Source organism: Streptomyces sp. NPDC058000 (assembly GCF_042886435.1).
Taxonomy (GTDB): Bacteria; Actinomycetota; Actinomycetes; order Streptomycetales; family Streptomycetaceae; genus Streptomyces.
In genome coordinates this window covers 39,037-148,567 of the sequence record NZ_JBHVQS010000014.1, presented here as the reverse complement: position 1 = coordinate 148,567, position 109,531 = coordinate 39,037, and the positions used below count along the sequence as shown (strand labels likewise).

The 109,531-nt window shown below is 70.7% G+C and carries 86 protein-coding genes; 54 read left to right on the top strand and 32 right to left on the bottom strand.

Translation table 11 applies throughout. From position 1 onward, the window contains the following. From ACFVT2_RS17240 to ACFVT2_RS17190, 11 genes are all read right to left on the bottom strand, one after another. Positions 1 to 7,728: type I polyketide synthase (locus ACFVT2_RS17240; RefSeq protein WP_390018128.1), on the bottom strand; the 7,728-nt coding region annotated here is incomplete at its 3' end. Between the two features lie 115 nt (positions 7,729 to 7,843). Then, a complete protein-coding gene (locus ACFVT2_RS17235; RefSeq protein WP_390018125.1) occupies positions 7,844 to 8,377 on the bottom strand; it encodes a flavin reductase family protein in 534 nt (177 codons plus the stop codon). A 13-nt stretch (positions 8,378 to 8,390) separates the two neighbouring features. Continuing rightward, positions 8,391 to 9,485: an alpha/beta hydrolase gene (locus tag ACFVT2_RS17230; RefSeq protein ID WP_390018122.1), complete on the bottom strand. Its 1,095-nt coding sequence runs from the start codon at positions 9,483 to 9,485 to the stop codon at positions 8,391 to 8,393. Then, positions 9,482 to 10,231 carry a 2-oxo acid dehydrogenase subunit E2 gene (locus ACFVT2_RS17225; protein WP_390018119.1) on the bottom strand — a complete coding sequence of 250 codons (750 nt, stop codon included), beginning with the start codon at positions 10,229 to 10,231 and terminating at the stop codon, positions 9,482 to 9,484. The genes ACFVT2_RS17230 and ACFVT2_RS17225 overlap by 4 nt, the downstream gene beginning before the upstream one ends. Beyond that, the gene (locus ACFVT2_RS17220; protein WP_390018116.1) at positions 10,228 to 10,455 is read right to left on the bottom strand and encodes an acyl carrier protein; all 228 of its coding nucleotides are present in this window, start codon (positions 10,453 to 10,455) and stop codon (positions 10,228 to 10,230) included. Before ACFVT2_RS17220 ends, ACFVT2_RS17225 begins: the two co-directional genes overlap by 4 nt. Next, positions 10,452 to 12,362 (bottom strand): HAD-IIIC family phosphatase, encoded by a 1,911-nt coding sequence (locus ACFVT2_RS17215; protein WP_390018113.1) that lies wholly within the window; start codon positions 12,360 to 12,362, stop codon positions 10,452 to 10,454. Before ACFVT2_RS17215 ends, ACFVT2_RS17220 begins: the two co-directional genes overlap by 4 nt. Beyond that, complete coding sequence (locus ACFVT2_RS17210) at positions 12,359 to 13,396, bottom strand: 3-oxoacyl-ACP synthase III family protein (protein ID WP_390018110.1); 1,038 nt, start codon at positions 13,394 to 13,396, stop codon at positions 12,359 to 12,361. The genes ACFVT2_RS17215 and ACFVT2_RS17210 overlap by 4 nt, the downstream gene beginning before the upstream one ends. An 82-nt stretch (positions 13,397 to 13,478) precedes the next feature. Further along, the gene (locus ACFVT2_RS17205; protein WP_390018107.1) at positions 13,479 to 14,015 is read right to left on the bottom strand and encodes a hypothetical protein; all 537 of its coding nucleotides are present in this window, start codon (positions 14,013 to 14,015) and stop codon (positions 13,479 to 13,481) included. 84 nt (positions 14,016 to 14,099) lie between these two features. Further along, a complete protein-coding gene (locus tag ACFVT2_RS17200) occupies positions 14,100 to 14,681 on the bottom strand; it encodes a hypothetical protein (protein ID WP_390018104.1) in 582 nt (193 codons plus the stop codon). A 14-nt stretch (positions 14,682 to 14,695) separates the two neighbouring features. Then, positions 14,696 to 15,790, bottom strand: a complete 1,095-nt coding sequence (locus ACFVT2_RS17195; protein WP_390018101.1) for a cytochrome P450 — start codon at positions 15,788 to 15,790, stop codon at positions 14,696 to 14,698. Positions 15,791 to 15,996: 206 nt separating this feature from the next. Beyond that, positions 15,997 to 16,194 carry a ferredoxin gene (locus ACFVT2_RS17190; protein ID WP_390018098.1) on the bottom strand — a complete coding sequence of 66 codons (198 nt, stop codon included), beginning with the start codon at positions 16,192 to 16,194 and terminating at the stop codon, positions 15,997 to 15,999. A gap of 322 nt (positions 16,195 to 16,516) precedes the next feature. On the opposite strand from ACFVT2_RS17190, the gene ACFVT2_RS17185 reads away from it, so the two are divergent. After that, positions 16,517 to 17,281 (top strand): thioesterase II family protein, encoded by a 765-nt coding sequence (locus tag ACFVT2_RS17185; RefSeq protein ID WP_390018095.1) that lies wholly within the window; start codon positions 16,517 to 16,519, stop codon positions 17,279 to 17,281. Here ACFVT2_RS17185 and ACFVT2_RS17180 read toward each other — a convergent pair. Next, on the bottom strand, positions 17,229 to 17,975 hold the full coding sequence (locus tag ACFVT2_RS17180; RefSeq protein WP_390018092.1) for a 4'-phosphopantetheinyl transferase: 747 nt from the start codon (positions 17,973 to 17,975) through the stop codon (positions 17,229 to 17,231). The genes ACFVT2_RS17185 and ACFVT2_RS17180 overlap by 53 nt on opposite strands. A gap of 238 nt (positions 17,976 to 18,213) precedes the next feature. On the opposite strand from ACFVT2_RS17180, the gene ACFVT2_RS17175 reads away from it, so the two are divergent. Beyond that, positions 18,214 to 18,357 carry a hypothetical protein gene (locus ACFVT2_RS17175; RefSeq protein ID WP_390018089.1) on the top strand — a complete coding sequence of 48 codons (144 nt, stop codon included), beginning with the start codon at positions 18,214 to 18,216 and terminating at the stop codon, positions 18,355 to 18,357. 128 nt (positions 18,358 to 18,485) lie between these two features. Here the strand turns inward: ACFVT2_RS17175 and ACFVT2_RS17170 are convergent, their stop codons facing one another. The 6 genes from ACFVT2_RS17170 to ACFVT2_RS17145 form a co-directional block, all read right to left on the bottom strand. Then, the gene (locus ACFVT2_RS17170; RefSeq protein ID WP_390018086.1) at positions 18,486 to 20,021 is read right to left on the bottom strand and encodes a lanthionine synthetase LanC family protein; all 1,536 of its coding nucleotides are present in this window, start codon (positions 20,019 to 20,021) and stop codon (positions 18,486 to 18,488) included. After that, positions 20,018 to 23,278: a lantibiotic dehydratase gene (locus tag ACFVT2_RS17165; protein ID WP_390018083.1), complete on the bottom strand. Its 3,261-nt coding sequence runs from the start codon at positions 23,276 to 23,278 to the stop codon at positions 20,018 to 20,020. Before ACFVT2_RS17165 ends, ACFVT2_RS17170 begins: the two co-directional genes overlap by 4 nt. Before the next feature lie 348 nt (positions 23,279 to 23,626). After that, positions 23,627 to 25,090 (bottom strand): DHA2 family efflux MFS transporter permease subunit, encoded by a 1,464-nt coding sequence (locus tag ACFVT2_RS17160; protein WP_390018080.1) that lies wholly within the window; start codon positions 25,088 to 25,090, stop codon positions 23,627 to 23,629. A gap of 206 nt (positions 25,091 to 25,296) precedes the next feature. Next, positions 25,297 to 26,352, bottom strand: a complete 1,056-nt coding sequence (locus ACFVT2_RS17155; protein WP_390018077.1) for a type III polyketide synthase — start codon at positions 26,350 to 26,352, stop codon at positions 25,297 to 25,299. 261 nt (positions 26,353 to 26,613) lie between these two features. Next, the gene (locus ACFVT2_RS17150) at positions 26,614 to 27,825 is read right to left on the bottom strand and encodes a cytochrome P450 (protein ID WP_390018074.1); all 1,212 of its coding nucleotides are present in this window, start codon (positions 27,823 to 27,825) and stop codon (positions 26,614 to 26,616) included. Between the two features lie 709 nt (positions 27,826 to 28,534). Beyond that, entirely contained in the window at positions 28,535 to 29,068 is a 534-nt protein-coding gene (locus ACFVT2_RS17145) for a hypothetical protein (protein ID WP_390018071.1), read from the bottom strand. Between the two features lie 452 nt (positions 29,069 to 29,520). On the opposite strand from ACFVT2_RS17145, the gene ACFVT2_RS17140 reads away from it, so the two are divergent. The 12 genes from ACFVT2_RS17140 (at position 29,521) to ACFVT2_RS17085 (ending at position 43,443) form a co-directional block, all read left to right on the top strand. Continuing rightward, complete coding sequence (locus tag ACFVT2_RS17140; protein WP_390018068.1) at positions 29,521 to 29,841, top strand: PTS sugar transporter subunit IIA; 321 nt, start codon at positions 29,521 to 29,523, stop codon at positions 29,839 to 29,841. Positions 29,842 to 29,872: 31 nt separating this feature from the next. Then, entirely contained in the window at positions 29,873 to 30,328 is a 456-nt protein-coding gene (locus tag ACFVT2_RS17135) for a MarR family winged helix-turn-helix transcriptional regulator (protein WP_390018065.1), read from the top strand. Beyond that, positions 30,325 to 31,365: an ATP-binding cassette domain-containing protein gene (locus tag ACFVT2_RS17130; RefSeq protein WP_390018062.1), complete on the top strand. Its 1,041-nt coding sequence runs from the start codon at positions 30,325 to 30,327 to the stop codon at positions 31,363 to 31,365. The genes ACFVT2_RS17135 and ACFVT2_RS17130 overlap by 4 nt, the downstream gene beginning before the upstream one ends. Beyond that, positions 31,325 to 32,188, top strand: a complete 864-nt coding sequence (locus tag ACFVT2_RS17125) for an ABC transporter permease (RefSeq protein ID WP_390018059.1) — start codon at positions 31,325 to 31,327, stop codon at positions 32,186 to 32,188. Before ACFVT2_RS17130 ends, ACFVT2_RS17125 begins: the two co-directional genes overlap by 41 nt. Before the next feature lie 750 nt (positions 32,189 to 32,938). Beyond that, complete coding sequence (locus ACFVT2_RS17120) at positions 32,939 to 33,328, top strand: cell division protein SepF (protein WP_390018056.1); 390 nt, start codon at positions 32,939 to 32,941, stop codon at positions 33,326 to 33,328. A gap of 55 nt (positions 33,329 to 33,383) precedes the next feature. Continuing rightward, entirely contained in the window at positions 33,384 to 34,823 is a 1,440-nt protein-coding gene (locus ACFVT2_RS17115) for a biotin transporter BioY (protein ID WP_390018053.1), read from the top strand. Further along, positions 34,820 to 35,176 (top strand): nucleotide pyrophosphohydrolase, encoded by a 357-nt coding sequence (locus ACFVT2_RS17110; protein ID WP_390018051.1) that lies wholly within the window; start codon positions 34,820 to 34,822, stop codon positions 35,174 to 35,176. Before ACFVT2_RS17115 ends, ACFVT2_RS17110 begins: the two co-directional genes overlap by 4 nt. Before the next feature lie 504 nt (positions 35,177 to 35,680). Further along, entirely contained in the window at positions 35,681 to 36,136 is a 456-nt protein-coding gene (locus ACFVT2_RS17105) for a DUF6099 family protein (protein ID WP_100602737.1), read from the top strand. 560 nt (positions 36,137 to 36,696) lie between these two features. After that, positions 36,697 to 37,620, top strand: coding sequence for an LLM class F420-dependent oxidoreductase (locus ACFVT2_RS17100; protein ID WP_390018048.1), 924 nt, complete (start codon positions 36,697 to 36,699; stop codon positions 37,618 to 37,620). A gap of 498 nt (positions 37,621 to 38,118) precedes the next feature. Then, complete coding sequence (locus ACFVT2_RS17095) at positions 38,119 to 38,580, top strand: SRPBCC family protein (protein ID WP_390018045.1); 462 nt, start codon at positions 38,119 to 38,121, stop codon at positions 38,578 to 38,580. 133 nt (positions 38,581 to 38,713) lie between these two features. Beyond that, a complete protein-coding gene (locus ACFVT2_RS17090; protein WP_390018042.1) occupies positions 38,714 to 40,483 on the top strand; it encodes a 3' terminal RNA ribose 2'-O-methyltransferase Hen1 in 1,770 nt (589 codons plus the stop codon). Next, complete coding sequence (locus ACFVT2_RS17085; RefSeq protein ID WP_390018039.1) at positions 40,480 to 43,443, top strand: polynucleotide kinase-phosphatase; 2,964 nt, start codon at positions 40,480 to 40,482, stop codon at positions 43,441 to 43,443. The genes ACFVT2_RS17090 and ACFVT2_RS17085 overlap by 4 nt, the downstream gene beginning before the upstream one ends. A 46-nt stretch (positions 43,444 to 43,489) precedes the next feature. Here the strand turns inward: ACFVT2_RS17085 and ACFVT2_RS17080 are convergent, their stop codons facing one another. After that, entirely contained in the window at positions 43,490 to 44,464 is a 975-nt protein-coding gene (locus tag ACFVT2_RS17080) for a GlxA family transcriptional regulator (protein ID WP_390018037.1), read from the bottom strand. Positions 44,465 to 44,559: 95 nt separating this feature from the next. Here ACFVT2_RS17080 and ACFVT2_RS17075 point away from each other — a divergent pair, with 95 nt between their 5' ends. The 4 genes from ACFVT2_RS17075 (at position 44,560) to ACFVT2_RS17060 (ending at position 51,049) form a co-directional block, all read left to right on the top strand. Next, on the top strand, positions 44,560 to 46,191 hold the full coding sequence (locus ACFVT2_RS17075) for an MFS transporter (RefSeq protein ID WP_390018035.1): 1,632 nt from the start codon (positions 44,560 to 44,562) through the stop codon (positions 46,189 to 46,191). 211 nt (positions 46,192 to 46,402) lie between these two features. After that, positions 46,403 to 47,638 (top strand): arginine deiminase, encoded by a 1,236-nt coding sequence (locus ACFVT2_RS17070; protein WP_390018032.1) that lies wholly within the window; start codon positions 46,403 to 46,405, stop codon positions 47,636 to 47,638. A 592-nt stretch (positions 47,639 to 48,230) separates the two neighbouring features. Further along, positions 48,231 to 49,235 carry an ornithine carbamoyltransferase gene (argF, locus tag ACFVT2_RS17065; protein WP_390018029.1) on the top strand — a complete coding sequence of 335 codons (1,005 nt, stop codon included), beginning with the start codon at positions 48,231 to 48,233 and terminating at the stop codon, positions 49,233 to 49,235. A gap of 248 nt (positions 49,236 to 49,483) precedes the next feature. Next, a complete protein-coding gene (locus ACFVT2_RS17060) occupies positions 49,484 to 51,049 on the top strand; it encodes an amino acid permease (RefSeq protein WP_390018027.1) in 1,566 nt (521 codons plus the stop codon). Here ACFVT2_RS17060 and ACFVT2_RS17055 read toward each other — a convergent pair. After that, positions 51,012 to 51,536: an ATP-binding protein gene (locus tag ACFVT2_RS17055; RefSeq protein ID WP_390018024.1), complete on the bottom strand. Its 525-nt coding sequence runs from the start codon at positions 51,534 to 51,536 to the stop codon at positions 51,012 to 51,014. The genes ACFVT2_RS17060 and ACFVT2_RS17055 overlap by 38 nt on opposite strands. A 352-nt stretch (positions 51,537 to 51,888) precedes the next feature. Here ACFVT2_RS17055 and ACFVT2_RS17050 point away from each other — a divergent pair, with 352 nt between their 5' ends. After that, positions 51,889 to 52,716, top strand: a complete 828-nt coding sequence (locus ACFVT2_RS17050; protein WP_390018021.1) for an enoyl-CoA hydratase family protein — start codon at positions 51,889 to 51,891, stop codon at positions 52,714 to 52,716. Further along, positions 52,713 to 55,154: an FAD-dependent monooxygenase gene (locus ACFVT2_RS17045; RefSeq protein ID WP_390018134.1), complete on the top strand. Its 2,442-nt coding sequence runs from the start codon at positions 52,713 to 52,715 to the stop codon at positions 55,152 to 55,154. The genes ACFVT2_RS17050 and ACFVT2_RS17045 overlap by 4 nt, the downstream gene beginning before the upstream one ends. 60 nt (positions 55,155 to 55,214) lie before the next feature. Here ACFVT2_RS17045 and ACFVT2_RS17040 read toward each other — a convergent pair whose 3' ends face one another. Both ACFVT2_RS17040 and ACFVT2_RS17035 read right to left on the bottom strand, forming a co-directional pair. After that, positions 55,215 to 56,213, bottom strand: coding sequence for a ScbA/BarX family gamma-butyrolactone biosynthesis protein (locus ACFVT2_RS17040; protein ID WP_390018019.1), 999 nt, complete (start codon positions 56,211 to 56,213; stop codon positions 55,215 to 55,217). 136 nt (positions 56,214 to 56,349) lie between these two features. Next, entirely contained in the window at positions 56,350 to 56,967 is a 618-nt protein-coding gene (locus ACFVT2_RS17035; protein WP_390018017.1) for a ScbR family autoregulator-binding transcription factor, read from the bottom strand. Between the two features lie 194 nt (positions 56,968 to 57,161). Between ACFVT2_RS17035 and ACFVT2_RS17030 the strand changes: the two genes are divergently transcribed. Then, positions 57,162 to 58,193 (top strand): MDR family NADP-dependent oxidoreductase, encoded by a 1,032-nt coding sequence (locus ACFVT2_RS17030; RefSeq protein WP_390018014.1) that lies wholly within the window; start codon positions 57,162 to 57,164, stop codon positions 58,191 to 58,193. 50 nt (positions 58,194 to 58,243) lie between these two features. On the opposite strand, the gene ACFVT2_RS17025 is transcribed toward ACFVT2_RS17030, so the two are convergent. Next, positions 58,244 to 58,897: a TetR family transcriptional regulator gene (locus tag ACFVT2_RS17025; RefSeq protein WP_390018012.1), complete on the bottom strand. Its 654-nt coding sequence runs from the start codon at positions 58,895 to 58,897 to the stop codon at positions 58,244 to 58,246. A 487-nt stretch (positions 58,898 to 59,384) separates the two neighbouring features. Between ACFVT2_RS17025 and ACFVT2_RS17020 the strand changes: the two genes are divergently transcribed. Further along, the gene (locus ACFVT2_RS17020; RefSeq protein WP_390018010.1) at positions 59,385 to 60,161 is read left to right on the top strand and encodes an HAD family hydrolase; all 777 of its coding nucleotides are present in this window, start codon (positions 59,385 to 59,387) and stop codon (positions 60,159 to 60,161) included. 126 nt (positions 60,162 to 60,287) lie between these two features. On the opposite strand, the gene ACFVT2_RS17015 is transcribed toward ACFVT2_RS17020, so the two are convergent. Together ACFVT2_RS17015 and ACFVT2_RS17010 are read right to left on the bottom strand one after the other, a co-directional pair. Next, the gene (locus ACFVT2_RS17015) at positions 60,288 to 61,160 is read right to left on the bottom strand and encodes a PaaX family transcriptional regulator C-terminal domain-containing protein (protein WP_390018008.1); all 873 of its coding nucleotides are present in this window, start codon (positions 61,158 to 61,160) and stop codon (positions 60,288 to 60,290) included. 4 nt (positions 61,161 to 61,164) lie between these two features. Next, positions 61,165 to 62,772 carry an AMP-binding protein gene (locus tag ACFVT2_RS17010; RefSeq protein ID WP_390018005.1) on the bottom strand — a complete coding sequence of 536 codons (1,608 nt, stop codon included), beginning with the start codon at positions 62,770 to 62,772 and terminating at the stop codon, positions 61,165 to 61,167. A gap of 191 nt (positions 62,773 to 62,963) precedes the next feature. Between ACFVT2_RS17010 and ACFVT2_RS17005 the strand changes: the two genes are divergently transcribed. The 19 genes from ACFVT2_RS17005 (at position 62,964) to ectB (ending at position 84,574) form a co-directional block, all read left to right on the top strand. Then, positions 62,964 to 64,133: an acyl-CoA dehydrogenase family protein gene (locus ACFVT2_RS17005; protein ID WP_390018003.1), complete on the top strand. Its 1,170-nt coding sequence runs from the start codon at positions 62,964 to 62,966 to the stop codon at positions 64,131 to 64,133. A 206-nt stretch (positions 64,134 to 64,339) separates the two neighbouring features. Next, the gene (locus ACFVT2_RS17000; RefSeq protein WP_390018001.1) at positions 64,340 to 65,284 is read left to right on the top strand and encodes a heme A synthase; all 945 of its coding nucleotides are present in this window, start codon (positions 64,340 to 64,342) and stop codon (positions 65,282 to 65,284) included. 1,425 nt (positions 65,285 to 66,709) lie between these two features. Beyond that, a complete protein-coding gene (locus ACFVT2_RS16995) occupies positions 66,710 to 67,228 on the top strand; it encodes a hypothetical protein (protein ID WP_390017998.1) in 519 nt (172 codons plus the stop codon). Further along, complete coding sequence (locus ACFVT2_RS16990) at positions 67,225 to 67,698, top strand: GNAT family N-acetyltransferase (protein WP_390017996.1); 474 nt, start codon at positions 67,225 to 67,227, stop codon at positions 67,696 to 67,698. Before ACFVT2_RS16995 ends, ACFVT2_RS16990 begins: the two co-directional genes overlap by 4 nt. A gap of 35 nt (positions 67,699 to 67,733) precedes the next feature. Further along, entirely contained in the window at positions 67,734 to 69,377 is a 1,644-nt protein-coding gene (locus ACFVT2_RS16985) for an amino acid adenylation domain-containing protein (RefSeq protein WP_390018131.1), read from the top strand. Beyond that, positions 69,370 to 70,284, top strand: coding sequence for an alpha/beta fold hydrolase (locus tag ACFVT2_RS16980; protein ID WP_390017994.1), 915 nt, complete (start codon positions 69,370 to 69,372; stop codon positions 70,282 to 70,284). Before ACFVT2_RS16985 ends, ACFVT2_RS16980 begins: the two co-directional genes overlap by 8 nt. A gap of 52 nt (positions 70,285 to 70,336) precedes the next feature. Further along, a complete protein-coding gene (locus ACFVT2_RS16975) occupies positions 70,337 to 72,037 on the top strand; it encodes an AMP-binding protein (RefSeq protein ID WP_390017992.1) in 1,701 nt (566 codons plus the stop codon). Next, a complete protein-coding gene (locus ACFVT2_RS16970; RefSeq protein WP_390017990.1) occupies positions 72,028 to 72,720 on the top strand; it encodes a rhodanese-like domain-containing protein in 693 nt (230 codons plus the stop codon). Before ACFVT2_RS16975 ends, ACFVT2_RS16970 begins: the two co-directional genes overlap by 10 nt. A 46-nt stretch (positions 72,721 to 72,766) precedes the next feature. After that, entirely contained in the window at positions 72,767 to 74,020 is a 1,254-nt protein-coding gene (locus ACFVT2_RS16965) for an NAD(P)/FAD-dependent oxidoreductase (protein WP_390017987.1), read from the top strand. Positions 74,021 to 74,066: 46 nt separating this feature from the next. After that, the gene (locus ACFVT2_RS16960; protein WP_390017984.1) at positions 74,067 to 75,050 is read left to right on the top strand and encodes a DMT family transporter; all 984 of its coding nucleotides are present in this window, start codon (positions 74,067 to 74,069) and stop codon (positions 75,048 to 75,050) included. A 190-nt stretch (positions 75,051 to 75,240) separates the two neighbouring features. After that, positions 75,241 to 75,795 carry a DUF3291 domain-containing protein gene (locus ACFVT2_RS16955; protein ID WP_390017982.1) on the top strand — a complete coding sequence of 185 codons (555 nt, stop codon included), beginning with the start codon at positions 75,241 to 75,243 and terminating at the stop codon, positions 75,793 to 75,795. 271 nt (positions 75,796 to 76,066) lie between these two features. Next, positions 76,067 to 76,378: a hypothetical protein gene (locus tag ACFVT2_RS16950; RefSeq protein WP_390017979.1), complete on the top strand. Its 312-nt coding sequence runs from the start codon at positions 76,067 to 76,069 to the stop codon at positions 76,376 to 76,378. Continuing rightward, on the top strand, positions 76,375 to 78,348 hold the full coding sequence (locus ACFVT2_RS16945; RefSeq protein ID WP_390017977.1) for a class I tRNA ligase family protein: 1,974 nt from the start codon (positions 76,375 to 76,377) through the stop codon (positions 78,346 to 78,348). Before ACFVT2_RS16950 ends, ACFVT2_RS16945 begins: the two co-directional genes overlap by 4 nt. A 17-nt stretch (positions 78,349 to 78,365) precedes the next feature. Then, positions 78,366 to 79,469, top strand: coding sequence for an FAD-dependent oxidoreductase (locus ACFVT2_RS16940; protein ID WP_390017975.1), 1,104 nt, complete (start codon positions 78,366 to 78,368; stop codon positions 79,467 to 79,469). Between the two features lie 67 nt (positions 79,470 to 79,536). Then, positions 79,537 to 80,046: a GNAT family N-acetyltransferase gene (locus ACFVT2_RS16935; protein WP_390017973.1), complete on the top strand. Its 510-nt coding sequence runs from the start codon at positions 79,537 to 79,539 to the stop codon at positions 80,044 to 80,046. Further along, the gene (locus ACFVT2_RS16930; RefSeq protein ID WP_390017970.1) at positions 80,043 to 81,344 is read left to right on the top strand and encodes a lysine N(6)-hydroxylase/L-ornithine N(5)-oxygenase family protein; all 1,302 of its coding nucleotides are present in this window, start codon (positions 80,043 to 80,045) and stop codon (positions 81,342 to 81,344) included. The genes ACFVT2_RS16935 and ACFVT2_RS16930 overlap by 4 nt, the downstream gene beginning before the upstream one ends. Then, positions 81,344 to 82,585, top strand: a complete 1,242-nt coding sequence (locus ACFVT2_RS16925) for an amino acid:polyamine antiporter (RefSeq protein WP_390017969.1) — start codon at positions 81,344 to 81,346, stop codon at positions 82,583 to 82,585. The genes ACFVT2_RS16930 and ACFVT2_RS16925 overlap by 1 nt, the downstream gene beginning before the upstream one ends. Beyond that, a complete protein-coding gene (locus ACFVT2_RS16920) occupies positions 82,578 to 82,952 on the top strand; it encodes a hypothetical protein (RefSeq protein WP_390018137.1) in 375 nt (124 codons plus the stop codon). Before ACFVT2_RS16925 ends, ACFVT2_RS16920 begins: the two co-directional genes overlap by 8 nt. 371 nt (positions 82,953 to 83,323) lie before the next feature. Continuing rightward, positions 83,324 to 84,574, top strand: a complete 1,251-nt coding sequence (gene ectB / locus ACFVT2_RS16915) for a diaminobutyrate--2-oxoglutarate transaminase (protein ID WP_390017967.1) — start codon at positions 83,324 to 83,326, stop codon at positions 84,572 to 84,574. A 702-nt stretch (positions 84,575 to 85,276) separates the two neighbouring features. On the opposite strand, the gene ACFVT2_RS16910 is transcribed toward ectB, so the two are convergent. Beyond that, the gene (locus ACFVT2_RS16910) at positions 85,277 to 86,209 is read right to left on the bottom strand and encodes a LysR family transcriptional regulator (protein WP_390017965.1); all 933 of its coding nucleotides are present in this window, start codon (positions 86,207 to 86,209) and stop codon (positions 85,277 to 85,279) included. A 557-nt stretch (positions 86,210 to 86,766) separates the two neighbouring features. Between ACFVT2_RS16910 and ACFVT2_RS16905 the strand changes: the two genes are divergently transcribed. The 13 genes from ACFVT2_RS16905 to ssuE all read left to right on the top strand — a co-directional run bounded on the left by ACFVT2_RS16905 (position 86,767) and on the right by ssuE (position 100,458). After that, positions 86,767 to 87,774: an L-tyrosine/L-tryptophan isonitrile synthase family protein gene (locus tag ACFVT2_RS16905; RefSeq protein ID WP_390017963.1), complete on the top strand. Its 1,008-nt coding sequence runs from the start codon at positions 86,767 to 86,769 to the stop codon at positions 87,772 to 87,774. Between the two features lie 94 nt (positions 87,775 to 87,868). Further along, complete coding sequence (locus ACFVT2_RS16900) at positions 87,869 to 88,582, top strand: TauD/TfdA dioxygenase family protein (RefSeq protein ID WP_390017961.1); 714 nt, start codon at positions 87,869 to 87,871, stop codon at positions 88,580 to 88,582. Positions 88,583 to 88,630: 48 nt separating this feature from the next. After that, positions 88,631 to 89,869: a styrene monooxygenase/indole monooxygenase family protein gene (locus tag ACFVT2_RS16895; RefSeq protein WP_390017959.1), complete on the top strand. Its 1,239-nt coding sequence runs from the start codon at positions 88,631 to 88,633 to the stop codon at positions 89,867 to 89,869. Then, the gene (locus ACFVT2_RS16890; RefSeq protein WP_390017956.1) at positions 89,866 to 91,008 is read left to right on the top strand and encodes an LLM class flavin-dependent oxidoreductase; all 1,143 of its coding nucleotides are present in this window, start codon (positions 89,866 to 89,868) and stop codon (positions 91,006 to 91,008) included. Before ACFVT2_RS16895 ends, ACFVT2_RS16890 begins: the two co-directional genes overlap by 4 nt. Further along, complete coding sequence (locus tag ACFVT2_RS16885; RefSeq protein ID WP_390017953.1) at positions 91,005 to 92,255, top strand: styrene monooxygenase/indole monooxygenase family protein; 1,251 nt, start codon at positions 91,005 to 91,007, stop codon at positions 92,253 to 92,255. The genes ACFVT2_RS16890 and ACFVT2_RS16885 overlap by 4 nt, the downstream gene beginning before the upstream one ends. 23 nt (positions 92,256 to 92,278) lie before the next feature. Next, positions 92,279 to 92,800 carry a cupin domain-containing protein gene (locus ACFVT2_RS16880; protein ID WP_390017951.1) on the top strand — a complete coding sequence of 174 codons (522 nt, stop codon included), beginning with the start codon at positions 92,279 to 92,281 and terminating at the stop codon, positions 92,798 to 92,800. Positions 92,801 to 92,851: 51 nt separating this feature from the next. Beyond that, the gene (locus ACFVT2_RS16875; RefSeq protein WP_390017948.1) at positions 92,852 to 94,051 is read left to right on the top strand and encodes an MFS transporter; all 1,200 of its coding nucleotides are present in this window, start codon (positions 92,852 to 92,854) and stop codon (positions 94,049 to 94,051) included. A 77-nt stretch (positions 94,052 to 94,128) separates the two neighbouring features. After that, positions 94,129 to 94,986: a sulfurtransferase gene (locus ACFVT2_RS16870; RefSeq protein ID WP_390017946.1), complete on the top strand. Its 858-nt coding sequence runs from the start codon at positions 94,129 to 94,131 to the stop codon at positions 94,984 to 94,986. A gap of 132 nt (positions 94,987 to 95,118) precedes the next feature. Next, positions 95,119 to 95,898, top strand: coding sequence for an SDR family oxidoreductase (locus tag ACFVT2_RS16865; protein ID WP_390017943.1), 780 nt, complete (start codon positions 95,119 to 95,121; stop codon positions 95,896 to 95,898). A 38-nt stretch (positions 95,899 to 95,936) separates the two neighbouring features. Next, positions 95,937 to 97,361 (top strand): aminotransferase class V-fold PLP-dependent enzyme, encoded by a 1,425-nt coding sequence (locus tag ACFVT2_RS16860; RefSeq protein ID WP_390017940.1) that lies wholly within the window; start codon positions 95,937 to 95,939, stop codon positions 97,359 to 97,361. An 11-nt stretch (positions 97,362 to 97,372) separates the two neighbouring features. Beyond that, positions 97,373 to 98,221 carry an LLM class flavin-dependent oxidoreductase gene (locus ACFVT2_RS16855; protein ID WP_390017937.1) on the top strand — a complete coding sequence of 283 codons (849 nt, stop codon included), beginning with the start codon at positions 97,373 to 97,375 and terminating at the stop codon, positions 98,219 to 98,221. Between the two features lie 55 nt (positions 98,222 to 98,276). After that, on the top strand, positions 98,277 to 99,896 hold the full coding sequence (locus tag ACFVT2_RS16850; protein ID WP_390017934.1) for an FAD-binding oxidoreductase: 1,620 nt from the start codon (positions 98,277 to 98,279) through the stop codon (positions 99,894 to 99,896). Between the two features lies 1 nt (position 99,897). Continuing rightward, positions 99,898 to 100,458 carry an NADPH-dependent FMN reductase gene (ssuE, locus tag ACFVT2_RS16845; protein ID WP_390017932.1) on the top strand — a complete coding sequence of 187 codons (561 nt, stop codon included), beginning with the start codon at positions 99,898 to 99,900 and terminating at the stop codon, positions 100,456 to 100,458. 41 nt (positions 100,459 to 100,499) lie between these two features. Here the strand turns inward: ssuE and ACFVT2_RS16840 are convergent, their stop codons facing one another. From ACFVT2_RS16840 to ACFVT2_RS16815, 6 genes are all read right to left on the bottom strand, one after another. Next, the gene (locus ACFVT2_RS16840) at positions 100,500 to 101,393 is read right to left on the bottom strand and encodes an alpha/beta fold hydrolase (protein ID WP_390017930.1); all 894 of its coding nucleotides are present in this window, start codon (positions 101,391 to 101,393) and stop codon (positions 100,500 to 100,502) included. 37 nt (positions 101,394 to 101,430) lie between these two features. Further along, positions 101,431 to 102,675, bottom strand: a complete 1,245-nt coding sequence (locus ACFVT2_RS16835; RefSeq protein ID WP_390017927.1) for a beta-ketoacyl-[acyl-carrier-protein] synthase family protein — start codon at positions 102,673 to 102,675, stop codon at positions 101,431 to 101,433. Continuing rightward, positions 102,672 to 102,941 carry an acyl carrier protein gene (locus ACFVT2_RS16830; protein WP_390017924.1) on the bottom strand — a complete coding sequence of 90 codons (270 nt, stop codon included), beginning with the start codon at positions 102,939 to 102,941 and terminating at the stop codon, positions 102,672 to 102,674. Before ACFVT2_RS16830 ends, ACFVT2_RS16835 begins: the two co-directional genes overlap by 4 nt. A gap of 546 nt (positions 102,942 to 103,487) precedes the next feature. After that, positions 103,488 to 105,272 (bottom strand): flavin monoamine oxidase family protein, encoded by a 1,785-nt coding sequence (locus tag ACFVT2_RS16825; protein WP_390017921.1) that lies wholly within the window; start codon positions 105,270 to 105,272, stop codon positions 103,488 to 103,490. Between the two features lie 1,060 nt (positions 105,273 to 106,332). Then, positions 106,333 to 106,569, bottom strand: coding sequence for a hypothetical protein (locus ACFVT2_RS16820; RefSeq protein WP_390017918.1), 237 nt, complete (start codon positions 106,567 to 106,569; stop codon positions 106,333 to 106,335). A gap of 614 nt (positions 106,570 to 107,183) precedes the next feature. Further along, the gene (locus tag ACFVT2_RS16815; RefSeq protein WP_390017916.1) at positions 107,184 to 107,711 is read right to left on the bottom strand and encodes a hypothetical protein; all 528 of its coding nucleotides are present in this window, start codon (positions 107,709 to 107,711) and stop codon (positions 107,184 to 107,186) included. Positions 107,712 to 109,531 lie beyond the last annotated feature (1,820 nt).

Here is a 109,531-nt window from a genome sequence, read left to right as displayed (position 1 = left end):
GCCGTGGTGGGTGATGAGGTGGCGGGCGAGGTGGGTGCCGAGGGATCCGGTGCCGCCGGTGATGAGGATGGTGCCGTTGGGGTCGATGGGGGTGGTTGGTGTTGTGGTGGGGGGTGCTGGCGATGGTGAGGGGGTGGTGATGCGGGCGAGGTGTGGGGTGAGGAAAGTGTCGTTGCGCACGACGAGTTGTGGTTCGCCGGTGGCCAGCGCGGCGTTGATGGTGGCCTCGATGGTGTGACGGGCTGCGGTTTCCGAGTCGGCGTTGGTGCCGGGTCCGGCGACGGGTTCATCGTCGGGGGTGGTGTCGACGGGGCTGGTGTCGATGGGGGTGTCGAGGTCGATGAGGTGGAAGCGGTCGGGGTGTTCGGTCTGTGCGGTGCGGATCAGGCCCCACAGGGGTGCGGCGGCCAGGTCGTCGAGGGTGTCGTCGGGGGTGGCGGCGATGGCGCCGCGGGTGACGATGGCCAGTTTGATGTCGGCCAAGTGGTCTTCGTTCAGCCAGCGTTGGAGGAGGGCGAGGGTTTGTTCGGTGAGGTGGTGGGCGTCGGCGGCGGTGTCCTCGTTTCCGGTGCCGTGCGGGAAGACCGCCACGACATCCGGCAGCTCGGTACCTTCCTCGGCCGCTGCGATCAGCGCGTCGACGTCCACATAACGGACCGGTCCCACTGTGCCGCCGAGGGTTGGGGCCGGCTCACCCAGTACGGCGAAGCGGGTGCCGGCGCCGTCGTTCGATCGTCTGGCGGTCTCCTCCCACACCACCTGGTACAGCGCGTCGTTGGCGTTCGGTGCTGTGGTGTTGGTGAGGTTGTGGGTGGGGGTGGTGCGGAGGGTGAGGGTGGTGGTGGCGATGGGGTTGTTGGTGGGGTCGGTGGCGGTGAGGTGGTAGGTGGTGGTGTTTTGGGTGGTGGAGTGGTGGGTCCAGTGGAGGTGGAGGGTGGTGGCGTGGGTGGCGTGGAGGGTGAAGTCGGTCCAGGTGTAGGGGAGTTTGATGGTGTTGGGGTCGGTGTGTTGGAGGATGAGGGGGTGGAGTGCGGCGTCGAGGAGGGCTGGGTGGAGGGCGTAGTCGGGGTGGTTGTTGGTGTTGGTGGGGTCGTGGAGGGGTGTGGGGAGGGTGACTTCGGCGTAGAGGTCGTAGCCGTGTGACCAGGCGGCGGTCAGCCCCTGGAAGGCGGGGCCGTAGTCGTAACCAGTCGTGGCCAGGTGCTCGTAGGCGTCGGTGAGGTCGAGCGGGGTGGCGTCCGCCGGCGGCCAGGCGACTGTGATCGGGTCAGCCGCCGGTGCCTCGGGGTTGCTGGTCAGGACGGCGTCGGCGTGGTGGATCCAGGCGCTGTCCGAGCTGCCCGCGATGACGTCCTCACCCGGTCGCGAGCGACGTGAGTGGATCGTCAGGCCGTGCCGACCGGTGTCGTCGGGCGGCCCTACGCGCAGCTGGAGTTGGGTGCTCCCGGTCTCGGTGAGGGGGAGTGGTGCGTGCAGGGTGAGTTCCTCGATGTGGCCGCAATCGACCTGGTCACCGGCGTGGAGCGCTAGCTCGACGAATGCGGTGCCGGGGAGTAGCGGCGTCCCCACGATGGTGTGGTCCGCCAGCCACGGGTGTTCCTTGAGCGACAGTCGACCGGTCAACACCAGGCCGTCCCCCTCGGCGAGTTCCAGGGACGCGCCGAGGAGGGGGTGCTCGGTGCGGGTGAGTCCGAGGCTGGTGGTGTCGCTGGTGGTCTTGGGGGTGTCGAGCCAGTAGCGCTGGCGTTGGAAGGGGTAGGTGGGGAGGTCGGCGGGTGTGGTGTGTGTCTGGTTGAAGTAGGGGGTCCAGGTGAGGGGCGTGGTGTGGGTGTGGAGGGTGGCGAGGGTGGTGGTGAGGGCGCGGATTTCGTTGGTGCGGTGGTTGAGGGCGGAGCCGATGAGTGGGCTGTTGTTGCTGGTGGCGGTGGTGTTGTTGGTGGTGGTGTGGATGTGGGGGGTGAGGGTGGTGGTGGGTCCGAGTTCGAGGTAGGTGGTTGTGGTGTGGTGTTGGTTGAGGGTGGTGAGGGTGTCTGCGAAGCGGACGGTGGTGCGGATGTGGTGGGTCCAGTAGTCCGGATCGGTGAGTTGTTCGGTGGTGGCGATGTGGCCGGTGATGTTGGAGAGCACCGGGATGCGTGGGGTTTGGTAGGTGAGTGTGGCGGCGATGGTTCGGAATTGGTCGAGGATGGGGTCCATGTGGGGGGAGTGGAAGGCGTGGCTGACGCGTAGTGCGGTGGTGCGTATGCCTTGCTTCGCGAACTGTTCGGCGAGGGTGTGGGCGGTGTCGTGGTCGCCGGAGATGACGAGTGAGGTGGGGCTGTTGATGGCGGCGAGGGAGAGGTGTTTGTTCAGGTGGGGGGTGATGTGTTCTTCGGTGGTGTTGAGGGCGATCATGGCGCCGCCGGTGGGTGCGGTTTGCATGAGGCGGGCGCGTGCGGCGATGAGGGTGGTGGCGTCGGTGAGGTTGAGGACGCCGGCGAGGTGGGCGGCGGTCAACTCGCCGAGTGAGTGGCCGGTGAGGTAGTCCGGTTCCACTCCGAATGCCGTGACCAGGCGGTAGAGGGCGACCTCCAGGGCGAACAAGGCAGGCTGGGCGTATTGCGTCTGGTCCAGCAGCGCGGCTTGTTCGCTGCTCTCCTCCGCCCACATCACGTCCTTGAGGGGCTGCTTCAGGTGTGGTGTGAAGTGTTCGCAGACTTCGTCGAGGGCTTGGGCGAAGAGCGGGAACCGGTGGGCGAGTTCGCGGCCCATGCCGGGGCGTTGGCTGCCCTGGCCGGAGAAGAGGAAAGCGGTCTTTCCGCGGGTGGAAGGATCCTCGGCGGCACCTGCAACGACGTGCGGATCCCCCTCGGCCTGCCCGGTGGCCAGCGACTCCAGCCCGGAGAGCAGCTCCTCCCGGCTTGAGCCGACGATCACTGCACGGTGTTCGAACACGGTGCGTTGCGTTGCCAACGTCGCCGCGATACCGGCCACGGAGAGATCCGCACGCCGTTTCACCAACTCGGCTACCTCGCCGGCGTGTTGCTGCAAGGCGGAGGTGCCACGGGCCGACAGCACCAGGGGCACGACGCCGTCGGGGTTGTCACCCTCCGACATGGGCACCGACATAGGCACCGGTACTGACATAGGCGCCGGCACCGGCACCGGTTCGGGGCCCTGTTCGAGGATGACGTGGGCGTTGGTGCCGCTGATGCCGAACGACGAGACCGCGGCCCGGCGCGGGCGGCCCGCCGGCTCGTCCCAGGGGCACTGCTCGATGAGGAGTTCGACCGCGCCGGCTTCCCAGTCCACGTGCGGGGTCGGGGCGTCGACGTGCAGGGTGCGGGGCAGTACGCCGTGCCGCATCGCCAGCACCATCTTGATGACGCCGGCAATGCCGGCCGCGGCCTGGGTGTGGCCGATGTTCGACTTCAACGAGCCGAGGTAGAGCGGGAGTTGCCGGTCCTGTCCGTAGGTGGCGAGGAGGGCCTCCGCCTCGATGGGGTCACCGAGGGTGGTGCCGGTGCCGTGGGCCTCCATCGCGTCGACGTCCTGCGGCCGCAGGCGGGCGGCGGCGAGTGCCTGGCGGATGACGCGTTCCTGGGAGGGGCCGTTGGGGGCGGTCAGGCCGTTGCTGGCGCCGTCCTGGTTGACGGCGGAGCCGCGCAGCACGGCGAGTACCCGGTGGCCGTTGCGCCGGGCATCGGAGAGTCGTTCCAGCAGCACCAGACCGGCGCCCTCCGACCAGACGGTGCCTTCGGCGCCGGCCGCGAACGCCTTGCAGCGGCCGCTGACGGCCAGCCCGCGCTGCCGGCTGAACTCCACGAACATGCCCGGGGTCGACATGATCGTCACGCCGCCAGCCAGGGCCAGTGAGCACTCCTCCTGGCGGAGCGCCTGGGCGGCCAGGTGCAGGGCGACCAGCGACGAGGAGCAGGCGGTGTCCACGGTGACGGCGGGACCTTCGAGCCCGAAGGCGTACGCCAGGCGGCCGGACGCCACGCTGGCGGTGCTGCCGGTGAGCAGGTAGCCGTCGGCGCCCTCCGCGGGTTCGTGCAGCCGCGGGCCGTAGTCCTGGGCGGTGGCCCCGACGAAGACGCCGGTGCGGCTGCCGCGCAGTCCGTCGGGGCGGATGCCGGCGCGCTCGAACGCCTCCCAGCCGACTTCGAGCAGCAGGCGCTGCTGCGGGTCCATCGCGGCGGCTTCCCGGGGGCTGATGCCGAAGAACTCCGGGTCGAACCGGTCCGCCGCGTGCAGGAAACCGCCCTCGCGCAGGTAGGTGTGGCCGGCCTTGCCGGGCTCGGGGTCGTACAGCGCGTCCAGGTCCCAGCCGCGGTTGGTGGGGAATCCGGTGATCGCGTCGCCGCCGGCGGCCACCAGCCGCCACAGGTCCTCGGGCGAGTCGACCTCGCCGGGGAGGCGGCAGGCCATGCCGACGAGGACGATCGGGTCGTCGGAGGGGGAGGCGGTGGCCGTGGCGGACGGGCACGCGGGGGACGGGGCCGGGCGCTGCGCGGCGGCGGTCAGGGCGCGGTCACGCAGGTGGTGGACGAGCGCGGCGGGGGTGGGGTGGTTGTAGAGCAGGCCGGAGGAGAGGCGTAGGCCGGTCGCGGTGGTGAGGCGGTCGCGGAGTTCGACCGCGCCGAGGGAGTCGAAGCCGAGGTCCTTGAAGGGGAGTTCGGGATCCACGGTGTCCGTGGTGACGTGTCCGAGGACGATCGCGATGTGGGTGCGGACGAGGTCGAGCACCAGCCGGTCGGCCTCGGCCTCGGAGAGACCGGCCACTTCGTGGGCGAGGGACGGCGCAGTGTCGGGCACCGGGGCGTCGGCTTCCGCGTGGTCGGTCTCCGCGGTGTCGGAGCCGGCCGGGACGGAGGCGGCAGGGACGGACCCGGCCGGGACGGAGCCGGCCGGGGTGGAGGTCACCGCGGCGGGGTCCGTGCCGGGGGACGGTGCCACGTCCGATGTCAGTGGCGCGGGCGCGGCGCCGCCGGATGTCGTCGACGGGGCGATCCAGTGCCGTTCGCGCTGGAACGCGTACGTCGGCAGGTCGACGGTGGCGGCGCCCGGGAACAGGGCCGCGAGTGCCGTGGGCCAGTCGGCGGGCACGTGGTGGGTGAAGGCGTGGGCCAGGGCCTCGGTCAGTGCCGTGGGCTCGTCGCGGCCGGGACGCAGCGCGGGAAGGAGCGCGGTGCGCGGGCCGGTGAGGGTTTGGCGGGCCATCGCGGTGAGGACGGGGGAGGGGCCGAGCTCCAGATAGGTGGTGACGCCGAGCCGGTCGAGGGCGCCGATCCCGTCGGCGAAGCGCACCGCCTGTCGGACGTGGCGGACCCAGTAGTCGGCCGTGACCAGGTCGTCGCCGGTGGCCGGGGCGCCGGTGACGTTGGAGATCACCGGGATACGGGGCGCGGCGTAGGAGAGTCCCTCGGCGATCCGCCGGAAGTCGGCCAGCATCGGCTCCATCAGGGGGGAGTGGAACGCGTGGCTGACCGTCAGCCGCTTGGTCCGGCGCCCCTGGCCGGTCAGGTGGTCGGCGATCCGGGCGACGGCTTCCGCTTCGCCGGCGAGCACCGTCGCCCGCGGGCCGTTGACCGCGGCGATGCTCAGCCGCTGCCGGTCCGCGCCGGCCGCGGCGAGCAGTTCCCGTACCTCGTCCTCGGTGGCCTCGACGGAGACCATCGCGCCGCCGTCGGGCAGCGCCTCCATCAGCCGGCCGCGTGCGGCGACCAGGGTGGCCGCGTCCGGTAGGGACAGCACCCCTGCGACGTGGGCGGCGGCGATCTCGCCCACCGAGTGACCGGCCAGCTGGTCGGGGTGGAGGCCCCAGCGCTCCAGCAGCCGGAACAGCGCCACCTCGAAGGCGAACAGCGCGGGCTGGGTGAAGGCCGTGCGGTCCAGCAGCCGGGCCTGCGCGGTGCCCGCGTCGGCGAACAGCACCTCGCGCAGCGGCCGGTCGAGGACGGCGTCGAGGTGGCCAGTCACCTCGTCCAGTGCCTCGGCGAACTCCGGGAAGCGGCCGTACAGTTCGCGGCCCATCGCGGCCCGCTGGCTGCCCTGGCCGGAGAACAGGAAGGCGGTGCTGCCGGCCCGGACCACGTCGGGGTGCTCGATCAGGCCGGGGGTGCTCCGGCCGCCTGCCAGCGCGTCCAGGCCGGCCAGCAGCGCCGACCGGTCCCGGACGACCAGAGCCGCCCGGTGCCCGAAGTGGGTGCGGATGGTGGCCAGGGAGTACGCCACGTCGGCAGGGGTGGCGTCCGGCGAGGCGGTCAGGTGGGCGTGGAGCCGCGCGGCCTGGGCGCGCAGTGCGGGGGTGCCCCGACCGGAGAGCAGTACGGGGAAGGGGGCCGGGTCGGCGGTGGTGGGGCGGGGGGCCGCCGGGCGGTGGGCCACGGCGGGGGCTTCCGCCAGGACGAGGTGGCAGTTGGTGCCGCCCATGCCGAAGCTGCTCACCCCGGCGATCAGTGGACGGTCGGGGTGCGGCCAGCCGGTCAGTTCCGTCTGGACCCGCAGTCGTAGATCCGCCAGTGGGATCGCGGGGTTGGGGGTCTCGTGGTGGAGGCTGGCGGGGATCTCCCGGTGGGCGAGGGCCAACGCCGCCTTGAGGAGTCCGACGATGCCCGCGGCGCCTTCGAGGTGGCCCACGTTGGTCTTGGCCGAGCCCACGCGCAGTTCCTCGCCGGCCGGCCGCCCGGTGCCCAGGGCCGCGCCCAGCGCCGCGGCCTCGACCGGATCGCCCACCTTGGTGCCGGTGCCGTGCAGTTCGACGTACTGGACCTCGCCGGGGGCGGTGCCGGCGCGCCGGTGCGCGAGCCGGATGACCTCGCGTTGGGCGGTCTCGTCGGGCACGGTCAGGGCCTGTGCCGGGCCGTCGTTGTTCACCGCGCCGCCGCGGATCACGCAGTGCACGCGGTCCCCGTCGGCCAGCGCCGCGGTGAGCGGCTTGAGGACCACCACGCCGCCGCCCTCGCCGCGCACATAGCCGTTGGCGCGGGCGTCGAAGGTGTGGCAGCGGCCGTCCGGCGACAGACCGCCGAACGCGTCCAGTCCGGCGGCGGTCTCCGGCGCGAACGCGAGGTTCACGCCGCCGGCCAACGCCAGGGTGGACTCGCCCTTCCGCAGGCTCTCGGCGGCCAGGTGCACCGCGACCAGGGCGGAGGACTGGGCGCTGTCCACGGTCAGGCTGGGGCCGCGCAGCCCCAGGGCGTACGACAGCCGGTTGGCGATCAGGCCGCGGTTCAGGCCGGTCACGGTGTGCCGGGAGACGGCCGCGGTGCCGTGCCGGTGGACCAGCGCCGCGTAGTCGTCGGCGATGGCGCCGACGAAGACGCCGGTGGCGGTGGCCCGCAGCCGCGCCGGAACGGTCCCGGCGTCCTCCAGCGCCTCCCAGCCCAGCTCCAGCATCAGCCGCTGCTGGGGGTCCATGGCGGCGGCCTCGCGCGGTGCGATGCCGAAGAACGCCGCGTCGAACCGGTCGACGTGCTCCAGGAAGCCGCCGCGCCGGACCCCGGACCGCGCCGGCAGTCCGGAGGTGTCCCACCGGTCCGGCGGGGTGTCGGTGACGGCGTCACGGCCGGACCGCAGCAGGTCCCAGAACGCGGCCGGGTCGGCCGCACCGGGGAGCCGGCAGGACATGCCGATGACGGCGATCGCGTCGTCCGGTGCGCCGGCCACGCCGTGGTCGACGGTCCCATCGGGCCCGCCGGGGCCGTCGGTCGAGCCGCTGCCAGTGGGAACGTGGTCGTACTTCATCGACTGTCCTGCCCTCTTCCGTGTCGTCGCGGGGGTGTGTGGATGCCTGGGAGGCGGTGCGGGAGGTGGTGGGCTGAGGCGGTGTGCGGTGTGCGGTGTGCGGCCGAGCCCGGGGTCAGGGGTCGGCGGTGAACCGGCCGTATCCGCTGCGGAAGAACAGCAGCGGTCCACCGGGGTGCGGGCCGCTCAGCTCCTGTACGCGGGCCACCACGATCAGGTGGTCGCCGGCCGGGTACTCGTGCTCGACCGTGCACTCCAACCAGCCCAGCGAGTCCCGGACGACCGGCGCCCCGGCGGGGGACGGGAACCAGTCGACGCCGGCGAACTTGTCGCCGCCGCGGGCGGCGAACCGCTCGCACACCGGCCGCTGGTGCGCGCCGAGCACATTGATCGCGATCCGGGCCGCGGTCCGCATCCGGGGCCAGCTGGTGCTGGTGACCGCGACGCAGAACGAGAGCAGCGGCGGTGCCAAGGACACCGATGCGAACGAGTTGGCGGCCAGCCCCACCGGCCCGCCGGCCCGCTCGTCGTAGGCGGTGACGGCGACCACACCGGTGGCGAAGGCGCCGAACACCGCGCGCAACCGGGCCGGATCCAGGTCCGCGGGGCCGGTCCGCACCAGTCCGGCGGACCCCACGTCGTGCTGCATGAGCCCTCCTCCCTCAGGCCGGGGTACGGCCCAGTCGGCGCCGCAGCCGCTGCCGGGTCAGCGCGTAACTCAAGGTCAGCCGTTGCCGGTTGACGACCCGGCGGGCCCGCAGCAGGGACAGCAGCATCCACAGCTGGGTCTCGGCGAAGTGGTCGGGCGAGCCGTGCACGTCGTCGTGCTCGGTGACCCGGAAGTGGCGCACGCGGCGCTTGAGGCGCAGCATGTCGCCGCGCGGGATGATCTCGTCGCGGCGGCTGGCGACGTAGCTCACCGGGATGTCCACCGCCGCCAGTTCGTCGTCGGTGAGCGCCCAGTCACGGACGTGGTCGAAGACCGACTCGGATGTGGTGCCGGTGAGGTGCGCCAGGGTGTCGACGGTGACCTTCGGTACGGTCCGCTGCCAGGCGGGGTCGGTGAAGAAGTCGTGCACCGGTGCCCCGGCGCCGATGACCGCGCGGATCCGGTGGTCGGCGAGCGCGGCCCGCAGCGCGAGGTGGCCGCTGAAGCTGAGCGCCAGCGCGTAGGTCTGCGCGGTGTCGGCCCGGCCGGCGACCGCGTCCAGCACGGCGGACAGCATCCGGTGGCTGTCCCGGCGGTAGGGGAGGGTGTTCTCCCCGACCCCGGGCATCTCGATGACCACGCCGGCCATGCCGTAGGAGCGCATCTGGGTGAGGACCGCCGCCCACTGCTCCTTGATGCTGACGATGCCGCCGCACATCACCAGCAGCGGCAGCCGCTGCCCGCCGGACAGTCCACTGGCCCAGGCCCGCACCCGGCCCTCCGGGAGCGTCACCTCCAGCGGTTCGATGCCCGGCACCGAACGGCGCCACAGGTCGAACGTGGCGACGCTGCGGGCGTGCGCCTCCTGCCGGGCCGGCCCGTCCACGTACGGGAACCGCGCCATGTTGTAGTGCTGGCACGCCGCCAACAACTCGCCGTCCAGTTCGAGGCGTTCGGCGGCCCGGGTCCATTCGTGGACCCACGAACCCTCCGTGCCGTCCCCGTCGTGGTGGATGCGGGCGAGCAGGGACTCGAAGTGGCCGGCCGGCAGGCGCTGTGAGCGGGCGTGTGCGACGACGTACTGCTTGAGCTCGTTGAGGTCGTTCACCGGTAGCCCTCCAGCGCGGACTTGACCTCGGTCAGGACGTCCGCGGCCTCCGCACCGTCGATGACCCGGTGGTCGAAGGCGAGGCTCAGCCGCATCACCGGGGCCACGGTCACCTCGCCGTCGCGGACCACCGGCCGGTCGGTGATCCGGCCCACGCCCAAGGTCACCGTGGTGCCGCCGACCGAGTGGAAACCGTCCACGTCCCGGTGGCCCAGCGAGGTCACCGCGTAGGTGCCGGTCAGTGCGGGCCGGACGGGGAGCGCGCGGGCGGCCCTGCGGAAGGCGGCCAGCGCCAGCGGCCAGGGGCGGGCGTGCAGCCGGCGGATCGCCGCGAACTCCGGCATCCGGTCCGGGTCCCCGGTGCGGAACCGGTCCAGGTGGCGCTGCACCTCCTCCAGGTCCCGCTCCTGCACGTCCCGGACGATGGTGGCGAGCACCACCCGGTGGCCGCCCTGCTGCTTGTCGAGGGTGACCTTGCCGTGCGCGAACGGATAGTGGGCGACCTTGGGCCGCAGTCGGCCCTGGACCGCCGCGTTGGCGTCCGGGTGCTTGGCGAGGATCTGCCCCGCGCACAACACCACGTAGCTGACCGGCGAGTAGCGGCGGCCCGCCGCCCGGGCCCGGGTCCGGTGCGCCAACACCTGGGTCATGTCGACCTCGGTGTCCAGGAACACCGGGGCGAACGAGCGGACCTCCTGGAGGAAGAACAGGGTGTGCCGCCGCTCGCGGGGCAGCCGCGCGGTCACCGGCCGACCGCCAGTCCGTAGATCTGGGCGAGCGAACGGGCCTCCAGCACCTCCGGGAGAGAGAGGCTGCGGCCGGTCTCGCGCTCCAGGATGGCGCAGAGCGACAGCAGGTGCAGCGAGTCCCAGCTGCCGACCTCGTCGAGGTCGAGGTGGATGTCCTCCGCGGCCACCGGCAGCCCCAGTTCGTCCTGGAGGAGGACGACGAAGTCGTCGAGGTTCGTCACGAGAGGTCCTCCAGCTGTTCCGTGAGGTGGATGTGGTCCGGGACGGGGAGCACGTCGGCCAGCGCGTGCCGGAAGGTCGCGGTGCCGTCCCGGTCGCCGGCCGGCGTGAAGCCGCCGCGCGGGTAGAAGTCCTTGACCTTGCCGTTCTTCGCGGTCCTGCGGTACGTGCCGACGACCTCCCGGGCGCCGGTGGCCCGGGCGTGCCGCAGCACCGCCGAGAGGCAGGCACTCTCGATGCCGCGGGAGAACACCCGGCAGCTCAAAAGGAAGTTGTCGATGTGCACGGTGTCGCCGGTGCGCCGGGTGAGCACCGCGCCGACCAGCCCGTTGTCGCCGAACCGGTCCGAGACGTGGACGGCCAGCACCGACGAGTCGGGGGCGGTGGCCAGCGCGCGGACCGCCTCCGCCTGGAGCCGCACGGTGGTCAGGTTGAACTGGTTGGTGCGCAGGGTGATCTGCGCGACCCGGTCGACGTCGCCGTGGGTGACCGGCGCCAGCCGCACCCGGACCTGCAACTCGTGCAGGTAGTCGTCGAGCGAACCGAAGGTGTCGAGGAAGTCCTTGCGGACCAGCTCGTCGCGGTAGCGGGCGGACCGCTTCTCGTCCTCGCCGGTCAGCTCACGGACGTCGAACCAGCCGTCCCGCAGCAGCCGCTGGACGTGCAGCGCCGGCTCCCGGTCCAGCCGGATCACCGCGACGTCCGGCAACTCCCGGCGGACCAGACCGCATTCGAAGGAGCTGTCGTCGGCGAAGACGAAGCCGTCCACGCCGAGGTTGAGGTCCTCGGCCAGCCGCACGAGGTTGTCGTGCTTGGGGTTCCAGTTGGCGATGATCCGGACGAAGTCCTCCTCGCGCAGCGTCATCCGCGGGTGCTCGCGCAGCGCCTGGTGCACCGGCTCGGCGTCGTTCTTGCTGACCGCGGCGATCAGCACGCCCTGCGAGCCGATCTGTTTGACGACGCTCTGGAACGCCCGGAACGCCTCCCCGCGGTAGCTGTCGGCGACCTCCAGCCCCTGCTGCCCGTCCTCGCCGAGCACCCCGCCCCACACCGTCTCGTCCAGGTCCAGCACCAGCGTCTTCTTGGTACGGCCGGTCAGTGCCCGGCCCACGTGGCCGAGTTCCCGGGCGTAGGCGGCGAGCAGATCGGGGGACAGGTGTGCCTTGGTGTAGACGCTCAGCCGGTCGTCGGTGGCCGGGATGCCCTCGGCCAGCAGTGGGTCCAGGTCGAGGGTGAGGACCGCACCGAACTCCTCACCCAGCGACAGCAGTGCGGCGTTGAAGCGGCGCCAGGCGGCGCCCAGCGCGGACCGTGAGCGGTGGTCCACCAACTGGCCGGTGATCCGGCGCGGCAGCGGCAGGGTGTTGAGGACCAGGACGCCGTGCCCGGCCGTGCCGAAGGCCGCCGCGGCCTTCCGGACCAGCGCCAGCTTCTCGGCCAGCACCCGCTCGACGTCCGTGACCCGCCACGGCGGCGTCAGCTCGTCCAGCACCACGGTGGGGTCCAGGACGCACACCACGACGTCGGGCCGGGCGGCGTACAGGGCGCTCTGCGGATCGCAGAGGTCGAAGATCCAGGAGTCGAAGTCGGAGAGCGTGGGGGCCAGGAGGACGCCGTGCCGGGCCAGTTCCGCGGTGAGCGCGGGCACCAGCGGGACGAGGGTGCCGTGCCCGGTCACCGCCACCCGCAGCACCGGTGTCCGCGGATGGTGCCGGAGGACGTCGTCCCGGTCGACCCGGGTGAGCAGCTGACCGGCCTGTGCGAGGTCCGGGTCGGACAGCTCGGTGACCAGGTCGCGCACCTCGTCGTAGTGGACGGCCAGTTCATGGGCGCGGTGCAGCGCGGTCAGTCGGGCCTTGGGCGTGAGGTCCTGCGGTGTGCGGTCCTCGGCGGTGGTGGCGGTGCTCATCGGTCAGACCCCTCCAGGGCGAAACCGGCCTTGATCCACTTGCTGGACTCGATGGAGATCCCCACAGCGCGCTCACCGGGCCGGATCCGTGCCAGGGCCCGCTCCAGCTGGAAGAACACCACGCCGTTGCCGATGTTGCCGGTCTCGGCCACACAGCTGACCTGACGGTCGGCCAACCCCAGCCGCTCGGCGATCTTCGCGGTCATCCGTCCCGAGAGCTGCGGCGGCAGCAGCAGGTCGACGTCGTCCTGCCGCCACTCCAGGTCGTCCAGGAGTTCGTGCAGCACCTCCTCGGACATCTCCGGGACGAGTTCCTCGATCGCCTTGTAGTCCTCGGCGGCGGCCGGGCCGTTCCCGGGGCGCTTGACCGGGCCGTACCACTCCAGGGTGGCGCCGGGCGCCCGGCCCAGGCCCACGAGCCGGGTGAACACCGAGCGCAGCGCGGCCGATCCGGGCGCCGGGTCGGTGCCGAGCACCGCGGCGCCGGCGCCGTCGCCGAACAGCACGAAGTTGACCAGCTCGGCCGGCGCGACCTTCCGCAGGTCCACATCGACGTCGTAGAAGGGGGCGACCACGTCCCCGCCGAGGACCAGCGCGGTCCGGTGCCGGCCGTTTCCCAGGATCTGCCGCGCCAGGTCCAGCGCCTGCACCGCCCCGGAACACCCGGACTGCAGCTGGAAGCTGGGCACCTGGTCGATGCCGAGCCGGTCGGCGACCACGTTGACGGTGGCCGGCATGAGGCTGTCCGGGGTGCTGGTCGCCATCACCACCACGTCGATGTCCTCGGCGCGCAGCGCCGCCCGCTCCAGTGCGCTGCGTGCGGCGGCGGTGCCGAGATCGGCCAGCGTGTGGCCCACCTCGCCGGTCTCCAGGTCGACCGCGAGGTGCCGGCTGCGGGTCCCGATGAACGTCTCGACCCACTGCTCCCACAGGGCGTCCATCTGGAAGCGCTTGGCGAGCGTGGCGTTGTCAACGGGTGTGCCGGGCAGTGCCGTTCCGGCGGAGAGCAGATGTATCTCGGGGGTGGCGTCCATCGTCACGTCCTTCCGGGAAGCGGACCTGCCGCGGTCGGGAGGCGCCCGGCGCGCGGGCGCCGGGCGCGGCGTCGGCCGGCGCTCACTTGCACAGCCGCAGGAAGGCCGGGACCGGAGCGCCGTCCACACCGGTGTTGCGCCACTCCCGCACCCCGGTGCGGCCCTTGTAGACGCCGTCCAGACCGGTCGCCCGGTACCCCACCCACTTGGTGTTCTTGACGTCGTTGAAGTCGACCCAGCCCTCGGCGTGGATCACCCCGTCCGGGAGGAACAGGTCGTCGGTGTAGTACGTCCAGACCGGGCCGCGCGGGACGTGCTTCTTGATCTCGTAGCGGCCCATGACCGTGCCGGCGTAGGCGCCGTGGGCGTCCCGCAGTTCGTCGTAGTAGATGCCGATCTGGCCGGGCCGCGGGTCGGGCACGTTCACGTTCTGCAGGTTCTTGAGCTGGGGTTCCTTCAGTTCGTGGGTGATGCAGGACTTCTCGGCCGGGGAAGTCGTCGTGCGGGCACGGGCGGTGGAGGCCGCGGAGGGCGCGGCGGTGGCGGCGGACAGACTGAGGACCGCGAGGACCGAGGCGGCGATCGACACGGGTCGCAGCAGCGAGGGGCGGACGCGCATGGGAGAACCCTTCGGTGAAGACGTGTGGTGGTTGTGGTGGTGGTGCGGTGACGGTGGCGCTGTGGTGTGCGGGTGGCGGGCGGCCTACCGGCACATGACGATGCGGACGTCGGAGACCCGCGGAGTGGGGGTCATGTGGATGGCACGGAGCGCGGACCGGCCCAGGTGGTCCCCGGTGAGCCCGACGCCCGGAACGGACACCCAGGCGCCGGCGAACTCGGCGGTGATGTCGTTGAGTCCGGTGAAGCGGAAGGTGTGGCCGAGCAACCGCACCTGCTCGGTACGGACGGCGAACATGTGGCCGTCCGACGGCCGGCGGTGGATGATCTCCAACCGGCCGGCCACCGTGCCGATCTGGTCGCCCGACGCGGTGTGCAGCTCGTCGTGGTAGTAGCGGACCTGGCCCAGCTCGGGCACCGGGGTGATCAGCCCGTGGCCGCCCCGCACGTATTCGGTGAGGTGGTCCAGGGTCACCTGGCCCGCCGAGTCCAGCTCGCCCAGCGGCGCGGACGGGTCGGGCACCGCGGCGGGGGACACCGCGCCGAGGTCGTCGATCCCGTCGAGGAAGGCGCCGGCCATCGAGGACAGCAGTGCGTCGGCACGCCCTTCGCCGTCCGAGGTCGGCCCGGTCGCGGTGGCCTGTGTGGTCTCTGCCGTGTCTGACATGGTCGTTCCCCTCCTCACCAGGTCACCGGCAGCGCGACCACACCGTGCAGCCCGGCCGGGTGCTTGAGCCGGAGCTCGTCCGCCGGTACCGCCAGCCGCAGGGTGGGTATCCGGGCGACGATCGAGGCCAGCGCGATCTCCATCTCGGCGCGCGCCAGGTTCTGTCCGAGGCACTGGTGGATGCCGTAGCCGAACGCCACATGACGGCGGGCCGCGCGGTCCGCGTCGAAGGCGCCCGGATCGCTGAAGACCGCCTCGTCGCGGTTGTTCGCGGCCACCGCGACGAGCACCCCGTCGCCGGCCGCGATCGACTGGCCGGCGATCTCGGTGTCCCGGGTGGCGAACCGCGGCACCCCGTCCGCGATCGACAGCAGCCGCAGCAACTCCTCCACCACCCCCGGGACCGCCCCGGCGTCGGCCCGCACCCGCGCCAGCACCTCGGGGTGCTCCAACAGCGTCAGCACCCCGAGCGCGATGGCGTTGGCGGTGGTCTCGTGGCCGGCGACCAGGAGCAGCAGGGCCATCTCCGAGAGGTCCGCGGCGTCCAGGCCGCCGGTGGCGACGTGGTCGGTGATCAGCTCGTCCAGCAGTCCGTCACCGGGCGTGCGCCGCTTGGTCTCGATGAGGTCCGCCAGGTAGTCCCGCACGTTGGCGAAGGCGGCCGCACTGTCCTCCAGGCTCGACTCCCCCTGGACGATCCGCCGCGACTGCTCCTCGAAGAACGCGTGGTCGTCGTACGGGACGCCCAGCAGGTGGCAGATGGCCATCGAAGGGACCGGCAGCGCGAACTGCGGCACCAGGTCGGCGGTGCCGTCCCCGGCCAGGATCGCGTCGAGCAACCCGTCGACGATCTGCTGGATGTGCGGCCGCAGCCGGGCGATCCGCTTGACGGTGAAGCTCGCGGTGAGGGTGCGCCGCTGCGCGGTGTGCTCCGGCGGGTCCATCCCGAGGAAGTTGCGGATCTTCCGGGCCGCCTCGAATCGGGGCGCGGTGGCCGGAAACCGGGGGTCGTCCCGTACGGAGGAGAAGTCCTCGTGGTTGACGAGCACCTGGCGCGCGGCGTCGTAGCCGGTGACGATCCAGGCCCGGCGCCCGTTGTACAGCGTCACCTTCGACACCGGGCCGTCGGCCCGCAGTCCGGGATATCCGGAAGGTTCCGAGAAAGGGCATCCACGAGCGGTGGGGAAAGCCGGTGCGCCGGCCTGATCAAGTAAGGACATCAGAAACCGTTCTCCTCGACTGCGGTTCCGGAAAAGGCGGTTCGGGGTTATCCGAAGACATGCAGGAAATTCTTGGTGAAGCTCGGGGGAGTTCCTCAGTCGGCGCTGACCGACAGGGCACGCCCCGGACACAGATCGACCGCTTCCCGCACCAGCGGGAGTTCTTCCCGATCCGGCGAGGAGCGCAGGACGACAACCTCGCCGTCGTCGGTCTGGTCGAACAGCGCGGGCGCGATGGATACGCACCTACCCGCACCGATACACCGGTCCGGGTCGGCTGCCACATGCGTCATGCTGGCCTCCTCGCGATTTGGCGGGACCAGCATCACCGACCGCACTGAGCGAACCCTTAGCCGCTTCTAAAGTCGCAGCAAGGACGGCCGGAGAACCCCGGAAGAACGCCCAGGACAACGCCCGGACGGTGATCGGAGAACGCCCGGAGAACACCCGGATAACGTTCCGAGAAGTCCGCCGGAAGACGCCACGAGCGCCGTATGGGCGCGCCCCGGGAACGAACCATGGAACGGCCCGATGGGAAACTCCCCTAAGAGTTTCCTTAGACGCCGCAGATACCTTCCCGGCGCTATTGCAGAGGCTGCGGAAGGTGAGGAAGAAATGACGACGGGCACAGGCAGCGACACGTGGGTACGGCGCTTCCGCCTCGCACCCGGGGCGCCGGTCAGATTGGTGTGCTTCCCGCACGCGGGCGGCGCCGCGAGTTTCTTCCACCCACTGGCCCGCCAATTGAGCCCGGACGTCGAGGTGCTGCCGGTCCAGTACCCGGGGCGTCAGGACCGCAGGCACGAACCACCACTGACCGACATCGGGCTCCTGGCCGCCCACCTGGCGACCGAGCTGTCCGCCGTGCTGGACGAGGGACCGACCGCGTTCTTCGGCCACAGCATGGGCGCGACCGTCGCCTTCGAAACCGTCCGCCGCCTGGAACGCGAGGGCCGCGGCGATCCGTTGATGCTCTTCGCCTCGGGCCGACGCGCGCCCGGCCTCGCCCGTACCGAACGCGTCCACCTCCTCGACGACGCCGGCCTGCTCGCCGAACTCCGCGAACTCGACGGCACCGGTGGCGCGTTGCTGGACGACCCCGAGGTGGTACGGGCCGTCCTCCCCGCGCTGCGCGCCGACTACCGCGCCATCGAGACCTACCGCTGCACACCCCCGGACGCCGTGGTGCACTGCCCGGTGACCGCGCTGACCGGCCGCGCCGACCCGCGGGTGAGCGTGGCCGACGCCCGCGCCTGGGTCCGACACACCACCGGCCCCTTCCGCCTGCGGACGTTCGACGGCGGCCACTTCTACCTCGGGTCGGAGGTTAGGCCGGTTGCCGACGTGGTGCGGGCGTCGGTGCGGGCACGGAGCGCCTGAGCCGAGGCGCGCCGGGCACCGTCCGCGGCGCGGGCAGCACCACCGAGGTGAGCAGCAGCCCGCCCGCCGCCAGCCACCTGCCCGGCACCAGTGTGGGCGCCGCCCCGCGGCCCGGTGCGGCGGTGGCATGGACCCGTCCGGTGAAGGTGCCGCTGATGGCGCCGGCCGGGACGGCGAACGTCACGGTGGCGTGCTCGAACGACAGCATCCGGCCGCCCAACGGGAACCACGCCTTGTAGACGGCCTCCTTGGCGCTGAACAGCAGTCGACCCCAGTGCACCCACGGCAACGCGCGGTCCAGTTCCCGCAGCCGCCGGGCCTCCTCCGGGAGGGCGATGACCGGCTCGGCCCCCGGGGGCAGCGGCGCGTTGGGCTCCGCATCGATGCCCAGCGACCTGACCTCCCCCTCCCGGGCCACCACACCGGCCCGGTACCCCGCGCAGTGGGTGATGCTGCCCACCACCCCGGGCGGCCAGGCCGGTGCACCGCACGGGCCGGACAGCACCGGCCCGACCGGCGCGCCCAGCGCGGACAGCGCGCGGTGGGCGCAGTCCCGGCCCGTGGTGAACTCCCGTCGCCGGACCTCCGCTGCCCGGGCGACCAGAGCGGCCTCCTCCGGGAAGATCGTGGCGGCGGGGGAGTCCTCGAACGCCTCGGCTGCGGCCGCCTCCGGCGGCAGGATCGCTTCGATCATGGTTTTAGCCTCCCTCCCGGAACCCTGCCGCCCCACCCTGAGCCGCTTCTAAGGGGGTTCTTGCGCCGCGCTGAACCGGCCTGCTGAGCCGGCTCGCCGGACGGGCCGTCGCGCTACGACGCCCATGGCACGGAAGAACGGGCTTAGAAACCGCTAAGCGGCGGATTGGCGCGACCCGTTAGGACTGGGGCGTCTTGCCGGACCTCCGGCACATCCGCTCACGAAGGGACGACGGATCATGCAGACCACCGCACTGGAAGCCGACTTCGATCTCGACCTCGACATGGAGATGGTGGACGAGGAGGGCTTCACCATGGAGTCCAAGTCCTTCACGGGCACGGGCACCTGTCTCTCCTGCCCCGTGACGTCCTGGCACTGCTGACACCAGGACGCCGGGTGGGCTCCGCGACCTGCGGAGCCCACCCGGCACCGCACCACACCGGCTGCGGTCGACCGCACCATGGCTACTGGCTACTGACCGCTGGCTTCTGTCCGCTGTCCGCTGTCCGCTCAGCACAGCAGGAACGCGCTGTCCCACCCGTCCGCCCCGGCGTCCGAGGACCCTCTCCCGTTCAAGGCCCCTCTCCCGTCCGTGCCGCGCGCACCGTCGACGCCGTACGTACGGCATCGCCCGTAGGCACGGTCGATGCCTTCCGACGCGTCCGCGAAGGCCAGCAGCGCCAACGCGACCCCCGCCGCACCGTCGATCACCCCGGGCGCATCGATGCGCACCACTCCCCGCGCATGGGCGACCGGCTGCCGGTAGCCGAAGGCCGCCCGGGAGTCGAAGCCGTCGGCCAGCCGGTGCGCGGCCGCCGCCACCGCCGCCGCCAGCGCCGGGTCCCCGTTCACCGCCGCCATCCGCGTCCCCACCCGCACCAGGCCGGCGAGGCCGTGGCACATCCCCGGGTCCTCGCCCGGCACTTCCGCGTCCAGGGCGAGGAAGACCGCGCGGACGGCGGCAGACGCCCGTCCGGTGAGCGTCCGATCGTCCAGGGCCCGCCCGGCCAGATGGAGGGCCCAGGCGGTGCCGGCCGTGCCGTAGCACCAACCCGGGCGGGACCGGGCTCCGACCGGCAGCACGGCGGCCCCGGTCTCCTCGTCGAATCCCACCCGGCCCGGCCACCGTTCGCCCGCCGGCCCGACCTGTCCCTTGCCCCGTACCCAGTCGGACAGCGTGCGGATCGCCCCGGTCATCCCGGGCACCCAGCAGCCGGCCAGGCGGGCCAGTGACAGCAGCGCCAGCGGCCCGCACACGCCATGGGCCACGCCGACGTTGAAGTCGCCGCGCGGGAACTCCTCCCGGTCACGCGGGACGACGTAGCGCTCCGGGGCGCACCACCACCCCGGCACCTCGGTCCCGTACACCCGTACCGGACGCGCCAGGGCCACCAGATGCGCCAGTACCCCGCCCAGTACCTCGGCGCTACGGTCGTGGCCGTGCGCCGCCGCCGACAGCAGGCCGCGCCCCTGGCGGGCCAGCCCCGCGATCGCGTCGTAATCCAGGTACGACAGCCCCGGCCCCTCCGTGGCCCTCCGTTCCTGCAAGTGCCGCAACCTGGCCGCCGCATAGGAGGCGTGGACGTCCGCGGCGCGCGCCAGCAGCCGCGCGTACCCGCCGCCGGCCGCCGCCTGCCGGGCCGGGACCAACAGGTCGCCCGCACCGGCCGGACCGGCCGCCGCGGTCGCCCGTGCGGCCGCGGCCAGGTGTCCGTGCGCGACCGCGGCCCACCGTCCGTCGTGGCCGGCGAGCGCGGTGTGCAGCATGGCGATTCCGGCGTGGCCGAGCAACTGGGAGGCGGGCTGCCAGCCCGGGAGCATCAAGGTGTCCGGGGCGGTCGCGTAGCTCCGACCGGCGGTCTCCGCGACGTGGGCGGGGGACCGCAGGAGTTCCGCGACCGTCTCCGCGGCGGCGCGGGCCGCGGCCCGCGCCGCCGCGTGCCCGGCGACCGGCGCGTCCTCGGGATACCGGCCGCCCGGCCCGGGGCCCCGGACCACCCCCGACGTCCCGGTACGTGGCGCCGTGCTGCCTTCCGTGGCCGTCACCGGTGGTGCCGTGTCCGGTCGAGCCGCAGCGCCAGGGCCTCGCGCGCCGCGGCGTGCGCCAGTTCCTCGTCCGCGCGATGCGGTCCCAGCAGCCGGTTGCAGTGCATGTGGGCCAGGCTCAGGGCGACCGGGGCGCGCCGGTCCGGGTCCGGTCCGCTGCCCGTGAGCGCGTCCCGTAGCGCGCCGAGCGCCTGTGCCCGGTCGGACCAGCGCGCCGGCAGGGCGGGATCGGGCCCGGTCCCGCGCTCCGGTGCGACCGGCCGGCCGTCCGCGTCGAGCAGCCCGGCGATCAGGTTCTTCTGCTCCCGGGTCACCCCGTCGCGGCGCTCCAGGACGGTGGGCCCGCTCAGCCAGTCGAGCGCCTCCCCTGCCGTGCCGAACTCGGTGAGCACGGCCAGGATTCCCAGTGCGGCCGCCGCGGTGGGCGGGCAGTCCGCCAACGGCCCGGTGGGCAGCGAGAGTTGGTCGAGGACCGCCTCGCTGTCCGCGTGGAAGACACGTTCGGCGTGGACGAGGGCGCCCGGACCGCCGTACCGCTCGATCTCCGGGTCATAGGTGTCGAGGACGAGCCGGTCGGCCAGCCCCGCCGCCCGCAACTCCGCCACCCACCGCTGGAGTTCGGGCAGCAGCACCGACCACAGCGGGCCGGGCTTGCCGTGGAAGCGCAGCCGGAGATGGGGGTCCGGGTCCGCGTAGCGCAGGAAGAACCAGGAGTCCGCACCGGCCGCGGTCAGCAGCTCCGGGCGGGTCAGCCGCGGTACGTGACGGGCCAGCAGCTGTCCCTGGAGTGCGTCGGGCGCGTACACCTTGGCGTAGAGCCATTCGCCGCCCGGCAGGTGCGCCTGCGCCGCCCGGTCCGGGAGCGGGGCGCGGACCGCCGTGGCCGGCCCGGTGCGCTCCCGGGACTGCGGCGCCTCCGGGGCCTTTCCGGACGGGCGCCGCGCGAAGACCGGGAAGACGAACTCGCAGGCGTGCGCGCCGTCCGGGGTCGTCAGCCACCGCCGGCCGTGGGAGCCACCGAACTGCTCCAGGACGACGAGTCCGGCGCCGCGCCGCACCTCGTCCCGGAACACCATCAGGTGCAACGGGTCGTCGAGGTCGACCGCGAGGTGGTTGTCGGCGCGGACCAGCAGCACGTGCCGGGGCACGTCCCAGCGCCGTCGCCAGCGGGCCACCTGCCCCCGCCAGGCCCGGTCCGGTTCGGCGGCCACCCCGGTCAGCGCCCGGTCGGGCAGCCAGCGCGCCGGGGACAGCACCGTCCGGCCGTAGGTCACCCGCGGCTGGGCCGGCGCCGACGACCAACTGCCCCAATTCCACGGCAGGCACCACTCCTGGCCCTCCTGCCCGACCTCCAGCAGGAACCGCGCCACATGGGGCACATGGCCGCTCGCCGGATTGAGCATCGAGTACGACACCGGCCGCACCCGCCGGCCGGTGGCCGCCTCGATCAGCCGGAGCCCGTCCAGGTCGGCCAGCACCGCCAAGTCGCCCAGCGGCAGGTCGACGGTGGCCGGGGCGGTGGCCGGGCCCACTCCCAGCGGGATGCGGTGCGCCGGCCACTGCGGGACGGTCGCCACGTTCGTCGAGCGGACGGCCCGCGGCCGGTAGGCGACCGCCGCGTGGAGGGGCGCGCCGTCTCCGGCCTCCGCGCCCCGGTTGACGACTTCCCGCACCCGTTCCGCCCCCGCCCCGAGGGCAGGTACGAACCGGCTGAACGTGGCGCCCGCCAGCGGCGACCCCGGATTGGTGCCCAGCACCAACCGGAAGGCACCGGCCCACAGGGCCTCCGCGCTCCGCGCCACCACCTCGGCCCCCAGCTCCAGGGAGGCCGGCGGGGTCCGGGTGTCCGGCCCCTCGCCCCGTGCCTCCCCCAGGGCGCGCACCGCCGCGTCGTCCAGGACCACCTCGGTGACCCCGCCCGCGCCGTCCGCGCCGCGACGGGTGGCACCGAGGAACAGTTCGGCCAACACCCGGTCGCGCCGCTCCGCCCCGGGGTGCGGCGCGGGCCGCCCCACCGGACCGCCGGCGTAGCCCTCGGGAAGCCCCAACCCGCGGACCGGATCCAGGAGTTCGAGCACCGGCACCGCCCGGTCCGTGCCGTACCGCTCCAGGAACCGCTCGTGGTAGTCGCGCAGCTGCGCACTGCCCGGCCGGATCAGCGAGGTCCGCCACAACACGGTCGCCGCCTGCACCACCTCGCGCTGGACCTCGCGCGGCAGCACCAGGCGGGCGTCCAGCGCGGTGTCGACCTGGATGACGTGCTCGGCGTCGTGCAGCGCCCGCATCCGGGTGACGGCGGTGTCCAGCGCCGGCCCCCAGCCCGCGGGGTCCGCACGCTCCAGCGCGTCCAGCGCCGCGGCGATCCCGTCGAGGGCGCGGGCGGTCTCCTGCCCGGCGCCGCCGAGCCGCTCCCGTACGTGCGCCAGCGGTGCGGTGCAGTCGGGCGGCGGGGTGAGGTCGCTGAGCAGGAAGCCGCCCCGCACCAGCTGTTCGAGGCAGCGCTCGACCACCCCGTCCGCCGCCTCGGGGAAGGCGGCCCGCATCCCGGCGAGCAGCTCGGGCCAGGCGACCGGCTCCGCGGTCAGCTCCAGTGCCCGCCGGACCGGGCCGGTCAGCCGGACGGAAGGGGTCAACCGCTTGCCGCCCGTGCGGTCGTGGGCGTCCACCAGCAGCAGCCGGCCGTCGCGGACCGTCCGCAGGGCGTTCGCCACCAGCCGGGTCCGCGCCAGGACGCCCGGCACCTCGTGCAGTTCCTCGACCACGCCGGCCAGCCACGCCCCGTCCGGCCGGCTCACGGCCCGGTGGTCGTCGCCCGCCGTGAGCCCCGGTTCGTCCCCGAATCCGGTGAGGGCGACCCCCGCGAACAGTCCGAACGGCGTGGCCCGGTGGCTCATCCGCAGGTGGTACTTGGTCAGGGACACCAGCAGGCGCCGCAGCCGTTTGGGCTTGATCGGCCCGCCCGTCAGCACCTTGTCGGTCTCCTGGGCCAGGGCCGGACTGGCGAGCCGTACCGCGGTGCGGAAGGCCGGATCGGCGGCCAGTTGCCCGATCCGCGCCCGCAGCCGCTCCTCCTCCGACCCGTCGTCGCCGTCGCTCTCCGGGCAGGGCGCGTCGGGCGCCGTGTGGTGCGCGAGTGCGCTGCTCAGAGGCGGTCCCAGCAGGCACCGGTGGTGCGGGCGCACCGCCGGGAGCGGGAGGACCGCGGCCCGCAGCAGCGCCACCTCCGCGGCCTCGAAGTCGACGTCGTCAGCTCTCATGGGCACCGCACCAGTCCGTCCGTCCTCTTCTGTCGACTCGTCAAAAGGGCACGCCGAACGGGCCGTTCCGGCAGCCTGCGGCTCCGGAGCGGGCGGGGTGCGGGTGCCGCTTCGGTGGGTGAGAACGTGCAGTTTCTACCAACGGGCCTTACCTGACAGCCGTTTCCAAGCCGACTGTTGAGGGCTTCTGGCCCCCGGACCCGTGGGCCCGCCGCGGCGCCGGCTCCGGTCGTCGTCCCACGACCGGAGCGTTGGCGCGCGGCCGGGCGGTCATGCCAGGGCGCGTCTTCCCGCGCACCCGGTCCGGCCGGCCCCTGGTGGGGGGAATCCGGCCGGACCGGTCGGTGCTCAGCCCTGGGCCGCGACGGCGTCCTGGGCGTCGTTCTGCGCGGCCGGCCGTTCCTCGGCGGCGGCCGCGGTGGCCGTCTTGCCGGGCAGGAACCAGCCGGAGACCAGGACGGCGACGGCTGCCGCGAACACCCACCATGAGGCGCTCTGGAAGGCCACCACCTGCGTGCTGCCGGCGTCGGTCTGGCTCTGCAGCAGCAGCGCGACCACGGCGGTGCCGAGGGAGGCGCCGAGCTGGTTGACGATGTAGAGCGCCGAGGTGCCCTGCGCGATGGCGTCCCCGGGCAGCGTCCGGTACAGCGAGCCCATGGTGGGCGCGCCGATGAAGCCCAGCCCCACGCCGGTGACGAACGCGCACAGACCCAGCAGGACTTCGCTGGTACGGGCGTCCGCCTGGGTGTAGGCGAACGCGCTGAGCGCGATGAGCAGACCGCCCAGCGGGGCCAGGCGTCGGGCGCCCACCTTGTCGCTGAGCCGGCCCGCGATCGGCATCGCCAGGAACGAGCCCACCCCGAGCGGGGCCAACAGCAGTCCGGCCGCGAGCACTTCGTGCCCCCGCACCCGCTGCTGGTAGAGCGGCACCAGGAACAGCATCGAGAAGAGCATCACCCCGGTCAGGCCCATGACCGTGACACTGGCGGAGAAGCTGCGGCTGCGGAAGAGGCTCAGCCGGATGATCGCCTTCACCCCGACCCTGGCCGCGTACACGAGGTACGCCACCAGCAGCACCGCTCCCAGGATCAGGGCGACGACGACGGGCGGGGCACCGAACCCGGCGTTCCCGGCGGCCTGCGACAGCGCGAACGCCAGGATGGCGAAGGCCGGTCCCAGCAGCGCCAGTCCGACGATGTCGAGCGGCGTGGACGCCCGCTCCTCCGACGACGGGTCGGCCGGCACCACCCGCAGGGACAGCAGGATGGCCACCAGCCCGATGGGCAGGTTGATGAGGAACATCCAGCGCCAGTCCAGGCCCTGGATGATCACGCCGCCCAGGATGGGGCCCAGGACGGGGCCGAGCGGAATGACGATGCCCATCAGGCCCATCACCCGGCCGGCCCGGCTGGGGCCCGCGACCTTGGCCAGCACGGTCAGCATGATCGGGTCGAGCATGCCGCCGCCGAAGCCCTGGATGACGCGGAAGACGATCAGACTCTCGATGTTCCAGGAGATGCCGGAGGCCAGCGACCCCAGCACGAAGAGCGAGAGTCCGATCAGCCACATCTTCTTGCTGCCGAACCGTTCCACCGCCCACGCGGTGAACGGGATGGCGATGCTGACGGCGAGGAGATAGCCGGTGGCGACCCATCCGACCGTGTTGAGGGTGGTGTCGAAGTGGCGGGCCATCGTGCCCATTCCGACGTTCACGATCGTGCTGTCGAGCAGGCCCAGAAGCCCGCCCAGCAGCAGCACGCCGATCAGCCGTAACAGGCCCGCGTCCAGACGATCACCACGTGCTTGCGTCATGTGTCTCTCCGGTCGCACTGAGGTAGGGACGAGATAGAAATGAACTTGTCAGTTCAATCTAATGCCCGAATAAGTAGAAGTGCAACCGACTGCTCACAAAAGATGAACTGGACGGTTCACTTTCGAGGAGTGGGGGACGGCACCCAAGGCGCACATGCGTGACGAGCCGCCACGAATGACGGCTCGTCACCTCGCTGCTCGGTGCGTCAGGTCGCTGCCGACGTCCACGTCCCCAGCGACATCTCCGCGGTGATGCCGGGGCCGAAGCCGGCCAACAGGCCGCGCTGTCCGTCCTGCGCCGACGCCTCGTCGAACATGCGGGCCAGGGCGTCGAGCACCACCGCACTGGCGATGTTGCCGTACTCGGTCAGCGTCGCCCGACTGAACCGGAACGCTTCCTCAGGCACCTCAAGGAACCGGCTCAGGTCATCGAGGATCCGGGGACCGCCCGCGTGGACGATGTAGAAGTCCAGGTTCCCGGCGTCCCAGTGGTGCTGCTCCGCGAGGCCGCGGAGCGCCGGCGCGAGCGGCTCCATGGTGCCCGGGACCCGCTTGTCCAGCTGGAAGTGGAATCCCGTGGAGCGCACCGCGTAGGAGATCCAGTCCTCGGTGTGCGGGATCAGGTACGAGGCGTTCCGCTCCAGATGGACGCCCGCACCGCCCTTGCCGCGCATCACGGCCGCCGCGACCGCGTCCCCGAACAGGCCGTTGGACAGGAGCGATCCGACCCCGACGTCCTCGGGCTGGTAGCACAGCGAGCAGAACTCGCAGGCGACGAGCAGGACGTTGGCGTCCGGATACGCCCGGCAGAAGTCGTGCGCGCGATTGATCGCGGCACCTCCCGCGGCGCAGCCGAGTTGGGCGATCGGAATCTGCCGGGTGTCCGACCGGAACCCCATGTGGTTGATGAGCCACGCCGTCAGTGCCGGCATCATGAAGCCGGTGCACGACACGTAGATGATGAGGTCGATGTCCCGAGGCTCCAGCTCCGCTTGGTCGAGCGCCTTGCGCACCACGGCGGGGACGCGAGCCTTGGACTCCTCTTCGTAGATGGCACTGCGGGCGTCGAACCCCGGATGCTCCAGCACCTTGTCGATCGGCTGGATCAGATGTCGCCGTACTACGCCCGTATGCTCGATCAGCCTCAGCACGAGATTCAGCTGTGCATGGTTCGCATGCAGCTGTCGTGCCAGTTCGAGGGTGTCGTCCCTGGTGATGATGTATTCAGGGACCGCGATTGCCGGTTTGCACAAAACGGCCATCGATGCACTCCTTGCAGACTGTGGTCCGCCCAGTGCTGATTTCGCTCTGCATTCGCGTCGTTGGCGCTTCCGTTGTCGGTCGGCGAAATCGCCGGTGATTCCGCCGACCTGATGACACAGACCCCTGGAAGGACGCGAGCGGGCCATCCGTCGAAGACTGAACTCTCCCCGTGCAGATGGGTCATTCCTAAGACCGTACGCCAGCGGGGTGAGTTCCGCATGCCGCCGCCGGGACCGCGGATTTACCGCGGCCCCGGCGACTCACCACACCACCGGCAAAGCCAGCGGGTAACGCCAGATCGCCGTCGTGTTCCAGCGCACTTCGTCGGCCGGCTTCGCCAGCTTCAGATCGGGGAACCGCTTCAGCAGAGTGCCGAGCGCGACCTGGAGTTCCGTGAGGGCCAGCGGGGCGCCCAGGCAGTGGTGCGCACCCCAGCCGAACGTCATGTGGCCGGTCGACTCCCGCGTCAGGTCCAACTCGTCGGGGCGCTCGAACTTCGCGCCGTCCCGGTTGGCCGTCAGGTACGAGACGTGCACGATGTCCCCGGCCCGGATCGTCACTCCGCTGAGCTCCACGTCCTCCAGCGCGACCCGCGGGATGCCAACTCCCTTGCGGAACGGGATGAACCGCAGCATCTCCTCCATCGCCTGCGGCAGCGCCTCGGGCCGCTCCCGCAGCATCGCCAGGTCCTTGGGCCGGGTCAGCAGCGTGTACGAGAGGTTGCCGATCTCGTAGGTCGTGGTGTCCTGGCCGGTGATGAGGAGCACCATGGCCATGACCGTGAGTTCCTTCTCGTCCAGGACCTCGTCCCCGACGCGGGCCGTCGCCAGCGCGCTGATCAGGTCGTCCCCGGGGTCCCGGCGGCGCCGTGCGGTGAGCTCCGTGAAGTACTCCCGCATGTCGGCCTTGGCGCGGACGGCGTTGTCCTTGTTGTCGAGGCTGACGTTCATCATCGTCCGGGCGTACCCGCGCAGCTGCGCGCGCTCGTCCTCGGGGATGTCGAGCACCTCGCAGATCGTCGTCAGCGGCAGCGGCGACGCGAGGTTCTCCATCAGGTCCCCCGGCGCCCCGTCCTCGACCATCTGGTCCAGCAACTCGTCGACGACGTGCTGCGTGCGCGTCCGCATGCGCTCCACCTGCTTCGGGGCGAACGCCTTGGCGACCAGGCTCCGCAGCCGGCTGCTCGCGGGCGGGTCCATCACGTTGATCGCCTCGGCCTGCACGATCGGCTCCGGCGTCATCCGCGGAAAGTCCCGCCCGACGACCGCATGCCGGCTGAACCGCCGGTCCGTCGTCACGGTCCGCACGTCGTCGTACTTCGTGACCAGCCACGCCCAGCCCTCGCCGTAGGGCAGCCGAATACGCGCGACCGGCTCTTCGGTCATGATCCGCCTGAGCGTCGGATCGAACTCCAGCGCCTCGGCATAATCGAATGGGCAGTTCCAGACGGTGCTGTCGGCTTCCTGTGCCATTCGGAACTCCTGGAGTGAGAAGGACGGGGGTTTTCGTCGGGAAGATGAATTCCCGAGAACGATGAGCAAATTACCGCCCCCGTATCGGGGGCGGTCGGAAGGCGCACCTTCCTTCGCTCATCGGCCACAAAGGCGCCATTTCATCCCGGATAGCGTACGCAGCGGATTCCGGCCCCGCCTCGGCTGTCTCCGCCCGCACTCGGAGCCTGCGGCGCACATCGGCCCTGCTTTACTCGCAGTTACCCGCCGTCACCCGTCATTTCCTGGGCACCCCAAAGCCGGCTGCCGCCGACCATCTCCTTGCGTCCCGCTACGCCGAACGGGTGATCGAAAGGTCGGCTGCCCGGGTAGGCGGGGGGAGGAGGAAGGGCGAGCCGTCGGGGCGGGAGGGGGAGCCGCCGGGCGGCGCGAAGCCCGTAGGCGCCCGGACCGGCTGCGAAGGGATGAGCGACGCGGCGGCCTGCTCACGGGCGCCAGCCCCGGCCCCGTCACGAACTGACGGCCAGGCACAGGAAGCCGCACCCGAGCCGGGCTCCCTGGTGCCCGCACCGCACCTACGCGCGTACCGGACCCGCCAACGAGCCCAGAGCGACTGACCACGAGCCTGGCGCCAGTACCGGCACCGGCACCGGCATACGCGGTATGCGCCCGCTGTCCCGTGCGCCTGATGCGCTCGGTCCGTCGGGTGCGCTCGGTCCGTCTGCTGCACTCAGTCCGTCTGGTGTGCCGCCCGGGCCGTGGCCACGAAGTTCTCCAACGCCTTCCAGAAGGGGGTGTACGCGGCGTTGAACTCCTCGCGGCAGTCCGTGTCCTCGACCATGCCGGTCCGTAGCGTTTCGTAGAAGGGCCCGGTCGCCTTCTGGAGGGTGAGTGCCGCGGCTGCGGCGGAGGGTGGGCCCTCCAACTCCACGACCCGCGCGCAGCGGCGGATCTTCGCGTACTCCGCGGTCTCGCGGTCGAGCAGCGCGTCGAGTCTGGCGGTCCGGGTGTCCGAGGCGGACTCCCGTAGTTCCGCGGAGATCTCCCAGTACAACTCGCCGATCCGATGGGTCTGCTCGATCAGATCCAGGTATGCGGTGCGCCGGCTCTCCCGCAACTTCTCCGCGCGCTGCGAGCGCGCCGCGGTCTCCGCCTGGATTTTGGCCGCCTGCGTACTGCCGCGACTGGTCACCCAGCTGGCCAGTACCGCCGTACCGCCGGTCAGCGCCGCAATTGCCAGAGTCCACACCGTGCTGTCGCCCACACGGCGTCACAATACCCATCACGCGCCGCACGGTTCGCCGCCCCACCGCCCCCGGCACCAACCCCGATCGCCCCCTGACCCCCACTCGGACCCCAACCCCTCACAACGCCCCTGATAACCCCCCAATTCCTCCCCGCCCCCTCCCCGCCCCCTCCCCACGCCCACCTCCAACTCCCCCTCCACGGACCCAGTGCACGACCGCCCGCCCGCCCGCCCGTAGAGTCCCGCCATGGCAGCTCTGAGCGATCTCCTCCTCGCCGCGGCCGTACGCCTGGACGCACCGGTTCCGGACTGGCGGGCAGCGATTCGGACGGCGAGCGGGCTGCTGGTGGACACCGGGGCCACCACTACCGCGTACACCACCGAGATGATCGACAACGTGGTGGGAGAACGGCCCGTACCTCGCCCTCGCCCCCGGCTTCGCCCTCGCCCACGCCCGGCCGTCGCCCGCCGTGCTGAGAACCGCGCTGTCCTGGGTCCGTCCGACGCGGCTGGTGCCTTTCGGCCACGAGACGAACGACCCGGTGCGCCTCGTCGTGGCCCTCGCCGCGCGGGACCGGGGTGCACATACCGCAGCGCTCGCCGCCCTCGCGCACCTTCTTGCCGACCCCGACGCAGTCCAGGGCCTGGGGGATGCCCCCGACCCCGAGTCCCCGGCGCAAACCAGGCCCGGACCGCCTGCCTGGCACCACCACCCCGTATTCGGCCCGGTGCCACCACCCCGCATCCGGCCGGGGCGCACACCCCCTCTCCGTCCGCCATGCACCACCTGACGTGCCTCTCACTCAGAGCTAAAGTCGACATATGGCCACAGGGGACCTCCCCGACGAGCTGGCCGACGTACTGGCCGGAATCCAACGGCTGATCCGCCGGCGGCTCCGACGCGGCCTGCCCGCCCCCCGACTGCGCGGCGCACAGGTCGAACTCCTGCGGCTGGTCGCCACCCGGCCCGGCATCCGCGTCTCCGCCGCCGCGAAGGAGCTCTACCTCGCGGGCAACTCGGTCTCCACCCTGGTCAACCAGCTCAGCCGGGCCGGCTACCTACGCCGCCAGACCGACCCCGCCGACCGACGCTCGGCGCAGCTCTTCCCCACCCCGGCGGCCCGGTCGCGGCTGCACGACTGGGAGACCCGCCGCAGCGCCCTCGTCCGCGAACAGGTCACGCGCCTCACCGAGGCCGACCGGACGGCACTGGAGGCCGCCCTTCCGGCGCTGCGCCAGCTCGCCCACAACCTGCACCAGCAGACGGAGGGACCATGACCAGCGACGACTCGGGCCGGACGGCCCCGCGGACCGCCCCCGGAGAACCCCCGGACACCGCAGGGCCCCCGACCGACCACCCGATGGCCCCCGCCCCGGATCGAGCCCTCGCTCCGGATCGGGCCTCGGGTAGCGACGCCCTCACCTGCCACGCCCTCCGCTACGCCTTCGGTGAGACCCGCGCCGTGGACGGAGTGGACCTGGCCGTCCACCCCGGCGAGGTCTTCGGCCTGCTCGGCCCGAACGGCGCGGGCAAGACCACCGCCATCCGCTGCATCACCACCCTCCTGCCCGTCCCCGTGGGCATGGTCCGGGTCTTCGGCCACGACGCGGCGCGGGAGCGGATGGCCGTCCGACGCCTCCTGGGCTATGTGCCGCAGCAACTGTCCGCCGACGCCGGGCTGACCGGCCGGGAGAACGTCGCACTCTTCGCCCGGGTCTTCGACGTCGCCCGACGCGAGCGTGCCGCCCGCGTCACCCAGGCACTGGCCGCCGTCCACCTCACCGATGCCGCCGACCGGCTCGCCAAGACGTACTCCGGCGGCATGATCCGCCGCCTGGAACTCGCCCAGGCACTGGTCAGCGCACCCCGCCTGCTGATGCTCGACGAACCGACGATCGGTCTCGACCCGATCGCCCGCACCAGCGTCTGGGAACACATCAACGCAGTCCGCGCCGCAACCGGAATGACCGTCCTGGTCACCACCCACTACATGGACGAGGCCGAGCAGTACTGCGACCGCGTCGCCCTGATGCACCGCGGCCGGATCCGCGCCCTTGGCACGCCCGGGGAACTCCGCGCGGCCCTGCGCGCCCGCCGCGCCCGCGCCGCGACCGCACCGTCCACCCCCTTCACCTCTCCCCCTCCCTCACCTTCCCCTTCGTCCCCGTCCTTGCCCTCGTCCTTGCCCTCGTCCGACGCGGAGCCGACGCTGGAGGACGTCTTCCGGGACGTCGCCGGCACCGGCCTCGACGAGCAGTCAGGAGACTTCCGCGATGTCCGGAGCACCCGCCGTACCGCAGCCCGAGTCGGTTGAGACCGTCGCCGCCACCCGCGACTTGGACCTCCTACTGGTCCCACCGCGTGCCCGCGCGGGCTGGCGGGTGCTGCCCGCCAGAGTCGTCGCGATGTGCGTGGTCGAGTTGCAGAAACTCCGTCATGACCGCACGGAGCTCTACACCCGCGCCGTCCAACCCGCCCTCTGGCTCGTGGTCTTCGGCGAGACCTTCACCCGTATCAAGGCCATCCCCACTGGTGGCACCCCCTATATCGACTATCTGGCGCCTGGGATCATCGCCCAGTCCGCCATGTTCATCGCGATCTTCTACGGCATCATGATCATCTGGGAGCGGGACGCCGGCATCCTCACCAAGCTGCTGGTCACCCCCACACCACGCTCCGCGCTGATCGCGGGCAAGGCGTTCGCCGCCGGGGTGAAGGCACTGCTCCAGGCCGTGGTGGTGATCGTCATCGCCGCCCTGCTCGGGGTGGCCATGACCTGGAACCCGCTGCGCCTCCTGGGCGTGGCCGTCGCCGTGATCCTCGGCTCCGCCTTCTTCTCTTGTCTGTCGATTTCGATCGCCGGCATCGTGCTGACTCGCGACCGCCTGATGGGCATCGGCCAGGCCATCACCATGCCGCTCTTCTTCGCCTCCAACGCCCTCTATCCCGTTGCCGTCATGCCTGGTTGGCTGCAGACCGTCAGCAAGATCAACCCCCTCAGCTATCAGGTCGACGCCCTCCGCGGACTACTCCTGGGCACCACCTCCCATCTGGCCCTCGACTTCGTCGTGCTCGCCGCCGCGGCGGTCGCCGGTATCGCCATGGCCTCCTCGCTCCTCGGCCGCCTGGCCCGCTGATCCCTCACCCGCCACGCCCCGGCGAACGACCCGCCACGCCGCGCACCCGAGGGTCCGGACCCCGCCCGCACCCACTCTCGAAAGCCACTCTCCGTACTCATGCACCTACCGTAAGAGACCCCACTGACAACGCCCTCGACCAGCGCAAACACCCGAACCTCGCCACCCCGCCCGGTCCTCCCGCCGAGCGGGGGAGCCAGCGGCGGCACGTGCAGGCAACGCGAAGCCTCCCTGCCTCCCTGCCCGGATGGCGGTTTGGGTGAAGTCGGGGGAGGCCGCCGCCCTCTCGTGCCCGCCCTCCTCCTGCCGCCGCATCACCGCACCGCACTTGCTCCCACCTCCAGGGCGCCTCTCGGCCCCGCCGCCCCGCTGCCCCTCCCCGCCGCCGTAGCCGTGACGAACCCCACGCCTGACGCCGCGGCATTGCGCGCCCGCGCGTACGCCGCCCGCCGAGAGCTCACGGGCACTCAGGGATGACTGCGCTGCCCAATGCTGAGCTCCTGTCAGGCACTTGTGCATGACCTGCCTAGGTGGCACGCCCGGCCTCCGTCACAAGAGAGGATGAACAGGCATACAGAAACTCGACCCGGCAGATCTGCCCAGGTGTCCGCACTGGTCAGGGCGATGAGGCAGGATGAGAGAGCTGCGTCACCGCGTGTGTCGCAGTCGGCGACGTTTGTAGGTTTATCTCTAGAATCGTGCGATGCACATACCGCAGAAAGCCAGCGCTCCACTGGGTGAGGTGATTCGGTGAACGGCCCCGATGCCACCGACGAGCAGTGGGAAGGGCTCGCCGAAGTCGTACCGCTACGTGGCGGCAACGAATGGCCCTCCTGGCCCGACCACCGCGCCCTCCCGGACGATGAACCGACGGAGGAGACGCGGCGGTTCATCGTCATCCGCGTCCAGACGTTCGCGGACGCCCGGGAAGTGGCCGAGTACCTCATGGCGCAGCTGCCGGTCCTTCTGGACCTCAGCAGCGCGGACACCGATGTCGCCAAGCGCATCCTGGACTTCGCCAGCGGGGTCGTCTTCGGCCTCGGCAGCGGCATGCACCGCGTGGACACCAATGTGTTCCTCCTGGCGCCGGTCGGGACCGAGGTCGCGGAGCCGGCGACGGGTACCGTCCCCCGTTCGTAGGAAGAGCAGTTGGGCGTAACGGTTCTCCGCGCGGGCGACTGCATAGCGTCCCCGCATGGATACCGACAGCGCACGTCCGGCGGTCACCGAATTACGGCTGTCCGCCTTCAAGTCCCATCGTGGCGTCACCCTGCCGCTCGGCCCGTTGACGCTGCTCAGTGGCGACAGCGGAAGCGGCAAGTCCAGTGTGCTCCAGGCCTACGAGATCCTCGCCCGGCTCGGCAGCGGCGACTCGTTGGAACGGGCCGTGGGGGTGGTGGCGGGCGGAGCCTCCGCCTGTGTACCGGCGAGCGCGCGCCCCGATGACCAGGGGCGGCGCGGCTTCCGCCTCGGCTGTACGGTCGACGGCTCGGTGGGCCCCGTCCACCTCGATCTCGCCGTACAGGCCGAGCCCGAACTCCGCATCGTCGGCGAGCGATTGACGGGCTGTGGCGAGACGCTGCTCACCACCGCCCTCACCGACCCCACCCGCTCCGCCGTCCAGGCGGCCTGGCACACCGCCGGCGCGACCCCGGTGACGCGCGCTCCACTGCCCGACGACCGGCTGGCCACCTCCCTCCTCCCGCTGCGGGTGGCGGGCAAGACGGAGGGGCAGCGCCTTGTCCTGGCCGCCGCGGAACAAGTCGTGGTCGCACTGCGTTCAGCCTTCGTGTGCGATCCGCGGCCGGAGGCCATGCGAGGTCGGGCGCCGGGTGGCGTCGCGGACGACGGTCGTACCGCGGGCGGCGCGTCCGGCGGGGGAGGCGCGGGGCGCGGCACCGGGGCGCGCGGCGGCGGCCGGGCTGGTGGTCCGGGCCGTCCCGGGAAAGGCGGTGCAACCGGCGGTTCCGGCGGACCGACGGCGGCTCCGCGTGGACGCAAAGGTGTGCGGAGCGGAGGCGAGGCCAGCGGTTGGGGCCACGACGACGAGCGCGACGAGGGGCGGCTGCGGTCGTCCTGCGACAACCTCGCCACCGTGCTGGAGCGCACCAGCCGCGAATGCGCCCGGCGGCACGCCATCTTGGTCGCAGCCGTACGGGATGCCTGCTCCGGGCCCGTCGACGGGCTGCGGGCGGTTCCCCGGCAGCCGGACGCAACGATGGCAGCGGACGCCGCAGCCGCCGGGGAAGCCGGCGGCGGTGTGGTGCCGGGCGGACAGGGAGCTCCGGATCCGCAGGCCGTGATGACGGTCCTCGACCGCGGTGCCCTGGGGGAGATGCCCGTCGAGCAGCTCGGCGACGGTGAGCTGCGGTTCCTCGCGCTGGCGCTGGTGCTCCTCACCGGCCCTGGAGTGTTGGCCATGGATCCGGCCGGGGAGATCCCGTCGGCGCTGCAACAGATGACGGTGATGGCGGACGGCATGGACCGTTGCATGGACCGCCGGCAGGCCCGGGAACTGGTGTCGCTGGCCGTACGGATGGCTGACCGCGGACACGTCCGGCTGCTGGGTACGGTGTGGGACCCGTCGGTCGCCGAGGGGCTGCCCGGGGTGCAGGTGCTACACCTAGGGGTATGAGTGAGGATCTTCATGCCCTTCAGCGACGCCTGGCCGACTTCGCGGCCGCCCGGGACTGGCAGCAGTACCACACCCCCAAGAACCTGGCCGCGGCGCTCAGTGTCGAGGCCGCGGAACTGGTTGAGATCTTCCAGTGGTTGACGCCGGAAGAGTCGGCGAAGGTGATGGCCGACCCGAAGGCGGCCGGCCGGGTGGAGGACGAGGTCGCGGACGTCCTGGCGTATCTGCTCCAGTTCTGTCAGGCGCTGGGGATCGACCCGTTGACCGCGCTCGCCGCGAAGATCGAACGCAACGAGACGCGGTTCCCGGCGGTCCGGCAGGCACCGCCGGACCGGCCGCGGGGCGGCGAGTAGTCGCCGGTCGGACGGGGAGCGGGCGTCGAGCGACAGACTGAGGCCGGCGGGGCGGGGCGAGAGCCTCCGCCCCGCTGGCTTTTTCGCGCCGGGTTGCGGCCGGCTCGTGCTGGGGGCCGTGCGCCGGTTCACGCGCCACCGCCGCAGTCATCGTCACCACCGCCGGCACGCGGCGTGCGCCGTGAGACCTGGGTGCCGGGTCGAAAGGCAGGGAGCGCAGTGGCTGGTGTGCCAAAAGAACGTTGAGCGTCGTACGTGGCCCGATTCATGCTGGGTGACGGACGGGAACGGAGGGGCGCACGAGGGCACCCCGAGGGGCGCAAGCGCTGCCGTGACCGCCCCGAATCCGCCCATCGTCACTCTATGGAGTCATGGATCTTTCCACAGCGCCTTGGTTGTCCACAGATTTGCGAATTCCTCTGGCGTTTTTGGCTGTTGGGCCTCACTCTGGGTAGTGGAAGGAGGGCGGGGTGAATGCGCATGACGAAGGAAGGAGGGACACAGATGGACGCGGTGCGGATCATCGCGGCCAGTCGGCGCGGTCTGGCGCAGGCGAACACGGTTCATGACGTGGTCGTCGAGGCGTGGCAGGCGCAAGCCTTGGCGGAGGCGATAGGCAGCCATCTCGCGATATTCGGTCCGTACGAAGTGCGGTCCAGGGCCCGAGGGTTGGGCGACGCGGGCGGGCGGTTCAGCGGGGGACTGCTGTGCTCGACAGCGACCACCGGCGGGCTCCGGGCAGTCCAGTTGACCGAGATACGCGACGTCAAGTCGGCTTTGATCGGCCTGTCTCAACTGCTCCGCGAGGTGTGCGAGGCGCTGGTGGGAGTGGTGATCTCGGCCGAGGAGGAAGGGATGTACTGGACCTGCGTGGAAGCCATGGACACCGCAGACGAATCGAGGGACCACGTCGCCGGAATACTGGAGAAACTGGAGGTGCGCGACCGGCACCTTGCCTGACAGAGGGCGGGCCGCCTCCCGACCTGCCCCCTGCGACCACGGTCGGCCCGGCTGGCACCCCATGCCGGCTGACCACGTGAACCGGCATGCCTGGGCAGAGGCACGCAACCCGCGCCCCTGGCCGGCCATGACCGGAAGCACGACCGCAGGAAGCGCGACCGCCCAAGCCCCTTCGGCTTCTCTCCACCCCCTCCACTTCTCCCCCCTCCACCCCTTCCGTCCCGTCGGTCCTCTTCCTTCTTTCCTTCCACCCGTCCTCGCCGCTTCTCTCTCCTGCTTTCTGCGTCCACCGGTAGCTGGCGCTGACCTCGCCGACATCCCTTGTCGCCGTCATTGCCGCCGTCAGATCCGTTCTCCTCGTTGGTGAGTCCCCGGGTCGGTCAGGTCGCGCAGGCCGGCCGGGAGCCGGGAGCCGGGAGTCCGGAGCGGGATCGCGTACGGAACTGAGGACGCCGCTCATCGCACCACCACGCACACCACACGTGGGCGGGGAGCGGACTCGCCCGGTGCGACGGCAGGCGCTGGCGAGTGTTCCGCCGGGCACCGTGCAGGATGGAGGTATGGACCTACGCATCTTCACCGAGCCCCAGCAGGGGGCTTCCTACGACACTCTTCTGACGGTCGCCAAGGCCACCGAGGACCTCGGGTTCGACGCCTTCTTCCGTTCCGACCACTACCTGCGGATGGGGGACGCCGACGGGCTGCCCGGCCCGACGGACGCCTGGATCACGCTGGCCGGTCTGGCCCGCGAGACCAAGCGGATCCGGCTCGGCACCCTCATGACGGCCGGCACCTTCCGGCTGCCGGGCGTGCTGGCCATCCAGGTTGCCCAGGTGGACCAGATGTCCGGCGGCCGGGTCGAACTCGGCCTGGGCGCCGGGTGGTTCGAGGAGGAGCACAAGGCTTACGGCATCCCGTTCCCCAAGGAGAAGCTCGCGCGGTTGGAGGAACAGCTGGCGATCATCACCGGCCTGTGGGGCACGGAAGTAGGAAAGGAGTTCTCTTACGAGGGGAGCTACTACCAGCTGGAGAAGTCACCCGCGCTGCCCAAGCCCGCTCAGGGCAAGGTGCCGGTGCTGATCGGGGGACACGGCGCGACGCGCACCCCGCGACTGGCGGCGCAGTACGCCGACGAGTTCAACATGCCCTTCGCCTCGCTCGAAGACAGCGAGCGCCAGTTCGGTCGGGTGCGGGCGGCCGCCGAAGCCGCCGGGCGCAAGGGCGACGACCTGGTGTACTCCAACGCCCTGGTCGCCTGTGTCGGCAGGAACGACGCCGAGGTGGCGCGACGGGCCGCGGCCATCGGCCGTGAGGTGCACGAGCTCAAGGCCAACGGCCTGGCGGGCTCGCCTGCGGAGGTCGTGGACAAGCTCGGCCGGTACGCCGCCCTCGGCTCGTCCCGGGTCTATCTCCAGATGCTGGATCTGGATGATCTGGACCACCTGGAGCTGATTTCCGCGGAGGTCCAGTCGCAGTTGGGCTGACGTCAGGTCCGTCGATAGCGGGGGAGGGGCGCTGAGAGGCGCGTGGTGGGGCGCACCGGATGTCTGGGCGTCAGTGTGGGGACGCCCTGCCCGGATCCTCGGGCGCCCTGCCCGGATCCTCGGGCGCCCTGCCCAGATTCTCGGGCGCCCTGCCCAGATTCTCGGGCGCCCTGGGCGACCTGGTTGGCCTGGAGGACCTGGACGACCCCGACGACCCGGAGCGTCGTCTCACTGGTCAGTGGGCCAGGTGGTGTGCGTGGGTGCGGCGTGAGCAGCCGGGCTCGGCCGGCTGCCGCAGGTGCGTCCGGGGCGGCTGCCCCGCACGTCGGCTCGGTCGAGTCGCCGAGCCGGCACCGCGGCACACGAACACCTGCCCTCGCTCATGAGGTGATGCGCGTCACGTGCGAGGGCGTCACGATCTCGGGTGCTGCGGTGTCTACCCGGTGAGTCAGGCACGGCCAGCGTGCCGCGCCTGCCGGCCAGGAGAAGGGACACGGCATGGAAACCGTGACGGTGCGTCGCGTCATAGCGGCGCCGATCGCCGACGTATTCGATTGGTGCGCGACGAGCACCAACTACACCCGTTCCCCGTTCGTCCTCAAGGCGCGATTGGCCCGGCCGGGCGCGGGCGCGCCCTACGGAGTGGGCGCCGTCCGGTTGCACACGTGGCTCATCGGCTGGTTCCGCGAACGGATCACTGCCTACAACGCGCCGCACGACTTCGACTACGTCGTCGACCGCAGTTTCCCACCGGCCCGGCACGAGCTCGGTCGTATGACCTTCACCGAAGTCGCCGAGGGCACCCTGGTCGTCTGGACGACGATCTGCCAGGTCCCTGCTCCCTTCGGCGCGGACGCGATCACCCGGGTGCTCGTCAAACCCCTCCTCGCCCACGTCTTCGGCGCGATCCTCGATGCCGCCGATGCGGCGCTCACGGCGAACCGAGCCCATCGCCCCTGACGCCCCTGCCGGGGAAACCGGCCGCCGGCGAGCACGGCTTCGCCGGGCTGAAGCACCGGCACGCTCCTCACCAAGAGCAGGGCCCGCGGAAAATCGGTGGGGGAACGGCGCCGTACACACCGATACTCAAGGTGTGTTTCTGACCATAACCACCACCGGCACGACCGACCGCCCTGCGACCGACCTCGGGTTCCTGTTGCACAAGCATCCCGACAAGGCGCAGCAGTTCTCGACCTCGTACGGCACCGCGCACGTCCTCTACCCGGAGGCGGACGCGGAACGCTGCACCGCTGCATTGCTGTTGGAGGTCGATCCCGTTGCCCTCGTACGCCGTGGGCAGGGGAAAGGGCGCGGCGGGGCACCGGATTCCACCCTCGCGCAGTACGTGAACGACCGGCCCTACGCGGCGTCGTCATTGCTGGCGGTGGCGCTGCGGAGCGTTTTCGCGAGCGCGATGAAGGGGCAGTGCGCGGCCCGGCCGGAACTGGCCGGGCGGCCGATCCCGCTGCGCATCGAGGTGCCGGTGCTGCCCGCCCGGGGCGGTGCCGCGCTGGTGGAGAAGCTCTTCGGGCCGCTCGGCTGGTCGGTGCTGGCCGAGCCGCTGCCGTTGGACGAGACCTTCCCCGAGTGGGGCGACTCGCGCTACGTACGGCTGGTCCTGGAGGGCGAGTGCGAACTCGCCGCCGCATTGCGGCATTTGTACGTGCTGCTGCCGGTCCTGGACGACGCCAAGCACTACTGGGTGACGCCCGACGAGGTCGACAAGCTGCTGCGCGCCGGCGAGGGCTGGCTGGAGCACCACCCGGAGCAACGGTTGATCGTCGGCCGCTATCTGGCCCGCCGCTGGTCGCTGGCCCGTGAGGCGATGGCGCGGCTGGAACTGGAGCGGCTCGCCGAGACGGACGACGCGGCCGTCGAGGAGATCGACAACGCGGTGGACGAGGAATCCGACACCGAGGAGAAGCCGGTGCCGCTCGCCGTGCGGCGACGGGAGGCCGTCCTCGACGTGCTGCGCACGGCCGGGGCGGCCCGGGTCCTCGATCTGGGCTGCGGGCAGGGGCAGTTGGTCGGCGCGCTGCTCAAGGAAGGGCAGTTCACCGAGATCGTCGGGATGGACGTGTCGATGCGGGCGCTCCACGAGGCCCGGCGCAGACTCCGCCTCGACCGGATCTCCGAGCGGCAGGCGCAGCGCGTACGACTCGTCCAGGGGTCGTTGGCGTACACGGACAGCAGGCTCAAGGGCTACGACGCGGCGGTGCTCAGCGAGGTCGTGGAGCACGTCGATCCGGAGCGGCTGCCGGCACTGGAATACGCGGTCTTCGGAGCGGCCAGGCCCCGGACGGTCGTCGTGACCACGCCCAACGTCGAGTACAACGTGCGCTGGGAATCGTTGCCCGCCGGGCAGGTGCGGCACGCGGACCACCGGTTCGAGTGGACGCGGGAGGAGTTCCGGCGCTGGGCGGGGGAGGTCGCCGCGCGACACGGCTATGAGGTGACGTTCGGCCCGGTGGGGCCGGAGGACCCGGAGGTCGGGGCGCCCACGCAGCTTGCGTGCTTCACGCGTGAGGACGGTGGTGCCCGTGGGGGCCGTGGTTCCCGTGAGGTCGGGGGCACCCGCGCGGACCGTAAGGGCAGCGGTAAGGGGAGCCCGGGTGGCGAGGAAGGCGTAAAAGGAGCAGAAGGCGTAGAAGGTAGTAGAGGTAGTAAAGGTGTGAGCAGGGGAGAAAGCGTCGAGGGTGTGGCGGATGGGAGCCGCATGGGTGGCGTGAGCGATGTAGGGGGCACCGGTGGTGTCCGTAGTGTCCGTGACCGTGACGGCAGTGGTGTCAGTGGCGTCAGCGGTGTCACCGGTGCCAGTGGTGTCGGCGGCGGGTCGGTCGGTGGGAAGGGGGCAGCAGCATGAGTGACGGGAACCGCACGTCGCAGCCGGAAGCACGGCCACAGGCACAGCCGGAGCCGCAGACGCAGTCGCAGGCGCATCCGGGGGCGCAGGCCGAGCGGCAGTCGGCTCGTGCGCCTCGCCCGGTGGCGCGTTCGCTGGCTGTGCCCGATCTGTCGCTGGTGGTGCTGATCGGCGCGACCGGCTCCGGTAAGTCGACCTTCGCCGCCCGGCACTTCAAGCCGACCGAGGTGATCTCGTCGGACTTCTGCCGGGGGCTGGTCAGCGACGACGAGAACGACCAGGCCGCCAGCGGCGATGCCTTCGAGGTGCTGCACTTCATCGTCGGCAAGCGGCTCGCCGCCGGGCGGCTGACGGTGGTGGACGCCACCAATGTGCAGGCCGAGTCGCGCGCTCAGTTGGTGCGGCTGGCACGCGAGCACGATGTCCTGCCGGTGGCGATCGTGCTGGACGTGCCCGAGCACGTCTGCGCCGAGCGGAACGCGGCACGCGCCGACCGGGCCGGGCTGCCGCGCCGCGTCATCCAGCGGCACCAGCGTGAACTGCGCCGTTCGGTGGGGAAGCTGGAGCGCGAGGGCTTCCGTAAGGTGCACCTCCTGCGTGGCGAGCGGGAGATCGAGGCCGCGGAGGTCGTCAGGGAGCGGCGGTTCAACGACCTGCGGCACCTCGCGGGCCCGTTCGACATCGTCGGCGACATTCACGGCTGCCGCTCCGAGCTGGAGACCCTGCTCGGCCGGCTCGGCTACGCGCTCGTCCGGGACAGGCAGGGGCGAGCCGTGGACGCGGTGCACCCCGAGGGCCGTACGGCGGTCTTCGTCGGTGACCTCGTCGACCGGGGGCCGGACAGCCCGGGCGTGCTACGCCTGGTGACGGGAATGGTGGAATCCGGTCACGCACTGTGTGTGTCCGGGAATCATGAGAACAAGCTCGGACGTTATCTCCATGGTCGCGCGGTGCAGCACACGCACGGCCTCGCTGAAACCGTGGAGCAGTTGGAGAAGGAGGACGAGGCATTCCGCGCCGGGGCCGCGGAGTTCATCAGGGGACTGGTCAGTCACTACGTCCTGGACGGGGGTGGATTGGTGGTATGCCATGCCGGGCTGCCGGAGAAGTACCACGGCCGTACGTCGGGCCGGGTGCGGTCCTTCGCGCTGTACGGCGACACCACGGGCGAGACCGACGAGTTCGGCCTGCCCGTGCGCTACCCGTGGGCGGAGGAGTACCGCGGTCGCGCCGCCGTCGTCTACGGCCACACGCCCACCCCGCGTGCCGGCTGGCTCAACAACACCATCTGCCTGGACACCGGTTGTGTCTTCGGCGGGAAGCTGACCGCGCTGCGCTGGCCGGAGCGCGAACTGGTCGACGTACCGGCCGAGCGCGTCTGGTACGAGCCCGCCAAACCGCTGGCCACGGAAGCGCCGGGCGGGGCGGACGGTCGCCCGCTGGATCTCGACGACGTGGCCGGTCGGCGGATCGTGGAGACCCGCCACATGGGTCGCCTCGCCGTGAAGGAGGAGAACACCGCGGCCGCTCTGGAAGTGATGAGCCGCTTCGCGACAGACCCGCGGCTGCTGCCGTACCTTCCGCCGACCATGGCGCCCTGCGCGACCGCCAGGTCGTCGCAGGAGGCGGACGCACGCGACGAAGGTTTCCTGGAGCACCCGCTGGAGGCGTTCGCCGAGTACCGCGCGGCGGGCGTCCGTGAAGTGGTGTGCGAGGAGAAGCACATGGGTTCCCGGGCGGTGGTGCTGGTCTGCCGGGACGATGCGGTGGCCCGCGAGCGGTTCGGGGTGACGGGCGAAGGGGTGTCGGGTGCCCTGTACACCCGCACCGGACGGCCGTTCTTCGACGACCAGGGGACGACGGAGCGGATACTCCGGCGGGTCCGCGACTGTGTGGACCAGGCCGGCCTGTGGGCCGAGCTGGACACCGAATGGCTGCTGCTGGACGCCGAGTTGATGCCGTGGTCCCTCAAGGCGACGGGCCTGTTGCGGACGCAGTACGCGGCGGTCGGCGCGGCGTCCGGGGCGGTGTTCCCCGGCGCGCTCGGCGCGCTGGAGGCGGCGGCCGCCCGTGGGGTCGATGTGGCCGCGCTGCTCGACCGGCAGCGCGGGCGGGCCGCCGATGCCGCGGCGTTCACCGACGCGTACCGGCGGTACTGCTGGCGGGTGGGGGAAGCGGCTCCGGCGGCGGGACCTGCCGGGCTGCCCGGACCTGCCGGGCTGCCGGGAGTCACCGGACAGACGGGAGTCACCGGACAGACGGGAGTCACCGGTCAGGCGGGAGCCGCCGGACCCGCGGGGCTGGCCGGGCAGGCGGGGAGCGCCGGGCTGGCCGGTATCCGGCTCGCGCCTTTCCAGGTGCTCGCCGTTGAGGGGCGCAGCCTGGCCGGCATACCGCACACCGAGCAACTAGCCCTGATCGACCGGCTGATAGCGGCCGAGCAGGCGCTCCCGGCGGGGGCGTGGGAGGGCGCGGCGGCTTGCGCTGCCGGTACGTCCGGGGCACCCGCTGGGCCTGGTGCCACAGTGCCCGCCGTCGACCGAATACGGCTGCTCGCGCCGACCCGGCGGTTGGTCGTCGACACGGAGGACGAGGCATCGGTCGCGGCCGGCGTCGCGTGGTGGCTGGATCTGACCGCCGACGGCGGTGAGGGCATGGTCGTCAAGCCGGTCCGGGCGCTGGTCCGGCAGCCGGACGGCCGGCTCGTCCAGCCGGGCATCAAGTGCCGCGGCCGGGAGTACCTGCGGATCATCTACGGTCCGGAGTACACCCGCCCGGAGAACCTGCGGCGTCTGCGCATCCGCCACCTCGGCCACAAGCGATCGCTGGCCCTGCGCGAGTACGCACTGGGGCTGGAGGCGCTCGACCGGTTGGCGGACGGGGAACCGCTCTGGCGGGTGCACGAAGCGGTCTTCGCGGTGCTCGCGTTGGAGTCGGAACCGGTGGACCCACGGCTGTAACCAGCCACGGCGGGCCCGCCGCGTCCCGGGTGGCGGCGTCGGTGGTTCACGCCACCCGTGCCACCCGTGCGGCCCGGTACGTCCGCCGGTAGTCGACCGGGGGCACGCCGATCGCCCGGGTGAAGTGGCGGCGGAGGTTGGCGGCCGTTCCCAGGCCGGCGATCTCCGCCACCCGGTCCACGGGCAGGTCGGTGCTCTCCAGCAACTCACGGGCGCGGGCGAGCCGTTGGGACTGGAGCCACTGCATCGGCGTGGTCCCGGTCGCGGCGTGGAAGCGCCGGACGAGGGTGCGCGGACTGGTGTGCGCGTACCGCGCGAGGTCGGCGACGGTCAGCGGTTCGCGGAGCCGCTCGGCGGCCCAGTGCAGGACCGGCGCCAGGGAGTCGTCGCGGCGCTGTGGCAGCGGCGTCTCGATGTACTGCGCCTGGCCGCCGGGGCGGTGGGCGGGCGCGACCAACTGCCGGGCGAGGGAGTTGGCGACGCCGGTGCCGAAGTCCTCGCGGATGAGGTGCAGGCAGACGTCGATGGAGGCGGTGGCGCCCGCGCCGGTGAGCACATCGCCGTGGTCGACGTAGAGGACCGACGGGTCCACGGTGACCGTCGGATAGCGCTCGGCGAGCAGGGCCGCGTACATCCAGTGGGTGGCGGCGGTCCGGCCGTCGAGCAGTCCGGTCGCGGCGAGGGTGAAGGCGCCCGAACAGAACGACACCAGGCGCGCGCCGAGTCGGTGGGCCTCGCGCAGCGCCGCGACGAGTTCGGCCGGCGGGTCGCCGTGGACGTCCGCGGACGCCGGCACGATGACCGTGTCGGCGGAGATCAGGTCCTCGACGCCGTGCGGGGTCCGGGTGCTGAACCACGGCCCGGCAAGCGGCGCTTCACCCTCCGTGCCACCGACCACGCACACCCGGAGGTCGTACCAGTCCGGAGGCGGCTGGAGCCGGTCGAAGCCGAAGATGTGGCAGGGGACGGAGAGTTCGAAGAACGGCATGCCGTCGGTGACGGCGATCGCGATCGAGGGCATGGCGCGAGTGTGGCAGAACGCGTGGCAGAAATGTAGCGGGTGGTGGCAGGGCTGCCACTCGTGACGGGGGAGCGCACGGCCGATGCTTGAGCGTCATGACCACTCCTCCTCCGGGAAGCCCGGGGACGGGTGCGCCCACCGGCGCTGCCCCCACTCCCCGCCGACCCGACGACAACGGGCACCCCTGCGCGCCGGCCACCGGCCCGCAGACCCGCACCTCGACGGCCGCCCCGCGGTCGGCCGCCCGCGCCACCGGCCGGCAGGTCGACGCCTCCGCCGATCCCACGGCAGCCCGCGTAGCCCCCGAGCCGCGCGTAGCCCCCGAGTCGAGCGCCGCCTCCAAGCCGAGCGCGGCCTCCGACCCCGGCGAAGCGCCCGACCCCCGTCGCTGGCTGATCCTGGCGATCGCCTCGGCGGCGCAGTTCCTCGCCGTACTCGACCTGATCGCGGTCACCATCGCGTTCCCGGCGATCGGCCAGGACTTCGCACCGGCGCCCGCCTCCGCGCTCTCCTGGGTGCTCAACGGCTACACCGTCGTGCTCGCCGCCCTCCTGGTGCCCGCCGGGCGGCTCGCCGACGAGGCCGGGCGGCGGCGCTGCTTCCTGATCGGCATGGTGCTGTTCGGCCTGGCGTCGGCGGCCTGCGGGGCGGCGCCCACGCTCACCCTGCTCGTCGTGGCGCGCGTGGTGCAGGGCGTGGCCGCCGCCGTGCTGATCCCCACCTCCCTCTCTCTCGCGCTGCCCGCCTTCCCGGCGCGCGAGCGGGCGACCGCGGTCGGCGCGTGGACGGCGGTCAGCGCCGTGGCAGCGAGTTCCGGCCCGGTGATCGGCGGGCTGCTCGCCGCCTCCGACTGGCGACTGATCTTCCTGATCAACGTCCCGGTGGTACTCCTCGCGGTCGGCGCGGGCGTCCGGCTGCTGCCCCGCTCGGCACGGGGGCCGCGGCAGGCGCTCGACCTGCCGGGGACGGCGCTGGTGCTGGTCTGCGTCGGTGCGCTGGTGACCGCGTGCGTCCAGGCCCCCGAGTGGGGGTACGCCGCCCCGGCCACGCTCGCCGTCCTCGCCGCCGGCGTACTGGCCGGAGTGCTGGGCGTGCGCCACGTCCGGCGGGCCGCGCAACCCATCGTGCCTCCGGTGCTCTTCCGCACCCCCGGATTCACCCCGGCCACCCTGGGGCTGCTCGGCTACTTCGTCGCCTACGGGGCGATGATGCTCGCCGCGAGTCTGCTGTTCACCGACGTCTGGCACTACTCGGTACGGACGGCCGGGCTGGCGATGGCGCCCTGGCCGCTGACCGTGCTGGTGGTCTCCGCGGTCTCCGGCCGGATCGTCGGGGCGGTCGGTGGCCGGGTGACGGCGGTGATGGGCGCGCTGAGCTTCGTGGCGGCCGCCCTGTGGTGGATCGTCCTGGCCGGCGACGGGAGCGGGGGCACGCACTACGCGGCGCGGTTCCTGCCCGGGCTGATCCTCGCCGGGATCGGCACCGGGCTGTACCAGCCGGTGATGTTCGCCGCCGCGGGATCGCTGCCCAGTAGCCAACTCTCCCTCGGCTCGGGCGTCCTGATGGTCTCCCGACAGGCCGGTACCGCGCTCGGCGTCGCCGTACTGGTCGCCACCATGGGCGGCCAGCAGCACCCGGAGTTCGGGGCGCTGCGCGGCGGCTGGATCATCGCGGCGGTGACGTCGGCGGGCGCGGTGGCGGCGGCGCTGATCCCACGGCGGCGCTGATCCCATGGTGGCGCTGTCCCTGAGGCGGTGCTGGTGCTGCGGCTTGGCGCCGGCCTTAGGGCGGGGCGAGGAGCGGGGGCGGTAGACGGGGCATGAGGGGAGACGGAGCCACCACCCCAACAACCCCACCCGACACCCCACCACCCCGCCAACATCCCCCGACATCCCTCGACTCCCGACGTCGTGCGCTCCGAGCCGACAAGATGGGGAGATGGGATTCCATGTCGACTCAGAGGCCGGGCGGCTGCGCCGGGTGATCCTGCACCGCCCCGATCTGGAACTGAAGCGGCTCACCCCCTCCAACAAGGACACCTTGCTCTTCGACGACGTGCTGTGGGTACGTCGGGCCCGGGCCGAGCACGACGGGTTCGCGGACGTGCTCCGCGACCGGGGTGTCGAGGTGCACCTCTTCGGGGATCTGCTGGCCGAGAGCCTGCAGATCCCCGAGGCGCGGACGCTGGTCCTGGACCGGGTCTTCGACGAGAAGGAGTACGGGCCGCTGGCGACCGACCACTTGCGGGCGGCGTTCGAGGAACTGCCGGTGCCGGAACTCGTCGAGGCGCTGGTCGGCGGGATGACCAAGCGCGAGTTCCTGGAACGCCACCCCGAACCCACCTCGGTCCGCTTCCACGTGATGGACCTGGACGACTTCCTGTTGGGTCCGCTGCCCAACCACCTCTTCACCCGCGACACCTCCGCCTGGATCTACGACGGGGTGTCGATCAACTCGATGCGGTGGCCCGCCCGGCAGCGCGAGACCGTGCACTACGAAGCCATCTACCACTACCACCCGCTCTTCCGCGACGAGTCCTTCCACGTCTGGTCCGAGGGCCAGGCGGACTACCCCTCGACGATCGAGGGCGGCGACCTGCTGGTGCTGGGAAACGGCGCGGTGCTGATCGGCATGAGCGAGCGGACCACCCCGCAGGCGGTGGAACTCCTGGCCCGCGGGCTGTTCGCGGCGGGTTCCGCGCAGACGATCGTGGCGCTGGACATGCCCAAGCGACGTGCGTTCATGCACCTGGACACCGTGATGACCATGATCGACGGGGACACCTTCACCCAGTACGCGGGTCTGGGCATGCTCCGCTCGTACACCATCGAACCGGGCGCGGGTGCCCAGGACCTCAAGGTCACCGACCATCCGCCGGAGCACATGCACCGGGCCATAGCGGCCTCCCTGGGCCTCTCCGACATCCGGGTGCTCACCGCGACCCAGGACGTGCACTCCGCCGAGCGCGAGCAGTGGGACGACGGCTGCAACGTGCTGGCGGTGGAGCCGGGCGTGGTGGTGGCCTACGAGCGGAACGTCACCACCAACACCTTCCTGCGCAAGCGCGGCATCGAGGTGATCACGATCCCCGGGAGCGAGCTGGGCCGGGGCCGCGGCGGGCCGCGCTGTATGAGCTGCCCGGTGACGAGGGATGCCGTGCCGGGGGTGGCTTGAGAGGGGGCGTGGCTTGAGAGGGGGCGTGGTCTGAGAGGGGAGTGGTCTGAGGCGGGCGTGGTCTGAGAGGGAGCGTGGCCTGAGGAGGGTGTGGGCCGCGGCGGGCGCGGGTCGAGCCGGGATGGGCCAGGCCGAGCTGGTGGGACGTTCCGGGCCGAGCCGGTGGGACGTTCCGGGTGGGCGGGTACGCCGGGGCCGTGTCACGGTGGGGTGCCGGGCCGCGGTGTCCGGCCAGACCAACCCCACCGGGCCCTACCGGGTCCACCGGGCGCCATCGACCCCCACCGGGTCCACCGACCCCCACCGCACCGGGTTGGAGCGTGCCCATCAAGGAAGGCCCTGTATAGAGATACGGCGTCTCGTATAGACTTCCAGAGTTCGAACGCGATCCGAACCACCCATCGGGTCCGTCCGATCCACCCCACGGGTCTGATCCACCCCTCGGTCCGAGCCAACCCTCGGCCCGACTCCGGTATCGGTCTGACTCCGGTATCGGTCCGATTCCGCCGTCGGCCCGACCCCGGTCGCGGTCCGAGCCCGGTATCGACCCCCGTCCCATCCATCCCGACCGCCGCGAACCAGGAGCCCACCCATGGCGATAGACCTCACGGGCCGCCACTTCCTCAAGGAGCTGGACTTCAGCGCCGAGGAGTTCCGCCGACTGATCGACCTGGCCGCCGAGCTGAAAGCGGCCAAGCACGCCGGTACCGAGGTCCGCCGCCTGAACGGCCGTAACATCGCCCTGATCTTCGAGAAGACCTCGACCAGGACCCGCTGCTCCTTCGAGGTCGCGGCCGCGGACCAGGGCGCCACGACCACCTACCTCGACCCGTCCGGTTCGCAGATCGGGCACAAGGAGTCGGTCAAGGACACCGCCCGCGTCCTGGGCCGGATGTTCGACGCCATCGAGTTCCGCGGCAGCAGCCACACCGACGTCGAAGAGCTCGCCGCGCACGCCGGGGTCCCCGTCTACAACGGGCTCACCGACGACTGGCACCCGACCCAGATGCTCGCCGACGTCCTGACCATGATCGAGCACGGCGGCGGCCGCCCCCTGGAAGAGACCGCCTTCGCCTACCTCGGCGACGCCCGCAACAACATGGGCAACTCCTACCTCGTCACCGGCGCCCTGCTCGGTATGGACGTACGGATCGTGGCGCCCCGGAAGCTGTGGCCCGAGGAGGCCGTCATCGCCCGGGCGCGGTCGCTCGCGGAGACCAGCGGGGCCCGGATCACCCTCACCGAGGAGGTCACCGAGGGCGTGCGGGGCGCCGACTTCGTCGCCACCGACGTCTGGGTCTCCATGGGCGAGCCCAAGGAGGTCTGGGACGAGCGGATCGCACTGCTCGCCCCGTACGCGGTCACGATGGATGTGCTGTGCGCCACCGGCAAGCCCGGGGTGAAGTTCCTGCACTGCCTGCCCGCCTACCACGACCTCGGTACCGAGGTCGGCCGGGAGATCCACGCCCGCCACGGCCTGACCTCGCTGGAGGTCACCGACGAGGTTTTCGAGTCCGCGCACTCGGTCGTCTTCGACGAGGCGGAGAACCGGATGCACACCATCAAGGCCGTGATGGTGGCGACGCTGGCACGCTAGGGCCCGTCCGGCGGAGCGCGGCCGGGTCCGCGGCGTCCCCGATCCACCGGACAGACGCGGCCGGGCGGCGTCTCCCGCCGCCCGTCGGGGCACCGGGCAGGGCACAGCCGTGCGCCATCTGAGCGACGATGCGGCTCGGGTGGTTACCATCGAGCCGCTCACGGGGTTCGGACCCACCGGTCCGGACCCCGCTGCGCGCCCGGCCCACCCGCGCCGCGCGCCTCGCACCACCAGAGAGAGAACCACCCATGCCCCGCTCAGGCGCGTCCGGACTGCGCATCAAGTCCCCCGACCTCCTCATCGCCGAATCCGGAGCGGACCTCCACGGCCACGGCCTGCGGCGCAGCATGGGCCTCTTCCAGCTCGTCTGCTTCGGCGTCGGCGCCGTCGTCGGCACCGGCATCTTCGTCGGGCTCTCCGACACCGTTGCCCAGGCCGGTCCCGCGGTCGTCGTCTCCTTCGTCCTGGCGGCCGTCACCTGCGTCTTCACCGCCTTCTCCTTCGCCGAGCTGGGCGGCGCGATCCCGGTCTCCGGCAGTTCGTACTCCTACGCCTACGCCACCCTCGGCGAGCGCACCGCCTTCCTCGTCGGCTGGTGCCTGCTGCTCGAATACGGCGTCTCGGTCTCGGCGGTCGCCGTCGGCTGGGGTCAGTACCTCAACCAACTGCTCGGCAGTCTCACCGGCTGGCAGCTGCCCGCCGCGCTCGCCAACCCGCCCGGCGACGGCGGCGTCGTCAACCTCCCGGCCGTGGTCGTGGTGCTGCTGGCCGCGCTGCTGCTGGTCCGCGGCGTCCGGGAGAGTGCCCGCGCCACCGCGGCGATGGCGGTGCTCAAGTTGGTGGTCCTGGTGCTGTTCTGCGTGATCGGCTTCGGCGCGTTCCGCAGCGGCAACCTCTCCCCGTTCGCCCCCGAGGGCCTCGCCGGGATCACCTCCGGCGCCTCCGTCGCGTTCTTCTCGTACATCGGCTTCGACGCGATCACCACCGCCGGTGAGGAGGCGCGCAACCCGCGCCGCAACATCCCCATCGCGATCATGGTCTGCATCGGCGTGGTCACCGTCCTGTACTGCCTGGTCGCGCTGGCCGCCATCGGCGCGCTCTCCTCCGGGCAGGTCGCGGGCCGCCCCGCGGCGCTGTCGCTGATCGTCGACCGGGTCACCCACTCCGGCCTCGGCGGTTCGGTGATCGCCTTCGGCGCGGTCGTCGCCATCGCCTCCGTGGTCCTCGCCGTGATGTACGGCCAGACCCGCATCCTGATGTCGATGGCGCGGGACGGCCTGGTCCCGCGGGTCTTCGCCCGGGTCTCGCCGCGGACCGCCACGCCCGTCGCCAACACCTGGATCGTCGCCGTGGTCTTCGCCGTCCCGGCCGCGGTCGTCCCGCTGGACATGGTGATGAACCTCAGCAGCGTCGGCACGCTGGCGGTCATGGCGGTGGTCAACATCAGCGTGCTGGTCCTCCGCCGCACCCGGCCCGACCTGGAGCGCCGCTTCCGCGTCCCGCTGTCCCCGCTCAGCCCCCTGCTCGGCGTCGCCTTCTGCGGCTACCTCGTCTACGGCACCGGCCCGGCCACGTGGCTCCAGTTCGCCGGCTTCCTCGCCCTCGGCGCGGTGGTCTACGCGCTCTACGGGCGCCGCCACTCGCGCCTCGGGACCGGAACGCCCGGCTCCGCCCCGGACGGTGTGGGGGACCTCCCGGAGTCGCGTCCCGGGGACGCCCCCGATGCCACCCCCGTCCCCGGCGGGCAGCCCGCCGGGGCGGCCGGGACGTCCGCCGTCACGACAGCCGCGGCTCCCGCAGCGCGGGAAGGGTGAACCACACCGCCTTGCCGCGCGGCGTCCGGCGGCAACCGGCGGCCGAACTGAGCCCCCGGACCAGCCGCAGCCCCCGCCCCACCGCCGGCGACCGCTGACCGTCCGCGACCGGCCCCCCGGCGACCGGCCCCGCCGCACCGCACCCCGTCCGCCCCGCCTCGCCCACCATCCCGGCCAGCCCTACCACCGGCGCCGGATCCGCGTCGTGCACCTCCACCTCGCAGCCCGCCGTCCGAGCCCGCACCACCAGCTCGACGGGCCCGGGGCCGGAGGTGTGCGCGACGGCGTTGGCGACCAGTTCGGCGGTGAGCAGCACGGCGGTGGCACGGTCCGCGGTGGCGCGCAGATCCCGCAGTGCGGCACCGGTCAGGGCGCGGGCCAGGGACACCGCGGACGGGGCGTGCGGCAGCTCGATCCGCCAGCACGAGGGGCCGGACGGCCCGGGCGCGTGCTGCGCGGTCGGTTCCGTGGTCTGCGGTTCCGGCATGCGCCGCTCCCTTCGCGGAGGGCCGGGACCGACGTCCGGGCCCTGCGGGACGCCTCCACGCTAGGCCGCGCGCCGGCGCCGGCAGCAGGGCCGGGAGACCGGGCCGACCGGGACCTTCGCCCCGCGAGCGGCAGGACTTCCGGCCCGCCCCAGGGCCCATCCGACCCTGATCCACCGAACCGGCCCTACGCCCTGCCGCCCGCCCCGGCGCACCCGACCGGATATCGCGCCCTCATGACGACGGTCACAAAGGGGTGATAGCTTCGAGGGGCATTTCGCGCGTCCCGCACCGCCACCGCATCCGCGGCCACCGCACGCACCAGCCATCCGGCTGAAGGGGGCAGGCAGACCGATGAGCCCGTTCGCAGGATCCGCCCGCAGCACCGGCGCATGGCAGCACATCCGGGTCACCAGAGAGGACGGCGTCGCCACCGTCACCCTCGCCCGCCCCGAGAAGCTCAATGCGCTCACCTTCGAGTCCTACGCCGACCTCCGCGACCTGCTCGCCGAACTCTCCCGGGAACGCTCGGTGCGCGCCCTGGTCCTGGCCGGCGAGGGCCGCGGCTTCTGCTCCGGCGGCGACGTCGAGGAGATCATCGGCGTCACCCTCGGCATGGACACCGCCCAACTCCTGGACTTCAACCGGATGACCGGCCAGGTCGTCCGGGCCATCCGGGAATGCCCCTTCCCGGTCGTCGCGGCCGTGCACGGCGTGGCCGCCGGCGCCGGCGCGGTGCTCGCCCTGGCCGCCGACTTCCGGGTCGCCGACCCCTCCGCCCGCTTCGCCTTCCTCTTCACCCGCGTCGGCCTCTCCGGCGGCGACATGGGCGCGGCCTACCTCCTGCCGCGCGTCATCGGCCTCGGCCACGCCACCCGGGTACTGATGCTCGGCGACCCGGTCCGCGCCCCCGAGGCCGAACGCCTCGGCCTGATCAGCGAACTCGCCGAGGAGGGCCGCGCCGACGAACGGGCCGCCGCCCTCGCCCGCCGGCTCGCCGACGGCCCCGCGCTGGCCCACGCCCAGACCAAGGCCCTGCTCACCGCCGAACTCGACATGCCGCTGGCCGCCGCCGTCGAACTGGACGCCGCCACCCAGGCGCTGCTGATGAACAGCGCCGACTACGCCGAATTCCACGCCGCCTTCACCGAGAAGCGGCCCCCCGAGTGGCAGGGAAAGTGACCGGGTCCGCGGGCCCCGACCCGCGGCCGCTGAAGGTCGCCGTCCTCGGCGGCGGCCCGGGCGGGCTCTACGCCGCGGCCCTGCTCAAACGGCTCGACCCGAACCGCGAGATCACCGTCTGGGAGCGCAACGCCCCCGACGACACCTTCGGCTTCGGCGTCGTCCTCTCCGACGAGACCCTCGGCGGCATCGAGCACGCCGACCCGGTCGTCTACCGCGCCCTGCAAGCGGAGTTCGTACGCTGGGACGACATCGACATCGTGCACCGCGGCCGCACCCTCACCTCCGGCGGTCACGGCTTCGCCGCCCTCGGCCGCCGCCGGCTGCTGGCGATCCTCCACGACCGCTGCCGCTCCCTGGGCGTACGGCTGGTCTTCCGCACCGAGGCCCCGCCGGCCGCCCAACTCGCCCGCGACCACGACCTGGTGATCGCCGCCGACGGCGTGCACAGCACCACCCGCACCGCACACGCGGACGCCTTCCGTCCGCAGCTGACCACCCACCGCTGCCGCTACATCTGGCTCTCCGCCGACTTCGCCCTGGACGCCTTCCGCTTCGAGATCGCCGACACCGGCCACGGCATCGCCCAACTCCACGCCTATCCCTACGCCCACCCGTCACCCGACCTTCCCCAAGCTCTCAACTCCGTTCGAGCAGGGGAGACCCCACTCCCCCCATCGACACCTCCCCGGACTCCGTCCGGGTCCCCGCGGCCCCTTCACCCGACCGCCGACCACCCCCGCGCACCCGGCGGCGCCAGCACCGTCATCGTCGAGATGCGCGAAGAGGTCTGGCGCGCCAACGGCCTGGACACCCACGACGAGTCCGCCTCGGCCGCCTGGTGCGCCGCACTCTTCGCCGACTCCTTGGGCGGCCGCCCGCTGCGCACCAACAACTCCAGCTGGATCGCCTTCCGCACGGTCGTCAACGAGCGCTGGTCGCACGGCCGGATCGTGCTGCTCGGCGACGCCGCGCACACCGCCCACTTCTCCATCGGCTCCGGCACCAAACTCGCCGTCGAGGACGCCCTCGCCCTCGCCGCCTGCCTCCGGGAACAACCCACCCTGCCGGACGCCCTCGCCGCCTACGAGACCGAACGCCGCCCCGTCGTCGCCTCCACCCAGCGCGCCGCCCGCGCCAGCCTCGCGTGGTTCGAGGACCTCGCCACCTACACCGAGCAGCCGCCGCACCAGTTCGCCTTCAACCTGCTCACCCGCAGCCGCCGGGTCACCCACGACAACCTGCGCCTACGCGACACCGAGTTCACCGACGCGGTGGCCGCGGAGGCGGGCGTCCCCACCGGGACACCGCCGATGTTCACCCCCTTCCGGCTCCGCGGACTGACCCTGCGCAACCGGGTCGTGGTCTCCCCGATGGACATGTACGCAGCCGACGGCGACGGCACCCCCGGCGACTTCCACCTCGTCCACCTCGGAGCCCGCGCCCTGGGCGGCGCCGGCCTGGTGATGACGGAAATGGTGTGCGTCAGCCCCGAGGGGCGGATCACCCCGGCCTGCACCGGCCTGTACGCACCCGAACACGAACGGGCCTGGCGGCGCGTCACCGACTTCGTGCACACCCAGGCGCCCGGCACCGCCCTGGGCGTCCAACTGGGCCACTCCGGCCGCAAGGGCTCGACCCGCCGCATGTGGGAGGGGATCGACCAGCCGCTCCCGGACGGCAACTGGCCCCTCCTCGCCCCCTCCGCACTGCCCTACCGCCCGGGCGTCAACCAGGTCCCGCACGCCCTGACCGCCGCCGAACTCACCGCCGTACGCGACCAGTTCGCCCGCTCCGCCACCGCTGCCGCACGCGCCGGCTTCGACCTCCTCGAACTCCACTGCGCCCACGGCTACCTCCTCTCCGGGTTCCTCTCGCCGCTGACCAACCGACGCTCCGACGCCTACGGCGGCTCCCTCGCCGGCCGCCTCCGTTTCCCCCTCGAAGTCTTCGACGCGGTACGCGAACAATGGCCGGAAGATCGCCCCATGACTGTCCGGATCTCCGCCACCGACTGGGCGGAGGGCGGCACCACCCCCGACGACGCGGTGGCCATCGCGGCCGCCTTCGCCGAGCACGGCGCCGACGCCATCGACGTCTCCACCGGACAGGTCGTGCCCCACGAGCGCCCCGACTTCGGCCGCTCCTACCAGGCCCCGTTCGCCGACCGCATCCGCAACACCCTTGGCATCCCCGTCATCGCGGTCGGCGCCATCTCCTCCTGGGACGACGTCAACTCCCTGATCCTGGCCGGCCGCACCGACCTGTGCGCACTGGCCCGACCACACCTCTACGACCCGCACTGGACCCTGCACGCCGCCGCCGCACAGGGCTACACCGGACCGGGTGCCCCCTGGCCGCTGCCCTACCAGGCCGGCAGCCGCACCCCGCCCGCCGGCCGCACCGACGCGCCGAAGCCCCGCCTCACACTGCACTGACGGGGAGGCCGGGCGCAGCGCGGGGCGGGGCGGATCAGGGGCGCGGAGCATGCCCCGCCGTCAACACGGGTCGGGCAGGCCCCCCGGCAGCGGCAGGCCGGTGATCTGTGCGTCGAGCAGCGGCCTACCGTGCTGCTCGACGCGCACCGCCACCTCCCGGCGGCCGTCGTCGGACATCCCGGAGGTCCGCGCCTGCACCCAGCACGGCGCGTCCAACTCGGCGTACCGCTCGAAGGAGCAGGTCAGCGCGACCGGCAGCGACCAGTCGGGCGCCGCCGCCCGCGCGGCCTGCCGGGCCGCCTCGACCATCAGCATGCCCGGGACGTGGTCCACGGGGTGGTCGAACAGCACCGGATGCGAGGTGTCCACCCGCAGCTGCCAGTGATCGGCGCGGTCCGTGGGGGAGAGGACCACGTCACCGGTCCGGTCCCGGCCCACCGACTGCGGCGCGACCGGCTCCGGCGGCGGCAGTCGCCGGGCGTTGGCGAGCGTCAGATCGCCGTACTCGCCGCGCAGCCGACGGTAGACGGCCGCACTGTGGCAGGAGTACACCAGCGTCGCCCGGGCCAGCTCGGCGCCGTCGCACTCGATGCGGAACTCCTGGCGGATGCTGATCAGCCGCTTCCCCTTGCGGACCACGTCGTGGTCGGTGACGTGCAGCGCGATGTCGGCCGGTTTCAGGGCGGCACGCAGCGCCTGCGGCCGCAGCGCGTAACTGACCTTCTGCCAGATGATCGGGTGGTCCAGCGGCACGTCGTGTGCGACGTGGCTCAGTAATATCCCCGTCTGCCGCACCGTCTCGATCAGCAGCAGCGGGTCGTGCAGCCCGTGCGCCGGGCCGTAGAAGCTGTGCGCGCGGGGCCACTGTGCGGTCACCAGCCAGCCGTCCGGCCCGCTCTGCTGCCAGTTGGTCAGGAAGACCTCGGACACCGCGGCCCGGTGCACGTACTCACGGGGCACGGTCGTGGTCAGCGCCCGTGGTCGGTTTCCGTCCGTCCGTCGTCCGTGGACGCCGTCGGACTGATCGCGTACGGACGGGGTGAGGGTGGCGCTGGCCATGATGGTCCTTTCTGATGGGCGGCTCTCGGCGCTCCGACGGACGGGATCCGGTCTCCGCTCCAAGATACGAACCATGCGGTTTGTTTTCCAGTGTTGAGCGGGCCGTTCCCTCGCCGGGGCTACTCCTGGTGGAGGGTCAGACAGCGATCTTCACGGACCGGCCGTGCGGGTCCAGATGACTCAGCGCACCCGGCGACGCCAGGCCCGGCAGGGTGTGTTTCCACAGCGCGGTGACCCGCTCGGGAAGATCGGCGCGATTGGTCGCGGCCCGCGAGAACAGCTGCACGCCCATGTACGCGGCGACGAAGAACTCCGCGGCCCGGTCCGGCGCGACGGCGGGCAGTAATTCGCCCTTGTCCCGGGCGTCGGTGAACATCGCGGTGATGATGTCGGTCCACGCCTGATACGGGACCAGTGGCTCCTCGCTGAACGTCGTCTCGACCGCGATCCGGGTGCCGGCCTGCAACAACGGGTCGCTGCGCAGGGCCAGCGCCACCCGATGGGTGAAGTCGATGGCGTCCTGGAGGCGGGAGTCGCTGATCGCCGGCACGAACGGTTCGGTCTGCTCCCGGATGACCGCCCGCGCCAGTGCGTCCTTGGACCGGAAGTGGAAGTAGACGGCTCCCTTGGTGACTCCGGCACGCTGGATGATCTCTGCCATCGTGGCGGCCTGGTAGCCGCGGGTGCCGATGACATGGGCCGCGGCTTCGAGGACGGCGCGCCGGGTACGCACCGCCCGTTCCTGCTTGACCACCGATCATCCTCCGTATGCTCTCGTGGAGTTGTTGTGTCTGGGTGCGACCCGCTGCCGTGGCCGCGCAGTCTATTTCCGCATCATAAAGAAGCCAACCGTGCGGTATTCATAGGCGGCGGCGCGATTACGGCCGGATCACGTGCCTGGGCGACGCGGTGCCGCGTGGTACCGCCGAACGCGCAAGGAGCAGACCGATGACCGTCCCCGCCGCGCCCGGCCTCCCCGCCGTCCACCGGGAGGTTCGGCTCGCCCGCCGCGCCGACGACACGCAACTGACGGAGCGTCACTTCGCGGTGGTCGAGGTGCCCCGGCCCGAACCAGGGCCGGGCCAGGTGCTGGTGCGCACCCGCTTCATGGCGGTCACCGCGGCGATGCGGACGCGGATGACCGCGGCCCGGCTGCCGATGTCCTCCTTCGAGCTCGACCGGCCACTGTGGGGCTCCGCGGTCGGCGAGGTCGTGGCGGCCACCGGCGACACCCTCGCCCCCGGTGACCTCGTCCACCACCCCTACGGCTGGCGGGAGTTCGCGGCCGTCGACGAGAAGCACGCCCGGCGACTGGACCCCGACGCCCTGCCCTCCCTGGCCGCACACCTCTCCCAGGGCGCCACTGCCTGGGGCGCGCTGCGCCGGGCCGCCGGGGTCCGGCCGGGCGACACCGTGTTCGTCAGCGGCGCGGCCGGCGGCGTGGGCAGCCTGGCCGGTCAACTCGCCCGCCGGCTGGGAGCCGGCCGGGTGATCGGCAGCACCGGCTCGGAAGCCAAGGCGGCCCGCCTGCGCACGGAGTTGGGATGCGACGCCACGGTGGTGCGCGGGGCCGGGCCGATCGAGGAGCAGCTGCGCCGGGCGGCGCCGGACGGCATCGACGTGCTGTTGGACACCGTGGGCGGTGAGCAACTGCGCGCGGCGCTCGCGGTGGCGCGCCCGGAGGCGCGATTCGCCCTGGTCGGCGCGCTCTCCAGCCAGTTGGGCCCGGGTGGTGGGGCGGCCAGCCCGGTGGAGCTGGACTCCGGGCTGATCATCACGCGCCGGGTCGCGCTGCGCGGCTTCGGGGTGCACGCGCACCCCGACCTGCCGGAGGAGTGGATCGCGGAGTTCGGCCGGGGGCTGCGGGACGGCTCCCTCGTCTTCCCGCACGCCCTGCTGACGGGGATCGAGCAGGCACCGAGGGCGCTCTGCGAGCTCACCCGGGGACGCCATGTCGGGGCGGTACTCGTGGAGTTGTGAGACCGGCGCGGGGCCGGAGCGCGGCACGGGCCGCCGGTCGCCGCGGACGGTCAGCCGGCCGGGACCTGCGCCGGCGCCGGAATTCCGGCGGCCGCGACCCGACCCGCCGCGGCCGGCAGCAGCCCCCACAGCCCGGTGACCGCCTCCGCGTCCCACCACGTCCGGTCGCCGCCGCCCAGGTGCAGCAGCCCCACCACGATCGACGTCAGCAGCTGGGCGGTGCGCCGGGGCTCGACGTCCGCGGGGTGCGGGCCGGTGAGCCCGTCCCCGAGGCGGACCGGCTCACCGGTGCCGCAGGTGACCGCCTTGTCGAGGAAGAGCGCGTACCAGCGCTGCTCCAAGGCGTGGATGTCCAGACCGGGCGCGGTCTCCGGGCGCAGTCGCAGCCCGGCGCGCAGCACCGCGTCCGACTGCACCCGGCCGAACAGCTCGACGGCGAAGTCCCGGACGGCGACGGTCAGCGGCTCGGGGGAGCGGAGGAAGCCCTCCTCGATCTCGTTGAGGGTGGCCAGGGCGGCGTCCCGCACGGCGAGGGTCAGGTCGTCCTTGGACGTGAAGTGGAAGTAGAGGGCGCCCTTGCTGAGCCGGGCCCGCCGGCTGATCTCGACCATGCCTGCGGCGGGCACTCCCTTTTCGAGGAAGGTCTCGGCGGCCGAGCGGATGAGCGCCTGGCGGCTCTGGATGGCGCGATGCTGCGTGGGCACGGTGTCCGTCCCGTCTCTCGTACGACTGCAACGTGCTTGCAGTCTACAGAGAAAACCAACCATGCGGTTCGCTATGGTGGAGGCGAATGGCCGGATCCTCCCCGTCCTGTCGGGAAGTGATCACTCCGCCCCGTGGTCCAGACCTGGCGCCGGGTGTTGGCGGCGCATATGTCCAGTCTGGCTGGCCCGGGATCGCTTGTCGACCGTCAGGGGCGAGCTAAGGCACATTGACAAACAGCGCAGGCGGTTTTTAAATCTCCGAAGGCGGTAAACGGGACGATCCCTTCCGATGCCGCCACCTCGACGGTCGCGTACCGCCCTTGGACAGCGGTGCGCCACGGCGAGACCGCCTCTGCCGCCACAGTCGTCGACCGCAGGCCCGCCCGACCAGCTGAGCCCGCACAGTCACCCGAGCCCCCGCACCCATCGGATCCCGGAAAGGTCCCCATCCATGCGCGTATCAATGGAAGTCGGCGAACGTCCTGTGATGAGAGGCGCGCGGAGCGCCGGCGGCGAGACCCTCAAGGCCGCCGTCTTCGATCTGGACGGCACCCTCGCCAACACCCTGCCCGCGATCAGCAAGCTGCTGGCCAAGGTGGCCGCGGAGCAGGGTTGTTCGGTGACCGCGCGGCAGGCGGCCGCGGCCATCGGCAAGCCTCCGGCCGCCGCGTTCGGCCGGCTGCTGGGCCGGCCCGAGGACGACGGCCGGGTGCAGGCCGCCATCTCCCGCTACCGGGAACTGTTCGCCTACGAGGTCCTGTGCCAGGGGCCGCAGCTGCTCTACCCCGGAGTGACGGCCGGGCTGTCCGCGCTGCGCGCCCACGGCGTCGAACTCGCCGTCGCCACCTCCAAGACCACCCGCAGCGCCGAGGCCCTGCTCGATGTGATGGGCATCCGCGACCTGGTCGGCCCGGTCATCGGGCAGGACATGGTGCGGCGCGGCAAACCGCACCCGGAGATGGTGCTGCGCGCGGCCGGCCGGTTGGGGGTCCCGGCCTGGCAGAGCGCGTATGTGGGGGACACCGTGGGGGACATGCGGATGGCGGTGACCGCGCGCATGGAACCGGTCGCGGTCACCTACGGGAGCGGAACGTTCGGTGAACTCGCCGCGGTCGCCGGCACGCGGATGTGCAGCTCCTTCAAGGACGTGGTGTCGGTGATCGCCGCCGCCCGGCCGCGCCCGGCAGCGGCGGCCGCCGCCGGACCGGTCGTCCGGCCGCGCCGTGCCGCCGTCCCCGTAGGGGCACAGCAGCGCCGGCGCTGAAACAGGGGGCACGGGGCGTGCCCGCGGCCCAGGGGGAACACCGGGGCCGCGGGCCGGAGGCGACGACACGGGGCGTACGAGGACGTGGGCTGCCTCCCATTCGAGCGGAGTCGAGAATGGGGAGGTTCAGCCGGCGTCCTGGGTGCGGAACGACCCGGCCGTCGCCTCCCGCACGTAATCGGCGCCGGCCGCCCGCAGTTTGCCGTGCAGCCAGCCGAACACCTCCGCCGCCCGACCGCCCGGCCAGTCCGCCGGCAGGAGGGCCGGGGGCAGCCCGGGATCCGCGTAGGGCAGGTGGCGCCAGGCATCCAGGGCGAGCAGGTAGTCGCGGTAGGCCGCCTCGGGGGGAAGCGAGCGGCGCCGGGTCCAGCGCTCCAGGACCGGTTCGTGCGCGGCCAGGAAGGCGCGGTGGCGCGCGGCGAGGGCGTCCAGGTCCCACCAGCGCGCCACGGCCTGCGCGGTGGGCGTGAAACCGGCATGGGTACCGGTGAACAGGTCCACGTAGGCGGCCAGTTGGAGCCGCTCCAGGGTGTGGCGGGTCTCCTCGTAGAGGTGCGCGGGGGCGATCCAGACGCCGGGCGCGGCGGTGCCGAAGCCCAGCCGGGCCAGCCGGGAGCGCAGGAGGTGACGCTTGTGCCGCTCCTCCTCGGGGACGGAGAAGACGGCCAGTACCCAGCCCTCCGCCGGCGGGCGGGTCGGCCGCCCGAATATCCGGCGGTCGCCGTCCTCCAGCAACTGGCGGCCCGCGTCGGAGAGGCCGTACGCGGCGGCGCCCGCGGCCGTGCGCTCCGCGACCAGCAGCCCGCGGCGCTTGAGCCGGGAGACCGCGGAACGTACCGACGGCGGATCCACCCCGAGCACCCCGAGCAGCCGGATCAACGCGGCCACCGGCACCGGGCCGGGCGCGCCGCCGGAACCGTCCACGGCGCCGCGTCCGTAGGCCCCGTAGAAGGTGACGATCAGGGACCGCGGGGTGTGCTGGGCTTGCTCGTCGCTCACCGGGTCACTCTAGATCCCGGTCGCGCAGTCGGAAGCGCTGGAGCTTGCCGGTCGGGGTGCGCGGCAGCGCGGTGTGGAAGACCACCTCGCGCGGGCACTTGTAGGGCGCGATCCGGGTCTTGACGAACGCCCGCAGCGCCGTGACGGTCTCCGCCCCGGGCGGTACGCCGTCCCGCAGCACCACATGGGCGACGACCACCTGGCCGCGGTCGTCGTCGGGTCGGCCGACCACCGCCGCCTCGGTGACGTCCGGGTGCCGCAGCAGGGCGTCCTCCACCTCGGGGCCGGCGATGTTGTACCCGGCCGAGATGATCATGTCGTCCGCGCGGGCCACGTAGCGGAAGTAGCCGTCCCGGTCCCGTACGTAGGTGTCGCCGGTGAGGTTCCAGCCGTCGCGGACGTAGCCGGTCTGTCGGGTGTCGGCCAGGTAGCGGCAGCCGGTCGGGCCGCGGACCGCGAGCAGCCCCGGTTCGCCGTCCGGCATCGGCCGGCCGTCCGGGCCCACCACACGCGCCTCGAAACCGGGCACCGGCAGCCCCGTCGTGCCCGGCCGGATCGCGTCGTCGGCGGCGGACAGGAAGATGTGCAGCAGCTCCGTGGCGCCGATCCCGTTGATGATCCGCAGGCCGGTCGCCTCGTGCCAGGACCGCCAGGTCGCGGCGGGCAGGTTCTCGCCGGCCGACACGCAGCGGCGGAGCGAGGTCAGATCGTGCCCGGTGAGCTTGGGCAGCATCGCCCGGTAGGCGGTCGGCGCGGTGAACAGCACCGAGATCCGGTGGGACGCGATATCGCCGAGCAGCCGCTCCGGCCCGCCCCAGTCGGCCAGGTACGCCGAGGCCCCGACCCGCAACGGGAAGACCACCAGCCCACCGAGCCCGAAGGTGAAGCCGAGCGGCGGACTGCCGGCGAACACGTCGTCCGGACGCGGCCGCAACACCTGCGCCGAGAAGGTGTCCGCGATGGCGAGCACATCGCGGTGGAAGTGCAGACACCCCTTGGGGCGGCCGGTGGTGCCCGAGGTGAAGGCGATCAGCGCGACGTCGTCGGAGGCGGTCGGCACCGCGCGGTACGGCGCGCCACCGGGCCGCGCGCACTGCGCCAGGTCGTCCGGGCCGTCCCCGCCGAACGTCGTGATCCGCAACCCAGGGACCTCGGCCCGGACCAGATCGCCCACCGCACCGGCCTCGCACAGCGCGTGCCGGACCCGGGCGAGCCGGCAGATCGTGGCGAGTTCGTCCGGCCGGTGCGCGGCCAGGACGGTCACCGCCACCGCGCCGGCCTTCATGACCGCGAGCCAGCAGGCGGCCAGCCAGGGCGTGGTGGGACCGCGCAGCAGCACGCGGTTGCCCGGGACGACTCCCAGCGGGCCGGTGAGGGCGTGCGCGATGGCGTCGACCCGCGCCCGCAACTCCTCGTAGGACCACACCCGGCCGTGTGCGTCGCGGACCGCGGGCCGGTCCGGGCCCAGCCGGGCGATGGTCCCGTCGAGGAGCTCCGCGCCGCAGTTCAGCCGGTCGGGATAACCCAGGTCGGTGAGGTGCGGCCACTGCTCGGGCGGTGGCAGCCGGTCGCGCGTGAAGGTGTCGGTGTGGGCCGAGGACCGTAGCTCCATGCGGGGTGCGCCCCCTTGGGCCGGATGGCCGCCGGGCGGCCGGGGAGGGGTGGAGGTGGGGTGAGGGGACCGGGGAGGACTGCCGTACGGATCCTCGTCAGCGTAACGTCTTCGTGACGGCAGTCAACAGACCGCGATAACCGGCCGCCGGGCCGTCGCCGCGTCCGGTACCGCTACCAGGGGAGCCGCTCGTGACCGCATTCGCACTGGGACCGGAGGAACAGCAGTGGTGCGCCCGGCTGCGCGCCAGGACGGCCGAACGGCTGCGCCCCCTGGCGGAGAAGGGGGAACCGGGCCGGGTCAACCGGCCCCTGGTCGCTGCCCTCGGCGAACTGGGCCTGCTGCACCGGCTCTTCCCCGACGGCGGGAGCCCGCGGGCCCTGGACCTGTGCCTGCTGCGGGAGTCGCTGGCCCAGGAGTGCACCGAGGCGGAGACCGCCCTCGCGCTCCAAGGGCTCGGGGCCTGCCCGATCGTCCAGTCCGGGACGGCCGCCCAACGGGCCCGCTGGCTCCCGGAGGTGACCGCCGGCCGGGCGGTCGCGGCTTTCGCACTGAGCGAACCGGGCGCGGGTTCGGACGCCGCGGCGCTCGCCCTGGCCGCCGAGCCCGACGGCCCCGGCCGCTGGCGGCTGACCGGCGAGAAGTGCTGGATCTCCAACGCGCCCGAGGCCGACTTCGCCACCGTCTTCGCCCGCACCGGCGACGCCGACGGGGCCCGCGGCATCACCGCCTTCCTCGTCCCCGCCGACCGCCCGGGCCTGGGCGGTGAGCGGCTGGACATGCTCAGCCCGCACCCCATCGGCACCCTGGTCTTCGACGGCACGCCGGTGACCGAGGCGGACGTGCTCGGCGAGGTGGGCGGCGGGTTCGGGGTGGCGATGGGGACCCTGAACCTCTTCCGGCCGAGCGTGGGCGCCTTCGCGGTCGGCATGGCGCAAGCCGCGCTGGACGCCGCGCTGGCGCACGCCGGCACGCGCACCGCATTCGGCGGACCGCTCAAGGACCTCCAGTCCGTCGGCCACCGGCTCGCCGAGATGGCCACCCGCGTCGAGGCCGCCCGGCTGCTGGTGTACGCGGCCGCGGCCGCCTACGACCGCGGCGCCCCGGACATCGCCCGCCGCTCGGCGATGGCCAAACTCCTCGCCACCGAGACCGCCCAGGACGTCGTCGACGCCGCCGTCCAGATCCACGGAGCCCGCGCCCTGCGCCGCGGCCACCTCCTGGAACACCTCTACCGCGAGGTCCGCGCCCCCCGCATCTACGAGGGCGCCACGGAGGTCCAACGCTCCATCATCGCCAAGGAGTTGTACCGGAAACCCGCTCAGCCACCGGTCGGCTCCGGGGGTGAACACCGGGGCTGAACACCGGGGCCGCACAAGGGCGGTCGGGAACCGCAGCCGGCGCGCGGAGGGCTCGGGGCCGCGGAGTAGAGTCGTGGCCCCGAGCCCACCGCGCTGCGCGCCGAACCGCACCGGCACCGCCGCGACGGTTCCCGTTCCCGGTGCAGGCGCCGCCCGTTCTCGACGTCGTCTCCTGCCCGCCGACCCACCCCTGGAGCAGGCCGGACATGACGACACCCTTCCAGTGGCTCGCCGCCCGAGTCGCCATCGGGCGGCCGGCCCTCCGCGCGGCCGCCGCGGGCGCACTGGCCGCCAGCGTGATGATCATCGTCACCGGCGCCGTCGTCCGCGTCAGCGGCTCCGGCCTGGGCTGCGACCAGTGGCCCAACTGCTCCGCCGACAGCCTCGCGGCCACGCCCGCGCTGGGACTGCACGGCGCCATCGAGTTCGGCAACCGCCTGCTGACCTTCGTGGTGTCCGCGGCCGTCGGCTGGCTCATCATCGTCTCCCGACTACAGCGCGATCCCGCCCCTGCGGTGACCCGATGGGCCTGGGCCCAGTTCTGGATCGTCCTGCTCAACGCCGTCATCGGGGGCCTGACCGTGCTGGCGCGACTGAGCCCCTACATGGTCACCGCGCACTTCCTCGCCGCCGTACTGCTCCTGACGGGAAGCACGGTCTCCTGGCACCGGACCCGCACGCTCGACCGCCCCACCCCACCCGTCACCACGCCCGTCCGGCGGCTCGCCACCGCCCTGCTCGCCGGCACGGCACTGCTCCTCGTCGTCGGCACGCTGGTCACCGGCACCGGACCGCATGCCGGCGACTCCTCCGCCGTGGCGCGGATGCCGCTGAACTGGACCGTCATGACCTGGCTGCACGGAGCCGTCGCCGCCGGTGTCCTCGGCCTCGCCGCCGTCCTCTGGATCCGCACCCGGACGGACACCGACCGCACCGCCCACCGCCGCACCGCCCTGTTCCTCGCGGTGCTCCTCGCCCAGGGGCTGGTCGGCCTCGTCCAGGCCGCCACCGCCCTCCCCGAAGTGGCCGTCGTCCTGCACCTGTTCGGCTCCGCCCTCGTGTGGACGGGCGCGGTCCGGGTCTTCCTCGACACCCGCGGACGGTCCGCGGCCCGACAGGAACACCCGGACGCCGCGCTGGTTCCGGCGTGACCCACGGGGCCACGGGCCGACCTGCGTGCGCGTGTTTCTCGGCGGGCTCGCGGCCGGCGTAGTTCTCGCGACCTGGGTGCCGGGTGACCGGCAGCCGGCCTGCGCCCTGCGCGACCGTGAACTTCCCGCGCACCCGCGCCGCCCCGGGAGCGCCCCGCCGAGCCCCGCCGCCTTACCCCTGCCCGGATGCGTCGGGGGATTCGCAACGCCCGTGCGACCGCGCCCTGTTCGGCGTCCGCACCAAAACCGTCGCGGCCGGGACCGGGGCGACCTCCCGTGCTCGAAGGGCGCGCGCAGAGCCCGGCGTCATGACGTCGGTAAGACGGTCGAACGCGCCCCATTGATCAATGGGGCGTCAAGCCCCACGAAGTTAAACATCGTGTTAATACCCGCGGGAGTGGGCCCTGCGTGCACGCATCAGTGCGGGTGACGCGCAGGGCCCTCTCGCGGGCAGCTGGATCCTTACACGCACGATAATCAACCTGCAAGGTTCTGGGGCGTGTTGAGGTCCGGTAAATGTCCAATCCGTGGGACGCGATGGTGCATCTGCTTGCCAACTCGTGTTTCGGATCCCATTACTTGGGAACTCGCCCGCCAATGCTTGACATGATCCATCGGCCTCGAACTACAGTTGCACGAGTGTCGGCAGTTCGACCTCTGGCTTCTCCACTGTGAGGAGGGGTCGGCTTTCGTGGAGTGCAGCGATGGAGGGGGCTGTCATGAGGAGTCTCGCGGCGGATGCCGAGGCTATTGACAGCGCGTTTGCGGAAAGGGTTTGGGCTTTGCGAGTAAATAGCGAAGGGCGTGGCGCGGTTCTCTCGCGATGTCCATTGACTGTTGGACTCTGTAGAGTTTCTCGCCGGAATGAATGCTGATCCACTCCGGGCCGACTATCAGAGGTCGCAGTGCAATGCATTCCGCACTCCCCCCGAGGGGTTCCGCCCTTCGGGTTCGTTTGATGTCCCGCCATGGCCATTGCAAGGCCCCCTGAAGCGCATTTCCGCCGAGGTCGACCTCGCCTGCCGGCGGCGGCTCGCCGCCCGGTCGGCGACCGCCTGACCAGCAGCAATGACACCGACGACAGGAAGGGGGCCGCTCCGGCGCGGCCGGAGTCGGTGCACACCCGGGCATACCGGGAACGCCCGCGCACCCCGACCGGAAGGAGAAACGGGCATGAAGTCGAAAAATGGACTCCAGTGCAGTCGGTAACCAGACCTCAAGGCGTCTGAACGATTGCGTTCAATAGCGACCACATGCTTTGGCGGTCCCGGTCATTAGTGCTGAAACAGACAGAAGAGCAGCTTTCTCGTGGATCACCACTCTGGGTGCAACCGGAGAGATCCAGATCGAATTCCGCACGAGTCGTAAAGCGGATGAACGTGTTCCGCATCGACGATCTGAGGCAGTTCGGAGGCGAACGAGCGCATGGTGGAGACCCAACTATCCGAGGGCGAGGAACACCGTTATGCGAACCCGCTGACGTACTCGCCGCGCCTGGTCAAGGCGCTCCCGCCGGTGGAGGTGTCCGGCCGGACCCTGAAGGCGTACGGGATGTTCGCGGAGCCGGAGCGCTCCGCCACCCTCCCGACGCCGGAGTGGCTGCAGCAGCAGGCCGCCTCGGTGCTGAGCGAACCCCCACAACAGGGGGACCACCCCGTCGGCTTCCTGATCCTGCACTACGGAACGGAAGGCGACTACCTGCTGGTGAGCCAGTGGTACGACGCCAACATGCTCAAGCACTGGGTGCGCGGCTCGGCGGTCGACGCCGAGGGGAACAGCACGCTCACCCCCCTCGTCCAGCGCGACCTGATCGCCTGCGTCTGGGAGCTTGAGGTCATCAAGTTCGAGCGCGACGCCTGGGTCAACACCGTGTTGGCGCAGGGCCGGCTCGACCAGACCTCGCTCGACGCGTACCTGGGCACGACCTTCTCGGGGTGGGTATGAGCCGCGACATCAAGGTGCAGCCGATCGAGCCGTGCCACCTGGACGCGCTGCTGGCGCTGTGTCGCGAGCACGCGGCGTATGAGAAGGCGGAGTTCCGTGAGAACGGCCAAGTCGAGCGCTGGCGTTCGGCGTTGTTCTCGGAGCGGCCGGCGCTGTACGGCTGGATAGCGACGGATGGCGGGGAGCCCTGCGGCTTCATGACCGTCACCATCGACTTCGCCACCTGGGGCGCCGAACCGTTCGCCTACATGGACTGCCTGTACCTCCAGGAGCCGTATCGGGGGAGGGGGCTCGGCCGCACCTTCTTCGAGCGGCTGCGGGAGTTCTCCGTCGCGCACGGATGCGGCTGGGCCGAGTGGCAGACCCCTCCGCACAACGAGCTCGGCATCGGCTTCTACCAGCGCATGGGCGCCGAGTCCAAACCCAAGGTTCGCTTCCACTACGACGTTGAGGGGCGGGGCGTCTCGTGACGGAGACTTCTCTATCGGTGACATCGGAGCCTTCCATACCGGTGGCATCGCCGGCACCGCTGCCCCCGTGGTCGCTGGACGCCGCCGACCGGGCCCTACCGCCGCCGGCGCTCGGCGACCTCGTCCGAGCAGCGGCCGGCAACTGGCCGGACCGTCCGGCGCTTCACGACGGGCAAGTCGGCCTCACCTTCGCCGAGTTGGAGCGGCAGGCCCGAGCGCTCGCGGCCTGGCTGAGCGAGCAGGGCGTGGGCGCCGGGGATCGGGTCGCGATCCTGGCCGAGAAGCGCGCGATCATGCCGGTCCTGGCCATCGGGATCTGGAAGTGCGGCGCCGTCTACGTCCCGCTCGACGCCGCGCAGCCGGTCCCTCGACTGCGCGGCCTGCTCGGCCGCCTGCGGCCGCGGGTCGTGATCGCGCTGGACGACCGGGAGCCGGCGGTCGCCGACGTCCGCTGGGTGGGCCGGACGCAGCTCGACGCGGTCCTGTCGGGACCGGCCCCGGACCGGCCGGCCGTGGTGCAGCGGCCCGAGGACACGGCGTACATCATCTTCACGTCGGGGTCGACGGGAGAGCCGAAGGGCGTCGAGATCAGCGTCGACAGCCTGGTCGCGTACTTCGGGAACCACAACGAGGTGCTCCGGTTCACCCCGGACTCACGGGTCTTCAGCCTGTCCCCGTTCCACTTCGACGTGTCGATCGAGGACACGCTGCTGCCCCTGTCGCTGGGCGCGTTCGTCTACCAGTTCCGCGGCGTCCACGCCGGCGCCATCATGCGCGCGATCATCAAGCGCGAGCGGATCACGCACCTGATCGCGGTGTCCACGCTCCTGACCATGATCACGGAGAACGGGCGTCAGGTCACAAGGGAGAACTTCCCCTGCCTGCAGATGGTGATGACGGGCGCGGAGGTCTGCGACCCCGGTGTCATCAACGTCTGGAAGTACGGCATCCCCGAGGTGCGCGTCATCAACGTCTACGGGCCGACGGAGGCGACGATCGTCTGCGTCGCCCATGAGATCGAACGGGCCGACCCGGAGCGTACGAACTCGTACCCGATCGGCCGGCCCCTGCGCGGCGTGGCAGCACGGATCGTGGAGGACGGGGCCGAGGTCCAGGTCCACGAGCACGGTCGGATCGGCGAGCTGTGGATCGGCGGCGAGCAGGTGATGCGCGGCTACTTCGGTCAACCGGAGGAGACCGCCCGCCGCGTGGTCGAGGTGGACGGCGTCCGCTTCTACCGCACGGGCGACATGTGCAGCTATGACGAGGACGGCAACATCGTGTTCCGCGGCCGGAACGACGACGAGGTGAAGCTGGCCGGCCGCCGGATCCACCTGGGCGAGATCCGGCAGATCGTGCTGGGCGCCCCGGGCGTCGAGCGGGCGGCCGTCGCGCTGGTCCCGCGCCACGGCCACGACGTGATCGCCCTCGTGGTGATGGCACCGGATCGGGCGGTGGTGGCGGACGTGGAGAAGCTGCTGGCGGACCTGCTGCCCGAGTACATGCGCCCGGCCCTCGTTGCCTGGTCACCTGTGCTCACGGTGTCGTCGACGGGCAAGACGGACGAGAAGCTGCTGATGCGACGGCTCGCCGAGGCGGCTCAGGGGTCGAGCGCGACCCACTTCGCGCTGACGCCTGGTGGGGATGTCGAGCCCGTCGACGGGGACGGCGATGTCTGACACGGAAGCGCGGGCCCTACACGTCGAGTTCGGCCGCCTGGCCGCCGCCAGGAAGATCATGGCGGTGCGGGCGTCCACCGGCTCGCTCGCGGACGACCGGGTGAACGCCGAGCGTTGGATCGCGCGCTTCGGAAGCGTGGCCGAACCGGAGGACGGCGCGCCGGTCGACGCGGATGAGCACTCGGTGGTCATCCGGCCGGCACAGGAGGCCGCGGACAGCCCCCATGTCCTGTACATCCATGGCGGCGGGATGGTCTATTACTCGACGGCCGTCTTCCGACCTTTCCTGCGCACGCTGGCGGACACCCTGCACGCGCCGGTGGAGGCGTTCGACTATCTGAAGGCGCCGGAACACACCGTTGAGCAGTCGGTGGAGCGGCTGGGGAGGCATATCGCGGCGCGATGCCGCACGTTGGGGGACCGGCCACTCGTCATCGCCGGTGACAGCGTCGGCGGACTGCTCGCGCTCTACCTCAGCTTGCGCGTGCTGCCGGGGGTCTTCTCGCGCATCGTGCTGATCTACCCGGTTCTCGACCTTCAGACGGAACGCGAGTCCTACCGGACGTTCGGGGAGGGCTACTTCCTCGACAGCGGCAGCATGCGGCTCTTCAAGTCGCTACTGAAACCTTTCTTCTCGGGGCGCGACTTCGATCCGTTTGCCCTGTCGGAGAGCGATCTGGGGCGGCTGCCGGCCTGTTCGATCGTGACGACCGGCTGCGACGTACTCCGCGACGAAGGACTCGCCTGGGTGGGGCACCTGGCCGATCGGTCGGTCGGATTGCGCCATCAGCACTTCCCGGATCTCCCGCACGACTTCTGCCTGTATGTCGGAAAACTGGATTCAGCCAGGAATGCCGTGGACGAGATCGCCGGGACCGCATTTCAGCTTGCGGAAAGGCATGTTTAGTCGCCCACTGAATGTGCGGCGGCGGATTTATCGATTTGCTTGACGGGCGATAATGTCGGTCATTAAATTTGGCACGAGAAATGCGACTCGAAGGGCAGGATTGAGAGTGGTAGTCAAAGCTGAGTCGGTGGCATTGCCGCCATGGTCGATCGATCCTGCCGACGAGACCAGCCCGGCACCCGCTCTCGGTGATCTGTTGGTGGCTCCGGCCCTCAAGTGGCCGGACCGCACAGCGATCAACGATGGAGACGTCAGCTACACGTTCGCCCAGCTCGAGCAGGGCGCCCAGGCGGTTGCGGCCCGGCTGACCGAGCAGGGGGTCGGTGCGGGGGATCGCGTGGCGGTCCTGGCCGAGAAGCGCGCGGTCATGCCGATGCTCGCCATCGCCATCTGGAAGTGCGGAGCCGTCTACGCCCCGCTCGACGCCGCCGAGCCGGGGGCCCGACTGCAAGGACTGCTCACGCGTCTGCAGCCGGCGGTCGTGATGTCGCTGGATGACCGGGACCCGATCGCTTCCGCCGGCGGCTGGCTGGGCCGGGAACAACTCGCCGCGATCCTGTCCGGGCCGGCGGCGACTCATTCCACCGTGCCCCATCGACCGGAGCAGGCCGCGTACATCATCTTCGCCTCCAGTCCGACTGGTGAGCCGCAAGGTGTCGAGAACAGCGCGGACGGCCTCCGCGCCTATTTCGGCAACCACAACCAGGTGCTCCGCTTCACGTCGGATTCTCGCGTTCTGAGCCTGTCTCCCTTTCATGTCGATGTGTCGATGGAAGACACGCTGCTCCCCTTGTCGCTGGGAGCCTTCGTCTATCAATTCCGCAATCTCCCCGCCGGTGCCGTCATGCGCGCCGTACTCGGCCGTGAGCGCATCACGCATCTGATCGCGGTCTCGATGCTCTTGGCCATGATTACCGGGGATGGGCGTCAGATCACCCGGGCCAAGCTGCCCGGCCTGGAGACGGTGATGACGGGTGCCCAGGTGTGCGACCCCGGCGTCATCAACATATGGCGACAGCAACTACCGGAGACCCGCGTCCTCCACGCCTTCGGCCCGCCCGAGGCCACCATCTTCTGCTTGACCAACGAGATCGGGCACGAGGATGCGGAACGCACGACCGCGTATCCCATCGGCCGACCGCTGCGGGGCATGGACGCGAAGATCATGAAGGATGGGGTCGAACTCCATCAGCCCGGCGTGCAGGGGGAGCTCTGGGTCGGCGGCGAACAGGTGATGCGCGGCTACTTCGACCACCCCGAGGAAACCGCCCGGCTCGTCATCGATCTGGACGGGACGCCGTACTTCCGGACCGGGGACATCTGTAGCTACGAGCCGGACGGCAACATCGTGTTCCATCGTCACGACGACGAGGAGATCACGTGGTTGGCGGGCCGCCGTACCCACCTGGGTGAGATCCGTCGGGCTGCCCTGAGTTGTTCCGGCGTCGACCGGGTGACGGTGGCCGTGATCCAGCGCAATCGTCGCGACGTGGTTGCTCTCGTCGTCGTGTCGGAGGCCCGACGGGCGGTAGCCGACACAGAGGCGCACCTGCGCAGTTCGCTGCCCGACTATATGCGTCCAACCCTGTTGGTCTGGTCGCCTGCTGTATCCGCCACATCGACTGCGGAGACCGATGAACGTCAATTTGTTCAACGGCTCACGACAGCAGCTCAGCAGTCGAACTCCAACTATTTCGCACTGTCGGCCGATGGCGCCGTCGAGCCTATTGAGAAGGTGGAGCCATGTCTGTAGCGGTGAAGGATAAGGTCGCCGAAAACCTGGAGGCGGCGCTGGGCAAGCCGGTGGACCTTGACCCGCTGCCCGACGATACGGCGCTCAACACCCTTGGTCTGGACTCCCTCTTGACCATCAGTGTCCTGGTCACGCTCCTGGAGGACTGCGGCGTCGACCTGGGAGAGCATGCAGACTCGCTGGTCACTCCGAGTACCCTCGGCGATCTTTTTGCCATCGCCGACCGGTTCATGGGAGACCAGGACTCGACCTCGAATGAGAGTGACATGTCCCGAGAACAACGATCGCAGTTGGACTTCTACCAGGAGAAACTGGCCTATGAGATCGACTCTGCGGATCTGAAGGCGGCTCTCGAAGACGGCCAGGAGCTGGTCGTCGTCGACGGTCGGAGCAGCGAGTCCTACGAGATCGAGCATATTCCTGGCGCGATCAGCATTCCGCACCGCTCGATCTCTCAGGATTCACTGGCTTCTCTCTCCAAAACACCGCTGTACGTCGCCTACTGCGATGGCATCGGCTGCAACGCCTCCACCAAGACGGCTATCAAACTGGCGACCTTGGGCTTTCGGGTCAAGGAGCTGATCGGTGGCCTGGATTGGTGGAAGCGGGATGGCCATGCCACCGAAGGACGGGCGGCTCAATGCGATGCCGCTGCCCACGTCGACTGCGGGTGTGCCGGCTAGGTAGCGGGGAGAGAGTCAGCCCAAGCAGAGAGATGGTAGTCGACCTGTGAGTACTCTGAAGTTCGACCAGTCGCAGTTGGACGTCGCGGTGGTGGGTGGGAGCATCGCCGGCTGTGCCACCGCAATCCGCTTCAGCCAGATGGGTTATCGGGTCGCAGTCTTCGACAAGAAGGCAATGAACGACCAGTCCCATAAGCGGCTCTGCACCCATTTCATTCAGCCGCACTCGGTGCCGATACTGGCCGAGCTCGGGCTGGCCCACCTCTACGAGCCTGCCTGGTCGGTGCCCACCAAGGCCATCTTCGTCACGCCCGGGGGTGTGGTCGAGGGGCCCGGGGGCTATTACTCCGAGCAGCCGGATTCCTACGCGCTCAATCTGGAACGGCGTGTGCTCGACCCCGCGTTGAGAGCAGCCGCGCGGAAGCAAGGCGTCCAGTACATCGACTCCACCACCGTGGAGAAAATCGAAGAAGACGAATCCGGCTGGATCCTCGATACGCGCAGCGAGACCGGATCCCACCGCTTCCGGGCCCGTCTGGTGGTGGCCGCGGACGGGCGTCGTTCGCGGTTGGCCAAGGAGCTCGGCAACCCGACCGAATCTCGTCCGAACGAGCGCGCAGCCCTCTTCGGTTATTTCTCGGGGATCAAGACTCGGCAGGACAATCGCTCGGTCTTCATCATGAACGAGCGGGACCTGGCCTGTGTCTACCCGCTCGTCGAGGGCAGGACCCAGCTCGTCCTCTTCGCGGACAAGTCGCGGGTCGAGGGATGGCACGGCGCGGACGGCCGGCTCCAGGAGTTCCTGAACTACTTCAATGACCTGCCGGACGCGCCGTCGGTATCCGATGCGGTCCCGGAGACGGGTCTGCTGGGATACAGCGACTATCCGAGCCAGATCCGTCAGCCGGTCTTGGGCTCGATCCCCTTCGTCGGAGACGCGGCCCTGTCGCTGGATCCCATGAGTGGCGTCGGTTGTGGATTCGCGTTGGTGTCGGCCGATCTACTGGCTCGCTCATTTGCCGACCGGTCGTTGGCCAAGGCTGATCTCGAAGACGGATTGGCCGAGTACCGGAAGCAGTTCGAAGACGTCATCCTCCCGCATGCCGAGGGCATATACGGAGACTCTCTCGTCGAAAAGAACGAGGCGTCCCGGCGGAGGATGTTCCAGGCTATCAGCGGCAATCAGGAGCTGAGCCAGAAGTATCTGGCCCTCACCGGCCGCATGCTGATGCCAGGAGAGTTTCAACGAGACCTCATGCGTGCGCTGATGACCCGAGGTGCCGCTGGTCTCAAACGCTAGCCCGCCCCCCATACGGCCTGTAGAGTCAAGAAACTGTGATACGCGTATGACTAAATCTCCGTCACTTCTCATCGGGGTACTGTGCGGCATTAGCGCCAACCTGGTCTGGGGTCTGGCATTTCTGATCCCAGTGCTGCTCCCCACCTCGGACTCCGTCGCACTCGCGCTGGGACGGTACCTCTGCTTCGGAGTGGTATCGGTCGGCATCATGATCTTCACGCGCGGCGCCGGGATGCGCGGCTTGGATCGGAAAGTCTGGCTCACGGCCCTGGCGTTCGCATTCGCCGGCCACCTGGGCTACTACTTCTTTCTGGTGCAGGGGATTACTCACGCCGGGTCGCCCATCTCGACAGTGATCATCGGAACGCTGCCGGTGACCGTCGCGCTGACCGGCAACTGGGTCCGCAAGGAGTTTCCGTTCTCGCGCCTGCTGCTGCCGCTCGGATTCATCACGGTCGGTCTGGTCCTGGTCAACCTCAAGGAGGTTGACTGGGGAACCGCCTTCAGCGGTCACACCGGAACGACTTGGGTGATCGGTATCGCGTCGACGCTGACGGCACTCGGCTTGTGGACGTGGTACGCGGTGGCCAATGCCAACTTCCTCAGAAGGCACCCGGAGATCTCGTCGTACAACTGGTCCACGCTCATGGGCGTGTGCGCGCTGGCACTGTCATTGGTCGCCCTGCCGGTTGCTACGGTCTCTGGCGGCATACACATCGACCGAGCGGGCATCTTCCCCATCATTATCGGCAGTCTGGTTCTCGGGGTGCTCGTTTCATGGGTCGGAACGGTACTCTGGAACCGTTCCTCGGGATTGGTGCCGATTTCCATCGCGGGGCAGCTCGCCGTCGTCCAGATGATTTCTGGATTGATCTATGTCTTCGTGTGGTCTCGCCATATGCCACCGGCGTTGGAGCTGGTTGGAATCGCACTGCTCATCGGCGGCGTGTTGTTGGCCATCCAGCGTACTCGCAAGGGTCGTGCGGAGGCCGAAGTCAAGCTCGCGGAGAAAGCCGAGTTGGCTTCATAGGCGGAATCTGGCCGGCTCCACGGAATGCCCCCGGGCGCGTTGATCGCCGAGTGCGATCCGGACTGGCTGCAACTGTTGCGCCAGCTGAGTGTGGAGAGTCGAGGGTTGACCGCCGGGGGGCTGCGAAGACGGACAGCGATCTGTGGGGCCAATACCCGGCAAGGTACAGATAAGGGGAGGACAGAGACTGATGTCGCGCGTTGCGTTCACGACTTTCGCGATCCTGAAGAAGCCGTACGGGAATGCTGAGGTTCAGGAGTTCGACGACCTGACGCCGCCCACGTTCGAAGAAGCGGAAGGCAGCCCGGGATTCATCGCTCGGGCGAAAGAGGACCCTGGCCAGAGCCATCTCACCAACTTCGAGCGGGACTGGGGAGAGTGGGGCAAGTTCGACGTTCCGCGCTTCTACACGGGCGGCCGGACCAACGAGACCGACAGCCGTGCTTCCACCCTGTCGCTGTGGAGCGATCTGGAGTCCGTCTTCTCCTTCGTCTACACGGGCCTGCATCGCAGCACGTTGAGCAGGCGGCACGAGTGGTTCCTCAAGCCCGAGTGGCCCAGCTACGCGATGTGGTGGGTCGCCGATGACGCCATCCCCACCTGGTCGGACGCCTGTAGTCGGCTGGAGCACCTGCACGACAACGGTCCGAGTCCCACCGCGTTCAGTTTCCGCCAGGCTTTCACCCCCGACGGCGCTCCGACTCGGGTGCGCGGCATGGCCGAGGGACGAAAGGCCGGCGCCTGATGCGTGCGGACCGTTCCGCGCTGCTTTCCCCCTGACCGTCGGCGCCGCGTCGTGCTTGGCCAGGTCGGACTCCAGCCGGGCGACCTTCTTGCGCGGCCGCTCCAGCTCCGCCTTCTCCGCGATCCAGCCGCCCTCGACCTCCTGGGCCGTGACCGTAAGGCACTCGGCTTCCCGCACGGCATGACGCACGCGGAGGTCACGTTCACCTCGCGCGGACCGGTGGCGATCGAGAGCGACGGACGCCGCGGTCGGGCGCGAGGGCGTGGGCGCAGTGCGCATCCACCGCTGCCGCCCTGAGGAGGACTGCACTCTCACCGGGCTCGACCTGCCACGCCCCGACCAGGACGCGGCGCTGATCGAAGCGGTGCCGCCGGCACGGGTGGGCACCGAACTGCGCCGTCAACCCGCCGCGTACACGTCGCGCTTCGCCTACCTCATCGCCGCAGGAGCTGGCCTCGAAGACCGCACGGCTCGTCTCGACCGTCCAGAACAGGCCGTCCGCTTGCACAGCGGGCCCGCAGTCCGCATCGCCAGCGCGCCGAGCTACCTCATCCATCCCACACCACCCAGGGGTTTTCTGTGATCACGCGTGCCTTCGACAGGTCGGCGATGAGCTGGTCCTACGAGATGCACCTCCAACCCATGCTGTCCGCCGCCGACATCGAGGGGCTGCCGTTCGGGTCCGTCTTCGGCAGCGTCCCTGCGCACACCGTCTCGAAGCGACACGCCCACCAGGACGGCGAGATGTTCATCGTCCTGGCCGGCACGGCCTTCGTCGTGCTCGGGGACGAGGAGCGTGAGCTGGGACCCGGTTCGGTCGTCCACCTGTCGCCCTTCGGCTTCCACGAGATCCGCAACGAGTCCGATGAGGCGTTCGACATCGTCTCGATCTACTGGGAGCACATCCCGAGCGCCGTCAAGGTCCTTGAGCAAGCCCCTCCGCGCGACGGGTTCCCCGAGCGGATGCTGGTCTTCTGCCCCCCGCCCACCCCCAACGGCGGCCTGCACCTGGGCCACCTCGCGGGCCCGTACGTCCGCGCCGACATGCTGGTGCGCGCGCTGCGCAGCATGGGCCGCGACGCCCGGTACATCACCGGCACCGATGACCACCAGTCGTATGTCGCCGCCGCCGCGCGACTGCGCGGTACGGAACCGGCCGACGTGGCCACGGCCGAAGGCGACGCCATCCTGGCGACCCTGCGCGCGGCCGGCGCCGGCGGCGACCGGCTCACCCGTCCCGCCGGGGACCCGGAGCACGCCGACCGGATCCGGGAGCTGCTCGCCAAGGTGGCCTCCTCGCCCGCCGCCACCGAGGAGGAGCGGGAGACGGCGTACTGCCCGAAGTGCGACCTGTCGCTGCACCAGGCCTTCGCACGCGGATGCTGCGGGCACTGCGGCGCAGCCAGCGACGGGGAGATCTGCGAGGCCTGCGGTCGGCCCAACGAAGCCCGGGAGCTCACCGACCTGCAGTGCCGGATCTGCGGCACCGCGGCCGTCACCCGCCCGGAGCGGGCGCTGTGGCTGGACCTCAACGCCTACGCCGAACAGTTGCGGGGCTACCTGCGGAACTCCTACACCTCGCCCGACCTCCAGGCACTGGTGGAGCGACTGCTGGACGAGGGGCTGCCCGCGTACCGGCTCGGCCGAACCACCGAGTGGGGCGTCGCCCTGGCGGACGGCCAGGCCCTCGACGCCTGGGCGGACCTCGCGCTGACCTTCCTGGACGCTGCCCGGGCCGAGTCCGAGCAGGGCGGTCCGGCGAAGATCACGCTCTTCCTCGGCTACGACAACAGCTTCTACTACGCGGTCCTGTTGCCGATCCTGGCCTTCGCGGCCGACCTCGCCGACCACCTGCCCACCGCGTTCGTCACCAACCAGTTCCTGCACTTGGAAGACGCGAAGTTCTCCACCAGCCGGGGCCACGCGGTCTGGGCCGACGACGCGCTCGCCGCGGCGGGACCGGACGCCGTCCGCCTGGCCCTGCTGCGCAACGCCCCGGAAGGACGCGTGACGCGGATCAGTCAGGAGCGCGCCGGCGAGCTCGCACAAGACCCGCTGTACCGCAACGCTCGGGAGTGGCTGGGCGGCTTCGCGGCGCTGACCGAGGAAAGCGACGGCCAGGTGCCGGGCACCGGTGCCTGGACCGACGCGCACCGCGAGTTCTACCGCTACCTCAATCTGACCACCCGTCAACTCGATGGCCTGCTGCTCCCGGAGTCGTTCAGCGCGCGGGGATACGTCCACCTGCTGGAGTCCTTCGTGGCACGCGCCGCGGAGTTCCGGGCGACGGAGGAGGCGCTGCGCCGGGTTCCGTCACTGGCGGAGGAGGCGCGCACGAGCCTGGCCCTGGAGTACCTGGCGGCCAAGGTGTTCGCCGCGCTGGCCTGGCCGGTCACCCCCGAGCTGGCCCAGCAGGTCTGGGACTGGCTGGGCCTGCCTGCACAGCCGGTTCGCGAGGCCGACTGGTCCTTCCTGCCGTCCGGCACCCGGTGCGTGTCAACCGCGCCCGACCTCACCACGGTTGCTGTCTCCGCTGTGGGCGAGCGATCGTGAGCCAGGTCGGCTCGGCAGTGCCCCCTCGCAGTACGGATTTACCCGCCAGTGCGGACGTCGTGGTGGTGGGCGCCGGGATCACCGGTGCCTCCCTCGCGCACCACCTGGCACGCCGGGGTGTGTCCGTCGTCGTGATCGAGCAGTCACCGCAGTCGGGTACGGGGGCCACCGGCCGCTCCGGCGGCATGGTGCGTGCTTACGACCCCGACCCGGCGATCGGGGAACTGGCGCTGCCGAGCCTGGCCACTTACCGGGACCCCGGGTCCTGGGCGTCGGGGCAGGCCCCGCTGCACGCCGTCGGCGCCGTGACCGCGGCCCACCCCGACCAGGGGCCCGCCCTCCGGGAGGCCGCCGGGCAGCTCAACGGCGCGCTGGGTACCTCGGCGCACGTGGTGGCGGAGTGCGACGAGGCGGCGGGGATACGCCTGGCCGGCGGCGTCGCCCTCGTCGAGCCGGAGGCGGGCTGGGTGGCACCGGCGGAGGTCACCGCCGACTGGCTGGTACAGGCACGCGCCGACGGCGCCGTGGTGTGCCACGGAGTGCGCGTGCGGGCAGTGGAGGCACGTGGCGGACGCCCGGCGGTGCGCACGGACGCGGGCGTGGTCAGTGCCCGGGCCGTGGTCGCGGCGGTCGGGCCCTGGGCGGCCGACCCGGTGCCCGGGTTGCGGCCGGCCTCGCCGGTCCGCTCGCGATCGATCCAGGTGAGCGTCGTCGAGCGCCGCCCTCCTGCGCCGGCCCATGCGACCTTCGTCGACCTGCGCACCGGGCTGTACGCCAAGCCGGTCGGCGCGGACCGGACGTTGATCGGTATGCCGCACCTCGTCTGGGACTCCCCCTTCGACGCGCAGCCGGACCCCGCGCACGCCCAGGCCACCGTTTCCGCGCTCACCGCCCATTTCCCGTGGCTCACCACAGCGGTGCACCTCAGCACGGTCCGCGCCGCGGACGCCTACGGTTCGCCCGGGGTCGGCGGGCCGGCGTCCGGGCTGCTGGAGGGCACTGGCGTGCCGCACGTGTGGTCGGTGCGGGGCTGGAACGGCAGCGGTGTCAAGACGGCACCGGAGGCCGGCCGCCGCATCGCGGACGCGTGCGTGGCCGACGCCTTCTCCGACGTCGCCTGACAGCCGCCCGATCGGCGGCACCCGCACCCCCATCGGATCCCCCCTCAACACAGCAGCGAGGTGCTCCATGCCGGACGCAGCCGCTCCACGCTTGCTCATCGAGCGCGTGGACGCGTCCCATTTCGAGGCGATCCTGCCGCTCATCGCCGATTACCAGAGGTTCTACGGCCAACAGCCCGACGACTCCAGAAACCGGCGGTTCTTCGGCGAGCTGCTGGGAGACAACCCCCACGGTCTCCAGCTGGCTGCCCGTCAGGGGCCGCACACGATCGGCTTCGCCACCCTCTTCTGGGTGCGCGTCTCCACCAGGGCGGCCACCGTGGCCCTCCTCAACGACCTGTACGTCCATCCCGACCACCGGGGCGGTCGGGAGGCGGGCGTCGGAACGGCGCTGCTGCACGCGGCCGCACGCGAGGCCGGCGACCGGGGCTTCTCCCACCTCACCTGGGAGACCGCGCCCGACAACCGCTCGGCGCAGGCACTGTACGACCGTTTCCTGCGCGAGGCCGCCGACCTCGGGGCGCCCTCGACCTGGTTCCACTACTCATATCCGCTTCCCACCAAGGGGGAACAGTGACCCGCTGCCACGATGTGCTCGGCATAGGCTTCGGTCCGGCCAACCTGGCTCTGGCCATCGCCCTGGAGGAAGAGGGCCACGACCTCGACATGCGCTTCCTGGAGGCCAGGCCGGGCCCGTCCTGGCAGAGCGCCATGATGCTCGACGGGTCGGACATCCAGAACCACCCCGTGCGCGACCTCGTGTCGCTGCGCAATCCGCGCAGCCGCTACAGCTTCATCAACTACCTCTTCGAGAACGAGCGGTTGCTGGAGCACCTCAACGTCCCGATGGAGTTCCCGCTGCGCAAGGAGTATGCGCAGTACGTCACCTGGGCCGCCGGCCACTTCGGCCACCTGGTCGACTACGGCGTGCACGTCACCGGCGTCACCGTCGGCCGGGATGCCGAGGGCGGTCCGGTCTACACCGTCACCACCTCCGCCGGAGACACCCTCCAGGCGCGCGCTCTCGTGATCGGCACCGGGCGGGCCCCGTTCATCCCGGAACCGTTCGATGCGGTGGACACCCCGCGCATCTTCCACCTGACGCGCTACCTGCCGGCGCTACAGCAGCTGGAGGAGCTGGGCGTGGCCGGACAGGGCGACCGGTCGCCGCGCACGGTGACGGTCATCGGGGGCAGCCAGAGCGCGGTGGAACTCACGATCGACCTCACGCGGCGCTTTCCCCGCGCCCGGGTGAACACCCTCGTCCGCTCACTGACGCTCCGTCAGAAGGACACCAGTCCGTTCAGCGAGGAGGGGTACTTCCCCGACTTCACCGACTACTACTACCGCGCTTCCCGCGAGCGCAAGGACGCCCTCGACTCGTACATGCGCCTGACGAACTACTCGTCCGCCGACGGCGATGTGCTGCGCGAGTTGTACCGGATCATCTACGAGCAGCGCTTGGACGGCGACCAGAAGGTGTTCGTCTCCGGCAGCCGCCAGGTACGTGGCCTTGAGGTGCGAGAGGACGGCGTCCACCTCGACGTCGAGGAGCTGAACACCGGGGAGACCGAGGAGTACCGGTCCGACTTCGTCGTCCTGGCCACCGGATTCCGCGATCTCGGCCCGGCTGCCCACCAGGAGCGCGTCCCTGCCCTCATGCGCAGCATCGCCGACGACTTCGCCTTCGACGACCACGGTTACCTGACCGTCGGCCCGGACTACGAAGTGCAGCCGCTGGGCGCCGACACGCCCACGCTCTTCCTCAACGGCCTGTGCGAGTCCTCCCACGGAATCGGTGACGCCGGTTCGTTCAGCCTTCTGTCACTGAGGGCCAAGGTCATTGCAGAGGGCCTCCGGAAGCGTCTTCCGTAATGGAGCCGGCAGGCACCTCCGTCCCCGGCGCGGCGGTCGCGCCGGGCGGACCAGGAACGGATACGGGCGGCCGAACGGCGCGAAGGCCGGAGCTGGAGATCGCCACCCGCCTCTCCGGCGGTGTCCTTGGCGCCGGGATGCTGATCATGCCTCCCGTCGTCGCAGCCTTGACGGGCGGGCACAGCCTCCGTGTCTGGTCGGCCCACATCCTGCTCGGTGGATCGGTCAGCCTCCTGCTGGCCATGTTGGTCCGCGGGAGGGTGCGGCCGACCTCGTTGGCGGGCACCGTCGGGGCCCTACTGGGTTCGTGGGCGGAACGGGCGGTGAACGGCGCCTTCGCCATCGCCTTCACCGCCGGGCAGGCGGCGATCGCCTGGTTCGCCGCGAGCTGCCTGTTGACGGCCGCCGACGGTTCCCTGCCGCGTCCGGGGACGGACGGCCTCCTTCTCGCCCTCGGCCTGCTCGCGGCGGCCGTGTTCGCGGCGCTCGGTCCGCTGTCGCTGCCGGCCGTCGTGCTCCGGCTGCGTCCCTGGGTCACCGGGGCCCTGGCGCTGGCCTGCGCCGCATGGGGCTGGCCCGCCGTACCTGCGGTGGGTTCGCACACGCCGCTTGCGCCGCCGGGACTCTCGGCAGGCGGTGCTCAGTGGCTGGCCCTCGCGGCGTTGTTCTTCGCCGGGGTGGGCTGGGAAGCCGTCACCGCCGTGGCCCCGGTCGCCACTGCCGGGCGGAGGCGCACTGCCGCGGGCGTGGCCTTGGGAGCGGCTTCGGTGGCTGTCGTCTACCTGGGGCTGGCCACGGTCCAGCGGCTGGCCGCCGGGGCGCCGGCGGCCCAGGACGCGGTGTCCGCACCGCTTCGCTGGGTGTTCGCCGTGGCGACGGCTGTCGTGCTGACCTCCTACTGCTTCACCAACGTGCGCACCGCCGCCCGGATCGCCGCGCGGCTGCGCCCCGCCGAGCGGGGCCCGTCCGAGCAGAGCCCCTCCGAACGAGGCCCCGCCAAGGCCGTCATCGCGTCCGTCGGCGCCTCATGTTGCTTCTTCGCCTGTGCGGGGGCTGCTTGGGACGGTGCCGTCCCCCTGCTGCTGCTGGGGCCGGCCGCGGCCGCACTGATCGGCTACGGCCTGGCAGCCGTCGCTGCCGTGCGCTGCGGCGGGCCGCTACTGCGGTGGGCCGGAGCCGCGGTACTGCTCGTGCTCGTGGGCGTGGTGGTCCTCGCCGTTCCTCTCCTGCTCGGTGGATGAGCGATGGCCAAGCTCCTACACGGTGCTGCGGCAGCCGGGTGCTCCCGGCCGGATGGTCGGCAGGGTCCGCCCGCGCGGCGCTCTCCGGCTGACCGCCGGCCGCACTGCGCTCCGCGCGTACGCGGCGTCGGCCGTCCACGGACCGGCGGCCACCATGCTGGTGGCCGCCGTGTTCGGCATGGTGGTCCAGCCGTTGGGGCCCCTGCCCGGCTCCGGCGGGAACGGTCAGCTCTACGGATGGCCGCTCACGCCGAACGCGCTCGCCGTCCTCCTCTTCGAGGTGCCGACGACCGGCGTCACCGGCCGATGGCAGTGGCGGACCGCCCTGGGCATGGTGCCGCCTGCGTCCGTGGGGGCTGTGCCGTGAAGGCGCTCGGTATCAGCGCGGGCGCGCTGATCCGGACACAGGGGGAGAGGCTGCTGCCGGCACCGGTGGCGGCAGCACACGCGAACGAGGCCGCTCCGCCCGGCGACGGCGCCTCCTACCCGTCCTTGCCGGGCCCGTGCCAGTCGGTGGGCACGTCGGTGGGCCCAGCGACTGGCGGCTTCGCCCCGGGCCTGAACCACCGGTTCGCCCGGCCGGCGTGCGCAGCCGTGCCGCTGATCACCGCGACCGGCCCGTACGCCCGCACACCCCCGCCCCGCGCCGCCAACGCCCACGACGGCGATGACCAACCCGGCGCGCCCTCTCCGTTCACCACGCCTTCCTTATCCACCCCCCCTCTCCGAGGAGACATCATGATCGCCCCCACAATTGAGTCCGAGGTCCGCAGCTACTGCCGGAACTGGCCGGTGGTGTTCCACCAGGCGCGCGGCAGCCGCATGTTCGATCGCGACGGCCGCGCCTATCTGGACTTCTTCGCCGGTGCCAGCGCCCTGAACTACGGTCACAACCACCCCGTACTCAAACGGGCGTTGCTCGACTACCTGGAGCAGGACGGGGTTGCCCACAGCCTGGACATGCTGACCGCCGCCAAGGAGGACTTCCTCACCGAGTTCGCGGCGCGGGTGCTCGGTCCTCGCGGACTGGACTACCGGGTGCAGTTCCCCGGTCCCACCGGTACCAACAGCGTGGAGGCCGCGCTCAAGCTGGCCCGCAAGGTGACGGGACGTCAGACGATCGTCGCCTTCACCGGCGCCTTCCACGGCATGTCGCTGGGTTCACTGGCCGTCACGGGAAACGCCGCCAAGCGCGCGGGTGCCGGCATTCCGCTCGGACACACCTGGCGCATCCCCTACGACGGGTTCTCCGGAGACCAGGTGTCCGGGCTCCAGCTGCTGGACAGCATGCTCGCCGACAGCAGCAGCGGCTTGGACCTCCCCGCAGCCGTCATCGTGGAGACCGTGCAGGGCGAGGGCGGCGTCAACCCGGCCGGCGCGGCCTGGCTCGCCGACCTCGCGGAGCTGTGCAGCCGCCGAGGCATCCTCTTGATCATCGACGACATCCAGATGGGCTGCGGCCGCACGGGCCCCTTCTTCAGCTTCGAGGCCGCCGGGATCACCCCGGACATCGTCTGCCTGTCCAAGTCCATCAGCGGATACGGCCTGCCGATGTCCCTCACGCTCTTCCACACCGAGTTGGACGTGTGGCAGCCGGGCGAGCACAACGGCACGTTCCGCGGCAACAACCCGGCATTCGTGACGGCAGCCGCCGCCCTGCGGGAGTTCTGGGCGGACAGCACCCTGGAGAAGCAGACCGAGGAGCGGGGCGTCCTGTTCGAGGAGACGCTGGGCGAGCTCGCCGATCGGCACACCGCGGACATAGCGGCGTTGCGTGGCCGTGGCCTGGTGTGGGGCCTGGACTTCCGGGAGTCGCGGATGGCCAGGCAGGTCGCTGACGCGGCATTCGCCCGCGGGCTCCTGGTGGAGACGTCGGGCTCCCGCGACGAGGTGGTGAAGCTCATGCCGCCCCTGACGTCCACGGACGAAGAACTGGCCGAGGGCCTCGGCATCCTGCGGGACGCGGTGGCATCAGCCGTGGGTGGCTGAGCGCGTACCCAGAGCCGTCGGCGGGGCGGTCACCGGATCCCCGCTGCGGCTCCTACCGGACGGGCGGCCCGTGCGGGACCCGGCTGCGCCCACGGCGAAGGTCCTCCCGTTGGACACCGGCCGGGCAGGAGCGCCCGGTGGATGAGTCGCGGTTGGTGCTCGTGGCACGGGAGACGGTCGTGCCGACGAGCCCGAGGAGTGGTCCGGCGTACTGGCTGGACCACTCCTCGGCGACGCCGACGGTGCGCCCACGCCGGTGGAGGCCAAGCCCGTGCGCTTCGCAGCCGGCGGGGGTATCGGCCAACGGATCGGAAACGGCTCCCTCGTCTGTAGCTACGAGCCGAAGCGGGGAAAGGACTCATCGCTCACAGGTGGTGCCGTTCTCCGGTCTCAGGCGTCCTTCCGCAGCCGCGTCTCCGTGCAGTTCGGCGCAGTTCGGCGCAGTTCGGCGCGGCTCGACTCGGCTCGAATCGGCTCGACTCGGCTCGACGCGGTACGAACCGGGCTGCGGGGGCAGGACCGCTGTGATCTTGTCGCTCGCCAGGCCGTGCGGGTAGCCGGCGAGGAAAGGCTGATCGATGCCGCAGACGCGCTCCGGTGCCTTGGTGGACAAGGGGTGGAAGGGCAGTCGCACAGGCGCAGCACGGTGGGGGAGACGCGTTTGCGACGCGACCCGCCTGGGTGCCGCGGCCGACACCGCGGTCAGGGCTTGCCGGCGGGAAGCCCTTCGTCGCACAGGTTGCGGCAGACCTCCTCAAGGAGGGCGATCTGTGGGGCATCGCGGCCCGCCGACGGCCAGGCGACGGCAAACGTGCACGGCACCAGGTCGGCCACGGGAAGGTAGCGGATGTCCGGCCGCGGATAGAGCTCGGCCGCGACGGCCGGGAGGAAGGCCCGCGCACCGTCGAACGACACTGCGGACAGGAGGGATTCGACGCGGGAGACCTTGTGTTCCGTATAGCGAACAGGGGTCCCGTCCGGCCGCGGGTCCACAGCCCAGAAGTCCCGCCCGGCCCGGGACACCTCCGGTGTCAGACCCACCATGGGAAGGTCGGAGAGGTCCGCGAGGCACACCGAGGAGCGCTGTGCCAGCGGGTCCGTGCTCGATAAGCACACCACGCGCGCCTCGGTGGTGAGCGGCTGGGCGTGAAAGTCCTCGGGCACCGGCAGGTAGACGAAGGCCGCATCGATCTGGCCGGTCGTCAGACCGGTCGCCTGCTCGACCAGGTCCACCACGCGGAAGTCGATTTCCAGGCCGAGGTGCAGGGTGGTGAGGGCGGCGATCACACGGCGGGTGGAGGCGAGCGCGGTAGCGCAGTCCGTCAGCCCCAACCGGAGCCTGAGACCGTCGCCCCCGGTCGACGAGGACAGCGCCGCGTCGCGCAGTTCGTCCGTCGCTCCCACGACGTTCCGCACCAGCGGCAGCAGCGCCCGGCCCACCGGGGTGACCTCCACCCGCCGGCTCGTGCGGGCGAACAGCTGGACGCCCAGCCGGCGTTCCAGCGCCCGGATCTGGAGGCTGAGGGCGGGCTGGGTGAGGTAAAGCCGTGCCGCCGCCCGACCGAAATGGAGTTCCTCGGCCAGCGTCAGCAGCGATCGCAGCTGCTGGACCGTCGGATCATCGGCACCAGCCATGGACGATTACCTCCCATTGATCAATGGACGGCACGCCGTCATCCATCAGGCATGGTAATCGATGGCCCCTTGCGTAGGGCCTTGCTCCAGCGGGAAGCTGACTGCACTTCAGCGTGCTGCGGGGGAACAATGCCGCTGAGTGACAGGGCGTCTCACATCGACCACGACTCCCTTCCTCCTGGCCTCCTGCCTAAATCCGCCCGCACGCATGCGGAAGCGCTCTCGGCCACTTTCACCCGGGAGCGGGCGTCAAATCGAGACACGGGAGATTCCGTTGCAGCGCAAAATATCCGTCGGTGCAGCGGAATCCCTGCGTCTGGACCGCCGGAAGCAGCGGCGAACTGCGCATCGTGCGGGGAGCGGTGGAAGCGCCTGGGGGTACGTCCGCCCTCCTTGTGCAGGGTTTTACGCACGGGGCAAGTAGCAAGTAGGCAGAAGTTGTTACGGGGGATGCTGGAATGCAGCCCTCCGGAGAGTGCTGGCCACATTGGCCCCCGCCCGGAACCCGGACTGCGGTCAGGCGGGAAACGAGCACATTCACACCTCTCGGAGGAACGTTGAACGACAAGACGATGGAAGTGGCGTGGACTTCGACGCGGGCGTCCCAGAGAGTCCTGGAACTCCTGTACCGATATCGGCGTATCGACGAGTCACTGACCGACAAGTCCGACGACGCCGCTGGCGGCGAACCGTGTGTGGCGTGTTCCGAGATGCACCGGGAAAAGATCGAGCACTTCATCGAACGGGACGAGCCGATCCACTTCGTGGTGCCCGCCTTCCCGGCGAAATCGCCGAACCAGAGCAAGGTGCTCGGTGTGCTTCCGGATCTCGGTGAGCGCATCGCGTTGGGGTTCCTGCAGTCGTTGTGTGACTACGTGGGCCACTTCTACCGCCCGGGTGCCCGGGTCACGATCTGCTCGGACGGCCATGTCTTCGGTGATGTGGTCGGGGTTTCCGACACCACGGTGACCGAGTACCGGGATTCACTGACGGAAATGATCAGAACGTCCCGTTGGTCCTCGATCGACATGTTCGGACTCGATGACGCACTGGGCTCCATGGACTACGCGGAGATGCGAAAAGTGCTTGAGGACGAGTACTCCGCCACCCTCGACGAGTTGAAGGAGAAGGTCCGCACCGACAAGAGCACGCGAGCGCTGTTCAACGGGATACACCGTTTCATGTTCGAGGACGCGGTGGCCCGCCGGGGCGGCGAGGCGTCCCGGACGAAACTGCGCAACGACTCGAAGGAGACGGCGTATCAGACCATCCTCCGCAGCAATGCGTGGAGCCGGCTGGTCGCCGGGAAATTCCCCCGGGCGATACGTCTGTCCATACATCCGCAGCCCCCGCACTCCGAGAAATTCGGCCTCCAGCTCATGCGGACCAGGGACGGCTGGCTGACGCCCTGGCACGGTGTGGTGCTGGACGACGGTGTGACCTGTTCCCTCGTCAAGCGCTGGGACGCCGAGAAGCTCCATGCCACGGTCGTGTGGCGGGACGGCCGCCCCAGTCACTTCGTAGCGCCCCATCTCTCTGCGACCACACTGGAAAGGGTTTCGTGACATGTCGGTTCCGACGACATCGCACAGTGCGTTGGTCCATACTCCGCTCCGGCCCTTCGGCCGCACCGTGGAATCCGCCGGTCCGGCGAAGGTCGTGGATATCCCGGTCGAGAAGCTCGCCCGGTGGACCGAGGAGTCACGTGTGCTGGTGCTGCGCGGCTTCGACCGCATGGCGAAGCAGGAATTCGCCGACTACTGTCGCCTCTGGGGCGAGTTACTGAAGTGGGAACCCGGTGAGGTCATCGACCTGGTGGTCGAGGACAACCCGAAGAACTACCTGTTCGCCAGCGGTGACGTGCCGTTCCACTGGGACGGTGCCTTCGTGGAGGCCAACCCGCGGTTCTTCTTCTTCCAGTGCCTGGACGCCACTCCGGGCGCCGGCGGTGAAACCGTCTTCTCGGACACCACCGCGGTCTACCGGGACGCCGACTCCGAACTCCGGCAGCAGTGGCAGGGCATGAGTCTCACCTATTCCACCGAAAAGCTGGCGCATTACGGTGGACAGGTCACCGAGCGGCTCATCGCCCAGCATCCGGCAACCGGTGTGCCGGTGCTCCGCTTCGCCGAGCCCCTGGACCCCGCGGTCTACAAGAACCCGGTGCACGTCCGGGTCGATGGATTCGGTGAGGCGGAGTCCGGGGATTTCCTCGCCGCCATGGCAGAGCGGCTGCATCAGCCCGAGTACTGCTACGCGCACGACTGGCGGGCCGGAGACATCGTGATCGCCGACAACTACTCACTCGTCCACGGCCGCAATGCGTTCACCGGCCCGACCAACCGGCATCTCCAGAGAGTCGAGGTCATCTGAGGTCGTCCGTATGACCTGTTCCCGTCCCCGCACAGGTGGAGCGAAAGAATGAGCATTGGCATTGTGGGTGCCGGAATCTCCGGCCTGCACCTGGCGCTTCGGCTGCAACAGCTGGGTATCGACGCCACGTTGTACACGGACCAGGGGCCGGACGGCATACGCGGCGGGCCGCCGCTGAACTTCGTCACCCGTTTCGACTCCACCAGGAGGCGGGAAGAGGCCCTCGGCATCACCCGGTGGCTGTCCAGCGCCTACGACAACGCATGGATGCACATGAGTGTCGAGGGCCCCGGCGGGCTCTCCTTCCGAGGCAGGCTTCCGCAGCCGGCGAGCTCCGTGGATTTCCGGATGTACCTCGCCACGCTGCTGGAGACGTACGCGGAGCGTGGCGGTGAGGTGGTGCACGGCCGCCCCGCGGACCGGAAGCAGCTGGCCGCGCTGGCCGGGAGCCATGACCTCCTGGTCGTCGCCGCCGGCCGTGGGGCGCTCACCGACACCTTCGGTCGCGACCCGGCCCGCTCGCCGCACCTCACCGCACCGCGCCATCTGGCGGGCGGGCTCTTCCACGGAATCCGGCCGGCCGATCCGCCGGGGATGACCATGCACATGGTCCCGGGGGCGGGCGAGATCCATGCCCCGGCGTACCACTCGTTCATGGGGCAGGTGACCGTCGTGCTCGTCGAGGCGGTGCCGGCCGGCCCGTTCGACGCAGTCGTCGGCGGCGACCACCGCGACGATCCCGAGCGGTTCACCCGGGACGTCCTGGAACTGATCACGCGGCACGCGCCCCTGCTCAGGGAACGCGTCGACGCGCGGGAGTTCACTCTCGCCCGGCCGGTGGACATGCTGCGGGGCGCCGTCGTGCCGGTCGTCCGGCACGGCTGGTACGAGCTGGGCCGGGGCGCCTTCGCGCTGGCGGTCGGCGACGCCTGGATCGCCAACGACCCGTTGACGGCCCAGGGAGCCAACCTCGGCTCGGCGCTGGCCTTCCAGCTCGCGGACGAGCTCCGGGCACACCAGGGGCCGTACGACGGGGAGTTCTGCCGCGCCGTCTCGGAGCGGATGTGGACCACCGCCCGGCCCGTCGTGGACTGGACGAACCTGTTCATCGGTGAGCCGCCGCCACAGGTGGCCACGCTCCTGGCCGCGGCCGCGGGCGACCAGCGGGTGGCGGACGCCTTCATCGCCAACCTTGACCGACCAGAGGCTATGTGGCGGGCCGTCAGCCGGATGGACTTGACCGAGGAGTTCATCGCGCAGGCGCAGTCAGTGAGGAGCGGGGTATGAGCGTCAACGTCGGCCTGGTCTGGGACGCCGTCGGGGACATCGCGGGCGGCCGGGGCCTCCTGGAGGTCGCACGCAACGCCGGACTGGACACCTTCCTGGTGTTCGACCACCTGATCAACGTCTTTCCCCGGCAGGCATGGGACACCGATTTCAGCTATCTGGCGGCGGCGATGCCGACCCCCGACCGGTGCCTGGACTTCGCCACCGTGCTGGGCGATTTCGCGCACCGGGCCGGGCCCGTCCGGCTCGCGATCGGAGTCACCGACCCCAACCGCCGGCACCCTGCCGTGCTGGCGCAGACCGCCCTCACCCTCGCCCAGCTCACCGAGCGGGCGCCGGTGCTCGGGATCGGTGCGGGGGCGGCGGAGAACCTCCGGCCGTACGGTGTGCCGCACGACCGCAAGGTGAGCCGGGTCGAGGAGGCACTGCGGATCCTGCGGATGTTCTTCGACGGTGAGGGGCCGCACGACTTCCGCGGGGAGTTCTTCACCCTGGACCAGGCGCTCATGGGCCTGGCGCCGCCGAAGGGCCGGATCCCGCGCATCTGGCTGGGCGGCAACCGCGATCGGATGCTCGGGCTCGCCGGCCGCTACGCCGACGGGTGGCTTCCCTCCGAGCTGATGACCCCCGACGAGTACGCCCGGCGGCTGGCCGTGGTGCGCTCGGCGGCCGTCGCGGCGGGCCGTGACCCCGATGGCATCGTCGCCGCCGGCGGGGTGCCCATCGTGGTGGCCGAGACCGATGCCGCGGCCCACGCCCTGCTGCGCGCCAAGCCGATCCGGTTTCTCGCCCTGCACGCCGGCGCGGAAAGCTGGCGGGCGCACGGGGTCGCGCACCCCTTCGGTGACGACTACCGGGGGCTGGCGGAGCTGCTGCCGCACCGTCTGACCCGTGCCGAGGTCGAGCGTGCCATGGCGGCGATCCCGGACGAGCTGGTGGCCGCGCAGGTCGTCGTGGGGAGCCGGGAGACGGTGCTGAAGCGGATCCGGGAACTCCTCGACGCCGGTATGCGGCACCCCATGCTGATCCCGGCCTCGGCACTGGCCTCCCCGGAGGCCGCCGGGTTCACGGTCGAGTCCGTCGGATGGCTCGCCGAACGGCTGCGGTCGGAATCCTCTGCCGAAGGCGGGCCGGCATGACGGACATCGGCATCATCGGGTCCGGTATCTCCGGCATACAACTTGCCTTACGTTTACAGCAGTTGGGGATAGCGGCGACCGTCTACTCGGCGCGGGACATCGAAGGGCTCAAGTCTGGCAGGCCCCGGAACTTCCCGGCGAGGTTCGCCCCCACCCAGGAGCGCGAGCGCCTGCTGGGGGTGTCCGCCTGGGACTTCCCCGACGCGCAGGTGCACCACTGGGCGGTCACCGTGCACACCGCAGGCCCGGTGCTCGCGTTCCCCGCCCGGCTCACCCCACCCTCCAGCGTGGTCGACTTCCGCCTCTACCTGCCGCATCTGGTGGGCGAGTTCGTCGACCGCGGCGGTGCGCTGGTGGTGGGCGAGCCCGCGGTCGAGGACGTCGCGCGGCGGCACGACCTGACGGTGGTGGCGAACGGCAGCCACTCGATGCGGGAGCTGTTCCCGGCGGCGCCGGAACGGTCACCGCACACCACTCCGCAGCGCGTCCTGTGCAGCGGACTCTACTTCGGCATCGACGAGGCGGTGCCGCACTCGCTCGACATCCACTTCCTGCCGGGGGTGGGGGAAATCCTGCGGCTTCCCTTCTACTCCCCGGCCGGGCGGGCGGACGTGCTCGCCTTCGAGGCGGTGCCGGGAGGTCCGCTGGAGGCGGTCAGCCATATGGACGCCGAGGCCGACCCGGGGGCTTTCCACCGCGAGGTGCTGGATCGCGTCGCGGCGTACGCCCCGTCGCTCCGTGAGCGCATCGACACCAGCGACTTCTCGCTCATCGCACCGGGCGAGGTGGCCCAGGGCGGGATCACCCCGGTGGTCCGCCGCGGCTGGGCGCGGCTCGGTGACGGCCGCTGCGCGCTGGCCATCGGAGACGCCTGGATCACCAACGATCCGCTCACCGCACAGGGCGCCAACCTGGGATCGCACACCGCCTTCGCGCTGGCGGAGCTCATCTCGACGGCCCGGGGGCCGTTCGACGAGGGGTTCTGCCGGTCCGCCTCCGCCCGGCTCTGGGAGCACGCGCGGCACGTCGTCGAGTGGAGCAACGCCTTCCTCGCCGAGCCCGAGCCGCATGTGGCGGCGCTGTTCGGCCAGGCCGCGGAGGACCGGCGGATAGCCGATGCCTTCGTCAGCGCCTTCCGCGACCCGGTCGCGATGTGGCGCACCCTCTCCAGCGCGGAAGGCGTCGCGTCCTTCGTGTCCGACTGCCGGAAGGGGCGGCCGGCGGCGGCGCTGTCCGGCACCGAATGACCAGTTCACGAGGAAGGAGAGCGATGTCACTCCCCGACATGACCTATGACGAAAAGGGCCGGCTGATCCCCGAGTCCGAGCAGACCGCCGTCTGGCTGCTCGGCGGTCTGGCGCAGATACGGGTGCCCGGCTCGGCGACCCGGGACTCCTTCACCGTCGTGCAGCACACGGGCAACCGCGGCTACACCACGCCGGTGCACGTCCACGACTTCGAGGACGAGATCTTCATCGTCCTGGACGGCACCCTGCGCATGGTCTGCGGCGACGAGGAGCAGATCGCCGAGGCGGGCTCGACGATGATCGTCCCGCGGACGATTCCGCACGGCTTCGTGACGACGTCACCGAAGGCCCGCTTCCTGACCATCCACTCGACGCCGCAACCCGACCGCAGGCCGCAGTTCGACCTGTTCCTGGACGCCGAGATCCCGCACGCGCGGGCGCTCACCCTGCCCACGGAGGACGTGGGCGGCCCCGATCTCGAACACATCATCGCGCTCGGTTCCCGGTACGGGTACGGCTACGCGGGACCGCCGCCGACCCCGTAGCGGTCTCATCCGGCACAGCGGCAGAACTATCCCCCTGACAGAAGAGACGCCATGTCGTTGAAGCTCATGACCCTGATGCTGTGCGTGTTCGGCATCACGACCGGTGAGTTCGTCATCGCCGGCATCCTGCCGGACATCGCACATGACCTGGAAGTGTCCATCCCCGCCGCGGGACTGCTGGTCACGGCGTATGCCATTGGGATGATCGTCGGCGGTCCGGTGATGACCTCACTGACCGCCCGCTTCGCACGCAAGCCGCTCATCGTGGCGCTCCTGGCGATCGTGGTCGTCGGAAACCTCGCGTCGGGCCTGGCCCCTGTCTACTCCGTGCTGTTCGTGGCGCGGATCGTCACCGCACTGGTGACGGCCACGTTCTTCGCCAACGCGATCGTCATCGCGGCCTCGACGGCGCCGGAGGGCAAACAGGCATCCACCGTCTCCAAGCTCGTCTTCGGGATGAACCTGTCGATGATGCTGGGTGCGCCACTCGGCACCTTCATCGGCAACCACTTCGGCTGGCGGGCCACCTTCTACGCGATCTCCGCGGTCTGCCTCCTGGGCCTGCTGCTGGTGCTCCGGCTCGTTCCGGGCGTCGGGAGCTCCACGCCCGGGACGTCCGCCGTCGCCGAGCTGCGGGTCTTCGGCAGTCCCAGCCTGCAACTGGCCATCGTCATCACCGCGGTCGCCAATATGGGCCTGCTGATGGTGTTCACCTACTTCGCGCCGCTGCTCACCGACCTCACCGGTTTCGCGGCGGGCACCGTCGCCGTCCTTCTGCTCGTGTACGGCGTGGGCGCCGCGGTCGGCAACTTCGCCGGCGGGTGGCTGTCCGACCGGGCGCTGATGCCGTCGCAGATCGGCCTGCTCGGTCTGCTCACCGCCGGTCTGGTGGTCATGTGGGCGGTCAGCGGCAACACCGTCCTGACCGCGGTGATGGTGTTCCTGATCGGCGCGATGGGCTTCTCGGTGATCCCGGGGATGCAGACCCGGGTCCTGAACACCGCCAGCGCCGCCCCGACCCTGGCCATCGCGGTGAACGCCTCCGCCTACCAGCTTGCCGCCGCCCTCGCCGGCTGGCTCGGCGGCCGGGTCATCGACAGCGGACTGGGCCTGAAGTCCGTCTACCTGACGAGCGCCGCCGTCACCGTCCTGGGCATCCTGCTCAGCTGCTACGCGTGGTACCGGGACCGCGCGACCGCCCGGACCGGCGCGCCGGAGAAGACGGTCGAGGCCGGAACCTCGTCGGCATGAGCGCCACCGGCGGGCCCCGGTCGCGCGCACCCGGGGCCCGCCGGCCCCACCGCACGCCAGTCACCACGGGAGGAAGCATGGGCCGTGAAACCGCCCTGGTCACGGGGGAATGGGCCGAAGAGCATCTCGGGTCCGACGGGGTGGCCTTCGTCGAGACCGGCAACGACGACACCGCATACCGCAAGGGGCACATACCGGGCACCGTCTGGATCAACTGGAGTGAATTCCAGGACGAGTTACGGCTGGGCGTCATCGGCCGGGAGGGGTTCGAGCGGCTGATGCGGCACAAGGGCATCCGCAACGAGGACACCCTCGTCCTCCTCTCCGCCGACGCCAATCTGCTCGCCGCGCTGGCCTACTGGTACTTCACCCTCTACGGGCACCGGTCCGTGAAGCTGCTGGACGGCGCACGCCGCAAGTGGGAGCTGGACGGCCGCCCCCTGACGACGAAGGTGCCGGACCGCCCGCAGAGCACGTACCGGGCCACGGGGCAGGACGCCTCGGTCCGTGCGCTGCGCGACGACGTCATCGCCGGCATCGGGGTCCGGAACATCCTCGACGTGCGCGCCCCGGAGGAGTACGCCGGTCTCGCCTTCGCCCCCGGATTCGCCGGCGAGGCGTTCGCTCCCGGTCACAACCCCCACGAAGTGGCGCAGCGGTCCGGGCATGTGCCCGGTGCGGTCAGCCTCCCCTGGGAGGCGGTCGTCGCCGAGGACGGCACCTTCCGGAGCGACGAGGAACTCGCGGCGCTCTACTCCGGCCTGGACCCGGTCCGCGGCACCATCACCTACTGCTGGGTCGGCGCCCGCTCGGCGCACTCCTGGTTCGTACTGCGGGAGTTGCTCGGCTGGCCGGACGTCCGGAACTACGACGGCTCCTGGGCCGAGTACGGCTCACTGATCGGCGTGCCGGTCGCCCGCGGCACCGACGGCTGACCCCGGCCGGACGCGCACGCGCCGGCGGTCACTCGCCGACGGACATCGAACACACCCGACAAGGAAGGAGAAGGGCCGGCCCGATGCGGCCGGCCCGGGAGGCCGATGAACGGAAACAGCAGGACGCCGGCCATGGAGGCAACGGCGGTCACCGGCCGGCTGCGGGGCAAGGTCGCCCTGGTGACCGGCGCCAGCTCCGGGATCGGTGAGGCCGCGGCCAAGGCCCTCGCCGCCCAGGGAGCGTCCGTGGTGCTGGCGGCCCGGCGCCGGAAGGAACTCGACCGGGTCGCCGGCGAGATCGCGGACACCGGCGGGAACGCGGTGGCCGTACGGGCCGATGTGACGGTCGACGAGGAGGTGGCGGCGGCGGTGCGGGCCGCGGAGGACCACTTCGGCGGGCTGGACATCGCCTTCAACAACGCCGGGGCGATGGGGACCATGGGCCGGGTCGCCGAGCAGTCGCCAACGGTCTGGGCGGACGATGTCAGCACGGTGCTGACCAGCGTCTTCCTCTCCATGCGGCACGAGATCCGGGCCATGGAGCGGCGCGGCGGCGGGACGATCGTCAACAACGCCTCCCAGCTGGGCCTGGTGGGCTTCGGCGCCGGCATCAGTGCCTACGTCGCCGGCAAGCACGGCGTCATCGGCCTCAGCAAGGCCGCTGCCCTGGAGTACGCGCCCCAGAACATCCGCGTCAACGCCCTGGCCCTGGCCACCGTGGACACCCCCATGTACCGGTCGTCCGTGGGCGGCAGCACCGAGATGGAGCGGATGTTCATCGGGCTGCACCCGCTCGGCCGGATCGCCAGCCCGCAGGAGGCGGCCTCCGCGGTGGCCTACCTCGCCGGCGACGAGGCGGGCTTCTTCACCGGCTCCGTATTGGTCATGGACGGCGGATGGACCGCCCAGTGACCCGGACACCCGGCCACTGACGGAGGAGAGAGCGGTACATGCTGACCGAACACCCCGTGCCCACCGGACCCACCCACCTCCAGGACCGCGTTCCGCGGGTCGTCGGCTCCGGCCTGACGGTGCCGCTGGTGACCGGGCAACGGGTGCCCTACGCCAACCTCGACCACGCGGCGAGCACCCCCTGCCTGGTGGAGGTGGGTCAGGCGGTGGAACGGCTGCTCCCCTGGTACAGCAGTGTGCACCGCGGTACCGGGTTCACGTCCCGGGTGGCCACCCTGACCTATGAACGGGCCAGGGACGCGGTCCGGCGCTTCGTGGGCGCCGCGCCCGGCGCGACCGCGCTTTTCACCCGCAACACCACGGACGCCCTGAACCTCCTCGGGCGGGCGCTGCCGCCGCACACGACGGTGATCCGGTTCGCCGCCGATCACCATGCGGCGCTGCTGGCCTGGCGTGGTTCGCGGGTGTGCCGGTTGGGGGTGCCCGCCAGCCCGGGGCAGGCGGTCGGCCTGCTGGCCGGGGCGCTCGCGGACGCTCCTCGGGGCCCGAAGCTGGTGGTGATCACCGGCGCGTCCAACGTGACCGGGGAGCTGTGGCCGGTGGCCGCACTGGCCGAGGCGGCGGCCGCTCACGGTGCCCGCACGGTGCTGGACGCCGCCCAGTCGGCCGCGCACGGCCCCCTGGACATCGCCGCGTGGGGGGTGGACTGGGTGGCGCTGTCCGGGCACAAGATGTACGCGCCGTTCGGCGCGGGCGCCTTGGTGGGAGCGTCCGACTGGCTGGCCGGGGCGGAACCGTACCTGGCCGGCGGCGGGGCGAGCGCGCGGGTCGCCGAAGCGGAGGGGCGGGAGACCGTCCTGTGGTCCGGGCTGCCGCACCGGCACGAAGCGGGCTCCCCGAACGTGGTCGGCGCATACGCGATGGCGGTTGCCGGCGAGGCGCTGTCGGCCACCGGCTGGGACGTGATCACCGCACACGAACGGGGCCTGGCGGCCAGGCTGCGGGACGGACTGGCGCGGATCCCCGGCGTGTGCCCGCTCGGTATGTGGGAAACGGGTTCACCGGCGGTCGGCGTCGTGTCGTTCGGCGTCTCCCACTGCGGCGGGGAACCGGCGGACCAGCGCCTGGTCGCGACGGCGCTCTCCGCGGAACACGGCATCGGCATACGGGACGGGGCGTTCTGCGCCCATCAGGCCGTGCGCGCGCTGCTGTGCCGGGTCCACCGCCACCAGCCGGGCCGGGCCCTGCGGGCCAGCATCGGCCTGGGGACGACGGCGGAGCATGTGGATCGCCTGCTGTCCGCCCTGACGGAGCTGGTGGCCCACGGCCCACGCTGGACCTACCGGAACACGCCGGACGGGTGGTGCCCGGTGCCCGATCCCCGCCCGCTGCCGGATTTCCTGGAACACCGCACCCTCGCCGCGGAACGCGCCCGGCCGGAACAGAAAGGCTGCACACCGTGAAATTCGGCGTCATGCTCTATCCCGATCAGCCCTTCCCGGTACTGACCGAACGCCTCCGCCGGCTGGAGGACCTGCGGTTCGACCACGTCTACCTGCCCGACCACAGCGCCGACCTACGGGACCCGCGCCACACCTGGTTCGACAGCTGGACCGTGCTCGCGACGGCCGCGCTGAGCACCGAGCGGATCAGAATCGGCACGCTGGTCGCGAACCAGATCCTGCGCGCGCCCGCGCAGTTGGCCAAGCAGGCGATCGCCCTCGACCACCTGTCGGGCGGGCGGTTCGAACTGGGCATCGGGGCCGGCATCTTCCCCTGGGACCACCACAGCGTCGGCGAACTGCCGTGGTCGCCCAGGGAGCGCGTGCAGCGGTTCGCGGATTACGTGGCCATCGTGGACGGCGTACTGCGCGGCGGGGCGTTCAGCCACGCCGGCACCCGCCTGTGGGCCCGCGACGTGATCACCGTGCCCGGGTCGCGGCAGTCCCCGCGCCTGCCGATCACCGTCGGCGGCCAGTCCCCGACCCTGGTACGGGTGGCCGCCGAGCGCGCGGATGCCTGGAACACCCACGGCCCGCCCGGTGCGACGGCCGAGGAGGTGCTGCGCATCACGGCGGAGCAGAACACGAGGATCGACCGGCTGGCGTCGGCCGCCGGACGGGATCCGGCGGACATCCGGCGGGGGTACACGATCTTCGGTCCGTGGGACCCGAGGGCAGGGCGGCACGGCTACGAGGAGATCTTCGAGCGCTTCGGCGAGGCCGGTGTGACGGAATTCGTCCTCGACTGGCCGGGGGAGCGGCATGCCGAGGAGTTCGAGCGCGTCGCCCGCGAGGTGATTCCGGCGTTGCGCGGCGACTGACGGTGAAGGCAACGGGGGCGGACGCCCGCTCTTCGCATGGACGAAGGTGACAGGGATGACAGCAGAAGTGACCGGAACACCCGGCGGGCAGGCGCCCGCCACGGAGTCGGCCGGCCGGCACCGGCCCTCCCGGGCGGTCTCGGTGACGAAGGCCGACCGGCAGTACGCCGACCTCGTCAGCGGGCTCAACCAGCGCTACACCGCCGCCCCGGAGGCGATACGCCTGGCCCGCTCCACCGAGCAGGTGGTCGGCGTCGTACAGGAGGCCGTGCGCCAGGGCAAACGGCTGAGCGTGCGGTCGAGCGGACACTGCTACGAGGATTTCGTCTACCAGCCGGACGTCCAGGTGATCCTGGACATGTCCGGGATGCACGACATCTCCTACGACCCGGTCCGCAACGCCATCGCGATCGAGTCGGGCGCCACCAACCTCCAGGCGTTCCAGACCACTTACCCACGGTGGGGAGTCGTCGCCCCCACCGGATTCTGTTATTCGGTCGCCATGGGCGGCCATGTGAGCGGAGGCGCCTGGGGACCGCTGTGCCGGATGCACGGTCTGGTCGTCGACCACCTCTACGCGGTCGAAGTCGTGGTGGTCGACGCCTCCGGGCGCGCCCGTGCCGTCGTCGCCACCCGGGAGGACGACGATCCGCACCGGGACCTGTGGTGGGCCCATACCGGAGGCGGCGGTGGGAACTTCGGCGTCGTCACCCGCTACTGGTTCCGCTCCCCGGGGGCGAGCGGCCGTGACCCGCGCGGGCTGCTCCCGAGGCCGCCCACCGAGCTGCTGGTGAACGCCCTGAGCTGGTCGTGGGACGAGCTCAGCCGCGCAGAGTTCGGCAGGCTGGTACAGAACTACGCGCAGTGGCATGTGGCCAACTCCGCGCCGGACAGTCCGCAGCGCGCCCTGATCAGCCAGTTGGTGCTCAACCACCGGTCGGCCGGGCAGATCGGCATGGTGGCCATCGTCGACGCAGCGGCCCCGGACGCCGGGCAGATCCTCTCCGACTACCTCAAGCAGCTGGGCGACGGCGTCAGCGCGGCCCCCGGAGCGATGACCACGGCCATGGGCGAACTCCCCGCCCTCCCGCGGTTCGCGCAGGCCCGCACGCTGCCCTGGCTGCACGCCGTCCGGATGCTCGGCACCACCAACGGCGTGCTCAACGACCCCACGCTACGGGCCGAGTACAAGTCCTCCTACATGCGGGCGGCCTTCCCCGACAGCCATATCGAGGCCCTCCACAAGCACCTCACCCGCGACGACATCCACAATCCGAACCTCAACGTGCTGCTGACGTCCTACGGCGGCCGCATCAACGCCGTCGACCCGGCCGCCACGGCGATCCCCCACCGGCGCGCCGCCTTCAAGATGCTGTGGCAGGCGTTCTGGAACGATCCGGCCGACGACGACACCTACATCGGCTGGGCCCGGGACTGCTACGGCGAGGTCTACGCGGACACCGGCGGCGTCCCGGTGCCCGGGGAGGTGACCGACGGCTGCTATGTCAACTATCCGGACATCGACCTCGGCGATCCCCGTTTCAACACTTCCTCGGTCCCGTGGCACGACCTCTACTACAAGGAGAACTACCCCCGACTCCAGCAGGCCAAGAAGAGGTGGGACCCGCGGAACTTCTTCCGGCACGGCCAGTCCGTCACCCTCCCCGGAACCTGAGATGACGTCCCTGCTCGCCGTATCCGGTAGTCCGTCCGCCCATTCGCGCACGGCGCTGCTGACCGGCCACCTCGCACGGCGTCTGTCACTGGCCGGCTTTCCGACGGCCCACCTGCGGGTGCGGGACCTGCCGGCCGCGGACCTGCTGGCCGGCCGGACCGAGAGCCCCGCACTGCGACGGTCCCTGGACGCGGTGGAGGCCGCGACCGGGCTGGTCGTGGCCGCGCCCGTCTACCAGGGCGCCTACAGCGGGCTGCTCAAGGCGTTTCTGGACCTGCTGCCCCGGACGGGCCTGGCCGGGAAGACGGTGCTGCCGCTGATGACCGGCGGCAGCACCGCGTACGCCCTGGCGATCGACTACGCGCTGCGCCCGGTGCTCTGCGCACTGGGCGCCCGACAGATCGTACGCGGCGCCTTCGTCCTCGACCGGTCGCTTGAGCCCGCTCCGGACGGCCTCCTCCGGATATCCGAGGACACCGCCCCGCGGCTCGACCGCGCCGTCGACGAGTTCCTCAGCGCCCTCACCGACGGCGTCACGGCCTCCGCTATGACCGGCAGTTGAGGCCCGGCCCGGACGCGCACCGGTACGCCGCCCAACGATCTTTAAAAGGGTGTCGACGCAACTTGCGGCTCGCGTTCCAGCGGGCGGGCGAAATCATCTCGGTCGAGAGGCTGGTCGGTGAAGAACCGAATCATCAGATCCGTGACATCCTCTGCACGCTCCAGCGCGGCCCAGTGGTCCGATTCCGTAAGGGTGACGAAATGGCTTCCTTCGATGGTGTCCGCAAAGGCACGCTGCTGTTCTGGCGTGGACAGGGTGTCATGCTCCCCGCAGAAAACGAGCGTGGGAACGCCCCGCAGGCCGCCAGAGGGTGTCACCGTCTCCACAGTGGTGCGGTTCAAGACACTGAAACCGTGCGGGATGCGGGTGACGGCGTGTGTCATCAGACGCTTGACATAGCGGTGCACCAACTTGCGGTGCCGGACCGTTCGGCTTTCGTCGTAACAGAGGGTAAGTCTTAGTGCGAGGTCGACGAATCCCTTCGTGTCCCCTGCCGCCATGTGCTCCGCTGCTTGACGCCACAGCTCGAATTGGTGGTCACTGATCTCGACGGGCACGCCACCCAGCATCAAGCGTGCAACCCGACCGGGGTGGTGCTGAGCAAAGGTGAACGCGAGCGTGGAACCGAAAGAATAGCCGAAGATGTTGGCTCTGCCGGCCCCGACGTCATCCAAGACCCGTTCAACGACGGCGTACACGACTTCCATGCCCTGATCGGGGCGTAGCGGGTCGGCTTCTCCGGAACCCGGCAAGTCGACGGTGATGAGACTTGCCACGGACTGGAGAGCGGCGTCCAAATTCTGCCACCCATATTTATCTTGCAAGGCGCCACCCAGGACGAGGATGGGTTCCGTCCGGCAATCAGGCTGCGCTAGCACCCGGTACTTGCACGTCAGCCCCTCCACGGTGAGTTCGCGGATCGATTCGGCGGCCATGGATCTCCTTGGGTGATGGTAAAAGCGAGGTGGCAGATCAACCACGGGAGATGATGAGGGCTGAATTATGGCCCCCAAATCCCAGTGATGTTTTCGCTGCACAGTTCAGCTTCGCCGATCGAGCTTCCTTGTGCACGATCTCGACGGGGATTTGAGGGTCAGGCGTTTCCAAGTTGGCGGTAGGCGGCACCAATTGATGCTGCATGGCGAGGACGGCAAAGACGGTTTCGATCGCGCCGGCCGCGCCCAACGTGTGGCCGGTCATGCCTTTGGTCGACGTGACAAGAGGGTGGGCCCCCAGAACGCGGTGCAGCATCGCGCCCTCAAGAATGTCATTCACCACCGTCGATGTTCCATGCGCGTTGACGTGGTCGACGTCGGCACCGGACACATCGGCGTCGGCCATCGCCGCGCGCAGAGCACGTTCGCCGCCGGCTGCGTCAGGGTGCGGGGCAACGGGGGCAAAAGCGTCGTTGGACGCGCCGTAGCCGATGATCTGGGCGCGTACCTGCGCCCCACGGCACCGGGCATGCTCGGGGCGCTCCAGGACGAGCATCCCGGCACCCTCCCCGAGAACGAAGCCGTCGCGACTGGCGTCGAAGGGGCGGCAGGCGGTATTCGGGCTCTGTCGGCGCGTGGAAAGGCCCTTTATTTTGCACATGCTGGCCGCGAGAAGCCGCGAACACGAAGATTCCGTTCCTCCGGCCACGGCGATATCGCATAGCCCGGTGCGCAGGAACTCCCGAGCGATACCGATTGCGTCCGTCCCTGAGGCGCACGTGGTATTGATTCCGAAGCTCGGCCCAGTGGCTTGCAGATCACGGCAGACACTTGCTGCGCCGTTGTTGCCGGCAGTCAGTGCTGCGGTCATCGGCGAGACGCGGCTGGGACCGCGCTCGAACAAGACGCGGTGTTGTTCGCCTTGAAAGGGGAGCCCGCCGTTGGCTGTGCCGACGATGACGGCAACCCGGTCCTTCGGCCAGCTTTCCGGACGCAGCCCAGCGTCGTCCACCGCTTCGCGGGCGGCCAATACCGCCAACTGGGAGAAGCGATCCATCAGTCGGCGCTCGGCCGCGTCAAAGACGTTTGCGACATCGCCGGTAACGAGATACATGAAGTCGTTCGGAAGTCCCTGCAGCTCCTCAGGATGTCCGACTCCTGACGGCGCACTGAACCGTGTTACTTGGTGCCAGTTTTCCCGAACGCCGATGCCGGCCGCCGTTACCAGTCCCAGGCCGGTCACCGCGACTGGATAGGGATGCCGCACAGAACCACCGTTCATGCAGCTGCTACAGACCGAACAGTACTCAGCAAACTCTGGATACTGTGATCAGGCGTCAACTCGACCTCGTCCAGATCGATCTGGAGACTCTTCTCCAGCATCACCCTGAGCTCCTCCAGAGCCATGGAGTCAACACCGACGCTTCTCAGAGTCGCTTCGGGAGTGATCTCCTGACGTGACGCGCCGAAGTTCGTAGAAATCAGTTCGCTTACCTGCTCCATGACATCCATCTGTGCACCCGATTCTGATCGCGCGAGTACCGTCATGCAGAACAACGGTCCAGGAGTCGGCGAGTTACAACACCTTGACAAGTCATTTAAGTTGATGAGACGCCGGTAATAGATGATCTTTGCGGCGGTGATCGAAATCTAGGGAAGCTAAATCCTGGCGCCCACGCGTCGGACGATCAAGCGGATCGGCAACTGCCCGATGCGGTACCGCTGGTTTGTGCGGAACTGTGAAGTCCCGACATGGTGATCGCGGAAGGTGAGTCACCGGATGGCGGCCAGCAATGTGCACTGCGAACTCACCGGAAAATCAGCAGCAACCCGTCGAATCAAATAGGTGGGCTGCCCGACCCTCTTGCCGGCCATTTCAGAATGAGTTCGGTGTGGGGCTTCACTGTCGGGAGGGGGAGACCGTCTGGCGGGTGCCGGGGGCAGTGGGGCCGCTGCCGCGCTCACCACCGGCCTGGACAGCGGAAACGGCCTGCCGGAGAAACCGACAGGCCGTTACGAAAGTTCGAGGTTGATCAGCGGGTCCGGGGTTCGAGTACCTGGTGATGCACCAATTACCCGAGGTGCGGCCGCAGTTCAGCGGTGGTGGATTTCCAGGCTGGTCCGCACTGCGCTTTCCAGCGCCCCCTCGATCCAGGCCGGCTTGAGGCTGGTGTGCTCTCCGGCGAAGTGCACGCGCCCCTCCACGGTGCGGGTGGCCGGGTGGTGCTCATGCAGTTGTCCCGGGGTGAAGATGACCGCTTCGCCGAGTGCGTAACGGGCCCGCGCCCAGGACTGGGTGGCGCCCACGCCGGTGAACTCCTTGCGGACCTGGGGGCCGAACATCCGGGCGAGGTTGTCCAGGGCGAAGGCGTATCGCTCCCCATCGGTCAGCGAATCCCAGCGCATCGCCTCGTCGGACCAGGTGTAGGAGGCCAGGACGACACCGCCGCGGGCTCCCTCCACCACGGACGGGAAATAGGTGAAGCGGTTCGGGGAGTCCGATACGCAGCCCCCGCCGGTGAACCCTTGCTCGCCCCGTTCCCAGAAGCGGTTCTTGAACTCCAGCAGCACCTTGGTGGCCGAGTCGTAGTGGAGTTCGGCGATGGCCCGCCGCTTGGGATAGGAGAGCGCGGGCTCGAATTCGCAGAAGCGCACCGCCGAGAACGGTGCGGTGACGATGGCGTAGTCGCCCTCGAAGACCTGCTGGGGGTTGACGGGCGCGCCGTCGCAGGTTTCCTCCGTTCCCGATTCCGCCGTGGTCTCGATCCGCACCCCGCCCGCGGTCTGAGTGAGCCGGGTCATCCGCCGGTTGAAATGGATGACGCCCTTCAGTCGGGCGGCCAGTGCCTCCGTCAGCATCGCCGTGCCGCCCTCCAACTCCCAGAACCTGGTGGACGGCGTGATGATCGACCGGTCGATCAGGGTGGGAATCAGCGAGTAGTGCAGCCGTGAGGTGACGTTCTCCAGGGTGCCCGCCGCCTGGATGTCCGCCAGGTTCCATCCGGCGCGCTCTACCAGGTACCGATGCGTGGAGTAGTCGTCGAATTCATGGATGACCTTGGACCAGGCGTCGATCTGGCTCTGGATGGGGCCCTCTTGGGTGACCGTCACCGCATTCAGCGCCTTGTCCAGCGCGGCGGACATGGTGCTGGTGGCCGAGGAGCCGAAGGTCCGGTTGATCCCACCGGGCGAATGGGCGTAGGCGCCCCGGGTCACCCGGGTGCCGTTGACGTGGATGAGGGTGCGGGAAGTTCCTTCCGGCGGACGGAAGGAGGTCGGTTCGCCATTGGTCCAGGTCCGGCCGTTGAACGAGGTGTAGACCACCGGCGGCACCTTGCCGCTGGGCCGGGCACCGGGCGCCACGTCGGCGTAGTAGAACAGGCGCCGCTTCAGCCGCAGTTTGTCGGCCAGCGCCAGCACCATGGGGTGGAAGTCCGGCAGCCGCATGGCACCCGCCTCGGCGTGCAGCGACTTGTCGGAGAACACCCCCTTGAAGGTCTTGATGCGGCCGCCGGCCCGATTGCCGTTGGCCTCCACGAGGGTGACCCGGTGCCCGGCCTCCTTCAGCAGCAGAGCGGACACCATTCCGGCGATACCGGCGCCGACGATGAGAATGTGCTTGGGCTTCGCCGACTCGGCGGCCTTGGGCAGTCCGCGGTCGATGAGGATGTTCAGGTAGCGCAGCTTGAGGTCTTCACCGTCGTCGCCCACCATCAGCAGCTTGCGGGCCAGGTCATGGCTGACGTCATCGGCCGCACCGGCCGCCCGGGGCCCGGCGAGCGCGGCGGGACTCGCCCCCGCGGTCAGCGCTCCGGCGCCGAGCGCGGCGGCGGAACCCAGGAATCCACGGCGCCCGATGGGGCGCGGAGAAATAGTCACGGGGCGAAGTTACGAGGGCGGCAACACGGTTGTCAGCGCGATCCTGGACAACGGCAAGAACTCAACTGGCCTACTACCAGGGCGATTTCGCAACTCCACGCCTCGTTCGCTCACCAGTGCCGCATCGTCGCCCGAGCGGCCTTCGCGCCTGGATCCGAAGGGGCGATTTGCCCCCTTATCGCGGGCGGCGGAACCGCGTTGACGAGTGAGCCGCCCACGGGCGCCGGTAGCCGGAACATTCGGTACCGAGCCCAAACATGGAGATCCAGCCGATAGCCCGACCGGTGCGGAGCCCCCGCCCGGGCTCAAAGTCCCAGAGAAGTCCCACAGATGCCGCCGCACCTCCTCCTGTCCCGCGTCCGCGCGGGTCGAGCGGGGTGCGGCGGCATCCGCCGGTCAGATGTCCCGGAAGAGACCAGGCAGTCCCGTGACCTGCTGCGATGGACCGTTGCGGGTCGCTGACCAGCAAGAACGGTCTTTCAGGTCTTTCACGCTGATGCCCATTGATCCGGCCGAAAGTCCCAGAGAAGTCCCAGGGAACTCCCACGCTCACGACCACTCCGACGGCTCTGTGCACGGGGCCGAGACACGGGGTGGGGTGGTATCCGTGCATCGTTGGTCCGCCCTGAACGAATGGCAACGCGCGCTACTCGACCGGCTCGCGGCCGGTGAGAATCCCGGAGCCTGGGAGCCGGGCGAATGGGGCTCGGCGTACGCGCTGCGCGACCGTGGGCTGCTGACGGCCAGGCGCACTGGCAGGGGAGTGCGCGCGGAGATCAGTGAGGCCGGCAGGTTCTATCTGCAACGTGGCCATCATCCAGATGACCCTGCGCACGCGGACAGCCGGGCGAACGGGACGGTCGCTGAGCCTTCAAATGAAGTGGCAGGCGGACGCTGAGCTGACTTCTCCCGTGTGGCCGGTAGCCGACGTAGGGCGCTTACGAAGCGGTGGCTACCGCGGGCCGCTTACTGGAGGTCGGCGAGCTACGGTGCAGGGCCTGCTGCGGGGCCTGTTGTAGGCGCCTGATTGGGCGGGGCACCTACGTGATCGGCAACGTTTTCAGCCACGACTTTCTCGCCGAGCTACTCGCTCGATGCTTACATGCGGATGCTCGGGTACCGCTTTTCCTGGGTCGCTGGCGGTCGGCTCGACCGGCCAGGATCCGCCCGGATAGATGCCGACGGTGTCGGTGTCGATGTGGACGGTCGCGTCAAAGCCACCTGGTCCTTGCACGCGGATGTCCACCTGGTAGAAGGCGCGGTTCTGGCCGCTGTTTTTGATCTCCACTGGAACCATGAGCCCAGCACGCGTGCGGATCGGTGCGTAGACCGTAACGTCGCCCTTGACGACGGCACTTCGCTGGAAGTTCTTGTCGTCTGCTCCGGATGGAGACGCCGACGGGTGAGCTGGCCGTCCGGGGCCGGCAGGGTCGGTGGCAGCCCGTTCCCGCTCGCCGGTCGTACCAGAGGCAGCGGTAGCGGAAGGTGTCAGGGAGGCAGATGCTGAAGCGGGCGGGGCGGAGGACGGGGATTCGGTACTTGACGCTGTCGCGCTGGGGCTGTTGTCAGCCGGAGGATCGGCCTCGGCGTGCTTACTGCTGCACCCTAAAACTAACGTGCCGACGGCCAGCACCACAGTTGTGAGTGCCACAGCCCGACTCGCGCCGGATATGCGCTGACGCGGCGGGTGGGAGTCGATTGCGGAAGAGAGCATGGTGGGCCTGGCCTTCGGTGGGGTCGTCGATCGACATCGAGCGGGTAACCGTTCCATCGGTGGTGGCGGTGCTACCAACGTTCTGGCGCACCGCCACCACACGCGTCTGGGCACCTTACAGACCGCCACACCTGGTGCGGAACTCGTTCGATGCCACCGAACTTCCCGTCAGTGGCAGGAAGTTATCGGCTGCCTGGTTAGTTGCACGGCGTCGCGTAGTCCTGCCGGTTGATGGTGTAGGAGCCAGCGCTGGCGGAGTCCTTCATGAGGGCCGTGAACTTCGAGCAGAACACATAGTTCCCCGTGATCCGGACCGGGCCGGCGTACTGGGAGAAGGTGCCCTCGTCCACGGCGCACTTCGGGTTGACCTGGTTTTCGCAGAGCTTGAGCTTCATGTACTTCGCGCTGTTGGTGTTGTTGTCGAAGATCGCGCAGGCAGCTGTGAGGTCGCTGTTGTTGTAGAGGAACAACGTCCCTTTACGTGACGCATCCGGAAGGCGCTCAGCGATCCACAACTCATAGCCCGAGCCACACAGGTTCGCTGCGGCTTGGGCGGCCTTGGGCTCGGCCACGGCTATAGCGCGGGTCTCCTTGCTGGCCTTCGGCGAGAGCGCCACCTTCGTGTCTGCGACGGAACCATCTGCGGCCGAGGCTTGCGGCGCGGTGATCCCGAGCAGCGTTACGGTGGCCACTGCGGTGAGCGCTCGAAACGCGGTCGTTCTCATTTCGGACACGTGTCCCCCCAGGTTCTGTTGATCGATTGGAATGGCTGGGCGCCTGTCTGTTCAACCGGACGGGGTGTCCTCACCGTCGACGGCAAACAACGCGCAAGGTCACGTCCTTGCGCAGAGAGAACCGGCAGCAGCACTTTCGGAGTGCTGCTCATCCCTCGATGCCCTGTGACAGCCCACGACCTGCAACGAATGGTCGGGGCGGATCACACCATAAATTACCTTGGCGCTGATCACGGTAGGGATTAGTGGGTCGCGGCTGGAATCGTTCGCTCTGTGCAAGGGTGTTGTAAAGCCGCTATGGGATCGCTGACGTGCGGTGTAGCCGACTTCGGCAAGGCAATGAGGGCGCATTTCCGTTTGATTGGGTTGGCTCGTTCGCCTCCCTTCGGGGTGAGCGGCACAATCTACTCGGAGTGGCCCGTGCACCCGGAACGGGAACCTCAAGATTCGGTTTACGTGCGAGGAGATACCTCGTGGTCCGAAGTCCGCGCAATCCCAACTAGGGATCGAGCCACGTCCGGACACCTGCAAGAATCGCGGCCTGCCTGGCTGTGCGATGCCGGCCTGCATCGACCGTAGGTCGGGATGAGTGGCGCTCCGCCGCCCCTCTTTGCCGCTTCTCGAGCCGCTCGGAGTGACATGACGTCGAAATCCGTCCGATATCAAGCATTGCGTCACGCTCGGCTCCCCCCTGCGGGGAGATGTCGTGCGCCGAGTGAGCGAGGATTGACACCCTCGGACGTGACGCACGCCACAGCGTTACGTGCTGTCACGTGTCCAGTGGGTGCATGTGTCGCATTAGCGCGGTAGGGGCGGCGGGTGCTGGGTTAGCGGTGACTCTGTGTTCTCTCATGGCTGAGTTCTGATCACGGGGTATTTTTTATCCCCTTGTGGCGCTGGTCTCGTGGTGTAGGTTCCTGGCTCGTCGCGAGACTGTCCTGGCTCGCGTGAACCGGGGGGTTCACCAGGACGGTTCTCCCTTGCGATTAAGCTATTTCGCGTTTTCGCCCCGGGGGGTCCCATGATCGACGCTAATGCCAAGCCCGCCAGTAGAGCCAGAGCGTCGCAACACGCCTGCTGCGCACGCCTCTGCCATCATCGTGGGTGGCCGACACGCATTGCCGCATAGTCGTGTGATGCGACACCTGCTGGGCTGGGTCTAAACTCCGCATCCCTGACGGGAATTGGGCCGTTCGCGCCTCAAGCTTTCTTCGGGAATGAGTGCGCGATGGCGCGTCGACGACGAGACCCCGTGCAGGGTGAGATCTGTGCGCATCAGGTGAAGATCACGCATGGGGCACCGCTCGGCCGCTCAGACGCCTCTTTCATGACCACGCAAACAGCAAGTAGCCTGCTTGCGTCAGGAACTTCAGGATTTAATGCGCGCCGAGACGTTCCCCGTTCTGCGGCGCAGCGGTAGGTGCCGCATACCAACCCTGAACTGCAGCGTACAACTCCCAACAGCTGACAGGCTGTTGGGGGATAACCGTCACAGGTGAAATTCTCCGCGGCGAAAATGGGAGATCCCCATCGTAGCGGCATTCAACGCTGCGGCTCCCAAAGATCACGAGGCCACCCACGCGCGTTCAAAGAACCCGCGTGCTCTCGCCTCCCGCGACATTGAGCTCCGCATCAGCCATGCAAAGAAAGGCACCCTATGAGATCCGGATCTCGAAGAACCGTGGTGGGGGGCCCGGCCGCCCCCCCCCCACAGTTATTGGGAGTACAAGCCCCCCCCCCCACCCCCCAACCCCCCCCCGTACCCACCACCCCCCCCACCCCCACCCCCCGTGCGCCCCCACAGTAGCATA

What these genes read in the sequence shown, in the direction of transcription:
- ACFVT2_RS17235 (WP_390018125.1), bottom strand. Translation starts at nt 8,377, where the DNA reads ATGCAGCACGACGTGGGGTCCGCCGGACTGGTGCGGACCGGCCCCGCG.
- ACFVT2_RS17215 (WP_390018113.1), bottom strand. Translation starts at nt 12,362, where the DNA reads ATGAGCACCGCCACCACCGCCGAGGACCGCACACCGCAGGACCTCACG.
- ACFVT2_RS17210 (WP_390018110.1), bottom strand. Translation starts at nt 13,396, where the DNA reads ATGGACGCCACCCCCGAGATACATCTGCTCTCCGCCGGAACGGCACTG.
- ACFVT2_RS17205 (WP_390018107.1), bottom strand. Translation starts at nt 14,015, where the DNA reads ATGCGCGTCCGCCCCTCGCTGCTGCGACCCGTGTCGATCGCCGCCTCG.
- ACFVT2_RS17200 (WP_390018104.1), bottom strand. Translation starts at nt 14,681, where the DNA reads ATGTCAGACACGGCAGAGACCACACAGGCCACCGCGACCGGGCCGACC.
- ACFVT2_RS17190 (WP_390018098.1), bottom strand. Translation starts at nt 16,194, where the DNA reads ATGACGCATGTGGCAGCCGACCCGGACCGGTGTATCGGTGCGGGTAGG.
- ACFVT2_RS17185 (WP_390018095.1), top strand. Translation starts at nt 16,517, where the DNA reads ATGACGACGGGCACAGGCAGCGACACGTGGGTACGGCGCTTCCGCCTC.
- ACFVT2_RS17180 (WP_390018092.1), bottom strand. Translation starts at nt 17,975, where the DNA reads ATGATCGAAGCGATCCTGCCGCCGGAGGCGGCCGCAGCCGAGGCGTTC.
- ACFVT2_RS17175 (WP_390018089.1), top strand. Translation starts at nt 18,214, where the DNA reads ATGCAGACCACCGCACTGGAAGCCGACTTCGATCTCGACCTCGACATG.
- ACFVT2_RS17165 (WP_390018083.1), bottom strand. Translation starts at nt 23,278, where the DNA reads ATGAGAGCTGACGACGTCGACTTCGAGGCCGCGGAGGTGGCGCTGCTG.
- ACFVT2_RS17160 (WP_390018080.1), bottom strand. Translation starts at nt 25,090, where the DNA reads ATGACGCAAGCACGTGGTGATCGTCTGGACGCGGGCCTGTTACGGCTG.
- ACFVT2_RS17155 (WP_390018077.1), bottom strand. Translation starts at nt 26,352, where the DNA reads ATGGCCGTTTTGTGCAAACCGGCAATCGCGGTCCCTGAATACATCATC.
- ACFVT2_RS17150 (WP_390018074.1), bottom strand. Translation starts at nt 27,825, where the DNA reads ATGGCACAGGAAGCCGACAGCACCGTCTGGAACTGCCCATTCGATTAT.
- ACFVT2_RS17135 (WP_390018065.1), top strand. Translation starts at nt 29,873, where the DNA reads ATGGCCACAGGGGACCTCCCCGACGAGCTGGCCGACGTACTGGCCGGA.
- ACFVT2_RS17130 (WP_390018062.1), top strand. Translation starts at nt 30,325, where the DNA reads ATGACCAGCGACGACTCGGGCCGGACGGCCCCGCGGACCGCCCCCGGA.
- ACFVT2_RS17125 (WP_390018059.1), top strand. Translation starts at nt 31,325, where the DNA reads ATGTCCGGAGCACCCGCCGTACCGCAGCCCGAGTCGGTTGAGACCGTC.
- ACFVT2_RS17115 (WP_390018053.1), top strand. Translation starts at nt 33,384, where the DNA reads ATGGATACCGACAGCGCACGTCCGGCGGTCACCGAATTACGGCTGTCC.
- ACFVT2_RS17110 (WP_390018051.1), top strand. Translation starts at nt 34,820, where the DNA reads ATGAGTGAGGATCTTCATGCCCTTCAGCGACGCCTGGCCGACTTCGCG.
- ACFVT2_RS17105 (WP_100602737.1), top strand. Translation starts at nt 35,681, where the DNA reads ATGGACGCGGTGCGGATCATCGCGGCCAGTCGGCGCGGTCTGGCGCAG.
- ACFVT2_RS17100 (WP_390018048.1), top strand. Translation starts at nt 36,697, where the DNA reads ATGGACCTACGCATCTTCACCGAGCCCCAGCAGGGGGCTTCCTACGAC.
- ACFVT2_RS17095 (WP_390018045.1), top strand. Translation starts at nt 38,119, where the DNA reads ATGGAAACCGTGACGGTGCGTCGCGTCATAGCGGCGCCGATCGCCGAC.
- ACFVT2_RS17085 (WP_390018039.1), top strand. Translation starts at nt 40,480, where the DNA reads ATGAGTGACGGGAACCGCACGTCGCAGCCGGAAGCACGGCCACAGGCA.
- ACFVT2_RS17080 (WP_390018037.1), bottom strand. Translation starts at nt 44,464, where the DNA reads ATGCCCTCGATCGCGATCGCCGTCACCGACGGCATGCCGTTCTTCGAA.
- ACFVT2_RS17075 (WP_390018035.1), top strand. Translation starts at nt 44,560, where the DNA reads ATGACCACTCCTCCTCCGGGAAGCCCGGGGACGGGTGCGCCCACCGGC.
- ACFVT2_RS17070 (WP_390018032.1), top strand. Translation starts at nt 46,403, where the DNA reads ATGGGATTCCATGTCGACTCAGAGGCCGGGCGGCTGCGCCGGGTGATC.
- argF (WP_390018029.1), top strand. Translation starts at nt 48,231, where the DNA reads ATGGCGATAGACCTCACGGGCCGCCACTTCCTCAAGGAGCTGGACTTC.
- ACFVT2_RS17060 (WP_390018027.1), top strand. Translation starts at nt 49,484, where the DNA reads ATGCCCCGCTCAGGCGCGTCCGGACTGCGCATCAAGTCCCCCGACCTC.
- ACFVT2_RS17055 (WP_390018024.1), bottom strand. Translation starts at nt 51,536, where the DNA reads ATGCCGGAACCGCAGACCACGGAACCGACCGCGCAGCACGCGCCCGGG.
- ACFVT2_RS17050 (WP_390018021.1), top strand. Translation starts at nt 51,889, where the DNA reads ATGAGCCCGTTCGCAGGATCCGCCCGCAGCACCGGCGCATGGCAGCAC.
- ACFVT2_RS17040 (WP_390018019.1), bottom strand. Translation starts at nt 56,213, where the DNA reads ATGGCCAGCGCCACCCTCACCCCGTCCGTACGCGATCAGTCCGACGGC.
- ACFVT2_RS17030 (WP_390018014.1), top strand. Translation starts at nt 57,162, where the DNA reads ATGACCGTCCCCGCCGCGCCCGGCCTCCCCGCCGTCCACCGGGAGGTT.
- ACFVT2_RS17020 (WP_390018010.1), top strand. Translation starts at nt 59,385, where the DNA reads ATGAGAGGCGCGCGGAGCGCCGGCGGCGAGACCCTCAAGGCCGCCGTC.
- ACFVT2_RS17010 (WP_390018005.1), bottom strand. Translation starts at nt 62,772, where the DNA reads ATGGAGCTACGGTCCTCGGCCCACACCGACACCTTCACGCGCGACCGG.
- ACFVT2_RS17000 (WP_390018001.1), top strand. Translation starts at nt 64,340, where the DNA reads ATGACGACACCCTTCCAGTGGCTCGCCGCCCGAGTCGCCATCGGGCGG.
- ACFVT2_RS16995 (WP_390017998.1), top strand. Translation starts at nt 66,710, where the DNA reads ATGGTGGAGACCCAACTATCCGAGGGCGAGGAACACCGTTATGCGAAC.
- ACFVT2_RS16990 (WP_390017996.1), top strand. Translation starts at nt 67,225, where the DNA reads ATGAGCCGCGACATCAAGGTGCAGCCGATCGAGCCGTGCCACCTGGAC.
- ACFVT2_RS16980 (WP_390017994.1), top strand. Translation starts at nt 69,370, where the DNA reads ATGTCTGACACGGAAGCGCGGGCCCTACACGTCGAGTTCGGCCGCCTG.
- ACFVT2_RS16975 (WP_390017992.1), top strand. Translation starts at nt 70,337, where the DNA reads ATGTCGGTCATTAAATTTGGCACGAGAAATGCGACTCGAAGGGCAGGA.
- ACFVT2_RS16970 (WP_390017990.1), top strand. Translation starts at nt 72,028, where the DNA reads ATGTCTGTAGCGGTGAAGGATAAGGTCGCCGAAAACCTGGAGGCGGCG.
- ACFVT2_RS16960 (WP_390017984.1), top strand. Translation starts at nt 74,067, where the DNA reads ATGACTAAATCTCCGTCACTTCTCATCGGGGTACTGTGCGGCATTAGC.
- ACFVT2_RS16955 (WP_390017982.1), top strand. Translation starts at nt 75,241, where the DNA reads ATGTCGCGCGTTGCGTTCACGACTTTCGCGATCCTGAAGAAGCCGTAC.
- ACFVT2_RS16935 (WP_390017973.1), top strand. Translation starts at nt 79,537, where the DNA reads ATGCCGGACGCAGCCGCTCCACGCTTGCTCATCGAGCGCGTGGACGCG.
- ACFVT2_RS16925 (WP_390017969.1), top strand. Translation starts at nt 81,344, where the DNA reads ATGGAGCCGGCAGGCACCTCCGTCCCCGGCGCGGCGGTCGCGCCGGGC.
- ectB (WP_390017967.1), top strand. Translation starts at nt 83,324, where the DNA reads ATGATCGCCCCCACAATTGAGTCCGAGGTCCGCAGCTACTGCCGGAAC.
- ACFVT2_RS16910 (WP_390017965.1), bottom strand. Translation starts at nt 86,209, where the DNA reads ATGGCTGGTGCCGATGATCCGACGGTCCAGCAGCTGCGATCGCTGCTG.
- ACFVT2_RS16895 (WP_390017959.1), top strand. Translation starts at nt 88,631, where the DNA reads ATGAGCATTGGCATTGTGGGTGCCGGAATCTCCGGCCTGCACCTGGCG.
- ACFVT2_RS16890 (WP_390017956.1), top strand. Translation starts at nt 89,866, where the DNA reads ATGAGCGTCAACGTCGGCCTGGTCTGGGACGCCGTCGGGGACATCGCG.
- ACFVT2_RS16885 (WP_390017953.1), top strand. Translation starts at nt 91,005, where the DNA reads ATGACGGACATCGGCATCATCGGGTCCGGTATCTCCGGCATACAACTT.
- ACFVT2_RS16880 (WP_390017951.1), top strand. Translation starts at nt 92,279, where the DNA reads ATGTCACTCCCCGACATGACCTATGACGAAAAGGGCCGGCTGATCCCC.
- ACFVT2_RS16875 (WP_390017948.1), top strand. Translation starts at nt 92,852, where the DNA reads ATGTCGTTGAAGCTCATGACCCTGATGCTGTGCGTGTTCGGCATCACG.
- ACFVT2_RS16870 (WP_390017946.1), top strand. Translation starts at nt 94,129, where the DNA reads ATGGGCCGTGAAACCGCCCTGGTCACGGGGGAATGGGCCGAAGAGCAT.
- ACFVT2_RS16865 (WP_390017943.1), top strand. Translation starts at nt 95,119, where the DNA reads ATGGAGGCAACGGCGGTCACCGGCCGGCTGCGGGGCAAGGTCGCCCTG.
- ACFVT2_RS16860 (WP_390017940.1), top strand. Translation starts at nt 95,937, where the DNA reads ATGCTGACCGAACACCCCGTGCCCACCGGACCCACCCACCTCCAGGAC.
- ACFVT2_RS16855 (WP_390017937.1), top strand. Translation starts at nt 97,373, where the DNA reads ATGCTCTATCCCGATCAGCCCTTCCCGGTACTGACCGAACGCCTCCGC.
- ACFVT2_RS16850 (WP_390017934.1), top strand. Translation starts at nt 98,277, where the DNA reads ATGACAGCAGAAGTGACCGGAACACCCGGCGGGCAGGCGCCCGCCACG.
- ssuE (WP_390017932.1), top strand. Translation starts at nt 99,898, where the DNA reads ATGACGTCCCTGCTCGCCGTATCCGGTAGTCCGTCCGCCCATTCGCGC.
- ACFVT2_RS16840 (WP_390017930.1), bottom strand. Translation starts at nt 101,393, where the DNA reads ATGGCCGCCGAATCGATCCGCGAACTCACCGTGGAGGGGCTGACGTGC.
- ACFVT2_RS16835 (WP_390017927.1), bottom strand. Translation starts at nt 102,675, where the DNA reads ATGAACGGTGGTTCTGTGCGGCATCCCTATCCAGTCGCGGTGACCGGC.
- ACFVT2_RS16830 (WP_390017924.1), bottom strand. Translation starts at nt 102,941, where the DNA reads ATGACGGTACTCGCGCGATCAGAATCGGGTGCACAGATGGATGTCATG.
- ACFVT2_RS16820 (WP_390017918.1), bottom strand. Translation starts at nt 106,569, where the DNA reads ATGGTTCCAGTGGAGATCAAAAACAGCGGCCAGAACCGCGCCTTCTAC.
- ACFVT2_RS16815 (WP_390017916.1), bottom strand. Translation starts at nt 107,711, where the DNA reads ATGAGAACGACCGCGTTTCGAGCGCTCACCGCAGTGGCCACCGTAACG.